Source organism: Veillonella rogosae JCM 15642, assembly GCF_002959775.1.
GTDB classification, from domain to species: Bacteria; Bacillota; Negativicutes; order Veillonellales; family Veillonellaceae; genus Veillonella; species Veillonella rogosae.
The window spans coordinates 173014-288356 of record NZ_PPCX01000002.1; the positions used below are offsets into that span (position 1 = coordinate 173014).

Consider the following 115343-nt stretch of genomic DNA (forward strand, 5'->3'; position numbering starts at 1 on the left):
TAAAATCGCTTTTGGCGATATTTATAAAGTTGTAACTTCTGTTCTTGAATCTATGGGACCGGAAGATGACTTTACGTTAGATAATTTATTATCCATCGATAGATGGGCCCGTGAAAAGGCTACATCATTGATGTTATAGGAGAATATATGACAACGGCATTAGCCACAATATTTGTATTTGGTTTAATCGTGTTTATTCATGAATTAGGCCATTTTATTACAGCTAAGATGTCAGGTATGCAAGTTGACGAATTTGCTATAGGTTTTGGTCCTGCCATATTTAAGGTACAAAAAGGGGAGACATTATACTCTATTCGTATTATTCCTCTTGGTGGCTTCAACCGTATTGCAGGTATGAGTCCTGATGAGCCTCTCAATGAGCGCTCCTTCTATAATAAACCTGCGTGGAAGAAATTTATTGTTATTTCTGCAGGTGCTGTATTTAACTTTTTATTGGCCATTGTTATTTTCTTTGGCCTTAATGTGACTGTAGGTAACCTTACCTACACAAATGAACCTGTTATTGGCAATATCATTTCTGGTAGTGCTGCGGAACAGGCTCATTTAAAAGCTAACGATAGAATTATTACTATTGATGGCAAAAAAATTACTACTTGGGATGAAATTCGTCCTAGCTTACAAGGTACGGCTAATCATGGTGTAACTGTCGTTGTAGAACGGGATGGACAATCTGTTGAAACTACAGTAATACCTAAGCTTGAACAAGATAGTGTTAAAATTGGTATTTATCCTAGTTTTACTCGTGAAACTTATAGTATTGGTGAATCATTAAGCCTTGCTGTTAGCCGTACAGGTCAAACTATTGTTGCTATGGTCAGTGGCCTATATGATATGATTCGTGGCACTCAAGCTGCTGAACTGTCTGGACCAGTTGGGATTTCTCAAATGGCTGGCACCATTGCTCAATCTGGCTTTGCACCATTATTAAGCTTTGCTGCATTCCTTAGTATTAATTTAGGGGTTATTAATCTATTACCATTACCTGTATTAGATGGTGGTCATTTGATTATTATTTTAGCTGAAGCTATAACAGGCCGTAGACTACCTGCTAAAGCTCTCATGTATATTCAAATGGTTGGCGTTGCCTTAATGGTAGCATTGTTCTTATATGTAACGACTCAGGATATTTTCCGATTACTATAAGACAGATGGGAGATTATAATGATTGTACGTAAACCAACAAATGGTATCTATGTAGGTACAGTTAAAATTGGTGATTATGCACCAGTAAGTATTCAATCAATGATTACAACAGATCCGGTACATACGGAAAAGGCGATTGCTGAAATTAACCATTTAGCAGAGGCTGGGTGTGAACTAGTTCGTGTCGCTGTTCCAACAATGGAGTCTGCAAAGGCTTTAAAAGCCGTTAGAGCTGGTATTTCTATTCCATTGATTGCCGACATACATTTTGATTATAGATTAGCGTTAGAGGCTATTGAAAATAATGTAGATGGCTTGCGCATTAATCCTGGTAATATTGGGGGCGAAGATAAGGTATTAGCTGTTATTGAAAAGGCTAAACCTAAACAAATCCCAATTCGTATCGGTGTTAATGCAGGTTCTTTACCAAAGCATATTCTCGATGCTCATGGAGGGCATCCTACAGCTGATGGAATGGTTGAAACTGCTTTAGAACACGTAAAAATTCTAGAAAAATTAGACTACCGTCAAATGAAATTATCTATTAAGGCTACTGAAGTACCTTTAATGGTTGAAGCTTATCGTAAATTATCCGATAAAATTCCTTATCCATTGCATTTAGGTGTTACCGAAGCAGGTACTATTAAACAAGGTACTATTAAATCTGCTATGGGTATTGGTGCTTTACTTCTTGATGGCATTGGCGATACGTTACGGGTATCTTTAACAGGAGATCCAATTCATGAAATCGAAGTAGGTCGTAGTATTCTAAGTAGCTTAGGCTTACGAAACTTTGGTGCCACTATGATATCTTGTCCTACCTGTGGTCGTTGCCAAGTAAATTTATTTGATATGGCTGGCATTGTAGAAGAGCGATTAGCATCCATTAAAGCTCCAATAAAGGTTGCTGTAATGGGCTGTGTTGTAAATGGACCAGGGGAGGCTCGCGAAGCTGACTTTGGTATCGCTGGTGGCGATGGTCAAGGTATCGTATTCCGTAAAGGAGAAGTTATTAAGACTGTGCCAGAAGCCGAATTAGTAGATACATTATTTAGAGAAATTGATCAATATTTAGAAAGTTTAGATGAGGAGTCTTTATGTTAGCCACTAAATTATATGCACCTACATTGCGTGAGGTTCCATCTGACGCTGATGTAGTAAGCCAACAGCTCATGCTTCGCGCTGGTTTTATGCGTAAAACTGCAAATGGTTTATATAGCTTTTTACCATTAGGTTGGAGAAGTATTAAAAAAATTGAAGCTATTGTACGAGAAGAAATGGATCGTGCTAGTGCTCAAGAAATTATGATGCCTATTTTACAACCTGCAGAGATTTGGAAAGAGTCTGGCCGTTGGAATGCATATGGCGCAGAAATGATGCGTATTAATGATCGTCATGACAATGAGTTCTGCTTAGGACCAACTCATGAAGAAATGATTACGACCCTCGTAAAAAACGAAATTAATTCTTACCGTCAATTGCCGGTAAATTTATATCAAATTCAAAGTAAATTCCGCGATGAACGTCGCCCTCGTTATGGTTTGATGCGTAGCCGCGAATTTATCATGAAAGATGCTTACTCCTTTGATGTTGATGAAGCAGGCTTAGAAGAATCTTACAAATCTATGTATGATGCTTATACACGTATCTTTAATCGTTGTGGCCTTACATTCCGTCCCGTAGAGGCTGATAGTGGTGCTATCGGTGGTAGCGGTACTCATGAGTTTATGGCTATCGCTGAAGCCGGTGAAGCTGATATCGTATATTGCACTAAATGTGACTACGCTGCCAATATCGAAATCGGTAAACCTGGCATCATGAAACAAGAAGAAGAAGCTCTTCAAGAGTTATCCGTTGTAGATACTCCTAATGCTACCTCTATTGAAGCTGTTGCGGAAATGTTAAACTTACCACTACATAAAACTATTAAAGCTGTAGTGTTCTCTATCGATGGTAAAGTAGTATTAGCTATCGTTCGTGGCGATCATGAAGTTAATGAGGTTGCTGTACAACATGCCGTACTTGGTTCTGTAGAGCCAGAAATGGCTACACCTGAAGAATTGGAAAAAGTAGGTTTAACAGCTGGATTTATCAGCCCTGTAGGCTTACAACAAACAGAAGAATTTACTATTGTTGTAGATGAATCTGTTATGGAAACATACAATGTTTGTGGTGGGGCTAACAAAAAAGATGCTCACTACGTAAACATTAATCCTAAACGTGACTTTAATGTAGAAGATATTATTGTTGCTCCCATACGCTTGATTACGAAGGATGATGTGTGTCCTACATGTGGTGGTTCTTTAGAACATGCTAAAGGTATTGAAGTAGGTCAAGTATTTAAATTGGGTACTAAATATTCTGAAGCATTACAAGCTACATTCTTAGATCAAAATGGTCGTCCTAATCCAATGATTATGGGGTGCTATGGTATCGGTGTATCTCGTACATTAGCTGCTGCTATTGAGCAATATCATGATGAAAATGGTATCATCTGGCCACGTTCTATTGCTCCATTTGAAGCCGTTATCGTACCGATTAATGCAAAAGATGAAGCTTTGATGTCTACAAGTGAAACTATCTACAGTGCATTACAAGAGGCTGGTGTAGATGTATTGCTCGATGATCGTAAAGATCGTGCAGGCGTTAAGTTTAAGGATGCTGATTTAATTGGCTATCCACTTCGCATTACAGTAAGTAAAAATACGCTTGAAAATAATGAAGTAGAAATTCAAATCCGTAAGACTGGAGAGGCACTTTCCTGTGCTATTGATTCTGTAGCTACAAAAGTAACAGAATTACTTCAAAACTTATAATAAAATTGCGATTCTAGTGAATGCTCATTAGGGTCGCAATTTTTCTTTCTAAACTTGAATTAATAGACTAAATCAGTCATAATTAAAGGATAGGATATTTGTAATGGGAGGTACTATATGCTTGTAGATTTTCATATGCATTCCGTTTATTCCGATGGCATTGAAACACCAAAGGAATTATTGCGTCATGCCTTAGATTGCAATGTATCTATGATGGCTTTAACTGATCATGATGAAACTGATGGAATTAAAGCATTGCGTACCGCTCAGCAAGAATTAGATCCTCATGAAACGATTAAAATTATAAACGGCTGTGAATTTAGTGCTGATTATAAAGATAAATCTATCCACATTTTAGGATATTGTTTTGATGAAAATAATAAAGAGTTAAATGAATTTATTACGTTCTTTAAAAGAAAACGTGAAGAACGCGTCGATGAAATGATTAGACGCTGTAATATTGAAGGTTATCATATTACAAAAGAAGATTTAATCAAACAATTTCCTGATACTAAAGCTTATGGACGTCCACATATTGGTAAGCTTTTAATTGATGGTGGATATGCTAAGGATGTTAATGAAGTCTTTAGAGGAATTCTTCGCAAGGACAGCCCTTGCTATGTGCCTAAGGTAAAAGTTGAGGTTCAACATATTATTGACATTATTCATAAAGCTGGTGGTTTTGCTGTTATGGCACATCCAAAATTAGTATCTAGTGATGAATATGTGTTAGAAATGTTAGATTTTGATTTTGATGGTATAGAGGTATATCATTCCAAACATAATGATATAGATGTGGAGAGATATAAAGCATTAGCTAAAAAACATAAATTGTTTATTACTGGTGGTTCTGATTATCATGGAATTCCAGGAAAGGAACCAGATAATTTTGGTGATTACTTAGTAGCTGGTAATGATGTATCAGAATTTATTAGTTTGTTATAAATAATGAGGTAGACTATGGAAGTCATTGCATTTGTTGGTAGTAGTGGCACTGGTAAAAGTCATCGTGCGCTCGTACTGGCTCACGAAAATAAAATTGAATGCATCATCGATGATGGCATTTTAATCCATGATAATAAAATTGTTGCTGGTTTTTCTGCTAAAAAAGAGTCTAGTCGCTTAAAAGCTGTTCGCCGTGCTATTTTCCAAGATGAAGTACAAGTAAAATCAGTTCGTGAACAACTTGATAAAATTAATCCTAATAAACTCATGATTATTGGTACATCCGATAACATGGTTAAGAAAATAACAAAAGCATTAGGCTTACAAAATCCAGATCGATATATTCGTATTGAGGATGTTGCTACGCCTAAGGAGATTGAAAAGGCGCAGCATGCTCGTCTTAAAGAGGGCAAGCATATTATTCCGGTCCCAACTATGGAGTTAAAGCCTCATTTTAGAGGTTATCTAATTGATCCTATTAAAACAATGTGGCGTCGTCGTACCTTGAAAAAACAAGATCAAGATACATTGGGACAAATTGGTTCTGAAGGCTTTGAACGTTCTGTAGTACGTCCTGCTTTCAGTTATTATGGACGTCTTACCTTTGATGATGATGTAATCATCAAATTAATCCGTAATGGCCTTAAAAAAGTAGCTGGTGTTGATGATTCTAGTGTTATTTCCTTTAAAAAAGGTGATAAAGGTCAAAATGGTCTCATTGTAGATATGGCTGTTGTTATTGAACATGGTTATCCTGTAAAAACATTGATGCAGCAAGTACAAAAATCTGTACGTAATGAAATTGAATACATTACAGGTATGTCGATTGAGCGCATGTCTATTAAAGTTAAAAATATTATTGAAACTAAACGTAAGATTGTTAAAGTGTAGGAGTTAGAATGAAGTCTTATTATATTTACACCTATGGTTGTCAAATGAATACTGCCGATTCTGAGCGCTTATCGCATCAGCTAGAATCTGTTGGGTATACGCCAACAGAGGACGTGGAAACTGCAGATTTAATTTTATTAAATACTTGTGCAGTGCGTGAGAATGCAGAAACTAAAGTCTATGGTCGCATAGGTGAGCTAATGAGACTTAAGCGTAAAAATAAAAACTTGATTCTTGCTGTTACGGGATGTATGGCACAAAAGAATCAAGCTGAAATGTTTAAGCGCGCTCCCCATATCGATATTGTCTTAGGTACTCATAATATTCAACATATTAATGAAATGATTGAAGAAGTACAACGGGGACATACACATCAAATTAGTGTAGATATGGATAACACGGTACTTCCTGAATTAGAAGCCAAACCAAATGGTACATTCTATGCTTGGGTGCCTATTATGAATGGTTGTAACAAGTTTTGTACGTATTGTATCGTTCCGCACGTTCGTGGTAGAGAAATCAGCCGCCCTGTAGAGGCTATCGTAAAAGAGGTGACTGAACTAGGTGCAAAAGGGTTTAAAGAAATTACCTTATTAGGCCAAAATGTTAACTCTTATGGCTTAGATTTTAAAGATGGCACTGATTTTGGGACCCTCATAGATGCTTTGGATGGCATTCCTGGCATAGAGCGTATCCGTTATATGACAAGTCATCCTCAAGATATGACTAAATCTATGATTGATGCTCTTGGTCGTTCTTCCAACATTGTTACACATTTACATTTACCAATTCAATCAGGATCAGATCGTATTCTTAAAAAGATGAATCGACACTATACAGTAGAGCATTACAAAGAATTACTGTCGTACTGTCGTGAGAAAATCAAAGATGTAGTGGTTACTACAGATATTATTGTAGGCTTCCCAGGGGAAATAGAGGAAGATTTCCAAGCTACATTACAATTATTGAAAGACGTACGTTATGATATGGCGTATACTTTCATATATTCCAAACGCTCTGGTACGCCAGCAGCGACTATGGATGATCAAATTCCAGAAGAGGTTAAGCGTGTGCGATTGCAAACATTGATGGATGTACAAAACGAAATCTCTTATGAATTGAACAAACCTATGGAAGGACAAGTGTTTGATATTATTGTTGAGGGGCCAAGTCCTCGCGATGAAGATATGTGGTTTGGTCGTACTTCGGGAAATAAAATGGTGTTATTCCCAAAAGACGATTCCTTATCAATTGGTGAAACAGTACCAGCCTATATTGATAAAGCACAAACTTGGGTTTGCTACGGTACAATACAAAAGGGGTAAGTATGGCAAAAAAGCAAACACCTATGATGGAGCAGTATTTAGATATTAAATCTAGATATTCTGAAGAATTACTGTTCTTTCGGTTAGGTGACTTTTATGAATTATTTAATGATGATGCATTAATTGCATCTCGTGAACTTAATATAACCTTAACTGGTCGCCCAACAGGAGATGAGGAACGCACACCAATGTGTGGCGTTCCTTTTCATGCTGCTGAAAGCTATATAGAAACATTGGTAAAAAAAGGTTATAAGGTTGCTATTTGTGAACAATTAGAAGATCCTAAAGCAGTTAAGGGTATCGTTAAGCGTGACGTTATTAAAGTTATTACACCGGGGACGGTAATGACTGAAAATGGTAATGATGCACGGTCAAATAATTTTTTATCATTATTTTATATGGTAAAAGATGCATGGATACTCGTATTTTCAGATGTATCTACTGGGGAAGTTATTTGGCATCGTATTACTGATTGTGAAAAACGAAGTGATATGTTTGATGCACTCAGTATGTATCGTCCAAGTGAAATTATATTGCCTGAAGGAACTGTATTACCGCAAGATATAAAAGACTTTATGGATAATCAATTCAGTAATATTGTATTATCCCCATTTAGTACATATCATACACAACGAGAGGTAGCGGAAAAAGCAGTTACTCACTTTGGCGATTTAGGTCTTATGGAAGAGGATGTATGGGAAGCATTAGGCTATATGCTTTTATATTTAGAGGATATTATTAAGTCTGAAATTTCCCATATTAACTATGTACATCAATTGAGTGTAGGTAATCGCCTAATCTTAGATACATCTTCCTTACGTCATCTTGAAATTACCCATAATCTACGTGATGGCGGTCAAAAAGGTACATTACTCGATGTACTTGATCGAACATTGACACCAATGGGGGCGCGCCTATTAAAACAATGGCTTGAAAGTCCGTTGACTGATGTAAATCAAATTCAACGTAGACAAGCTGCCGTAGCAGAACTGATTACACGTGGAGCAGAGCGGTCTCATATCCGTAGCTTATTAGATTGTATTTATGACTTTGAGCGCATCGTAGGTCGTGTAGAAACTGGCTCTGTGTCACCTAGAGATTTAACGGCTCTTCGTGAATCTCTAGCAGTATTGCCAGATATTAAAGATGTATTAGGTACATGCTCAAGCTTGACCTTAACCTCTATTAATGAACGCATTCAAGATCATAAAGACATTTATGATTTATTATGTCGTGCTATTGCTGACCAACCAGCATTGACATTAAAAGAAGGCCGAGTTATTAAAGATGGTTTCAATCCAGATTTAGATGAACTACGTTCTTTAGCTACTAATAGTGAGCAATGGCTAGCTAAGATGGAAGCTGATATTAAAGAGGCTACTGGTTTATCTAAAATTAAAACTGGTTATAATAAGGTATTTGGATATTACTTTGAAGTATCCCATAGTAAATCTGAACAAGTACCTGATTACTTTATTCGAAAACAAACTTTAGCTAATGCAGAGCGTTATATTACGCCTGAGTTAAAGGAATTTGAAATCAAAATTCTTAGCGCTAAAGACAAGATAATCGCTTTAGAGCATGAATTATATCAACAATTACGAAATGATATAAAAATTGTTATTAAAGATGTACAAGAAACAGCTCGTGCTCTTGCTGAGCTTGATGTATTGTGTTCTTTGGCACTAGTAGGTTACGAAGAAAATTATATTTGCCCTACCATCGTAATGAATGGCCAAATCAATATTCGAGATGGTCGTCATCCTGTTATTGAAAAATTCTTGAAGCGTGAAGTTTTTGTACCAAATGATATAGTTCTAAATCATGATGATGAGGAATTCTTGCTCATTACAGGTCCTAATATGGCCGGCAAATCAACATATATGCGTCAAGCTGCTATTTTGATGATTATGGCTCAAATTGGTTCCTTTATTCCTGCCCGTGAAGCATCTATTTCTCCAGTAGATCGTATCTTTACACGTGTAGGTGCTAGCGATGACATTTCTACTGGTCAAAGTACGTTCATGGTAGAAATGAAAGAGGTAGCCTATATTTTAGAGAATGCTACACATAACAGTTTAATCATCTTAGATGAAATTGGTCGCGGTACGAGTACCTTTGATGGTTTAAGTATCGCCCAAGCTGTAGTTGAGCATATTTGTAAGCATATTCATGGCAAGACATTATTCGCTACTCATTACCATGAATTGATTTGTTTAGAAGATAGCTATAGTAAACTAAAAAACTACACTGTTGCTGTTAAAGAAAAAGGTAAGGATGTTGCCTTCTTGCGCCGTATTATCAAAGGTGGCGCAGATCGAAGCTATGGTATTCATGTTGCTAGATTGGCAGGCTTACCGAACTCTGTATTAAAACGGGCAGAAGTAATTTTGGAATCTTTGGAAGATCAAAGTCATGATGCTAGTGATTTAAATAATCGTGTTATGGGAGCTCAACCTAATAATGTAGTGAAGCCACTTACTAAACAAGTGAGTGATTCTTCACTAGGTAACTTATTTACTCATTCAGTAGTTGATAGTCTGCTAGAAGTAGATGTAATGAGTATGACACCGATTGAAGCATTAAATAAATTATATGAACTACAAGAGGAGGCTCGTAAAGGAGGCGGGAAATAATGGCAACTATTCATGTATTGGATGAAACCACAATCAATAAAATAGCTGCTGGCGAAGTTGTGGAACGTCCCGCATCAGTTATTAAAGAGCTCATTGAAAACTCCATTGATGCGTCCGCCACTAATATTGAGGTTGAAATCGGCGATGGCGGTGTAGCTTATATGCGGATTACCGATAATGGTATCGGTATGACGGAGGAAGATGCACGCCTGGCAATTTTGCGTCATGCCACCTCTAAAATACAACAGGTAGAGGATTTATTTGATATAGCATCCCTCGGTTTCCGTGGCGAGGCTTTGGCTAGTATTGCCTCGGTGTCTCATTTTTCTTTGACTACACGTAAAGCTGACTCTGATTTGGGCACTCGTATTACCGTAGATGGTGGTACTTTCACCGATTGTATTCCTTATGGTGCGGCACCTGGTACGACTATTGAAATAAGAGACTTGTTTTATAATACGCCAGCGCGTCGCAAATTCTTGAAAACAGAGCGTACCGAATCTTCTAAAATTCAAGATATTGTAGGCAAACTGGCTCTTAGTAACCCACATATTTCTTTTAAACTCATCGTAGATGATCGGGTAGCTATAATTACACCTGGAAATGGTAATATTGGCGATACTGTTGCCGCTTTATACGGTTATAAAACAAAGGATGATATTTTCACTGTTGCTTATGAAAGTGATTCTATTTATATTGATGGTGTAGTGAGTAAACCTACCCTTCTTAAAAGTACTAGAATTTGGCAAACTATTATCGTTAATAACCGCGTTATTTCTGATAAAACCATCATGAAGGCTATTGATAATGCATACCACGCACTATTACCGAAAAATGGTCATCCTCTAGTGGTACTAAATATTACAGTGCCTGCTGGAATGGTTGATATTAACGTACATCCTCGTAAGAGTGAAGTAAAATTCTCTGATGATAAGATTATATTTAAAGCTGTTTATCATGGTATTTTAAACGCCTTAAATAATCCTCTACATGAGCGATATGAACGAGAATCATCTTCTTATATAAATGGCACAATTAATAATGAAACCAATAGTAATGACGTAAATACTAACAGTAATTCTACAGTTACTAATTCTAGTTCTTATGGTAGTTTATCTCACCATGGCAATAGTACATATGATTTTTATAGAACACCTTCTGTTGTACAAGATGAGATGCAGTCTGCTGAGCATATAGCTACAACGGTAGATTATGATAAAGTATTTGGTAGTCGCCGTACTAAAGGATACGAAGTCATGCGCGGTGAGACTACACAGTTTGTAGAGAGTCTTAAAACTAAGGGTTTTACACCACCTCCGCCAAAGGCTACTTATGAACAGTCGTCCTTTACAGACGAAAGCTTCGATGCTGTTCCTACTGAATATACTAGTTATACGAAGGAAGACGTTGAGAAATTTAAGTCTTTAGCGCAAGATATTCGTGAAGAAAATCCAGAGGAGCGTACCATTCAAAATTCTGGATTCTTACCAATGGGCCAAGTCGCTTCTTGTTATATTTTGGCTAAAAAGGGTGATGATCTTTATATTATAGATCAACATGCTGCACATGAACGTGTTCGTTATGATAAGCTATGTAAGTCTTCTGAATCCATTCCAATGCAATCTATCCTTGTGCCTCAATATAGTGAGGCTACAGATGATGAAATGAATTTGGTAGAGGAAGAGCGTGAAACCTTACTAGATCTTGGATTTGATGTAGAGTTAGGTGGTCCTACGAAAATCAAATTAGTAGGGGCGCCTGTAGATTTAGTAGAGTCAAAGGCTTTTGAAATTCTCAAATATGTATTCTCTTACTTACATGAATATCAACAGCCTACTAAGGCTCAATTACGTCATGAAATGCTAGCGTATGCATCTTGTAGAGGGGCCATCAAGGCAGGTCATAATTTAAATATGTATCAAATGACTACCCTAATTGAGGATCTCTTTAGTACTGAAAAACCGTACGTTTGTCCACATGGTCGTCCAACGATTATAAAATTTACACCTGATGAATTAGGTAAGTTATTCTTACGGTCTTAATATGAATATACTAACGACATCTCAAAAATCTAATGAGGCCATTCAAGAGGAAGCCAAAGTATTGGCTTCCTCTATGCATATGACCTATATAAAACGAGGCAAAACATCGATACCAGCCTTATTCGGTAAGTATCAATGCGAATATATTGCGGTTCTTGCTGGTTCTGGATTGACTATTCATTTCCCAGAAAATCAACAACATACCTTTCATTTGTCTATGGCTCAATTACGTATATTGCGTTTACAACGCGGTGAAGGTGATCATCTAGTTAATGCGGTACAAGTCATATTAGATAAAAAAGGATTATCTAATAGAGATAAATTTACGTTTTTAGACTGTACAATTGGCCTTGGTAGTGACAGTATTGTAGTGAGTTATGGTTGCCCACAGGCTCAAATAACTGGCCTAGAAGGGTCTTTACCTATATGGCTTGCTACTAGTCATGGCTTAGCTCATTATATTCATAGTGAGGATAGTGTAACGAATGCATTGCGACGTATTAAAATAAATCATGATACCTTTGAACACTATTTACCAAATCTATCTGACAATAGTATTGATATTATTTATTTTGATCCTATGTTTGAAGTTCCTGTAGAGGAAAGTCCTCAATTCAAACCTCTTCGGGGACATACTGTGGAAAGTCATATAGATGATAAAATCATGGCACAGGCTATGCGTGTTGCCACGTATGGTGTTATTATTAAAGAACGACCATTTAGTTCGGTCTTTCAAAACTATCCACCCCATCAATGGGTGGGCGGAAAATATAGTCGTATAGGCTATGGTGTATATATGAAGGAGTTAATGTGAATCCCTTAATTACCATCGTTGGACCAACGGCGGTAGGCAAAACAGATCTTACCTTGGACTTAGCAGAACAGCTACATGCTGAGGTTATTTCTGGTGATGCTTACCAAGTATATAAACAACTCAATATTGGTACCGCTAAACCATCAGTGGATGAACTTAACCGGGTAAAACATCATCTAATCGATATATTAGAACCAAATGATTCATATTCAGTATCTATTTTTCAGAATCAAGCAAAAGAGATAATTGGTAGATTAAATGATAGGAATATTCTACCTATTCTGTCTGGTGGTACAGGGTTATATGTTCAATCGTTATTAGAGAGCTATAACTTTAATGACGTTAAGCCTGATGAAAGTTTACGATTAGAGCTAGATGCGCTATTTAATGCTAAAGGTATTGATGGTTTACGAGAATATGCTTTCACCTTAGGAAAAGAACATAATATAGAAATTCAATATAGTGATAAGCATCGTTTGTATCGAGCTATTGAAATATTGCATCATGGTGATGTAGATTCGTTACGTAATCAGACTAAAGATGGTATATCTTATATAGGGCCTGTTATTGGTCTTATGAGAGATCGTGATCAGTTATATGAGCGCATTAATTTACGCGTTGATATGATGTTTGATGCAGGCTTAATTGAAGAGGTTGAGCAACTTGTTAAGTCCGGTGTAAATCCTGATTGCCAAGCCTTTAAGGGGATTGGTTATAAAGAGGTCGTAGACTATATAAATGGTACTATTAACCTTGATGAATGTAGAGATTTAATCAAGAAAAATACTCGTCATTTTGCCAAGCGACAAATCACTTGGTATAAGCGTATGCCATATATTGAATGGATTCATATTGATAATAATACATCTAAAGATTTTATATTTAATAAAGCTATGGAATTAATTCGTAGAGAAGGATTAGCATGACATTAGAAGAAATACGTAGTAAAGCCCTTGAGATGGCTGAACCTGAATTTAAAAAGTTTGAACCTATTGCATTAGCCAATACAAAAAAGGTATTAGAAGCCTTTAAAGAGTGCCAAGTATCTGACTATCATTTTACAGGTACTACGGGCTATGGTTATAACGATGTGGGCCGTGAGAAGTTAGATGAAGTATTCGCCTATGTATTTAAAGGTGAAAAAGCCATCGTTCGTCCTCATTTTGTTTCTGGCACTCATGCACTAGCAACAACTTTGATTTCTTTAATGGGGAATGGTTCAAAAGGGACTGAATTTATCTATGCAGTAGGGGCTCCTTACGATACGATGCAATCTGTTATCGGTGCATCTCGTGAAGTGCGTGGATCTCTCGTAGAAAAGGGGTTTACCTATACTGAGGTACCGTTAAAGGACAATACCTATGATGTAGAAGCCATCGCTAATGCTGTTAATGATAATACGCGAGTAGTAGTGATTCAACGCTCTCGTGGTTATAGTACGCGTGAACCGTTATCTATTGCAGATATTAAGATTATTGTAGATGCTGTAAAAGCTAAAAACTCGAATACTATTTGTTTTGTAGATAATTGTTACGGTGAGTTTACAGAACTTCAAGAACCTTTAGAAGCTGGTGTAGATATTATGGCTGGTTCGCTCATTAAAAATGCTGGGGGCGGTTTAGCGCCAACAGGTGGCTATATCGTAGGTCGTGAAGACTTAGTTGAAGATGCAGCGTACCAACTCACTGCTCCAGGACTTGGTGATCATATGGGCTCTTATGCGCCTGGTTACCGTTTATTCTTCCAAGGCTTGTTTATGGCTCCTCATGTAGTATTACAAGCTCTTAAAGGGGCTGTATATACGGCTGCAGTAGGTGAATTGTTAGGGTATGATGTATTTCCTAAGGTAAACGCTGAACGCTATGATTTAATCCAAGCTATCAATTTAAAAAATGGAGAAGAAATGGAGCACTTCTGTGTAGGTATGCAAGCATATTCTCCAGTAGATGCCCACGTACATCCAATTCCTGGCGATATGCCTGGCTACGAAGATAAAATCATCATGGCTGGTGGTACTTTTGTACAAGGTTCATCTATTGAATTAAGTGCAGATGGTCCTGTTCGTCCTCCGTATACAATTTTCATGCAAGGTGGCTTAGTATTTGAGCATTCTATGCTCGGTATTCTAGGAGCCGCTGAAGAGCTTTTAAAACATAGATAATAATTAGAATCTCTTTCTTTTGATGAAGGGGATTCTTTTTATTTCAAATCTTTTCAATGTACCTAATTCTAGGCTATAATATAAGTTGCTATAATTTCATAGCAATACTACTCGGACTTTTACACCGAACTAGTGTTTTACACGTCAGGCTTTCACCCTGATTAGTTTTATGATCAAGAGATCATTAAAAGGAGAAAGTATGGAAAAAGTTATCGCTGTAGCTATGAGTGGCGGCGTAGATAGTTCTTTAACTGCTGCAATGCTACTAAAACAAGGCTATAAAGTATTTGGTATTACCCTATGGCTGTGGGTGAGTGGTACACCTTATGATTCAGTGCCTCTCGCTGTAACAGATGCTAAGAAAATGTGTGATTTTCTTGGTATTGAGCATCATGTTATTGATGCTCGTGATGTATTCTACGATAATGTAGTAGATTACTTTGTAAAAGAATATGCCTATGGTCGTACACCAAATCCTTGTGTATTCTGTAATAAAAATATCAAATTTGATTTGATGCTCAACCGTGCTCTGGAACTTGGGGCCACTCATATGGTTACAGGTCATTATGCACAAGTTAATTTCAATGAAGAAACTGGTTTATATGAATTGCATAAAGGCGTTGATCCTACTAAAGACCAAAGTTATGTTATGTACAATATGAATCAACGTATTTTAAGTCATCTTATCTTCCCACTTGGTGGGCAATGTAAGACTGAAACACGTAAACTAGCTGCTGAATATGATTTACCAGTAGCTAAGAAACCAGATAGTGTTGATATTTGTTTCTTGCCTCATGGGAACTATCAAAAGCTTGTAGTAGAAGAAATGAAAGATAAACCAAAGTCTGGTAATATCGTTACTGAAGATGGTGAGATATTAGGTAAGCATAATGGTTTATTTAACTATACTATAGGCCAACGTAAGGGCCTAGGGATTGCATATAAGCATCCATTATATGTAATTGGCTTTAATGGTGAACGCAACGAGGTTATCGTAGGTCCTAATGAACGACTCTTTACAAATCGTATGATTTGTAAGTTTTATAACTTCTTAGATGATACAATTCATAAAGAATTAAAGGCGGAAGGTAAGATTCGCTATGCTGCAAATCCTTCTCCTTGTACTGCTCGTATCTTGGATGATGATACGATGGAGGTTATCTTTGAAGAACCACAACGGGCTATAACCCCAGGTCAGTCCGTAGCCTTTTATAATGGCACTCAATTATTAGGAGGTGCTGTTATCGATCGCGTATGTTAGAAAGGAGAATACAAGTTCTTTGAACTTGTTTACATAGTATGTCAACGAAAAAGATTCGAAACTTCTGTATTATAGCTCATATCGACCATGGTAAATCTACCATTGCCGATAGATTAATTGAATATACTGGCACATTACAAAAGCGCGAAATGGAGGCTCAAGTTTTGGACTCCATGGATTTGGAACGAGAACGCGGTATTACTATTAAGGCGCAATCTGTTCGCATTTTGTATAAAGCACAAGATGGTGAAGAGTATATTTTGAATCTCATCGATACTCCGGGCCATGTGGATTTCAGCTATGAAGTATCTCGTTCTCTTGCAGCTTGTGAAGGTGCATTGCTCGTAGTCGATGCAGCACAAGGTGTAGAAGCACAAACGTTGGCAAATGTGTATCTCGCTTTAGAACATGATCTTGAAATCATTCCTGTTATTAACAAAATTGATTTGCCTTCTGCAGATCCTGATCGTGTTAAACAAGAAATCGAAGATATTATCGGTTTAGATGCATCTGATGCTGTATTATGTTCTGCTAAATCTGGTATCGGTATCCCTGATATTTTAGAAGCCATTGTAAATAAGGTTCCTGCGCCACCAGATAAATCCGATCAACCTACGAGAGCTTTGATTTTTGATAGCCGCTTTGATTCCTATAAAGGTGCTATTGCGTATGTACGGGTAAAAGAAGGTACTATTAAGGCAAAAGATACCATTCGCATGATGCATGATAATAAGGATTTTGATGTTACTGAGCTCGGTATCTTTACACCAAATCTTGTACCGGTACAAGAATTACCATGTGGTTCTGTAGGTTGTATTGCGGCAAGTATCAAGAACGTAGCAGATTGTCACGTAGGTGATACGGTAACATTGGCAAATAATCCTGCACCAGAACCATTGCCAGGTTATCGTAAGGCTGTATCTATGGTATATTGTGGTCTCTATCCGACAGAGTCTAAAGATTACGAAAATCTTCGTGATGCATTAGAAAAATTACAGCTTAATGATGCTGCCTTAGAATATGAAGCTGAAACATCCTTGGCGTTAGGTTTTGGTTTCCGTTGTGGCTTCCTTGGACTTTTACATATGGACGTTATTCAAGAACGGTTAGAGCGAGAATATAATTTAACGCTCATTACGACGGCCCCATCTGTAAACTACAAGGTATATAAAACAAATGGAGAAATGCTTGAAGTAGATAATCCTGCTAAATTGCCACCTCCTACAGAAATCGACTACATTGAAGAGCCTTATGTAAAAGCAACTACAATCGTACCAAAAGATTTCGTAGGTACTATCATGGAATTATCTCAAGATAAACGCGGTGAATACCAATCCATGGAATACTTAGATGAAACTCGAGTATCCGTTGTGTACCACTTGCCATTGAGTGAAATTATTTATGATTACTTCGATAAATTGAAATCCGCTACAAAAGGTTATGCTTCTCTTGACTATGAATTGATTGGCTATAAACAATCTCCAATGGTTAAGATGGATATTCTGTTAAATGGTGATCCAGTAGATGCATTGTCTATTATCGTACATAAGGACCGTGCTGCTACACGTGGTCGTGCGTTAGCTGAAAAGTTAAAAGAGTTGATTCCTCGTCAAATGTTTGAAATTCCAATTCAAGCAGCGGTGGGCACGAAAATTGTGGCTCGTGAAACCGTAAAGGCTTGGCGTAAAGACGTTTTAGCAAAATGTTATGGTGGCGATATTTCTCGTAAACGTAAACTCTTAGAAAAACAAAAAGCTGGTAAGAAACGTATGAAGTCTGTGGGCTCTGTAGAGATTCCACAAGAAGCATTCATGGCTATTCTCAAGGTTGAGGACTAATATAATGAAAACAGATTCTAATACTTTGAGTCTGTCTACACTTGGGGATATGGGCTTGTATGTCCATATCCCTTTTTGTAAACAGAAATGTATGTACTGTGATTTTCCTGCCTATCAAAATTTACAAGATTATTATGAAACCTATGTCTATGCCTTAGTACAAGAAATGGATTTGTGGGTGTCTGAACACCCAGAGTCTAAATCTAAACCTATTGATACTATTTATTTTGGTGGTGGTACACCTACTGAATTATCAATTCAACAGTTACAGATGATTGTAGATAAAATCAAAAGTACTTTTACTATTACTGACGATTGTCATATGACTATAGAGTCTAATCCTGGTGAAGTAGATCTACAGTATCTAACTAAGTTAGTTAAACTAGGTTTTAATCGCATTAGTTTTGGTGTTCAAACCTTTGATGATAAGGCGCTTACCATGCTGCATCGCAGTCATAATGGGGAAAAGGCTAAACAAGCTGTTTATGATGCTAAAGAGGCAGGCTTTACCGATATCAATATTGATTTGATTTATGGATTGCCACGACAATCCTTAGAAGATATTCAACATAATTTACATATCGTGAAAGATTTACCAATTAATCATATTTCTACGTATGGCTTACAAGTAGAGGTAGGAACATATTTATATCATTTAGTTCAAAAGAATCTTATTTCTATTACTAGTGAAAGCATTGATGAATTGATGTATGACACAATGATGGAAGGATTAAAAGAGTTAGGTTTTGAACGATATGAAATTTCTAATTTTGCTAAAGATAGTTCTTATAGTCGTCATAATTTAAAATATTGGCACTATATAGACTATCTAGGCTTTGGTGCTGGTGCTCATTCCTTCTATGAGGGTATTCGCCGTAGCAACAACCGAAATGTGATGCCTTATATACAAGCTGTTGATCGATATACTATACCTACTATCGATACAGAGACTATTACTGTAGAGCGAGCGCAAGAGGACTTTTGCTTCTTAGCGCTTCGCACCAAGTGGGGCCTTGATGAGCAAAAATTTGAGGATAGATTTGGCGTATCTGTTCATAATTTATTTGGTAATATATTAGAAGATTTAGTTACTAAAGGGTTATTAGAGTATCAAAATGGTAGTTATCATTTAAGTTCTGAAGGGGCTAAGCATGGTAACTATGTATTTAGTCAATTTATTCGAGAGTAATTTCTCACAGTTTCTCAAAATCTAATATGTTAGTATAAATAGGATGATGATGAATAAGCATGCTAGATTTGAGGAGGAACGATGAAGACATCTGTCATAATACACGGTTTACATAATGAATTTACTTTGGATCAAATGAAGGCATGCATAGAATTAGCTGAAAAATATGGTGGATCTTTCCGTCATGTAGTAACTGGTTTACAAATTACAGGTATTGAAAAAGACGATAAGGAAAAACTTATCTCTGAGTTACCAGAAGGCGTAACTACAGTTGTTCATAGAGGTGTAAATTCTTTAATTGCCTGCGTAGGTAAAGGCTATTGTAAAAATGGCCAAATGGAAACTAAAGAATTGGCTGATTATGTAGAGCGAAAACATTACGGACGAAAAACATCACACAAATGCAAAATTGGCATCAGCGGATGTGGTCGTAATTGCCCAGATGCAATGGTAAAAGATATTGCCTTTATTGGCACCTCTCAAGGTTATATGCTTGCAGTTGGTGGTAATACAGGTATTAAACCTGAAGCAGGGACTATTTTAGCTAGAAATCTAACGGTAGAACAAGCTAAAAAAGCTGTCGATATTTTAGTTGATTGGTACGCTGAATACGGTGAACCTCGTGAGCGTATGGGTAAATTATTAGCTAGATTAGGCAATCCACTGGAAGGTATAGAGCTATAATTATTTAGTTGTATTAGTGATAAAACATTATAATCGAATAGTCCCGAAGTTTTCCGTAAAGATAACAATTTAATCCAATAAATTGAAACACTTATACTATTTTATAGGTTTACTAAATTTATTAATTAAAATAAATCAATTTAATTAATAAATTTAGAAGATGACATAAAGTGAGATAGTATAAGTGTTTTCTTATTGTTATACTTTGATTTTTTGACTAATTAACCGAAAACATTTAATTGTCTTTTTGACTAAATAGATATTATTTGACTTTTTCGGTATTTTTTTCGCTTGACAATTTTTACCAATGTGATAATATTATACATGCGATTAGCACTCAAAGTTTATGAGTGCTAACAAGAGGTGTTATTATGGATGAAAGAAAACAGCGCATCTTGCGAGCCATAATTGAAGACTACGTTAAATCCGCAGAACCTGTAGGGTCTCGAACGATTGCTAAGAACTATAATCTTGGTATTAGTCCTGCTACAGTACGGAACGAAATGTCCGATTTAGAGGAATTAGGCTATTTAGAGCAACCTCATACATCGGCTGGACGTATTCCTTCAGCTAAGGGCTATCGCTTATATGTTGATTCCATGTTGAGTCAACAACCTGTTCCATTACAGGATGCTGAAAAAATTGAAATGTTATGGAAACATTCCAGTGGATCGACGAGTGAGCTCTTCTTAAATATGGCTAAACTACTTTCACAAGTGAGCCATAGTATGAGTTTATTCCTAGCTCCAGCCCATGATAGAGCATTAATTAAATACATTCATGTATTACCGCTAGATAGTCATCAAGCCATTATGGTAGTTATCACAGAAACAGGTGCACTCGATAATGAACTGATGTACTTTGGTGAGAGTATTTCACCAGAGCTTTTACAAAGTCTAGCTATGCAATTTAGCAATGCATTACAGAATGTAAGTATTGGTCATGTAACGGCTGAAGCACTTGGAAACTTATTGATTAATATGGAAGGTCCGCAGGGAATTTTGTTAATCCTTTCGGAAACATTATTACGAGCTATTAATAAACGTAAGTTGTTCTATTCGGTAGGTACCACAGAGTTGTTAAATCAACCAGAGTTTAAGTCTGTTGAGAAGGTACAACCCTTGCTTTCATTAGTGGAAGAACAAAATCAATTGGGACAGTTATTAAAAGATGATTCACCAACACCAGTTAAGGTTAAGATTGGTATAGAGAATGAAACAGAAGCACTGCAATCGATGAGTGTGGTACAAGCTGATTTTACTAATCAAGATCAGCCTATAGGAACTCTTGCTATTCTAGGACCAACACGAATGGAATACGGCCGAATTATCGGTATGCTATCTCATATGAAACATATAATGGAAACCATGGTAAAAGAACAAAATAGAAAGGGCATATAATGGCTGAAGAACAAGACATTAAACAAGAACCAGTTGATGAAACAGTAGATGCTACAAATGTAGAGGAAACAACTGTGGAAGCAACTGAAGAAGTTGTGGCTGATGCTGCTCAAGTATTAGAAGAACTTAAAGCCGACTTTGATAATCGCTATAAGCGTTTACAAGCGGACTTTGAAAACTTCAAGCGGCGTACTAACCAAGAAAAAGAGCAACTTGCTGGATATGTTAAAGGGGATGTATTAACAGACCTTCTTCCTGTATTGGATAACTTTGAACGGGCTGTTCAAAGTCCAGCAGAAGGGGAAGCAAAATTATTCCTCGATGGATTTATTATGATTCATCAAAACTTGATGGCAATGTTATCTAAACATGGATTAGCTGTTATTGAAGCAGTAGGTCAACCATTTGATCCAAATTTCCATCAAGCAATCATGCGAGTACCTTCAGATGAATTTGAATCTGATACGGTATGTGAAGTATTACAAACTGGCTACACTGTTGATGGTCGTTGTATTCGTCCAGCAATGGTAAAAGTTGTTGAATAGATTATAAAGTTTTAGGAGGCATATATTATGGCAAAGGTAATTGGTATTGACTTAGGTACTACAAACTCTTGTGTTGCGGTTATGGAAGGCGGCGAGCCTACGGTTATTACTAACCAAGAAGGCGCTCGTACAACTCCTTCCGTTGTTGGTTTCGCTAAAAATGGCGAACGCTTAGTTGGTCAATTGGCTAAACGTCAAGCAGTATCCAATCCAGAAAACACAATTATTTCTATTAAACGTCACATGGGTACTAATCATAAAGTAACTGTAGAAGGTAAAGACTATACTCCTCAAGAAATTTCTGCAATGATTCTTCAAAAAATCAAAGCTGATGCAGAAGCTTACTTGGGCGAACCTGTAAAACAAGCTGTTATTACAGTTCCAGCTTACTTTACAGACTCCCAACGTCAAGCTACTAAAGATGCTGGTGCAATTGCTGGTCTTGAAGTTCTTCGTATCATCAACGAACCTACAGCAGCTGCTCTTGCTTATGGTGTGGACAAAGAAGAAGACGGTAAAGTTCTTGTATTCGACCTTGGTGGTGGTACATTTGACGTTTCCATCCTTGAACTTGGCGATGGCGTATTCGAAGTATTAGCAACATCTGGTAATAACCACCTTGGTGGTGATGACTTCGATCAACGTATCATGAATTACTTAATCGAAGAATTCAAAAAAGAATCTGGTATCGACTTGTCCAATGATAAATTGGCAGATCAACGTTTAAAAGAAGCTGCTGAAAAAGCAAAAATTGAATTGTCTGGCGTAGCTAGCACAAACATCAACTTGCCATTCATCACAGCTGATGCTACAGGTCCTAAACACTTAGACGTAACATTAACTCGTGCTAAATTTGAAGAATTGACTGCTGACTTGGTACAAGCTACAATCGAGCCTACTCGTAAAGCTATGCAAGATGCTGGTCTTTCCGCTTCTGATATTGATAAAGTATTGTTAGTTGGTGGTTCTAGCCGTATTCCAGCTGTACAAGATGCTATTAAAAAAGTATTAGGTAAAGAGCCAACTAAAAACGTTAACCCTGATGAATGTGTTGCTATCGGTGCAGCAATTCAAGGTGGTGTATTAGTAGGTGAAGTTAAGGACGTATTGTTGCTTGACGTAACTCCATTATCCCTTGGTATTGAAACAATGGGTGGTGTATTCACACGTATTATCGATCGGAACACTACAATTCCTACATCTAAATCCCAAGTATTCTCCACGGCTGCAGATAATCAACCATCTGTAGATATCCATGTATTACAAGGTGAACGTGAGTTCGCAGCAGATAATAAAACATTGGGTCGCTTTAACTTGGATGGTATTCCAGCAGCTCCTCGTGGGGTTCCTCAAATCGAAGTAACTTTCGACATTGATGCTAACGGTATCGTACATGTAAAAGCAAAAGACTTGGGTACTCAAAAAGAACAAAAAATTACAATCACTTCTTCTAGCGGATTAAAAGAAGACGAAATCGATCGCATGGTTAAAGAAGCGGAAGCTCATGCAGCAGAAGATAAAGCTAGAAAAGAAGAATTAGATATTAAAAACAATGCAGATTCCTTGGTATACCAAGCTGAAAAAGCATTAAAAGAACTTGATGGTCAAGGCGATGCTGCTTTATTGAAAGAAGTTGAAGAAGCTAAAGATAAATTGAAAAAATCTATTGAAGCTGGCAACATCGAAGACATCAAAAAAGATAGTGAAGCTTTGGAACAACCATTGCACAAATTAGCTGAACAAATGTATGCAGCTGCTCAACAAGCACAACAAGCTGCTGGTGGCGCTGAACAAGGCCAACAAGCAAAAGCTGATGACAACGTAGTTGATGCTGATTACACTGTAGTGGATGACGAAAAGAAATAAGAAGGGTTGGTAACTAATGGCACGAGATTATTATGACATCCTAGGGGTCAGTAAAAACGCCTCTCAAGATGAAATTAAAAAGGCCTTCCGTAAAAAGGCACGCCAATACCATCCTGACGTAAATAAAGACAATCCAAAGGAAGCAGAAGCGAAGTTTAAAGAAGCGAACGAAGCTTACGAAGTATTGTCTGACGAAACTAAAAAAGCTCAATATGACCAATTTGGCCACGACGCCTTCAAACAAGGAGGCGGCGCTGGGGCCGGTGGTTTCCAAGGAGGCTTTGGTGGTTTTGGAGGTCAAGCTGGTGGCTTTGGTGATATCTTTGGCGACATTTTTGGTGGCATGTTTGGCGGTGGTCGCCAACAACAAGGCCCTCAAAAAGGTAATGACTTGCGTGAAGATATCGATATTTCCTTTGAAGATGCGGCCTTTGGTAAATCTATGGAAATAGAAGTGCATCGTCATGAAGAATGTGATCACTGTCATGGTACTGGTGGTGAACCAGGATCTCGTGTCGATACTTGTCCAAACTGTCATGGTTCTGGTCAAGAAGCGGTTATTCAAAATACTCCATTTGGGCGTATGCAATCCGTTCGCACTTGTTCTCGCTGTCATGGTACTGGTAAAAGCATTGAAAAACCTTGTTCTAAATGCCGTGGTACTGGTGAAATGCTTGCTAAGCGCAAGATTTCTATCAAGATTCCAGCTGGCGTAGACAGCGGTTCTCGCTTACGTGTAGCTAATGAAGGGGAACCAGGTATTTTGGGCGGTCCTAAGGGTGATCTTTACGTATATATCTTTGTTCGTCCCCACAAGGAATTTGAGCGAAATGGTAATGACGTTATTAGCCGTGTGAATATTAGCTTTGCTCAAGCTGCTCTTGGTGCGACTATACAAGTTAACACCTTAGATGGTAAAGTAGAGTTAAAGATTCCGGAAGGTACTCAAACGGGAACGGCATTCCGCATAAAGGGCAAAGGTATTCCATATTTGCGTAACCCTAACCAAAGAGGGGACCAACATATTGTGGTAACTGTCCAAACGCCTAAGAAGTTGACCGATACTCAACGTGAGTTGTTATTACGCTTTGCAAACGAAAGTAACGAAGATGTAAATAACTTACAAGTGAGCAAAAGTCTCTTTGAAAAAATTAAGGACTGTTTAACTAAATGAACAGCTCATGTGAAGGAATGGTTTGTTCCATCACATTCCCTATAAAGGAGCATATATGCAGTGGATAGAAGTATCCATTGTCTGTGAAAGAGTAGCCACCGATGAGGTGACTACTCTTTTTGACGATTACGCAGACAATGGAATTATAGAAGAAGATATTGAAGAACAACCTAATTTAATAAAATTAACGCTTTACGCTGATCCAATACTTGATGCCGATGTGATTAAAGAAGACTTAGAAAAACGTCTTATAGAGGCAAATATTACGGTGAAATCAATAGATGCACATATACTAGACGAATCTACGTGGTTAAATTCATGGCAACAATACATTGAGCCTACAGAAATATTGCCAAATACTGTAATTAAACCTGCATGGCAAGAATATGATAATGTCGACAATAAAACAATTATAGAAATCGATTCAGACATTTCCTTTGGTACTGGTTCCCATGAAACGACTAGAACGTGTGCAGAGCTGTTAAAAGTTTATAGTGAATCTATGGATCTTGATAAGGTTACATGTTTAGATATCGGTACAGGTACAGGGATACTGTTATTAGTAGCCGCCCAATTAGGTATAAAACATTTAGTAGGCATTGATATTGAGGAATATGCAGCCAATCAAGCAAAAATTAACTGTGAAAACAATGAAGTACATGCCGAAATTATTTGTGGTAATTTAGATACGGATTTTGAAGGTACTGCTCAATTAATTTTAGCTAATTTAACGGTGGACCCTTTGAAGATATTGTTACCACAAATAGGTAAGAAACTTGAAGATAATGGCATTTTAATCATTAGTGGTATTATTGATGATCGGTATGATGAAATTTTGCCGTATATCACTGAACATTGGCATATTATAGAGGAACGCGTGGCCGGCCCTTGGCATACCTTTGCGTTAGAAAAGCTATGAAGAAAATATTTATCCCTACACCATTAGATGAAATAATACAATTACCAAAAGATGTGACACATCATGTGTTACATGTATTTCGTCATAATATGGAGAAACCCATTACTGTAACAGGTACTGATAATCGTTGTGGTATTTATCAGATTACCGAAGAAGTTGATGGTATAGCACAAGCTAAACTTATTGAATATGTCGCGTCTGATGTATCATCATATCGAACTATTCTTGTTCAATCCTTATTGAAAGGCGAAAAGTTAGAATGGGTATTACAGAAGGCGACGGAGTTAAATGTAGATACCATTTATCTTGTATCTACCGCAAACTGTGTAGCTAAATATGATGATAAGAAACTACAATCAAAAGTTAGTCGTTGGGAAAAAATTATGCTAGAAGCAGCCCAACAATGTGGGCGTAATCAACTGCCTACACTTGTAGTAGGCGAAAAGCTTTCACAAGTACTTGAAATCGAGTCTGACGCATTAAAACTAGTAGCCTATGAAAATGAAGATGGACATACTATTAAGACTGCACTTGAATCAATACATAGTAATCAAAATATAACTGACATTCTCATCTGTATTGGTCCTGAAGGGGGCTATCAAGAGAAGGAAATCAATGCTATTATAGAGAGTGGTGGAAAATCAGTTTCTCTTGGTAACACTATTTTACGAGCTGAAACTGCTGCCATTGGATCATTAGCGATGATTCAATATGAATTAGAACTTTAAATCAAACAAGAATAGAGAGGTGCAATGAAAACCGTTGCTTTTACAACCTTAGGCTGTCGTGTCAATCAGTATGATACAGACGCTATGAAAGGTTTATTTTTACAAAATAATTACGAAGCCGTAGACTTCGATGAAAAAGCTGATATATATGTAATTAATACATGTTCTGTAACCAATATGGGGGAAAAGAAATCCCGTCAATTAATTCGGAAAGCAAAACGTCAAAATGAAGATGCTTATGTAATCGTTACTGGTTGTTATGCTCAGCTTGATCCAGATGCGATTGCGGCTATTGACGGTGTTAACCTTGTTATTGGTACAAATAATCGATCTAAAATCGTTGAGCTAGTAGAGCAATTAGAATCTACAGAACGTCAAATCAATGCTGTTAGAGATATTATGAAAGAGTCCAATTTTGAGGAGATGCCATTATTTGGTAATGAATCAGATAAGGCTCGAGCTTTTATGAAAATTCAAGAAGGCTGTAATAACTATTGCTCTTTCTGCATCATTCCATATACTCGTGGTAAATTGAAATCTCGTAAGATTGAAGATATCGTAGAAGAAGCTAAGCGTTTAGTAGACCATGGCTTCCACGAAATCGTACTAACAGGTATTCATTTAGGTAATTACGGTGTGGAATTACCAGGTAGACCTACCTTGGCTGATGTAGTAAAAGCCTTATTAGAAATACCTGAGTTATATCGTATTCGTTTTGGATCCATTGAATCTGTTGAGGTTTCTGATGAGCTTGTAGAATTAATGGCTACAGATAAACGCGTATGTCCAAATCTTCACTTGCCATTACAAGCGGGTTCTGACCATGTATTACAATTGATGAGACGTCATTATACGTTACAAGAGTACAAAGATCTCATTGCCAAGTTGCGTTCTCGCATTAAAGATTTATCTATTACGACTGATATCATTGCAGGTTTCCCACAAGAAACGGATGAAGATTTTGAAGAAACATTGAATACTGTACGTGAAATTGGTTTTACCCATATTCACGCTTTCCCATATTCTATTCGTGAAGGTACACCGGCTGCAACTATGCCTGATCAAGTACCTGAAGCCGTTAAAAAGACTCGTGTTGCACTGTTAAATGGTCTTAGTCAAGCAGGTTATGAAGCATACGCTAAATCTCGTATTGGTAAACCTGGTGAAATCCTTATTGAAAAGGAAGAAAATGGTTACTATACTGGTTTAACTAGCGAATACGTAAATGGTAAAGTAAAGTCTGATGGATTACATAAAATTGGTGATCTTATAGGCGGAACTGTTGTTGGTTTAGAAGATAATTATTTAATTATTGAATAAGGAGTCTAATTATGAGCGATTGCATTTTCTGTAAAATTATTAATGGTGAAATTCCTTCCAATAAAGTACTAGAAAACGATAAATTCTATGCATTCCATGATATTCAACCGGTGAAAAAGGTGCATGTTCTAATTGTGCCTAAAAACCATGTATCTAATATCGCACATCTTACAGAAAAAAATGCTGACTATGTAGAAGGTTTGCTACCATTTGTTCGTGATGTAGCAAAAGAATTAGGTATTTCTAAAGATGGGTATCGCTTGATTTTTAACACTGGTGGTAAAGCTGGTCAAACTGTATTCCATATGCATGCACATCTATTAGGTGGCGAGGAAATGGGCTGGCCAGAAGCTTAACATAGTGTATAATGTATTATTTTTATAATACTTATTAAAATTCCTATAAAATATACCGGAAAATATTGACAACATATATACCTATACATATAATATTATATGTGCGTATGTAAATTATCAGCACTTCCCGAGATTATTTTTGGAGGGAGGGATATAGATGTCTGAAATCAAAGTCGGTAAAAACGAAACGCTTGAAAGTGCTCTTCGTCGATTCAAACGCTCCTGCCAAAAAGCGGGTGTTTTGTCTGAAGTAAGAAAACGTGAACACTACGAAAAACCAAGCGTAAAAAGAAAGAAAAAATCTGAAGCAGCAAGAAAACGCAAATTCAGAGCATAAGATGATTACCCTAATTCTGCCTTTTCATGGCTTCATGAAATCCAGAATTGGGGTTTCTTTATTTTATAAACAAGGAGGCTTACTATGAGCTTAAAAGATCAATTAAAAGAAGATATGAAAGCGGCTATGAAAGCTCGTGAAGAAGGAAAAACTGCTTTATCTGTAATTCGTATGGTTAACAGTGCTATTAAAAATACAGAAATTAACGACAAAGTAGAACTTGATGATAATGGTATTCTTGGTATTTTAGCTAAAGAAATGAAGACTCGCCAAGACTCTTTAGCTGAGTTTGAAAAAGCTGGCCGTGAAGATTTAATTAGTCATGTTAAAGAAGAAATGGCAGTATTACAAAAATACTTACCAGAACAGCTTTCTGAAGATGAAATTCGCACAGTTGTAAAAGAAGCAATAGCTGCGTGTGGTGATAGCGTAAATATGGGTAATGTTATGAAACATGTTATGCCTAAAACTAAAGGCCGTGCAGATGGTAAAGTAGTTAATAATATTGTTAAAGAATTGCTTGGTTAATGATATTGTTAAACTTTATATGACTAACTAATTGTATTGAAAATACATTGATTCTAATATAGCTTTTAAAAGATAAAAATTCTATAGAAGTTTATTGACATATATTTTCAACATATGATAATATGAACTCAACAAAATAATTAGTCAACGATGACTCCACTTTAGATATATGTAATCGTATATCTATTTGTTGGAGTCTTTTTATTTTAGGAGGATCAGATATGGCTACTACTAATCATGAATTATTGTATTATATTCCTGCCGGCCAATACGGTAAAGAAGGTGTACTCGCATTATTAGAACAGCATCCAGAAATTAAATTCGTATCTCTAGTAGGTATTGATTTAGCAGGTAATGATACAGATGAAAAAATTCCTATGTCTGCCTTCTTTGATGACTATGAATCCTTCTTTGAAGGTCGTGCAGTTCAAACAGATGGTTCTTCTGTAGTATTAACAAATATTGCTACATTGAATAATGCTCGTGTTGATATGTGGGGTGACCCAAGTGTAAACTGGTTCGTAGATTACAACTATGAAAATATTGATCCTGCAACAGGCTTACCAACTGGTACACTACGTATTCCTGCTTTCTTGATGCACAATTACCGTTACGTAGATTCTCGTTCTATTTTGAAACGCAGCTGTGACTATGTAAAAACTGAATTATTAAATTTAATTAAAGAACATGGCTTGCCAGGTATGCCACATGTTAAATCTGATGATGTAGTAGATATTATTTTTACATCCGCTACAGAGTTAGAGTTCTGGGTTAAAACGCCTGCTAGAACAGTTACTAAGAAAGAATTATCTGTATCTCAAAAATTACAAGAACAATATTGGCAACGTACACATGGCACCGTTCGTACTGCTTTAGAACAAGCTGTTGAACGTCTTGATAAATATGGCATGGTTGCTGAAATGGGCCATAAAGAGGTAGGTGGCGTTAAAGCTAAACTTGACGAGTTCGGCCATGAAGCTGTTGTACTTGAACAATTAGAAATTGACTGGAAATTCTGTAATAATCCATTACAAACTGCAGACAATGAATTGCAAGCCCGTATTATCGTACGTGAAGTATTCCGTGAAAACGGTCTTGATGTAACTTTTAATGCTAAACCAATTATCGGCGTTGCTGGTTCTGGTGAACATACTCACTTTGGTGTAATGGCCAAACTTAAATCTGGTAAATTAGTTAACTTATTTAGCCCAGAAGATATGCGTAAAGAAGCTTGTAGCTCTTTGGGTATTGGTGCAATTATGGGTCTCTTAAAACATTATGAGGCTATTAATCCATTCATTAGCTCCACAACAGATGCTTTAAACCGCTTAAAACCAGGCTTCGAAGCACCAGTATGTATTGTAACATCCTTCGGTACCGATCCATCCGAACCAAATCGTAACCGTACAATTCTTTGCGGTTTAATTCGCGATATCGATAATCCAATGGCCACACGTTTTGAATTGCGTTCTCCAAATCCATACACTAATACATATACTGCATTAGCATTGATTTTTGTTTCTGCTTTTGATGGTATGAAATATGCTATTACTTGTGGTAAAACTCAAGCTCAATTATTAGCTGAGATTTCTAAAGAGGTTGGCGAATCAGCAGATTATCTTGATACTAATCGCGCTTACCGTACAGAAAAAGATGTATTTGATGATTTTACACAAGAAGAACGTAATCAAATGTTCGGCGTAGCACCTGCTACGGTATGGGAAAATGTAAAAGGTTACTATAACAATCCTGAATTAGTAGAAACATTATCTCAAGGTGATGCTTTTGCTAAAGATTTGATGGAATCCTTCATTGCATCTATTTTGAAACGTTGGAGATTAGTATTAGCTAATCGTTTAATCCCTAATAATCTTGATACAGTTCGTAACATGGTAGCTATCCATACAGATAGCCGTAATAGCGTGGACGATAAACGTTTTGCTGAGGTTAATGACTTACGATTCTACTTAGCTAAAGATAGTGATGATCGTAAATCTTTATTCACACGCCTAACAGATGCGTTACATGATGGTGATTATGACTTAGCGTCTAAATTACAAATTGAAATGAATGATAAAATGGAAGAACTAGAGGCTAAATACGCTAATTACGCTAAAAATATATTCTAAGATAGTAGGCCATATTTAAATCACATAACATGAAAATGAAAAAGAGACTCTACCAATAGGTAAAGTCTCTTTTTCATTAGTAATATAATATGGTCTTTATATATAGACTAACAAATATATAATATTATTCTTTATTATTAAGGAATCTTTCTACTAATACTAAACAACATACTAATACTAAAATAGAAATAGACCATAATAACATATCTAAAGCCGATTCATGATCTATTATGAGTAAGCGAACTAATGCAGTAATGCCAATATATAGGAAGAAATCAAGAGGGAAATGGAAGTTGTTCTTAAAATACTTTACGATGAGTGCAATAAACTCAAAGTAGAGGAAGAAGGTAATTAATTCTTCAATCAATAAATCATATGTGCTATAGCCTTGAATATTAGCCCACGCAATGAAACCAAAGTTTACTAAACTATTAATCATTGCAATGCATAGACCAATGCCCACACCTATAAGGGCAATATTTTTAATGGTTAATAAAAGACGAGAAATACGAATCCACATAAATACTCCAATTAAAATATAATAACAACACAACACATAAAAAAGACCGTACACCGTACGGTCTTTTTAACGTCTATATAATATAAACGAATAATAATCTAACGATTAGATATCAGCTTTAATAGCTTCTAATGCAGCGTCGAAGTTAACTGCTTGAGTTACTTCAGGTACGTATTCTACATAAGTTACTTTGTTGTCTTTGTTGATTACTACAACACCACGAGTTAAAAGACGAAGTTCTTCGATCAAGAAACCATAGTTTTCACCGAAGGAAGCATCTCTGTGGTCGGATAAAGTAATAACTTTATCTACACCAGCAGCACCACACCAACGTTTTTGAGCGAATGGCAAGTCCATAGATACTGTCAATACTACAACGTCTTCGGAAAGAGCAGTTGCATCTTGGTTGAACCAACGAGTTTGAGCGTCACAAACGCCTGTATCAAGGGAAGGAACAACGGAGATAACTTTTACTTTACCTTCGAAATCTTTTAATGTTTTAGCTTGTAAGTCATTGCCAATTACTGTGAAGTCTGGAGCTTGTTGACCTACTTTAACTTCTGGACCAACTAATGTGATAGGGCCACCTGCAAATGTTACTACGCCAGTACGTTTTTCCATGTTGTATTCCTCCTAAGAGTTTTAATTCCAATTTATTAAAGATACGTTTTGTATCTATGCATAGTATAACACTTACATTACTATAAGTAAACTAAAAAATTCGATATAGTGCAATTATACGTATAGGTGTATTAATGAATAGACGAAAAATGTGTATACTATAAAGAGTACATTTACATCAAAATTACTTTAATTTATATAAACTGATTTAGAAATCGGTTTTTCATTATATTCCACTAGTTTTAATGTATCTAATATTTATAAAAACATAGTGTATTTGAGAGGGTCTATGAAACCTATTGATTTATTTATGCAATTTTTCCACCGTGAAGGTTGGATATATGCCATCGGTTTAACAATGCTGATAGCTATAGATGTAGCTTTTTTATTTGTACCTCAATTTATCGGCAATGCCATAGATACATTGAGCAATAATAAAGAAGGTTTAGTGAATTATATTTTTTATTTTATTTTGTTATTTATCATTATTACAATTTTAAAGGTAACCTCTCGTAGAACCTTATTAGGTTCTATTCGACGTATGGAATATCTTTTTCGTGAAATTCTATGTAGCCAAGCTTTACAAGTAAAAACAACTTATTATGAATCTAATGGGCCAGGTAAGGTTATGGCGCTTATGACCAATGACGTTACATCATTACGCGTTGCACTTGGTTTAGGTGTAATGATAATAGTAGATATTATTTTCTATTCCATTGTAGGATCCATAATTTTAATTCAAAAGATAAATGGGGTGTTAGCGTTTAAAATCATGACACCTATATTTTTTATTATCGTCGCAATATTTGTATTAGGTAGAAAATTAAGAGCTAAACAACGCAGTGCTCAAGCTACATATAGTGATATGACAGAGTTTGGGCAAGAACTATTTCAGGGAATGGATGTAATTCGCGCATTTAATCGTGAAAGCATCATTTCAAAGTCCTTTGAAAAAATCAATAAACTTAACTATAAGAAAAATATGGACGTTGCCTTGTTAGATGCTATATTAACACCATTAACAAGAATTGCTCCGTTCATTTGTATTAGTATAAGCATCTTTATTTGTGGGCACTTAGCTGTAGAAGGCAAAATGACTATAGGTGAGTTTGTAACCATCAACTCGTTTATCATGTTGATTGTAGGCCCTTTGATTGGTTTTGGTGGTCTTATTTCAATTGTTCAAAAAGGTTTAGCCTCTCTAGATCGCATTACGGATTTCTTGCAGTTGCCCACTGAAACAATAGAGGATAGTGTAGACGTATTAGCCCTTGAAGATATTCACGTTCGTTATTTAGATTTTAATTATGAAAACTCTAAAGGTCATGCATTATCTCAAGTGACTACCACCATACCTAAAGGTTCTTTTATCGGCCTTGTGGGTAAACCTGGTTCTGGTAAAAGTACGTTGTTTAAATTGCTGATTGGATTACAAGAATGTCCTGAAAAATCCATCTATTTTGGCAATCAAGATTTGACGAATATACCCTTAACGAAACTTCGGAACTCCATTGCTTATGTACCAACTCAATCTTACTTATTAAGTACTACCATATCTGATAATATAAAATTCGGTAAAGAGTTACCCATGCACGAAACTGTGGAAGTGGCAGCGAAAAAGGCCGATTTATACAGAGATTTGGGCGATTTGCTAAACAATGATTTACATAAGTTAGCTGAAGAAGGTCAAGATTTATCAGGTGGACAAAAGCAACGTATTAATATGGCACGTGGTTTCTACAAAAATGCACCATATTTATTGCTAGATGACTGTTTTTCTGCTTTAGATGCTGTAACAGTTACAACCATATTAGATACTTTAAATAATGTAAAAGATCAAACTATTCTGTGTATTTCACAGCGTTTAGAGGTTATAGAGAAAGCAGATAAAATCCTTGTATTTGATGAGGGTCGTATTGTAGAAGAAGGTACTCATGAAGAATTATTAGCTAATAAAGGTTTATATTTCACCTTATATGAAGCGCAAAAAGGAGGGGCTCATCATGAAAAAGCGTAATTTAAAAAATGATTGGGCTTTATTCTCCTATATAAGTGCGTATATTAAGCCTTATTTGGGTATATTATTGTTAGCAACCATTGCGCTAGCTGGCAATTTAGTACTTTTGCTTTTAAGACCTTATTTAACTAAGCAAGTTATTGATCTCGGCTTTGCTACTAATGATATTAATGTTATCGAATATTATGCTGTAATATACGGTCTTACTATTATTGGTAGTGTATTATGTATATTTGTGGAAAATTATTTTTTGAAAAGCTTTGGACAAAAAATTATTTATAATATACGTGCCATTATATTTCAAAAGATACTTCATAAGTCCCATGATGAGTTTTATAAATTACCCATTGGAAATTGGGTGACTCGTATCACAAATGATGTAGAGTCATTGCGCACTTTATATACAGATGTATTACTGAATTTAGCGAGTAGCGGTTTAATGATCATCGGTATTTTAGGATTCATGTATGCTATTAATGTACCTTTAGCAATTATCATGACGATTTTATTACCAATAATGGGCGTAATTATTTGGGTATTCCAAAAGTTTTCTCGTAAAGCATTCCGTCAAGTTCGCCGATCTGTAGCGGCCTCTAATGCGAGCATTAAAGAGCTATTAAACTACATAGTCATTGTCAAATCTTATGGCGGTGAAAAAGACATCGAAGAACGTTACAATACGGTTAATAAAGGTTTCTTAGAAGCAGGCCTTTTTGAAGTTACTACGTTTTCTATTTTTAGACCTCTCGTAGATGGTTTATTCTTTGTGGCACTAATCGTTATTTTTACTACTACAAACGTAATAGATTCGGTGGCCGATGCGGGTACTGTTTTTGCTTTCATTCAATATATGGATCGATTTTTCCAACCATTAAAAGAAATTGCTGATAAATATAATTCTCTACAAAGTGCATTAGCTGGGGCTGAAAGATTAGTTCCTTTATTAGAGGAAAAGGATCGTCAAATCGCCAATGAAGTTCCTCGTGAATTTAAACATATAGAATCTATTGACTTTGAACATGTATGGTTTTCTTATGACAATAACGATGTATACGCATTAGAGGACTTTACGTTAAGCATTAAGGCAGGTGAATTTGTAGGCATCGTAGGCCCTTCAGGTAGTGGTAAATCAACGCTATTATCCTTGTTAATGGGTCTTTATAAGCCTACTAAGGGAGCAATCTATATTAATGGCATTGATATTGCGAAGTATGATAGTTCCGTACTGCGTCATTTGATGGGGTATGTTTTCCAGCAAGCGTATCTATTTAAAGGTTCTATAAAGGATAACTTAACACTTTTTGATACGTCTATTTCATATGATGATATGGTAGATGCAGCAAAACAAGTAAATTTGGATAGTATGATTGAACAATTGCCAGAGGGTTATCATACACCTGTAGGTTATTTAGGTTCCTTGTTATCTGATGGACAAAAGCAATTATTGGCATTTGGGCGCACTCTAATTAGAAAAACACCTATTTTATTGCTAGATGAGGCTACAGCCAATATTGATAGTCATACGGAGAAGCAAATTCAAGCTAGTATTGAAAATATTCGTGGTAGCAAAACCATTGTAAGCATTGCTCATCGACTTTCTACGGTACAGGATGCTAATAAAATAGTGTATATGGAATATGGTAAAATAATAGAAAAAGGATCTTTTGAAGAACTTATCAATTCAAAAGGTGCCTTTTATAATCTCTGGAGTAATCAACAAAGCGGGAGTTAGTATGGAATTTATCCAATCGAAAGATAATAAAACTATAAAGCACATTATCGCTTTAGGTCAGCGTAAGAATCGTCAAAAAAGTGGGGAGTATATTGTTGAAGGCATCCGCTCTATACGTGATATTGCAGCTATGGGTGCAGTCAAAACAGTTGTTATTCGTGAGTCTAAAGCACAAGATAAAAATGTATTAGATTTATTAACCTTAGATTCTGTTCAATCTGCACATACGTATATAGTTCAAGATCCTGTGTTTGATAAAATAGATAATACTGTAAATGGGCAAGGTGTTGTGGCCATAGTATCAAAACCTAAACACAATATTGAAAGTGTTTCTATCGAGGATGGACTATATATTACATTAGATGGTGTTCAAGATCCTGGTAATTTAGGTACCATTATTAGAACTGCTGTTGCGGCAGGTGTAAAAGGTATATTTTTGATGAAAGGTACTGTAGATCCTTTTAATGATAAAACGGTACGTAGTACAATGAGTGCTTTACATAAAATACCTTTATACGAGGATGTTACTTTGTCTATGTTACATGATATTGTGGCTGAATCAAATATGACTACTTATGTTACAGCTTTAGAAGATTCAGAGCCTTATCATTCTGTGAATTATGCTAAACGAACTATGTTAGTATTAGGTAACGAAGGTAATGGTGTGACACCAGAGGTGATGAATCTTTGCACTAATCGCATCATGATTCCTATGTATGGAGATATGGAATCATTAAATGTAAGTGTAGCAGCTGCATTATGTATGTATAAGGTTCAAGAGCAATTGATGAGTTAAATTCGTACTAATAAATACTACTGTATTTTTTATATAGTATTAATTTATATAGGACATAACACCTATAATTTATGCTTCGTAAAATGTATTTAATTTTATATTTATTATAAAAATTTATAACATTATAAAAAGTCCTCTACTAGTATACAAGTAGAGGGCTTTTGTATTGATTTATTAGTTGTGTATTTGGTACAATAACATATATCCTTTGTGGGAGAACAAAGTTCTCCCTTTTTTTAATGAAAAGGAAGATAACTATGTCCAAATTAATAGTAAATGCAGACGATTTTGGCCTTCATAGTGCGGTTAATGCTGGTATTCTTGATGGTCATCGTACAGGTATTATTACTAGTACCTCTTTATTAGCAGGAGGAGATGCTTTTACAGAAGCCGTAAGCATGGCAAAAGAAAACCCTAAGTTGGGCATTGGTATTCATATTGCTTTAGTTGGTGGACTAAAACCAGTATGTGATCCAGCTGAAGTTCCTTCACTCGTAACAGCAGAAGGTGTTTTTCCAGAAAGTTATGTTGATTTTATAAAACGCATTTACTCTGGCAAAATCAATTATAGTGAATTACGTAAAGAGATTAATGCACAGATTACACAAATTTCAGACACTGGATTAAAGGTTACTCATATTGACGGTCATCAACATATGCACGTGTTACCTACGGTTTTACCTATTGTGATTGAACAGGCAAAATCCTTTGGTATAAATGCTATTAGAGTACCTGATGAACCTACAAGCTTTATGAACTACATATATTCTCCAACTCGTTTTTTAGGTAAAGTTGGTTTATCAACTGTTGCTGCTAATGCAAGGCCAATAGTACGCAATAACAATATGTTGACCACCCAATACTTCTGGGGAATGGTGAATGGCGGAAATATAGATCAAAAATCATTAATGGGTATTTTGAAAAAGGTAAATAATAATTCTGGTACCCATGAATTGATGGTTCATCCTGGTATTAATAATACAATTCTAGGTAAGCGTTATAATTGGGGATATCACTGGGAAGATGAGTTGCATGCACTATGTTCTAGTCATACCCGATTGTATATAAGACAACATGGTATAGAGCTAATTAATTATGGAGACTTGATATGAGCAAAATGATGAAGAGAGGCATTTTTATGTTTCTCTTGTTATTAGCCGTATCTATAGGAATTATTTACTATACCATCGATTTAGAATCATTAAAAACTATATCGTCTTTTAATAGTGTATCTTTATTGTTGGCAATCGTAGCACTAGCGGCTGGTATGTATTTTGATGGACTCCGCTTGCAACGTCTTGTAAAAATTGGTGGCTACAAACTATCTATCCAAGCGGTACTGCGTGTTATCTTTAGTAACTATTTTATGGCCATGTTAACACCTGGTGCTAGTGGGGGTGCCGTAGCACAAGTACTAGTACTAAAAAGTTATGGTGTACCCATATCTAAAGGTACGCCAATCGTATTAATACGAACCGTATTTTCCATTATGTTTTTAGTCATTATGTTGCCTTTAGTATTTTTACGTGATGCTATTGAGATTCCCTATATTTCACGAGATATGTTGTTGTTATTTGCGGTGCTTGCCGTTATAGCAACTCTACTAGGAACATATATCTTACAGACTAAATATATGAGACAGTTTGTCTATAATTTAGCACAGCGCTTTAAAGCTCATAAAACGAAGGATTGGCTTTCTAAGTTAGAAACGTTAAATCAAGGTCTTGGTTTACTCTATAAAGAGCCAATTCAATCTGTCATAGTATTTTTTGAATCTGGTTTAAGTTTATTATGCTTGTATTGTATTGCACCAGCATTAATGTACGCTTTTACACCAGATATTCCTATCATCGATATTTTAGATCGCATGATTCTATTAAATCTTATTTTATATTTTGCACCAACTCCAGGGGGAACAGGGATTGCAGAAGGACTATTTGTAGTATTGTTTAGTGCCTTTGTACCAAATGGAACAGTTGGTATTGTTGCTGTAGCATGGCGTGTTGTGGCTGAATATTTGCCATTTTTTATCGGTATGTATGCAGTATTAACATTATATGGGCGCCAATTTGTAGCCCAAGAAACTTCAAGAGAACAATAAGGGAGTGTACTCTATGTCTAAACCAAAAAAAGATAAGTTTTATCTGGTGCAAGAAGATATTTTACCAGAAGCGATTAAAAAGACGATCAAAGTAAAAGAAATTCTTAAATTAGGTGAAGTTAAAACAATCAATGAAGCTGTTGAAAAAATGGATTTAAGCCGTTCTGCGTATTACAAATACAAAGACTATGTATTTCCATTCTTTGAAATTGCTCAAGGGAAAATAGTTAGTATTTATGTTTCCATGTCTAATGAATCGGGCATGTTGTCCAGTGTTTTGAAAGCTATTGCTGAGCGTAATGGCAGTATTTTAACAATCAATCAAGATATTCCCTTACAAGGTATTGCAAATAGTAGTATTTCTTTTGAAACAAAGGACTTACAAGGCTCATTAGAAGACTTATTATTGGATATCCGCTCCATGAAGGGCATTATTAAAGTAGAGATTTTAGGCCAAGCATAGGCTAGTTAAGAGAGTAGGACTATTATGACCACTATAAAAATTGCTTTATTAGGTTTCGGTACTGTTGCACAAGGCACGTTCAATTTATTGCAAGATAATGCTGAACTTATTAAAAATCGTACAGGAGTAAATGTTGAAATTTCTAAAATCTATGTGCGTAATCCAGAAAAATATAGCCATATTACTTTGCCTAAAACAGCTCACTATGTAACAAATATTGATGATGTATTACAAGATGAAAATATTCAAATGGTTGTTGAGCTAATGGGCGGTACAACCTTTGCTAAAGAATGTGTTGAGGGTGCTCTAAAAGCAAAGAAAAATGTTGTGACAGCTAATAAAGATTTATTGGCTGAATCTGGTCCATATTTATTAGAGTTAGCTAGTAAGAATGGAGTAGATTTACGTTTTGAAGCTTCTGTATTGGGCGGTATTCCTATTATTCGTACATTGTATGAGTCTTTAGCAGGTAACCGCATTACTGAACTTATCGGTATTATGAATGGTACGACAAACTTTATTTTGACTAAAATGTCTGAAGAAGGTTTAAGTTATCAAGATGTTTTAAAAGAAGCACAAGATTTAGGTTATGCTGAAGCTGATCCTACTGCCGACGTAGAAGGTCTTGATGCAGCTCGTAAGTTAGCTATTCTTGCATCTATTAGCTTTAACCGTCGTATTTTCTTTGAAGATGTAACGGTAGAAGGTATTACAAGTATTGATACAGAGGATATTAAATTCGGTAAAGAGTTTGGTTACAATATCAAATTATTAGGTATTGCTAAAGAAACTTCTCAAGGTTTATCCCTAAATGTGTATCCTGCATTTATTCCTACCACACATCCATTGGCATCTGTTCGTGGCTCCTATAACGCTATTTATGTTAAAGGTAATGGTATTGACGATGTAATGCTTTATGGTCGTGGTGCAGGTAGCTTACCAACAGGTAGCTCAGTAGTATCTGACATTATGGAAGTAGCTAAAAATGTTTCTTATAATGAAACAGGTCGTTTGAAACCATTCTATTACGATCAAAAAGATATTTACTCTCCAGGTAAAATTCAATCTAGCTACTATTTACGTTTAGCTGTGGATAATAAAACAGGTGTATTAGCAAAAATTTCTGCAAAATTAGCAGAACAAAAGATTTCTGTTCTATCTATCGTTCAACGTAATATGGATCCAGAAACTGCAGTACTGGCTATTGTAACATCTAAATGTCCTAGTTCTTATATTTCAAATCTTATCGATTCCTTTAATAGCTTACGTTCTGTTAAGTCTGTTAATAGTGTAATTCGTATTATGGAAGTTTAAACTATGAACACTGTTCGCGTACAAGTACCTGCCACTAGTGCAAACTGTGGCCCTGGTTTTGATTGCTTAGGTTTAGCCTTAAACCTTTATAATATTTTTAGCTTTACACCCGATGTTAATGCTACAGAATATACATATACTTTTGAGGGCTTCGGTGCAGATATTTTACGCGCCGAAGATCCAAAAAAGAACCTTATTGGTTTTGCAATGGATCAAGTTTTTGCTACAGCTCAAGAACCAATTCAATACGGTCAGATTACGTCTGAAACCTTAATTCCACCATCTCGTGGTTTAGGTAGTAGTAGTACGGCTATTGTAGGGGGACTTTTACTAGCAAATGCATTAGTAAAACAGCCTCTTTCAAAGGAAGAGTTACTTGTTATTGCAAATCGCATGGAAGGTCATCCAGATAATGTAGCACCTGCTATTTATGGTAATTTATGCTGTGCAACTGGGTTAAAAACAAAAGTACTTAACACAGTTATTACCGTACCATCTGAGTTACATTTTGCTGTTGTAGTACCTGAGGTCATGGTATCTACTGAATATGCTCGTTCTGTTTTACCTAATCATGTGCCATTTAAAGAGGCCGCACAAAACGTAAGTCATGCGTCTCTATTTGTTACAAGCCTTATTACGCATCAATTAAGTAATTTATCTGTCGCATTAGATGATAATTTACATGTACCTTACCGTAAAACCTTGATTCCGCATTGTGATAAAGTATTTGAGGCTGCAAAAACTGCTGGTGCTTATGGTGCCACTATTAGTGGTTCTGGTTCTACACTAATTGCTTATGTAAATAAAGCACATGTACAAGATGTGGCCGATGCGATGGGGGCCGTATTTACTGCTAATGGCATTGATAATAGAACCTATTGTTTAGAAGCGGATACAACAGGAGCGTCCATTATATAGTTTATGATATAATTATAGTGTTAGGCATAGTCCATAACTATAATTGGAGGAAACTATGAACAGTATGAAAACAACGCTTTTATTAGCGACTTTAACGGCCATTTTAGTGGTCTTAGGTGATATGATTGGTGGTAGAACAGGCATGATGGCTATGTTCGTTGTATCTATGGGCATGAATTTTATGTCCTATTGGTTTAGCGATAAAATCGTTTTAGCACAATATAACGCACAACAAGTTACTGCGCAATCTAACCCTAAATTATATGGTATGGTAGAACGATTGGCTAAAAATGGTAATTTACCTATGCCAAAGGTATATATCATTCCTAGTGAAGTACCTAATGCATTTGCTACAGGCAGAAATCCGAGTCATGCAGCAGTTGCTGTTACAGAAGGTATCCAACGACTATTAACAGACGACGAGCTAGAAGGTGTTTTAGGACATGAATTAACCCATGTTAAGAATCGCGATACTTTAATTAGTACCATTGCAGCGATGATGGCGGGGGCTATTTCTATGATAGCTCAAGTTCTTCAATTTTCTGCAATCTTTGGTCGCTCCGATGATCGAGAAGGTTCTAATCCTTTAGCATTAATAGGTGCCATAATTATTGCTCCTATCGCAGCAGGTCTTATTCAGATGAGCATTTCTCGTGCCAGAGAATTCTTAGCGGATGAAGGTGGTGGAGATATGTGTCGTAACCCACTAGCCTTGGCTTCTGCTCTTGCTAAAATCGATTACTATTCTAAACATGGTGCATTGCCTAATGCTAGTAATGCAACTGCCCATATGTTTATTATTAACCCTATGATGGGTATTGGTGAAAGCTTGAGTAATCTTTTTAGTACACATCCTCGTACAGAAGAACGTATTGAAAAGCTAAAAAAACAAGCCATGAATCCTAAATATAAAGAAAAGGCAAAATTCTAATTAATATCTACAGGAGGATATCATGCAAGAAACTTTAGTTTTAATTAAACCAGATGCTGTTAAGCGTCAATTAAGTGGTGAAATTCTTAGTCGCTATGAACGTAAAGGTCTTGTTATTAAAGCGCTAAAATTATTACAGGTACCTCGTGAACTCGCTGAAGAGCACTATGCTGAGCACAAAGAAAAACCGTTCTTTGGTGAATTAGTTGACTTTATTACATCTGGTCCAGTTCTCGCTTTTGTTTTAGCTGGTGAGAATGCAATTGTATCCGTACGTGCTTTAAACGGGGCAACAAATCCTGTAGATGCTGCCCCTGGTAGTATTCGTGGTGACTATGCCTTAACAATGGACGCTAACGTAGTACATGCTTCTGATTCTCCAGAAGCTGCTGCTCGTGAAGTTAGCCTTTGGTTCCCAGAATACAAATAATCTCTAGGTTGAGATCATTTAGCTTTTATTTCTACATCCATGTATATCTATAGGAGGTAATAATATGGCAAGTAGTGTTTATACAAAAACAGGTGATGCTGGTACAACTGGTTTATACACAGGTGAACGTGTACAGAAGTCATCTTTACGCGTAGAAGCTTATGGTACAATCGATGAATTACAAGCTTTCTTAGGCTTGGCTCGCTCCTATGCTGAAAATCCACGTGTTGCAGCGGAGTTATATGATATTGAGCGTAATTTATGGACATTAATGGCCGATATTGCTAGTCTAAATGTGGCTCCAGTAATTACTGATCAACATGTAAAACATTTGGAAAAAGTCATCGATCGCTTCGATGAAAAGCTAGAACCATTATCTAGTTTTGTTATTCCAGGTGAAAAACAATCTTCTTCTTATTTGCACGTAGCTAGAACGATTACTAGACGTGCTGAACGCGATTTGTGGCGTGTATTAGATGCCGGTGAAAGTGTTCACGAATCTAATTTGAAATACTTAAATCGTCTATCAGACCTATGCTTTATCATGTGTCGTGTAGAAGAGGAACTTGGAGCTGAATAAATAAAAAAAAGCTATGTATTTTACATAGCTTTTTGCTCGTTATAGACCTTATTGTGAAATCGTTTGATTTAACACATCTTGAGGGCTTGGATAGTAGAAGAAGATGTGAGGAATTTCGTAGCGAAATTTCTCTCTTAATAAATCGGCTAGTGTTGTTTCGAAGTTTATAATTTTATCAGCACCAAAATCAAAATCTTCTACTAGTACTAATAGTTGAGGTTCTACTTGTGGTGCATTTTCAGGTAATGCTTCTGGCGGTAGTGGCACATTTACTACGACCCGTGCAGTACCAATATATTTTCCTTGTCCATCATCGATGGCAACACGATATGTATTATCCCATAAGGTAGCCATCATTTTTAGTTTCATATTCATAATTTCCATAGTATCGCTCCTTTGTTATACTTATAATGATACTGAAATTATAAATTCTTGTATAGGTGCATTATGAAATCCCAAATTATATTGTGTTCTGGTGGAGCACGTAGTGGAAAAAGTGAATTTGCTGAGCGTTTAGCTCTTGCTACAGAAGGTCGAAAGGCGTATGTAGCAACAGGACAAGCTTTTGATGAAGAAATGATTGATCGTATAAAAAAACATCAAGAGCGACGTGGTGAGATATGGAATAATTTTGAAGTACCATTACATTTAGCTAAAGAATGGCAAAATATTAGCCAAACTGCTGATGTAATTCTTATAGATTGTTTGACTATGTTTACTACTAATCACATGATGGCCCATGGTTCTATACAAGGACAACAAGATGCCAATCAATTAGAGGCTACTGTTCTTACTGAATTAGAAACATTGCTGGCTTCTATAAAATCGTGTGAAGGTAAAACAGTTATATTCGTAACTAACGAAATTGGTTTAGGCATTGTGCCTGACAATAAACTTGCTAGATATTTTAGAGACATTGCTGGTCGAGTAAATCGTACTGTAGCAATGGCTGCAGATAAACTATTTTTAACAATTAGCGGTGTTACCATTGAATTAAAATCACAGGAGGTTCATATAAATGGCTAAGAAAATCATGTTCCAAGGGACAAGTTCTAATGTAGGTAAAAGTATTCTTTGTACTGCATTATGCCGTATCTTTTACAGAAAAGGTTTTAAAACGGTTCCTTTCAAAGCGCAAAATATGGCCCTCAATTCATACGTTACAAAATGGGGCGATGAAATTGGTCGTGCTCAAGTAGCACAAGCGGAAGCAGCAGGCATCGATCCAATTGTTCAAATGAATCCTGTTTTATTAAAACCAACAGGGAATCAATCATCTCAAGTTGTTTTAATGGGTAAACCAGTAGGCGTCTATAGTGCTAAAGAATACCATACAAAATACTCTTTAACTGCTCTTGATAAAGTAAAAGAATCTATCGATTTCTTAGATTCTAATTTCGATGTTATGGTTATCGAAGGTGCAGGTAGCCCTGCAGAAGTTAACCTTAAAGCTAATGATATTGTTAACATGCGCATTGCTAAAATGACGCAAGCTCCTGTATATTTAATTGCTGACATCGATCGTGGTGGCGCCATTGCTTCTATCGTAGGTACCTTAGAACTACTTGAGCCAGAAGAACGCGACCTCATTAAAGGTATTGTAATCAATAAATTCCGTGGGGATATTAAATTATTAGAACCAGCGCTTACTTTCATTGAAGAAAAAACAGGTAAAAAAGTGGTAGGTGTTATTCCTGCTATTGAAAATCTTGATATTGATGAAGAAGATTCTGTGGCATTAGAAAATAAACGCAATAGTGGCTCTAAAGAAATTCAAGTTGTAGTCATGCAAACACCTAAAATTTCCAATTTTACAGACTTCGATGCTCTTAATTACGAACCAGATGTATCTGTTCGATTTGTAGGCCCTGGAGATGTTATTGGTAAACCTGATTTAATTATTCTACCAGGTTCTAAAAATACATTGGCAGATTTAACGTATTTACGCGAGACAGGTTTTGCTGAGGAAATAAAAAAATTGGCTGCTCAAGGAACTCCAGTCATTGGTGTTTGTGGAGGCAACCAAATGTTGGGTAAAACCATTTATGATCCGCATCATATGGAAGGGGATATTGAGGAGATAGAAGGACTAGGCCTTGTAGAATCTTCAACGACTATGAAGGATCAAAAAACGACGCATCAAGTACAATTTAATGTGTCTAATTTAAAATTCTTAAATGGTACTTTCACTGGTGAAAATTTAGTAGGCTATGAAATCCATATGGGCGATACTACACCATTAGTAGATTCAGTAACGCGTTGTTTTACCATTACAAGCCGTAGCGAAGAGGCTGTTAATGTTATCGATGGTTTTATCGATGGCAATCATCAAGTAATGGGCACATATATTCATGGTGTATTTGATAATGATGTGTTTAGACGATTTATTATCAATCAATTGCGTGAACGTAAGGGGTTAGAACCATTAGATGTAGTATTCCATTATTTTGACCATAAAAATGCAGCATATGATCGTTTAGCTGACATTGTGGAGGAACATTTAGATATGGATTATATTATGTCTACCTTGGGTTAGTAGGGGAGATATATGGAACATTTAGATATTTTGCACTGGTTTTCAAAGTATAGCTTTGTCTGTATACCTGTTTTAGCATTCTTACTAGATTTAATAATTGGTGATCCCAATAGTAAGTACCATCCAGTTGCCATAATTGGTCGCATTATATCCTTTTTCGAAGCTGTTCTTTATAAGGATACTGACAATGATACAAAAAAATTATGGTACGGTGGTATTGCTGTTGGTTTAATACTTGTATCAGTATATATTATAGTATCTCTAATATTATGGCTTGGTGCCGTTGTTAATGAGTGGGTGGCGTATGCTCTAGAGGTCATCATATTGTACATTGCAATTTCTCCAAGATCATTAGCTGGAGCAGGTTTTACTATTAGCCAACTCATCAAACAAGATAATATTGTAGAAGCTCGTCAAAAACTATCTTGGATTGTAGGCCGTGATACAGAAGATTTAGATGAAAGTGAAATTACTCGCGCTACAGTAGAAACAATTGCTGAAAATACTGTGGATGGTATTATTGCACCTTTATTCTTCTTTATCTTAGGTGGTCCTATGGGGGCTATTCTATATAGAACTGCCAATACTATGGACTCTATGTTAGGCTATAAAAATCAAAAGTACTTATATTTTGGCCGTGTCGCAGCTCGCTTTGATGATGCATTAAACTGGATTCCTGCACGCATTACCTTTATATTATTTGTTATTTCTGCGTTCTTTTTACGCTTTGATGCTAAAAAAACAGTACAAATTGGCTTGCGTGATGCAAAAAAACATCCTAGTCCAAATGGGGGCTATGCTGAAGCACCTGTTGCAGGAGCTTTGCATATCCGTTTAGGTGGTTACAATCAGTATTTCAAAAAAATGACCTTCCGTGAATATATGGGAGATCCTATTGAAAAACTAAATCGTAATCATATTACGCGAACAATTTATATGATGTATGTTACGACTATACTAATGGTTATCATTAGTACCGTTATTACCTATGGGATGAATGTATAATGACACCTTTTTTTATAGCATTACAATTTTTAACACGTTTAAAACTTGTAAACCAAACAGAGTGGACCATAGAAGACTTTGGTAAATCTGTTATAGCCTTTCCTTATGTAGGCCTTATTATTGGCCTCATTTTAGCATTACTCTATGGCGTATTATCTCCATTTATTCCTATCATGCCGTTGATGTTGATCATCGTTGTATCCGAGTTTTTACTGACCGGTGGTCTTCATGCGGATGGGCTGATGGATACTAGTGATGGTTTGTTTTCTGGTCGTGAAAGAGAACGAAAACTAGAAATCATGAAAGATAGCCGCGTAGGTTCTTTTGGGGTTGTAGCCTTCGTATTTGTCACTCTTTTAAAATGGCAATTATTAGCTGCTATTCCTACTGCTGAATTTATTCCTATGGCACTTATTATGATGCCTTTAATGAGTCGTTGGTCTATGGTATTTAGCATTCGTTCCTATCCTTACGCTAGAGAACAAGGAATGGGGGCAGCATTTGCTAATTTAGCACCTAAACATGTTATATCCTACAATACCATTTCTACATTCTTTATGCCTATTGTATTACTATTAATTGGCATTTTATTATACACCTTGTTATACGGTGCTTTTGCAATTTTTGCCGTTCCTGATGTAGGGTATGTTGTAGGTTTAGGCGTATTAGTATATGCCACAATAGGAGTTTTCCAAATCAATATTATTAGTATGATAATTACTTATATTATAAACCGTTTCTTAAACCGTTATATTGTAAAAGAATTAGGTGGCACTACTGGTGATACATATGGATTTGTTGTAGAGGTAACTGAAGTATTATTGATTTTAGTATACCTTATTATTCTATCCATATTATCTGCTACAGTTGTGGCAAATCCAACTATGTTCTAATTGGCTTATAATTTTATCTAGTTATTTACCAATAAGAGTTATTTAATACTTCATTTAGTTTAATGTGAAAGGAGTTTAATGTGACCTATTATGTAAGAGCCCCAGGAACATGTGGGGAATTTCTACAAGGTTCTATTGATGGACAATCATTTTTAGTCACATGTCCTATCAATCGATACTCCTACGCATTAAGTAATGTAGTGCATCCCTTTTCACAAACTTATTGTGCGCTACAACCTAAGTCAGCTCAAGCTAGAAAGCTAGTCAAACAATTAGTAAATTCTAAAAAAAATACTAGTATATGTCCTCCTGTATATGTTCGGTCTGATATTATACAGGGGAAGGGCATGGCATCTAGTTCAGCTGATATTTCTGTAACGGCTATGGCTACCGCTTTAGCAATGGATTACGAATTATCATTTAAAGAGCTAGAACAAATCTGTTTGTCTGTAGAGCCTACAGATGCTTCTTTTTATCAAGGTGTTACGCAGTTTGATTATATTAAGGGAACCATATCTCAACCGCTAGGTATGTGTCCTCCATTAAAAATACTCGTATTTGATGAAGGTGGCAGTATTGATACTGTAAGCTTTAATAAACAAGTGGATTTACAAAATAAAATATTAGAAAAAGAATCGATTATACGAGAGTCTCTAGAGTTATTTAAACATGGGCTTATTACTCATGATATTAAGCTCATAGGCCAAGCGGCTACATTAAGTGCCTTTGGTAATCAAAGGATCTTGTATAAACCGAATTTATATGACTTTCACGATATAGGTAATTACTATAACAGTGTTGGTACAATCATTGCTCATAGCGGTACCATAATGGGATTATTATTTCCTGTTGATTATGGACGAATTGATGATTGTAAAAATGAAATTATACGTAAGTTGCCACAATTATCCTACGTAGACACAGTAGAAACTACAAATGAAGGATTAACTTATATTAAACGGTAACGTATTTTATAGAAAGAGAATAGAATGTCTAAAATACATGGGGGCAATATTTTTCAATTTGCCCATGAACAACGAATTGAACCGTACGAGGTTATTGATTTTAGTGCTAATATCAATCCACTAGGTCCTAGTCAACGAGGTTTGTCTTCATTAGAGGCTCAATTACGTTATATTTCACATTATCCAGATGCTACCAATGATGATGTGTTAAATGCCATTGCAGATACCTATGGTATGAATAAACATCAAATTACAGTTGGTAATGGGGCGGCAGAGCTATTATATGCTATATGCCGTTTACCTGGGTATACAGGTGCTTTTGTACCAGCGCCAGGCTTCTCCGAATATAAAGAGGCATTAGAGGCTAGTCGAATTGCTGTGCGCGATATTTATTATCGACCACGAGAGGATGACAATGGAAAACCATATTTTGAGGTTCCTTATTTAGCGCTCGAAACCTTTGCCGCTGAACTAAAAGGGCAAGATGGTCGTATCATCGTATTTTTAGGGAATCCAAATAACCCAGATGGTACATTACTTGATAAAAATCACATCCGCACTGTTGCAAGTATGCTTAAAGATGCTAATAGCTTACTTGTTATTGATGAGTCCTTTATCGACTTTGTGGGAAATGATACATTACAAGATAATGAATACTCTATGCGTTCCTTAATAAATGAATTCGATAATATCATCGTCGTTCATTCCTTTACAAAATTTTATGCTGTTCCAGGTCTACGAATTGGAGCTGCCTTCAGCAATCCTCAAATCATTGACCAATTAAATAAATTTATTCCGACATGGTCTGTTAATACATTAGCCCAAGCATATACAGAATCTGCTTTAAACGATATAGAGTATGTAAAGCGTACAAAACAAGTATTGTGCGAAGAACAACACTACATGTATAACGCATTAGATGCTATAGCAGGTATTACTGTTTATCCGCCTTCAGCTAACTTTATTTTGTTCCATATCGAACAAGAGGGAGTGACGGCAGATACAATTAATGAAGCTCTAAAGAAACATAACATAATTGTTCGCAATTGTGATTCCTATATGGGCTTAAGTAATCAATGGGTTCGCATTGCTATTAAAGACCATGATAATAATGTTAGATTAGTTGATACACTAACAGAAATTTTGAAAGTATAGGTAGATCATGAAGACATTATATATTGTGCGCCACGGTGAAACAGATTGGAATAAAATGGGGAAATACCAAGGTATTACCGATGTTCCACTCAATGAAAATGGTTTAAACCAAGCAAAAGCATGTGGTCAAGCACTTAAAGATGTAAAATTTGATCGTATATTATCTAGTGATTTAAGTCGTGCTTTAGTTACTGCCGAAGCTATTCGTGGTGATCGTACAACACCGATTACTGTAGATGAACGTTTACGAGAGCTAAATTTTGGTGATTGGGAGGCTATGCTATTCTCTGATATTGAAGCTCGTTGGCCTGGTTTAATCGATGAAATGTATTTGAGGCCTCATCTAGTTAAGGTACCTAATGGTGAAAGCTTTAAAGATTTACAAGATCGTGCGTGGGCAGGCCTAGAGGAATTTATTAATGCTAATGATGAGGAAGAAACACTTCTCATTGCTTGTCATGGTGGTACAATACGAACATTACTATGTAAATTATTAGATATCTCTATTAGTCACTGTTGGAACTTTAGTCAAGGCAACACGGCTATCAATCGTATTTTCTACAATGGAATGGGCGAATTTGATCATAATGTTTTGAATTTGCTTAACGATACTGCTCATGTAGATGTATTACAAGGACATGAATAATGCGACTCGATAAATTATTAGCTAATAAAGCATTTGGTAGTCGGAAAGAAGTTCATCAAATTATAAAGGATAGAAGAGTTACTATTAACGGTGAGATTACTACAAAAAAAGATATTCATATCGATATCGACATTGATACAGTAGCCGTAGACGGTCAAACTGTTAATACCACACAACTATATTACGTTAAATTTCACAAACCTAAGGGCTATGTTACGGCTGTAGAAGATTCTACTCATCCCGTCGTTATGGATTTATTGCCGCCTGAGTATTTAAAAATGGGCGTAGTTCCCGTTGGACGATTAGATAAAGATACAGAAGGCCTTTTACTACTTACGAATGATGGAGTATGGGGACACTCAATCATCAACGGTCATAAGCATGTACCTAAAGTTTACTACGTAGAATTTGAAGGAGAACTCTCTGAGGAGGGCATCCAGCGCATCAAAGAGGGTATTGTATTAGGTGATGGAACTCAATGTAAACCGGCTTTAATTGAATTATTATCAGATCAATCGGCCACCATTACTATTGAAGAAGGCAAATATCATCAGGTAAAACGCATGATAGGTGCTGCTGGTGGTACCGTATCGTATTTAAAGCGTCTTACTATAGGCCATGTAGATTTAAATGGTATCGAAGAAGTTGGCTCTGTAATGGACTTGACTATTGATGACGTAGAGGGCTTTAAAAAATAGCATAAAATTCTATTCAATATAGGCATTTTATGGTAAGATTAATTGTAATTTATAGACTAGGAGCACGATTATGAATGGATTAAATCTGCTACAACAGTATATTAAAGAGCAAGAATTAACAGGCGTTATTTTGTTAAGCCCTATAAATTTACATTATTTTGCTGGTTTTACTGGTACTACAGGCTTTGCTATTATTACAGAAGATAAAGCTTTTATGATTACCGACTTCAGATATACTGAACAAGCTACAAAACAATGTGAAGGGTATACGGTTATTCAATATGAAACAACTGTTATGGATACTCTTGTAGATATATTCAATGAACATCATATTCACGAAGGTTTATTCGCTATAGAGGGCAAACAAATGCCTGTAGATACGTATGAATCTTTATGTGATACATTAGATGAAAACTTTGACTTTACATCTGTTAATTTCGCCAAACTTCGAGCAGTAAAGCGAGAGGATGAATTAGAGTTATTACGCATCGCGGCTAATATTGGTGATGAATCTTTTGCTGCATTGTTACCACAACTTAAAGTGGGAATGACGGAAAATGAAATCCGTATTATTTTAGAAACAGAAATGTTAAAACGTGGTTCTGAGGAGCCTTCCTTTGCCACAATTATTGCTTCAGGTAGTCGTTCTAGTATGCCTCATGGTGTGGCTAGTGATAAGGTTATCGAAGCAGGCGATTTTGTAACCATCGATTTTGGTTCTGTTTACAAAGGTTATCATTCTGATATGACAAGAACCATTGTAATGGGCCCTGCCTCTGACTTACAAAAGAAATTGTATAGTATAGTTTTAGAAGCACAAAAGCGCGGCGTTGCTGCTGTTCGAGCTGGTATTACTGGTAAAGAATTAGACGCAATTTGTCGTGATTATATTAAAGAGCATGGATATACCAAGGAATTTAATCACGGTACTGGTCATGGGTTAGGCCTTGAAATTCACGAAGAACCAGTAGCCAATACTAAATCCGATACGGTATTTACAGAAAATATGATCATCACGGTGGAACCAGGTATTTATATTACCGGTACTATCGGATTGAGAATAGAGGATAGTGTCATCGTCAAATCTGACGGCTATGAGGTGTTGACACATAGTCCAAAAGAGTTAATTGAAATAAGTATTTAGAAGGAGAAGAGTTAGATGATTTCCAGTAATGATTTTCGCCCAGGTGTAACCGTTGAAATCGACGGTAATGTATGGCAAGTAGTAGATTTCCAACACGTTAAACCAGGTAAAGGTGCTGCATTCGTACGTACTAAAATGAAAAACTTGCAAACTGGTTCTGTAGTAGAGCGTACATTCAATGCAGGTGAAAAAGTGCCTAAAGCACATGTTGATCGTCGTCGTATGCAATACTTATATGAGTCTGATGGCGCTTATACATTCATGGACAACGAAACTTATGATCAAGTTGAACTTACCCTTGAACAATTAGGCGAAGCTAAAAACTTCCTTCTTGAAAATATGGAAGTATCCATTATGTTCTTCCAAGGTATCGTAATCGGTCTTGACTTGCCTGTAGCTGTAGAGCTTCGCGTAGTTGAAACAGATCCTGGTATCCGTGGCGATACTGCAACTGGTGGCAACAAACCAGCTGTATTAGAAACAGGCTACACTGTAAAAGTACCTCTCTTCATTGAAGTTGACGATGTACTTCGTATTGATACTCGTACAGGTCAATACATCGAACGTGCCTAATACTCATTGATATGTATTGGGACTAGATCTTTTCATGGAATCTTATTCCCATATATCGTAACATTTGCACTGTAAGCACTTGTCGTCTATGTAATTATATATAGGGACAAGTGCTTTTTTTGAAAGAGGCCAGTATGACGAAAAAAAATACTGAACTAGAGTCGGGTAAAATTAAGATTAATGAAGATGTATATGCAACAATTGCTACAATTGCAGCACTTGAAACAAAGGGTATACATCACATGAGCTCCACCTTTAACGATGGAGTTAATACCTTTTTTAGACTTAAGTCTGATCATGAAGGTGTAAAGATTTCCTTTAACGATGAAGGGGCTATTTCAGTTACACTCTATGTCTGCATTCAATATGGATACCGTATTCCTGACGTGGTTTTACGACTACAAGAACGAATTAATACAGCCTTAGTATCTTACACAGAAATTGAGGTTCAAACTATTGATGTAGTTGTACAAGATATCATTTTTGATGATTTAGTTACGCCACAACTACCATAGGAGGTGTCTATATGAGTTCAGACAATCAATTAAATTATGGCTTAGATACGGATACTATTGATATTGCTGATTCTGTCATCATTGATGTGGCAACTAAAACTTTGAGTACTATTCCTGGTATTCATTCTTTAAGCCCACGCTTTTACGATGAGTTAGTAGAAGGTATTACTCATGCTTTTGGACAACGCAGCTTACCGGGTATTAACGTAAAACATCGTAAAGGTTTTATTGAAATAAATATTTATATTAAAGCATTGTACGGATATAATCTCATTGAATTATCTAAACAATTACAATCAGAAATCAAACAAACCTTAAAAAATATGCTTGACCTAGATCATGTAAAGGTTGATGTGCATATTGAAGGTATTGTAAAAGAAAAGGAGCCAGTTTTACATGGTAACTAAGCGAAATCGACGAGAAGCACGTCAATACGCATTCCAAATGTTATATGCTAATGAATTTCATAGTAATAAAAATGATGTTCAATTTCCTGAAGGTCATATTCAAAAAGCTATGGATAAAGCATATGCCAATAGTATTATTCAAGGTGTAATAGCAACAGCTGAGAAAATAGATGCAGATTTACAACCATTCTGTAAATCTCGTAAAGTAGCAAATCTTGATAAAGTTGATCGCGCTATTTTACGTATTGCTGTATGGGAAATGACTAACGAAGTAGAACCATTAGAACCATCTATTGCCATTAATGAAGCCATTCAACTAGCAAAAGAATTTGGCTCTGATGCTTCTTATAAATTAATTAATGCAATCTTAGATGCATATAACAAGAGTAGATAATGAAACGATATTACTTAGGCATTGATACCAGTTGCTATACCACTAGTTGTGCCATTATAGATAGTGACTTTCACATCGTAGGAGAGGCACGTAAACTATTAGAGGTTAAACCTGGTGAGCGAGGACTACAACAATCAAATATGGTCTTTCAGCATACAAAGGCATTGCCTAAGCTAATGTTAGAGCTACCTCAAGTACCAATTAGCGGTATCGGTGTTAGTGGCTTTCCACGACGTGAGGAAAATTCTTATATGCCCGCCTTTATGGTTGGTTTAGGCCAAGGGAAAACCTTGAGTCATATTTTAAATGTGCCTTTACATATCTTTGCGCATCAAGAAAATCATATTTTAGCAGCACTGAGAGATTTAAAACATATTCCGACTGAGCCATTTTTGGCCTTACATTTATCAGGTGGTACTACAGAGTTAGTCTATTGCCATTATCAAGGTGAAGGAATTTTTGAATCTCATATCATTGGCGGTTCTAAAGATTTGCAAGGCGGTCAATATGTTGATCGCATCGGTGTCGCTATGGGTTTACCATTCCCTGCAGGCAAACATCTAGAGTCATTAGCATTACAAACTACAGAGTATGAGCCACTACCATCATCTATGAAAGATGGATGGATTAGTTTTGCCGGTCCTTGCAGTGCAGCTATGCGACGTATAAATGAAACCATGAGTGATATGGATAAATCAAATTTAGCTAGAGCTGTATTTACTTCTATGGGAAATGCTTTAGAAAAAATGATTACCTATCATATTAAAGAAAAACCAGTTCATACACTTATCGCTGTAGGTGGTGTGATGAGCAATAGTTTACTTCGTAAGCGACTGGAAACCTATTGTAAACGGAATCGCATGACATTGCATGTGGCGCAGCCACAATATTCTGTTGATAATGCTACAGGCAATGCTTTTGGCGCTGCTTATTTACAAGAATCTAGAGGATCATCGTGAATGTATTAACCATTACACAATTGAACAATCTCATAAAGCGCACCCTAGATAGGGAATATCTACTAAAAAATGTTTATGTTAGCGGTACTATCATCAATGCTAAACGTCATAGTAGTGGACACATGTATTTTTCTTTGAAAGATGAGGAGTCTGCCATTGATGTAACTATGTGGTCTAGCACTGTTATGCAAAAAGGGTTGGCTAATGCCATTCAAAATGGTTTATTAGTAACTGTAAAAGCATCTGTTAATTTTTACAATAAAATGGGCCGGTTAAATCTCATTGCATCTGATATGCAAATAGGTTCTAAAAGCCCGTTGCAGCTTGAATTTGACGCTTTAAAACGAGAATTAACTGCTTTAGGATACTTTGATGATGGACACAAACAAAGTTTACCGCATATGGCGAGCTGCATTGGAATAGTCACGTCGCAATCTGGCGCCGTATTACATGATATTTTACATGTCAGCGAGCGACGTAACCCATTAGTTCAATTTAAATTATTCTCTGTTCCTGTACAAGGTAATACTGCGGGACCTATTATTGCCAAAGGTATTGCTACTGCTGATGCAGATCCTGATGTAGATCTTATTATTGTTGGTCGTGGTGGCGGGTCTATGGAGGACTTGTGGTGCTTCAATGATAGAGCAGTAGTAGAAGCTATTTATACGGCTAATACGCCAGTTATTTCCGCTGTAGGCCATGAAACTGATTACACCTTATGTGATTATGTGGCAGATGCACGTGGTGCTACGCCGAGTCATGCTGCAGAAATGGCGGTCTTGCCACTTACTACATTACAAGATCAGTTAACAGAAAAAGAAGAGTATTTACACGAATATATACGTTATACACTACAACAAAAACGAACAGATTTGACATTACTCTTTAATCGCAGACTCGGTATACCAGCACTTCAATTTTTACATAAGCAAAAATCATATTTACAAGAACTTACACAAACATTAACAAATATTACTAAAGAGAGATGTAATACTGAAAAGCATAGTTTAGCATTATTAGCCCAACAGTTAGAGTCTTTAAATCCATTACAAATGATGGTTAAGGGATTCGCCAAGGTAGAGCATAATAATGAACCTATAACTTCGGTGTCCCAATTGCAACCGAATGATGATATACGAGTTACATTAGCAGATGGTTATGTTACTGCCACGGTAAAGGAGGCGCACAAAGATGGCCGCATCACTAAAAAGTTATGAGAAAAAATATAAAGCCTTAGAAGATATTGTTAAGCAATTAGACGATGGTGATATGACTATCTCTGAACTCTTAAATCAATATAAAAAAGGGCTAACCTTAGTTAAGGAATGTGCGGAAATGCTTGATTCCGTTGAAGCTGAGGTACAACAAATTATCGAAGAAGTCCGCATCAGCGAATAAGGAGATTCTATGTTCAAAGAATATTTAGCGGCTAGCAAACAAAATATTGAACAATGGTTAGGTGAGGTATTAACTAGTCCAAATCAAGAATTTAAACCTCTGTATGAATCCATGAATTACAGCTTAATGCAAGGTGGTAAACGAATCCGACCAATCTTATCTAAAGCTGTATTAGAAATGCTTCATAAAGATCCTGCTGATTATAAAGAGTTTCTATGTGCAATGGAGTGTATCCATACGTATTCCTTAGTACATGATGATTTACCGGCCATGGATAATGATGATTATCGTAGAGGTAATTTAACAAATCATAAAGTTTATGGTGAAGGTTTAGCTATTTTAGCGGGCGATGGTTTATTAACGTATGCCTTTCAATTAATGACCGCTAATAATAAAGCCTCTGCTCAAGATAAACTCAATGCTATACAATGTGTGGCAATTGCTGCAGGCCCAGAAGGTATGGTCGGCGGTCAAGCCTTTGATATGCTTAGTGAAGATAAACACATTCCATTAGAAGAGTTAAAAGTTCTACATCGCGGTAAAACGGGCGCTTTATTTAATGCTTCTGTAGAGTTAGGTCTCATTTTAGGCAATGCAGATACTGTTACGCGAACAGCGTTAATGGAATATGCTAATTGTTTAGGATTGTTATTCCAAATTACTGATGATATTCTAGATGTAACAGGTACTATTGAAGAATTAGGAAAAACTCCTGGCAGTGATATTCGCCAACATAAATCTACTTATGTATCTTTACTTGGTTTAGAGGGCGCAAAAGAGCAAGCCTCTTCAGTAGGTGAACAAGCTCACAAAGCATTAAACTCCGTTTCTTATGATACATCTATCTTAGCAGCATTAATTGATTATCTTTTAAAACGTACGAATTAATATGTATTACCTCTAAAAGGTACAAAGAATGATTGATATATTACCACAAATAGCACATAACTACATAGCGCAAGCCGCATTTTGGGGCTGGTTTACTGCTCAAGCTATCAAATTTGTATGGCAACTGGTAAGACATGGTAAATTTCGTCCAGAACGCCTTGTAGGCTCTGGTGGATTTCCTAGTTCCCATACATCCTTTGTCATTGCTACTACTACGGCTATTTACCTTAAAAATGGTGTATCAGATCTCTTTATTTTGTCCTTAGTATTCTCTATAGTCGTTATGTATGATGCATCCGGTGTTCGATTAGAGGCAGGAAAACAAGCTCAAATACTTAATCAAATTGTGGAATATTTTACGAAGAAAAATATTCCTGTTCAAATAACGCGTAAAGAAGCGCTTAAAGAGTTATTAGGACATACCCCTGTGGAGGTATTTGGTGGTTTAATTCTAGGTATTCTCGTAGCCTATATTCAGTTTTATTATATTTATAATGGTGTACTATGAGCAGTAAAGAACGGTTAGATATACTCCTTGTCAATCGAGGACTTTTTGAAAGCAGAGAAAAAGCAAAAGCCGCTATCATGGCGGGACTTATCTTTATGGATACTACGCGCATTGATAAAGCAGGCACAAAAGTTCCTGTCGATGCTAATATCCTTGTAAAAGGCAATACCTTGCCGTATGTAAGTCGTGGTGGACTTAAATTAGAAAAAGCTATCCAAATATATCCTATCGATTTACAAGACGCTGTCATGGTTGATATAGGTGCTAGTACAGGCGGTTTTACTGACTGTGCATTACAAAATGGCGCATCTAAAGTGTTTGCCATTGATGTAGGATACAACCAATTAGCTTGGAAATTACGTCAAGATCCGCGTGTTATCAACATGGAAAAACAAAATATCCGTACTGTTACACCAGAGCAATTAGGTGAACTTGTAGATTTTATTTCTATTGATGTAGCCTTTATTTCATTAGACAAAGTTCTACCAGTTGCTACCACATTATTAAAAGATACGGGATCACTTGTTGCCTTAATTAAACCTCAATTTGAAGCGGGCAAAGAAAATGTTGGTAAGGGCGGTATAGTACGAGATAGTAACATTCACAAAGAAGTTTTACACCGAATACTACAAGTTGCTTATGACTGTGGATTGTATATCCATGGCTTAACCTTCTCACCCATCAAAGGAATGGAAGGAAATATTGAGTTCTTAGGTTATTTTAAAAAGTACGAAGAAGGAGCTTTAACTATTAACGATGAATTAATTGATGCAGTCGTTACTGAAGCTCATTCGTTATAGGAGATTACTATGCGTATCGGATTCTTCCCGAATATGGGGAAAAGCAACATTATGGCAGTTCTAAAAATGGCTGCTCATATTTGTAAAGAAGAAGGTATCGAAGTATTTTTGCCAGATGATCTCGAATCAGATGCACCTGCACGAGTACTTAAGATTCCAAAAACTCATATTATAAGCCGTCCAGAAATCTTTAAACAAATAGATATTGCATTTAGTTTTGGTGGAGATGGTACAATCATTCATTTAGCCCGACAAATCTATCCGTATAATGTACCAGTGTGCGGTATTAACTTAGGTGAACTAGGATTCTTAAATCAAATAGAAATTCACCAAATGCAAAGTCATATAAAACGTATAGTTCAAGGTGAGTACAAAATAGAAAAGCGCGGTCACTTATATGCTTATATTGACCGTAATGATGGGAATGAAGAGGAGTTAGTACCAATTATTAATGAAATTGTTATCACTCGTGCAGAACCAGCAAAAATGGCACGAATTCATATGTCTGTTAATAATCAACATACTCAAATGTATCCATCTGATGGTTTAATCATTTCTTCTGCTACAGGTTCTACGGGATATAATTTATCTGCTGGGGGACCTATTATGAAACCAGATAATAGATCTATCATAGTTACACCAGTAGCACCGCATCTAATCCAAGGTGTATCTCTAGTATTAGAGGAGCATGATACGATTCAAATTACAATGCCTGAGCGAGAACCACAATTACACATTTGTATTGATGGTACTTTTGACTATACTTTTACAAATAAAGAAACCTTACATATAAGTTCCAATCCTGTTTACTGCTTATTTGTACGATTCAAAGATCAATGTTTCTTTGGTACATTATTTAAAAAATTAGCGTCTCGTAGAGACGAATTGTTATAACCAAATCTCAAGTGGGGTGGTTTCGTGATTAACATTAACAATGCTGTTCAATTTCAACATTTAATCTGGGATCGGTCAATGAAAAAAGCCAAAGTAGTAGTTGATGCTACATGTGGTAATGGACATGATTTATTGTACTTAGCAAAGCGTGCACAAAAAGGATGTCATTTATTTGGCATCGATATCCAAATGAAAGCCATCAATAGTAGTAAAGAACTACTAAAGACTAATGATATTGCACCTGATGTAAGTCTAACCTTTATTCATGATTCCCATGATCTAGCCTTAGCTCATCAATTAAAAGATGAAGTTATCGATTTAATGATTTTCAACTTAGGTTATTTGCCTGGTAGTAATCATAAAGTTATAACTAAACCGCATCAAACTATAGATGCCATAGATAAGGGGTTACATAAGTTATCTAAATCAGGAGTTATCACAATTGTTGCTTACCCTGGAACTTCTGAAGGGAAGGAAGAAATGCAGTCTCTTACATCATATTTATCAGATTTAGAACAGAAATTGTATAATGTATGTCATTGGCATCCAATGAACCAAATTAATAACCCACCAGAGTTGTTTATATTACAAAAACGATAAAAAGCTATATATCTTTATTCATTATGAATAAAACTCATAATCAACATGTAAAAGCCCCTTTATAGGGGCTTTTATTTATACATGTATATTTTTCTACTTTTAAATTATTAATTCCCTATAAATAGATGAACCTTATAGGTTAAGCGTTTGCACGTTATCAGTATATAGAAAATTAACAATATTTTAAATATTAGTATAATATGCATAACGAGTATGATATATGCGATTTATACCATATATTAATTATGAATATATGGTATAATATTATCAGAAAGATATTATTCTCTTTTATGTGCAAGTTTTAAAAAAGGGAGTTCACAATGAAACGCTATCGCTATAACAAAATTAAAGAAATCGTGCAGTCCAAGGCGATTGAAACACAAGAGGAACTAGCAGCGGCCTTATTAGAAGAAGGTATTGAAGTAACACAGGCTACAGTTTCCCGTGACATTAAGGAATTAATGTTAATTAAAATTCCTACAGGCGATGGACATTATCGTTATGCGTTATCACCTGAGGAAAACGTAGTTTTATCTCGTAGTCGCATTAACAGATTATTCCAAGATTCTTTAATTAAGGTTGATCACAGTCTAAACCAAGTTGTATTACATACAATTCCTGGCTCTGCTCAATCTGTAGCATTTTCTATCGACCATGCAAAATGGACTGAAATTATCGGTACCTTAGCAGGGGATGATACTATTTTGTTAATTGCAAAATCTGAAGCTGAAGTTCCAGCGATTTTAGCGAAAATCCAAGATTTAATGAAGGACTAATCATATGTTAACGCAAATGAGCATTCGCAACTTTGCGTTGATTGAGCAAATGAATATTTCATTTAATGATGGCATAACTATCTTTACCGGCGAAACTGGGGCAGGGAAATCCATTCTTATGGATGCCTTTAGTATCCTATTAGGAGAACGCGCGAGCAGCGAGTTTATTCGTCACGGTAAAGATAGTTTTGTTATAGACGGAATATTTGATATTGCTCATCACCAAAGTATTCAAGAATTATTAGAGTCTAAAAATATAATGGTTGAAGAAGGCCAATTAATTCTATCACGCTCTTTTAACCGTAATGGTAAATCATCGATCTTAGCTAATGATCAGCCGATACCATTGAAAGCATTAAAAGAAATTGGTCAATATTTAGCAGATATTCATGGTCAATACAGTAACCAACGATTGCTTGATGCTGATACACATCATGAATATTTAGATACTTTTAATCAAGAAGGTAAAACTGCTTATAAGGCTTATAGAGAGGCTTATAAAGTCTACAAGCAAGCTAAGCAAGAAGTAGATAATTTACAAGAGAATATGTCTGAGCGCGCTCGAGAGCTCGATATGTTACGATATCAAATCGATGAGATTGAAGATGCTGGTTTAAGCATTGGTGAAGATATTTCTATTGCTGAGGAACTTAAGCGTCTAGATAGTTTCGAACACATTGATAAAGTACTTGGATCTTGCTATGATGCCTTTTACAATGGTCGTCAACCTTTATTAGACACGATTAATTCTATAAAGGTTGAGGTGAATGACCTTGTAAAATACGATGCAGAATTAAAAGAAGTATCTGAAATGGTTGACTCTGCGTATTTCCAACTAGAAGAAGCGGCTCAGTCTTTAGACCGTTACAGAGACACCATCAGCTACGATGAGGAACGTTATAAATATTGCCAAGATCGAGATACTACCATCTATGGATTAAAGAAAAAATATGGTGATTCCGTAGAAGAAATTTTAGCATATGAAGAAAAGGCTCAAGCACGTTTAGAAGAACTAGAAGGACTTGTATTTGCTCAAGATGAATTAGAAGCTCGTCTTGAAGAAGCCAAAAAAGTAGCAGAAGAAGCATTAACAGTTTTGCACAAGGTTCGACTCAAAAATGCGAAAGTGATTTCTACAGCTTTACATCAAGAATTAGTTGATTTAGGAATGCCTAAGGGTGATATTCAATTTCATATTGAAGAAGGGGATGAACTCTCTTCATTAGGTGCTAAATCCATTGAAATGCTATTTTCTTCTAATAAAGGGGAACAATTGCTTCCGTTACATAAAGTAGCGTCCGGTGGTGAATTGGCTCGTATCGCCTTAGCCTTTAAATCAGTATTCCGTAGTGATGCTTTCAAAACTATGGTATTTGACGAAATCGATGTTGGCATCAGTGGTGATATTGCACTTAAGGTTGCAGAAAAAATCCTGAATTTATCTAAAACTAATCAAGTATTTTGTATAACTCATTTACCTCAAACAGCTAGTATTGCAAAACAACATTATCATCTCTCTAAAATAGAGCAAGATGACCGCACAATCTCTACCTTAGCAGTATTAAATGAGGAGGAACGAGTTACTCAGATAGCTTCTATGATGTCTGGTCGAGGAATGTCCACTACGGCTTTAGCTGCAGCTAAAGAACTTATTGACCATTTTAATTGACTAAAATCGCATAATTACATATACTAATAGTATTAAATGAATATGTTGATAGAGGTGCGAGTATTAAGAGTAATCATGAGGAGTAGGCATGCATTGATCCATGATAAAAGGGATGCTTGCCGAAGTTCGATGATTGCAACTCATCGTTCTGGTTGTCTATTTAATAGATAGATAACTGTCATCAATCTTGTATTGGTGGAGTGCTATCATTGAGCTTTTAGTAAGAATATATATAGCTATATAATCTATAAAGCCAGTGGATGCATCCACTGGCTTTTTTGGAGGTATATATGATTCGAGTAATGGTAAATGGCGCTGGCGGCAAAATGGGTCGTGAAGTTGTCAAAGCAGTACATAACGATCCTGAATTAACATTAGTAGGTGGCATTGACCCAACTAAGGCAGGTGAAGATGTAGGCTCCGTAGCAGGAATCGAACAAGTGGGTATCAAGATGAATGCCTCCATTGATGAGGTAATTGATACAAATAAACCTGATGTTATCGTAGATTTTACAAATCCAGCTGTTATCTATGAAAACGCGAAAAAAATGTTATCTGCTGGAATTCATGTTGTTATTGGTACTACTGGATTAACAAATGAGCAACGAGATGAGCTAGATGCAATTGGCCGTGCTAATAATGCAAATTGTTTAGTAGCTCCAAACTTCTCACTAGGTGCAGTTATGATGATGAAAGTATCAGCGGAATTAGCTCCATATTTCCCTAATGTGGAGATTATAGAGTTACATCATAATCATAAGTATGATGCGCCTTCTGGTACAGCTATTTTAACTGCTAAATTAATTAGCGATGCTAAAGAGGCCGCTAAGGTAACTGCCGATGAAGATTTAACTCGTGAAAGTTTACCAGGTGCTCGTGGTGCTAAGGTTGACGATGTTACTATCCATAGTGTACGTCTACCTGGCTATGTAGCTCATCAAGAAGTACTTTTTGGGGGATATGACGAAACATTAACTATCCGACATGATAGTTTAAGCCGTTTATCTTTTATGCCTGGTGTTGTATTAGCGTGTAAAAAAATTAGTTCTAAAACAGGTTTAACATACGGTTTAGAACATTATCTATAATATTTGAGCAAGGAGATTTATCAATGAAAAAACCTAATGTTGCAATTCTAGGTGCTACTGGTGCAGTAGGTGCTGAATTCATTACACTTATTGAAGAACGTAACTTCCCTTACGAAAACCTAAAATTATTAGCTTCTGCTCGTTCTGCTGGTACTGAACTAACTGTAAATGGCAAAACTTATGTTGTAGAAGAAGCAAAGCCGGAATCTTTTGATGATGTTGATATTGCACTTTTCGCTGGTGGTTCCATATCTAAAACTTTGGCACCAGAAGCTGCGAAACGCGGTGCTATTGTTATCGATAACTCTAGTGCATTCCGTATGGATCCTGAGGTTCCACTCGTAGTACCAGAAGTTAATCCAGAAGATATTTTGAAGCATAAAGGTATCATTGCAAATCCTAACTGCTCTACAATTATCATGAGCTTAGGCTTAAAACCGCTTCATGATATTTCTCCTATTAAACGCGTTATTGTAAGCACATACCAAGCTGTATCAGGTGCAGGTAAAGAAGGTATTGAAGAGCTTGAGAACCAAGTAAGACAATTCACTGCTGGCGAAGAAATGACAGCAAACTTATTGCCTACAGGTTCTGCACCTAAACATTATCCTGTAGCATTTAACTTATTGCCACAAATCGACGTGTTCTTAGAGAACGATTATACAAAAGAAGAAATGAAGATGGTTTACGAGACACAAAAAATTCTTCATGACGAAACTATTCAAGTAGTTCCTACTACAGTTCGCGTTCCTGTATACCGCTCTCACTCTGAGTCTGTATTAGTAGAAACAGCAGAACCAGTATCAGTAGAAGCTTTCAAAGCGGCTTGTGAAAAATTCCCAGGTTTACAAGTAAAAGATAATCCTGCAGAACAACTATATCCTATGCCTTTATATACATCCAATCAAAATGATTGTGAAATCGGTCGAATTCGTAAAGACTTGTACAATGACAAAGGTATGAATTTCTGGATTGTAGGGGACCAAATTCGTAAAGGTGCAGCTCTTAATGCATTGCAAATTGCTGAGTACTTGGTGGAAAAACAAGCATTTTAATCTTTCCAGGGGAGGACAGATATGAAAACCTTTGGTCGAGTATTAACAGCTATGGTGACATCCTTTAATAGTGATGGATCCGTTAATATTGAAAATTGTGTAACTATTGCTAATCATTTATTAGATAATGGTTCTGATGGTCTTGTTGTATGTGGTACAACAGGTGAAAATCCAACTATGTCTAAAGAGGATAAATTAGCTTTATTTTCGGCTATCGCTAAAGAATGTGGTCATAAAGGTACAATTATTGCCAATGTTGGTACTAATGATACAAAATCTTCTGTAGATTTTATAAAAGAAGTATCTAACATCGATGGTATCGATGGTTTACTTGTAGTAGTACCATACTATAATAAACCTAACCAACAGGGACAATATTTACATTTTAAAGCTATTGCGGAAGCTACTACATTACCAATTATGGTATATAATGTACCAAGTCGAGTTGGAACAGGTATTTTCCCAACTACATTAGTTCAATTACATAATGAATATCCACATGTATGTGCCGTCAAAGAAGCAAGCGGTAACTTGATGATTGCATCAGAAATCAAACGCTTAATGCCTGGAGACGACTTTATGGTTTATAGCGGTGATGATGGTCTTACATTACCAATGTTATCTGTAGGGGGATGTGGGGTAATCTCCGTAGTATCTCATGTAGCTGGTAAAGATATGAATGCTATGATTCAAGCTTTTGAAGCTGGTCATAATCATGAATCTATTCGTCTCCATCAAGGCCTATCTGAGATTATTAAAGCTATGTTTATCACTACAAATCCAATTCCTGTAAAATACGCAGCACGTAAAATTGGTTTGCCAGTTGGTGTATTTAATTTACCAATGTGTGAGCCAACTGCTGATGAAGCCGCATATATTGATAAAGCATTAGCAGAATATTTACAATAATATATAAATAATCATAAAACCAGTAACTACTATGTAGCTACTGGTTTTGTTTTATATGTCTTATATTTGTTAGTAACAGTTATAGCCTAATAACCAAAAATATAATGTGTAAATTTTATATTGTGATATAATTTCACTGGAGATAGTATTTTCAACTATACTCTAGTCTACTGTTAATTCATGATAAACAGAAATTTGTGATATTTCGAATCGACCATAAGGCGATTACATTAAAACACAAGGAGTTTAACATGGAACTAACAATGTTAAAAGGTAAAATTCACAGAGCCACTGTGACACAAGCAGAACTTGATTATGTGGGGAGCATTACTATAGATACAGATCTATTGAATGCATCTGGAATACGAGAATATGAGCAAGTTCAAATTGTAAACATTAATAATGGAGCACGATTTAGTACATATACAATTGCTGGCGAAGCCGGTAGTGGTGTTATTTGTTTAAATGGCGCTGCTGCACGGCATGTCCAAGTACATGATAAAATTATTATCATGTGTTATGCACAGCTAAATGAAATTGAAGTTGAGAGCCATAAGCCTCTCGTTGTATTTGTAGATACAAATAATAAGATAAATCAAATAAAGAACTATGAGAAACATGGTTTATTAGTTGATCAGAATTAATTGTCTTTGATCGAATTACAGTAGACTGTATAGGCCTATCTTCGTATTTACAATAAACGGAGGAATCATTATGGAACATGTAATTACAATTGAAAATGTACGCAATACGATTAGTAAATGGAAAAAAGATGGATATTCCATTGGTTACGTCCCAACTATGGGGTTTTTACACGATGGGCACGCATCATTAATAGATCAAGCAAGAAAAAATAATGATAAGGTAATTGTCTCTATTTTCGTTAATCCCATTCAGTTTGGAGAAAATGAGGATTTAAGCACGTATCCACGTGATATCAATAGCGATAAAAAGCTATGTGAATCACATGGTGTGGACCTCATATTTACACCTAGTCCAGAGGAAATGTATCAAGATAAAAAAGCCTTTGTAGATATTCTTGATTTATCTAATACATTATGTGGCATTCGCAGACCAATTCACTTCAAAGGTGTATGTACTGTTGTAGCAAAATTCTTTAATATTATTCAGCCTACAAATGCATATTTTGGTGAAAAGGATGCACAGCAATTAGCCATTATCCGTAAAATGGTTTTTGATTTAAACTTTCCTGTAAATATTATTGGTGTTCCTATTGTGCGTGAACAAGATGGTTTAGCAAAATCCTCTCGTAATACATATTTATCTAGTGACGAACGTAAAGCTGCAACTATACTATATAAATCTATTCAAACAGGAAAACAAGCCATTAAATGTGGAGCTTCTGCTGATAGTATCATTAATACTATGACAGAACTTATAAATACTGAGACCTTGGCCAAGATAGATTATATTTCAGTTGTAGATGCTAATACTATGCAACCAGTTGAAGAGATTAATGCTCCTGTTCTAGTTGCCATGGCAGTATATATTGGCTCTACACGTCTTATTGATAACTTCTCATATGATCCAAATTAGGAGAGAGAAGTTATGAAGCAACTAACAACACTAAATCAACTGATATCCAAATACTTAATGATACTAATCATAGGTTTTTCTTGTATTGCTTATATAGTGCCTTCATATTTTTCTTGGGCCATAGCTTATACACCATTTTTACTTGGAATCGCTATGTTTGGCATGGGACTAACTATTAAATTTGAAGATTTGTGTAGTATTCTCAGACATCCAAAGGATATTTGTATAGGTGTACTGGCTCAATATACAATAATGCCTTTATTAGCTTGGGGAATCTGTCAAATTTTTACATTACCTCCAGATTTAGCAATTGGTGTCATATTAGTTGGCTGCTGTCCAGGTGGAACCGCCAGCAATGTCATCACCTATATTGCTAAAGGTGATGTTCCTTTATCTGTAGGAATGACGATTACTTCAACATTAATAGCACCAATTGTAACGCCTTTACTAATTCTATATTTGGGAGGTACATGGGTAAATGTTGCATTACTACCAATGATAATAACTATGGTAAAAGTAATTATAGTTCCCATATTATTAGGTGCAATCATCCAATATGTTTGTAAATCACGGATTAATACATTAACTAGTGTAAGTCCTATTGTTTCTATGATTGCTATAATATTATTAATAGCAGCCATTATAGCCATTAATAGAGATAAACTTTTAATTTCTGGTTTAGAAACATTACTAGTTGTAGGCATACATAATATACTCGGCATGCTTTTAGGATTAGGTGTAGGATATATACTTAAATTAAGATATGATAAAACTACAGCGTTAGCGATTGAGGTAGGGATGCAAAATAGTGGTTTAGCAGTCACATTGGCGGCAACAAATTTTGCATTAAATCCTTTAGCAACTCTAGTAGGAGCTATCTTTAGTGTATGGCACAATATATCAGGTGCTATTTTTGCTATGTTACGTAGAGAGAATAGTTTACGTAATATATAAACTTAATAGATACAAGAAAAAACCGGCAACCATAAGTTGCCGGTTTTTTCTATATTCTATCTCGTACAAGGCCAATGACAAGACCTTCAATATGACAATCATCAACAATGATTGGATCGAAATCATCATTTTCTGGTTGCAAACGAATGTGACCATTTTCTTTATAGAAACGTTTTACTGTAGCTTCATCATCGATACGTGCCACAACAACATCACCATTATTAGCCGTATTTTGATGGCGTACGATGAGCATATCACCTTCATACATACCAATATTCATCATGGATTCGCCTTGAACGCGTAGTAAAAAGCAGTCAGAATCACCAGTTAATTGAACAGGTAATGTAAGAGTAGATTCTAAATTTTCTACCGCTGTAATAGGCATACCTGCTTGTACAGTACCAATAAGAGGAACTTGTTTTAAACCAGCGCCTAAGAACTCAAAATTATCAGAACTTGATGTTTCATTACCCTCTACAGAAATAGAAGGTTTTGTATCCTCTAGTACTGTAATAGCGCGATTTTTATTAGGATCTCGTTTAATATAACCAAACTTTTCAAGAGCATTCAAATGAGATTGCACAGTAGAAGTAGAACTAAGGCCTACATGGGTACAGATTTCTCGAACAGTTGGACAACGATATTCATTATGTAAAGAGTCCTTAATAAAATCTAATATACGGCGCTGTTTTGTATTAATATCTGTAGCAGGGCGTCTCACGATGAACCTCCATAGTCAATGTAATGTCAAAATAATATCAATATGTATATGCGGAAAAATTTACTCATTTCGTACTATATAATAAAAACATAAGATAATTACTTATCTTATATACCTATTATAGGCAATTTTAAAAGTTTTTGCAAACATTTGTTCTAAAACACTTGACCGAACATTCGTTCGTGTGCTAATATAAGCATGTAAACAAACAAATGTTCTCAGATATTATGTTCGATGTAAATGTGAGGTATGAGATGAAAAATATATTAATGATGGTAGGAATGTGCTTAACAATCTTGTTCGGCTATAATATGACAAATCCTGTAACAGAAGCAAACACACATGCTATCCGTGAAGTAAAAGTACAAGCAGGTGATACGATGTGGGATATTGCAGCTCGCACAGCTCATAAAGATATGGATGTTCGTGAAATGGTATATGCTATGAAGGAACTCAACAAAATTGATGACTCTGGTGCATTAGTTCCTGGTACAGTTTTAAAAATACCGGTTAAGAAAAATGATAGTCCTGTTAGAGCTTTGGACTATGTGGCTCAAAACTAAATATATATGGGTATAACCCAAACGAAAAAGCAGCTACTTAATAGAGATAGCTGCTTTTTGTTATCTAATGTATGTAATTATACGATTTATGGATACTATCTTAATCAACTGATTTATAATTATCATCTAAATCGTTTTTCAAAAATAGTAGAAATAGGATTATCCACAAACTTATTGGCTTCATTAATATAACGACGAACCATATTAACACTATGATGACGTGTTTGTCTCATAATATTACGTTCTTCCACACCATAAGCTGCCGCAGTTGTTGCAAAGCCATGACGTAAACTATGGGCTCCATACATAGATGGATCAAGACCAATGAGAGAAACATATTTTTTTACAATTTCTGCAATCATTTTATCGGATATGCCTGTTTTACGAAGTGACATATTTTTAGTAAAACCTCTAAATACAGGCCCTTCAGTAATACCAGAGGCACGTAACCATTGCTGTAAGGCACGTACTGCGTCTAACGGAGAACCAGATAGATGAGGAATCGCTACAACAGCACCTTGACCTTCTTGGTCTGCTTTTGACGATGGTACAAAGATTTCAACACCTTGTGGAGAAAACTGTAGATGTTCTACTGTAATGGCCGCAATTTCACTACGACGAAAAGCGCCCATAAATCCAATTAAGAGAATCGCTTTATCACGTAATAATTGCAACTCAGGCACATCTAGTTTGTCCATACACTCTAGAATATCTTCAATATCTTCTAGAAGAACTGGTGTTTTACCTTGTTGAAATGTACCTTTTAAGCGTCTAATCCCTCGTAAAGCTTGCTTTACTATAGGTGCCATACAAGGGTTATCTCTATGACCAGAGGCATTATAATTCTCCGATATGGCGCTTATGCGACGAGATATTGTATTAGCCTTAGCATAATCAGCTAGATCATTTATGTAGTTCACAATTGTTTCTGATGTAGCTGGAAAATAAGATACCTTTTGATAAGTACACCAATCTACGAAATCGTCCCAATCCGATTCGTAGGCATCAACAGTATTTTCAGCCTTAGATAATAATATGCTTTGTTTTGCTTTCATAGACAACTTGGTACTATTCATAAGCGCATCATTATTGCGCAAATAGAAATGTTTCTGTTGCTCTTTAGACTTTGACATAGTTCACCCTTACTCTAAAATTATCAATATAATTGTACCATAGATTAGACAGTAATATGCTATAATTAGAGAATATGATAACTAATTCGGGAGAGTTTATAAACAATGACGAAGAAATATATTTTAGTAGGAACTATGCTTGTTCTCTTAGGGACAAGCGGCTGTTCATACATTCCAACAGAAAATATTTCTTATGGTGTATATTACAATGATACAGATCTATCTAATACACCTAAGAATGAATTACAGGCTCGCTTACAAGAGTTAAATAGTAAAATGCCTCAAACTATATCTATTGATATGGGCAATAATAAAAAACAACAAGCTACCTATCATGATTTAGGGATCCAAATCGATACAGATGCTATGATAAAAGCTATTTCTACATATGGCTATGAAGATAATATGTGGACACTACTTTCAAATCGATTTAATGCCTTATTCTACGGTTATCATTTTAAACCACAATATAAGCTTGATGAGGTAAAAGGTAAAACCTATCTAAGCGAATTGGCTAAAACAATTGATACGCCAGGACATGATGCATACCTTACCATTGAAAATGGACAAGTTGTATTACACCCTGCAAAAGAGGGTAAGCGTATCGATATTGATGCTACCCTTAAGAAATTAAAAGATGATTTGCAGGCCGGTGATAGTATTAACTCCTTATCTATGGTATTTACTACACAGAATACCGTAAAAGTAAGTGATGCCGATCTAAAACCTTTGAATACGGTATTAGCTTCTTACACTACAGAGTATGATCCTAGTAATGAAAGTAGAACCCATAATATTCAATTAGCATCTGATAAAATAAACGGTACCCTAATTAAACCGGGTGCACAGTTCTCCTTTAACGATGTTGTAGGTGAACGTACTGCAGAGGCTGGCTATGATGATGCACCTGTTATGATTGATGGTAAATTAGTTCCAGGTATTGGCGGTGGCATTTGCCAAGTAAGTTCTACCATATTTAATACAGCTTTACTATCCGGTATGAATATTATCGAGCGTACACCACACTTTGAGCCAGTAGGATATATTCAAGCTGGTCGTGATGCTACCGTAGCTTGGGGCTATTTAGACTTTAAGTTTAGAAATCCTTACCAACAATCTATTTATATCCTTAGTGTTATGAACAATGGAACGTTAACGATCTACATTATAGGTACGGCTCAAGATAAGCCTAAAAATGTTTCTATTTCTGTAGGAGACTATGGCGAAATTCCTAACAAGACTATCACTAAGGTAGATCCTTCATTAAAAGAAAAAGAAGTGCAGGAGGGGCATGTAGGTTTAACAATGAATACGTATAGAACCATTACCTATGGTAACTGGGTAACGCAAACAGATTCCTTTGAGTCCGTATATGATCCAGTAGATACGATTATTACAATGCCTGCAACACCTGCAGCACCACCAAATCCACCGAAAAAACCGGACAAAAAGAAATCATAATTAAAGATTTTATTAAATATAGCCTAAACTATTGACCATATGATACAAATAGTTTAGGCTATTATTTGAACTATACATGAGAAATTATTTGAACATAGTCCAATATGTAAAAATAGATATCTTAATGACAAAGAAAATTTATCAATTCATTCTCAATAATTATCATTTACTAAAATAGAAGAGGAAGTTATGGACTCAATTTTACAATTTGATCACTCTGTGATTTTCTATGTACATGAACACCTTGTATATAGTTTTTTAACGCCAATAATGGCAATTATTTCTAAAATCACTAGTAATGGCGCATTATGGATTCTAATCGCATTATTATTGATGATTCAAAAAAAATACCGCGTATTAGGCGTAGCCATAATTATTGCCTTGGGATTTGTATTTATCATCGGTGATCAAGGATTAAAACCTAATGTGGCTCGTTTAAGACCATTTGTAGATTTTCCGAATGTTACGGTACCATTAGAGTCAGCTTTACCAAAAGCGACAAGTTTTTCATTCCCGTCAGGCCATAGTTTTGGTTCATTTGCATCTGCTATGACCATTTACCTAGGCTTGAGCCAAATAGCGCCTCAGAAGCGATATTTAGGGATTTTAGCCTTGGTATTGTCAGTAGTAGTAGCATTCTCTAGAGTTTACTTATTTGTACATTATCCAACAGATGTATTAACAGGCTTAGTATTAGGGATCATCGTAGGGTTCATCGCTTGGAAGTTAGCAAGAGTTGGTTGGAACTGGTGGACTAACCGTAATAATGATGTAGAATACGAACCGTATACATTTAAACGTAAATAAGCTCAATAAGCTAAAAAACTATATAACATAAGGGATTGGGCCATTTAGGCCCAATTTTCGGGTTATAGGACAAAACGTGTTGGTTTTATAGGCGATGGGGCCAGTAAATTACTGCTTCCATCGCCATTTTAAGTTCTTTTGATAAACTTAGAGGGTGGACAAAATGTGTTGGTAAAAAGTCCCAAACCCCTTGATTTTACTGGCTTCAATAAGGTTATATCTTCTTAGAAAATCGTGTTCTAAGTGGAGGGAATAATCATGCTGGTAAGATGTATAAATTGTGGATTTTCTTGTCAAAAATATGGGAAAACTAAAGCTGGATCACAACGATGGCATTGTAAGCAGTGTAACATCACCTTTACACAAACTATTGATAATACTACTAAATGTTTTCATCGATTTCTAAATTGGTTATTTAGTAAAGAAACACAACAGGACATGCCTGGGCAGGGCCGTACATTTCGTAGACAGATAGCTGATTTCTGGCAAATATGGCCTATGCCGCCCAAAATTGAAACCTCGAGAGATGTGGTATTCGTTGATGGTATTTACTTAGCTAAAAAAGCTTGTATTTTGATCTGTTATGATGGTGAATATGTATTAGGGTGGTATTTATGTAGGTCAGAACAGTCTCGCTCATGGCAAGCTCTTATGCAGCGAATAGCGACACCCATTGTGGTCGTTTCTGATGGTGGACCTGGTCTTAGAAAAGCATTAAAAAAAGTTTGGCGTACCGCCAAGCTTCAACGTTGTATTGTTCATGCCGTATGGCAAGTACATCGTTACACTACTAGGCGGCCTAAGACATTAGCAGGCATTATGTTAAAAGATTTAGCAAGCGATTTATATAACGTAAAAACACAGGAAGATGCAAAAATATGGATTCAACGATTATTTAATTGGAGGGTGACTTTTAAAGAGTTTCTAAGTGAAATGACACGTGATAGTAATGATAATTTAAGAGCTACGCATGAACGATTATTAAAAGCCTATAACTCTCTAGTGGTATTAATTAATACAGAGACAATGTTTCGATATTTAGATGAAACATTGGTGTTGGATAAAGAATGTCCGAGGACTAATAACCCTATTGAAGGCGGAGTAAACGCACAACTCAGACGTTTATTGCGTTACCATCGAGGGATGTCTGTAGAAAAACGCATAAAAGCGGTCTTTTGGTGGTGTTATTTACACTCACCAAGACCGCTTTCTGCAAAAGAAATACTTAAGGTAATGCCAACTGATGCAAGTATTTCTAAAATATATAGTTCTATGAATGAAAGAGCCCAACTTCAAGGCATAATTCCAACTTGGGGGGATGCCATTTCTTGGGGTGATTTGCATAACTATGACAAATTATCTTTCAATGATTGGGATTAAAGTACCAACACGTTTTGTCCTATAACCCCAATTTTCTTATTATAATTACTTCCGATAATATATCGTTATCGGAAGTAATTTAAAAACAAAAAAACTAGCCTATATTTCTATAAGCTAGTTTATGTAAGTTACTTTTAAAAATAACAAGAATGCACTCATTATTAATCAAAGGATTCCATTTCTTTAATATATGCAGCTAATAATGGCTCATCTATGGTGACTTTATCAAATTTAGGTTCAATGCCTATGTGGCCTTCATAATCCATGAGACCATATTTACTATTAGACTTATAAACATATAAGTCTTTATAGAATGATGTTATATCGTCATCATAATTCGGTAATTGGAATAATTCATATCCTGTGTTAGTATCTATGACATATTTTCTTTGGCCTTTAGTTGCGGTCGTCACCTTATTCAATACATAATTAGGCTTTGATGTATCTATACTATCATATCCATCATTATATAAAATACCTAAATGCGCATTAAATATTTGAACACCTTTTGAATGTTTCAATACAAAACTACGATCACTTAATCGTTCATAGGAATCAAATTCAAAAGGTACAACTGTTTTATTTAGCGAATCAATAATACCATACTTACGATTTTTATCAGTAGCTATAAAATAATCAAACTTTTTACCTAAATGTTTGATTGATGTATATACTGCAGGAATTACTAATGTATTCTCATTTGTTCTCATTCCGTACAATGTATTGCCTTTTTTATCTATTTCTGTAAATAAAACATATTCATTTGATGGTGATCTACTGAAAAACTTCTCGGTAGAAAAGTCACCATATCCAGAACCATCACCTGTAGTTGATTTCTCATAGTTATTTGTATGTATTAGGTTCAGAGCTTCACTTTCACTTAGTAATATTCCCTCATCTGTTACGTATTTTATATATCCATCAGCAGTATGTATTTCAAACAAATTCTTTTTATCTACTGCTGACCAATAAAATTTAATATTCTCCCATCCACCCTTTATGGGATTATTCATGATTTGAATACCATTACTTTTATCATATAAATACCAATAGTCCCCTTTTTGTCCTAATATTAATTTATCATTGATAGCGCTATAGTTATGTACTACATCATTAATAGCATAGGTACCATTAGAATTAACTAGTTTAAAACCTCCATCGGTTAAGGCTCTAGCATAATAGTAATCAAATTCATATTCATAGCCTGCAGGTAAATAAGCTATGTTACTTAAATTAACATATCGTTTTTGACCATTTTCATAAAAGGATCCATACACAAATTCATTAGAGGCTTTCATATAATCTATGTGTAAGTTATCATATGGACCAAGTATCCAACTCCCTTTTTCATCGACGATAGTATTACCAGCTGGGGATTCTAAGGTAATATATTCTTTTGCAGATGTTATATTACATGCAGCCAATGCTATAGCTAATCCTAATATAAATTTTCTCATATATAGATCTCCAGTAAACAAAACAATAATAATTAATCTCATAATACCATAATTAACTTTTTTAATTAAATGATTCCTTTACATACGCTTACAAATTATAACAATCTAATAAGAACTTACTATTTAAATAAAATTGTATATTGAATTTTTTAGAATTAGGTTGTAAAATAATCATATAAGCTATCTAATTTACTCATATCAACTCTTATGGAGGTATTATATGTGCTGGTGTGATATTGTAAGTAAAGCCAAAATTGGCGGTTTAAAACATTTAGGTAATGGTATGGAAAGTTCCTTAAGATTCCTTGCGGAAATTGTTCTTACCCTAAGTATTATTCGTGTACTTGTAAACTGGATCTTTGGTATTTAAAGCTCTAAACTAAATAAGATACTATAAAAGGCGCTTAGTTATCTAAGCGCCTTATTTATATTCAATTATATTTGATGATTAGTTGTATCACAGCTAATATATTCTACAACTATTTGGCAAATATCTCCATCCCTATCAATACCCCAATATACAGGATAAAGACCACATCCGTATCCTGAGCGTATCATAGGAAATGATAAATTGGTATCTGGAATTTCAAAAATAATCCAATCTCCGAAAGGTTGTTGATATTTAGGATTATCTAATGCATTTTGTTTAAACTTTTCCTCTAATAAATCTAAGTAAATATTACCATTTGGATAGTTTTGATACCATTGATCTTCAAATTTTTTATAAGCCTCTGCTGTAGCTACATCAACAATGGTTGCCAAAGCACTATCTACAGAAAAGCCAACAAAACTTTCCTCACCGGTTAATTCAGAAAGGTCTTCATCGCCAATAAGCGCTAACTCATATCGTACTGGTTTTGTACTTTTAAATAACACTCTAGTTAAAACATAACCATAATCATTTGGACCTAATTCAGCAACTAATGTTTCAACGGGATATGTCCCAGGTTCAACACTCCTAAAATAAGGAAGATTTTCTAAAGTACCTAGATTTACAACGGGATCACATGCAAAGATATGTCCTGTTGTAAATGTAAAATCACCCATTGGTAATCTATATAACTTTTTATCAAATAGTTCTTCAGCATTAAATATATCATCATAATTGATAGGTGCCTCTAATTTTCCTTCACTATTTAATTGATCATATATAGTTAGCCATTCTTTAGAAAGCTGATTCCTCATTAGTATTTTCTCCTAAAATTTATGAAATACATTATAAATTAGAGATTACTGATACGCTTCGCTACAATCAATATATTCCATAATAAGTTGGCAGATTTGTCCATCTTTATCAAATGCCCAGTATACAGGGTATAAACCATCACCAAAACCAGATTGAATCATTGGTACAGTTAATTCTGTTTCAGGGATGGTAAAGTTAATCCAGTCCCCTTTAGATCGTTGGTATTGAGGATATGCCATAGCATTTAATTGGAATAAATCGCTATAGTAATCATCATAAATGTTCTTATCAGGATAGTTAGTATGCCATTGATCGTAGAACTTTCTGTAGGTCTCAATTGTTTCAGCATCCACAACTGTAGCAAGACCAGAGTCTACCGGGAAACCGATGAAGCTTTCACCATCATCTAGAATTTCAATATCTTCTGTACCTTTCAAAGCTAATTCGTAGTTTACCGGCTCATTTCCATTAAATATAACACGGCTCGCCACATAACGATATTGATTTGGTTCCATTTCAATGATTTTAGTTTCCAATAGATACGTGCCTGGTTCTACCGTTCTAATATAGGTATCAGGTTTGCTCGGTAACGTTACCAATGGGTCACAACATGTAATATGACCTGTTGGGAAGTTTACAGTCCACATAGGCAATGTATGTAAAGGAAACCCTTTTAGCTCTTTACGAGCGAATAAATCGTGATATGGTACAGTAGGTTTTAACTTACCTTCAGAGCCCAATCGGTTGAATGTTTGAATCCATTCGCTAGTTAATGTAGATTTATCCATGTTACTCCTCTGCTTCGTATTTACAATGAATATATTCGCCCTCTAATACTTCGTAGGCTGCTGTTTTACGTATAATTTGCTTTACTAAGGTATCTAGCTTTGAACCATTTGAATAGTCTGCTGGTGCATAATACCGAATACGATGATGACGCATCATTTTATATACCTTATCTTTATCCTTTTTAATAGGATCATATACACCTATGGAATGACCACCATTGGCATTTACAAGGCTCATGCAAGGAATATCTGTATCGCTATCCCCAATATAGATCATATTCCGGAACGGCACTCGTTGATTTTCAGGCTTAATATAATCATTAACACCTGTATCATTAATATCGAGAATTCCTTTTTGTATGCGGAATAAAAATTGTGTTTTATTTGTATAGTTAATAGCTTGAGCTGGCCATACGGCTACGCCTTTATCATCGAACATAAATGCACTAGCATAGATTTTGGTGAAAGCCCCCTCTTTTGCCATTTCAGTGCCTTCAATCATGTCTTTTAAGCCAGAAGAAATGATGTAATGCTCAATGCGTACACCATGTTCTAAACCATAGTCCCGAATACGTTCAAACCAAGTACGAACGCCTTCGTATAGTTCTACTTGATTGCCATATTCCATAAGCTTTTCTTTCGTTACATAGAAATGGCCTACAGCCTCTTGAATCATCTTGTACATATAGGCTAAGTTATTATCCATGTCATTCTTTTTAGCCAATTCATTCGATTCTTGCCAGAATTGTTTAATTTGCTCTTCGTTATAGCCAACAGATTGAATAAAACCTTGTGCCTGCATATCATCAGGGGTTAAGGTTTTATCAAAATCGTAGCACATGGCTAGTACTGGCATAGACGCTTCAGAAGATTCTAAGGATTCTTTACTGTCAGTCTTATAGGTGATCATAATCCACCTCCTTGTAATAATACATAAACAATTAAAAGTCGTTTAACTCTCTTATATTCTTGAGGTGACCCAACACCTTTTGTTTATATTTTACACGATACGTCAATGTTTTGAGTTTCGTAATTCCCCATAATTCTAGTTAAAATAAGCTATCTTGTGTAAAAGTTTCGTCTACAATCCAGCTCTTATCCGTGCTTTCTTTGATAATTGCTGTTTTTGAAAGTGATCCAATGAGTAAGCTAGAATTTGGATCATGTTTCATTTGATTTTGGCGAACTACAGCTTGATTCGTATTGGCATAACAATAACGACAGAAATGACTACAAGTGTCATAGGCACCTATATCACCATGTAAATAACAATTACACTCTGGTCTAGCTGGTGTTCGTTTCGGTGCTTTTAATTTTACGTTCCAAGCACGTTCATAACAGTCTAGTGTAAGACAGCCCTCTACATTAGCACCTAATTCTTTGAAAACGTCCCCTTCTCCACAGGTTTTAAGTATCATTTGATGAGAATGAGCTATAGATACTAATTCTTTAATAATCTTCGTCTGAATATCTAAACTCGGTCTATAGCCTTCAGGAAAATTATGAGCTACCTTATCAAAGATATCTAAAAAACTAACGATAACTGTATCAGTATAGCCCTTTAAAGACTTTGCCATTTTATAAAAGCTTTCAAAATGAAAATCTATGGTATATTCATTGGTTAAAATAATTGGATCATAGCGCCACACCATAGACTGAGGATTAAGCTCATTGGAAATATGTTTAAAACCATCTATTATAGACTCATATGGCGGTACATAGGGCTCAATATCACGTCCATAAGGTGTTATCGTCATATGCCAATATTGCCGATACTCTTCAATTTCATTTATTAATGGTATAAATGGCAAGGGATTTTTCGTACAAAAAGCAATACCATCTACTACTTCGCGATTAATAGTATAACGCGTTATTTGTAGTGGATTATAAGGATTTCGAACGTCTACGAAACCTTCATGTATACGATTAATCAGCCATTGACCATAAAAGGCAGGTATATCTGTACGTTGTCCAGTTTGTAATATCATAGCGCTGCCCTTTCATTAAACAAAATATAAAAATATTATAACATATCTATCCCTATGTATTTATAGTATAAATGTGATTTTTGCTGTATAGTTTATTCATTGTTTATGGTACTATAAAGATTATAAAATATGAGGAGAACTAACGTATGAACGATATTTTTGAACAGAACCATCCTATGAAGGATGATAAAAAATTTATTACATCCTATTGGACAGATCGAGCTCACGATTTTGGAGCTTTACGAGCTAAAGAATTAGAGAGCCCTAAACTTAAATTATGGAGAGATGAACTAACGAGTCATATCTTTGATTCTGATCGCTCTTTACGTATTTTAGACATTGGTTGTGGTGCAGGCTTCTTTAGTATTATCCTCTCTCAACTAGGACATACAGTACACGGCATCGATATTACGCCTAATATGATAGACGAAGCAAATCAACTGGCAGAATCCCTTGATAGTGATGCTACCTTCTCCGTCATGGATGCCGAAAATCTTAGCTTTGACTCCAATACCTTTGATATCGTTGTAGCCCGCAATGTAACATGGAACTTACCACATCCAGATAAAGCCTATGCTGAATGGTTACGCATCATTCGTCCAGGCGGTTTAATCCTCAATTATGATGCGGAACATGCTCGCAATCACCATGACTTACCACAATCTGTTCATCATGCCCATGAACATGTAAGCAATGACTTAAAAGAGCGGTGCCATACGATTTATCATATGCTTGAAATTTCTTCCTTTACACGCCCTCAATGGGATAAAGAACTACTCACAAAGTTAGGTGCTAGCTCTGTTAGCGTTGATACCACCGTAGGATCTCGTATTTACAGTGAAGAAGATGAATTTTATATTCCTGTACCAATGTTCTTGGTGAAAGTAATAAAATAGCATTTATAGTAAAACATTATAAAATAAACCCACTCCATATAATATGTATCCCTTTATTAGTTATATAGTAAAGGAACATATCATACTATGAGTGGGTTTTCTTGTATTTATTATTTCTTATTGTCTTTGATGATAGAATCATCAAAGTAACATAGCAGTACCTCGCATGCAAACTTATATTATATAAATACAAACCTAAGTAGTACTACAATAGACAACAAGAAGTTAATCAATTACAGATATAGTTTTTACTAAAATATTAGTTACTGAAATACTCTTGAGCCTTAGTGATTTCTGCGCGAAGTTTTTCTTCATCAATAGTAAGCAATTCTTTGTCTTTCATAAGAACTTTGCCACCTACAATTGTAGTATTTACATCAGAACTGTTTGCAGAGTATACAAGTGCCGCTAAATCGTTGTAACGTGGCATCCAGTGCATACCAGATACGTCATATAGTACGATATCTGCACGATAGCCTTTCGCTAAAACACCAAGGTCTGTATAACCAAGTGCTTTCGCTCCTTCTACAGTGCCCATATGCCAAGCTGCTTGTGCAGGAATCGCTTTAGGATCGTAGAGACGTGCTTTATGTAAGGTAGCCGCAAGGCGTACTTCTTCAAGCATGTCCGCATTATTATTAGATGCGGAACCATCCGTGCCAAGCCCAACAGTAATACCTTTACCGATCATTTCAGGAACGGGTGCAATACCACTTGCTAATTTAAGGTTAGATTGCGGATTATGTGCTACTGCTACATTGTTTTCAGCCATAATTGCCATATCTTCATCTGTAACATGAACACAGTGTGCAGCTAATGTAGTATTCCAGAATAAACCTAGGTCATGCATATGAGCGATTGGAGTTTTACCTGTAGCTTTCATTACATTCTCCACTTCCCCTTTAGTTTCAGACAAGTGCATGTGAATGCCACAGTTTAATTCATGAGATAAGGAGATAACCTTCTCCATATAAGCATCTGGACAAGTATATGGCGCATGTGGTCCAAGTAATACCTTGATGCGGTCATTATCAAAGCCATTCCATGTACGGAATAAATCAGCATTCTCAACTAATGCTTGATCTGCTGTTGGAGAAACACCTGCTAAGCCACGAGATAATACAGAGCGAATACCCGTTTCTTTTACTACCTCAGCGGTAGTATTCATAAAGAAATACATGTCGCTAAAGGTTGTAGTACCAGTGCGTAGCATTTCCGCAATGCCAAGTTGTGTGCCATAACGTACGTAATCATCGTTTAGTTTAGCTTCTGTCGGCCAAATCGCAGTTTCAAGCCATTCCATAAGCTCAAGATCATCTGCATAGTTTCTAAATAGCCCCATCGCAATATGAGTGTGCGTATTTACAAGACCTGGCACTGCCAATTGGCCTTTACCATCTAGTACGTCCTTAGCAGCATCTTTTGCTTTAATAGCATCACTATCCTTTAAAATAGCTGTAATATAGCCATTTTCAATTTCAATAGCATGATTTTTAAGAACGCCCTCATCGGTGAGGACGTCTACATGAGTAATCAATAAATCGGACATAGTCTTCCCTCATAGGTATAACCGAGCCATAAAAGCTCGGTTATAGTTATTAATTCTGAAAGTATATAGTAGTAATAATACACCTAAGCCTATCATTTACTATTACATTTCCATTCAATATTAGTTTACTTTTGTTAAGTAGTCGATTTGTTCTTGTGTCAAAGAATCTAAATCATAGCCCATAGAGTTCAATTTAAGTTTAGCGATTTCCACATCTAATTCATGAGGCAATACATATACTTTTGGCTCCATTTCTTTGCCGTTTTTCAAGATATGCTCTGCAGCAAGAGCTTGCATAGCAAAGGACAAGTCCATGATTTCTGCTGGGTGACCATCACCAGCTGCAAGGTTAACTAAGCGACCCTCAGCCAATACATATAGTTTACGGCCATCAGCCATCGTATAGCCTTCGATATTTTGACGAACACGCTCATGGCTTACAGCAAGATCAGCTAATTCAGCTACATTTACTTCACAGTCGAAGTGACCTGCATTACACATGATTGCTTTATCTTTCATCACTTCGTAATGTTCTTTTACAATAACATCTTTACAGCCTGTTACAGTACAGAAGATATCGCCCACTTTAGCTGCTTCAATCATAGGTAACACTTTGAAGCCATCAAATACAGCCTCAACGGCTTTAATAGGATCTACTTCAGTTACATATACGTGTGCACCAAGGCCTTTTGCACGCATAGCAACGCCTTTACCGCACCAACCGTAACCAGCAACTACAACATTTTTACCTGTTACAGTTAAGTTAGTAGTACGCATGATACCGTCCCAAACGGATTGGCCAGTACCATAACGATTATCGAAAAGATATTTACAATAAGAGTCATTTACAGCAATCATAGGGAATGTTAATTGTTTAGCATTCTCTAATGCGTATAAACGATGTACCCCTGTTGTAGTTTCTTCGCTACCACCGATAAGGCGTTCTTTAGCGTCTTGACGTGTAGTATGTAACAAGTTTACAAGGTCACCACCGTCATCGATGATGATATGTGGTTTATGATCTAATGCTTTATGAAGGAAATCAAAATATTCTTCATCTGTGCAATCATACCAAGCATATACAGTGATGCCCATATCTACAAGGCCAGCAGCAACATCGTCTTGTGTGGACAATGGATTAGAACCAGTTACGATAACATCAGCACCACCGCGTTTTAAAACAGTTGCAAGATATGCTGTTTTTGCTTCCAAGTGAACGCTAACAACAATAGTTTGGCCTTTGAAAGTTTGTTCCGCTTCAAAACGATCGCCTAATGTATTTAAGGTAGGCATAAAGTTGGAAACCCAATCAATTTTTTTACGGCCTTCTGCTGCTAAGTTAATATCTCGAATTAAGGATTGCATAATAACTCCTTTTACTAATATGAGTTGATATAGTTAAAATAAAGATTTGATATAGTTAAAATAAAGATTTAATAGTAAACCCACTTGGATTTGTTTGTTATTTAGATTCTACAATTTGGCGTAGCTTACCGATTGACTCTTCGTAATTTGGAGTCAATACACCTTCTTCAGTGATGATAGCAGTCACGAGGTCATGAGGTGTTACATCAAATGCAGGATTGAGTACACCAATGCCATTAGGAGCTGTTTGAACACCATGTAGAGATGTTACTTCATAATCGTCGCGCATCTCGATAGGAATATCGCTACCATTTTCCAAAGTAAAGTCAAATGTACTATAAGGTGCCGCCACATAAAACGGAATATTATGGAATTTAGCGAGAACGGCTACACCATAAGTACCAATTTTATTAGCTACATCACCTTTTGTAGTGATGCGGTCCGCACCGACGATTACAGCATCAATAAGGCCTTGCTGCATAGCATAAGCAGCCATATTATCTGTTTCTAATGTTACAGGGATACCATCTTCGTGAAGCTCAAAAGCAGTTAGACGAGCACCTTGTAATAATGGACGTGTTTCATCGGCATATACCCGTTCTAGTTGACCATTTTCATGGAGCTTACGGACAACACCAAGCGCAGTACCTAAACCACCAGTAGCTAGTGCACCAGCATTGCAATGGGTTAAGATGCGAATATTGTTCTTACCTTCAAATAATGTAGCCCCTGCTTCGGCCATACGACGGTTCAAAGATACGTCTTCTTCGTGAATGATAATAGCCTCTTTAGTAATAAGGTCTACTACTTCACTCATAGAAGACATACTTGCCACATTAGCTTTTACAAGAGACATAACACGATCTACAGCCCATGCCAAGTTGATTGCGGTAGGACGTGTTTCCTTTAATGTTTCACTAAAGTCATATAGACTCGTTAATTGCTCACCAAATGGAATCTCTTGGCGACCTGCTTCCATAGCCGCTAAGATTAAACCATAGCTAGCTGCTACACCGATAGCTGGAGCCCCACGAACGCGAAGCATCTTAATAGCCTCAGCTACTTGGCGCCAATCAGTACAGTGCACATAGGAAATCTCTGTTGGTAATTTAGTTTGATCTAATAATACTAGCGTATCTTTACGCCATTCAATATTAATCATAGCGTCTCCTTCGATGAACTATTGTTTTCTAGTATAAATGGATTATAATTTAAAACCACCATATTCGTGCATGCGATTATGAGCATCATAGCGAGCATCTACATCGATTGCATCAATAGTACCTAAGATAAGAGATTTAAGTTGAGCCGCCATATCACCCATCATTTCTACTACTTCACCATGAGTCAAGGCAGCGTCGGAAATACCTGCTGCATAGTTTGTAATCATAGAAATTGTGGAATAAGCCATTTCAGCTTCGTTAGCAAGATTTACTTCTGGTACATTCGTCATACCAACTGTATCGCCACCGAGCATGTGGAACATTTTAATTTCCGCTGGTGTTTCAAAACGAGGACCTTCTGTACATACATAAGTACCACCGTTATGAATTGTAAGACCTTGTTCTGTGCCAACCTTTTGAAGAATATTACGCAATTCAGGGCAGTAAGGATTTGTTACATCAAGATGTGCTACTGGACGGTCACCACCTTCATAGAATGTAGTGATGCGGTTCTTAGTGAAATCTAAGAATTGGTCAGTCAAAACAAAATGACCAGGCTTGAAGTTTTCATTCAAGGAACCTACCGCAGTTGTAGAGATAATAAATGTAACGCCTAATTTTTTGAGCCCCCAAATATTAGCACGATAATTGATTTTATGTGGAGGAATTGTGTGATCTTTGCCGTGACGAGCAACAAAGATGACTGTTTTTCCGTGGTATGTACCTTGTACATAATCTATTTCACCATATGGTGTCATTAAGGATTCTTCATGAATATTTTCAAAGATGGACGGATCATAAACGCCAGTACCACCAATTATGCCAATTGCACTCATTGTGACCTCCTAATATTAATAACTCTTATCTTTTATTTTCTCATAGAATACAAAAACAGGCTATAGGAAAAACCATATAGCCTGTAATTTTTATAAAGGTTATTTTATTCTTAATAGTAATTATTGTACGGGACCTTTTGGTTCGAACATATCTTGTAATTCTTCACGACTGAAATGATATTTTTCATTACAGTAATGACATACAAGCTCTGTAGTTTCGTCTTCTAGAATAGCCTTTTTATCGTCTTCACGCAATGTCATAAGAACACCGGCAAAGCGGTCGCGACCACAGCGACATTGGAAGTTAACAGGCTCATTATATACCTCATTAACAGTTAGGCCGTCTAATACGCGCTCCATCAGACCTTTACCATCTGGATGTGCTTTCAAATATTCTGTAATAGGACCTAGTTCATTAATATTTTTCTCTACTTGCGCCAATGCTTCATCAGTAGCATCAGGCAAAGCTTGTACGATAAAACCACCGGCTACAACGGTATGGTAATCTGGATCTACCAATACGCCAAGGCTGATGGTAGACGGTACTTGCTCAGAGGCATATAAATAGTAAGCTAAGTCCTCTGCTACTTCACCACTTTGAATTGGGCTTGTAGAGGTATAGTCTTGGGCCAATTGTGTAAATCTCGTAACCTGTACTTCCCCATTATGACCTACTGCAGCGCCTACATCAAGCTTACCAGCATGCTTCAAAGGTACGTCAACATGAGGTTCATCTACGTAGCCTCGAACCGTATTATCAGAAAAAGCATCTACGTGAACTACACCTAGTGGACCATCACCTTTGATGCGTAGGCTTACATTTTCATGGTTTTTAAAATCACCTGCTAATAAAATAGCACCTGTCATAGCTCGACCAAGAGCCGCAGTTGCTACAGGCCATAAATCGTGACGTACACGAGCAGTTTCAACTGTATCTGTTGTTACAGCTAAAGACATACGAACCCCTTCTCGGGTAGTAAAACGTTTAATATAATCCATTCTATCAATCCTTATGTTTACTTAATCTATTTAGATATATTTTTATGTTGCTTATATAGTATATCACGTCAAATATGTACATTCAAATTATAGAGAATATATGTTCGTCTAGACTGTTTTTAATGTAAAAGAACATATTTTCGATATTATAAAAACACCCAGTATCATAAGACACTGGGTGTTTTGTATATAATTCTTAGATTTGATCGATAAGGTTAACCATTTCAATAGCGCCCATAGCACAATCATAACCTTTGTTACCCGCTTTAGTACCTGCACGTTCGATAGCTTGTTCAATGTTTTCTGTAGTTACTACACCGAACATAACAGGAACACCTGTTTCTAAAGAAACATGAGCAATACCTTTAGCTACTTCATTACATACATAGTCATAATGAGTGGTAGCACCACGAATTACGGCACCAACACAAATAACTGCATCGTATTTACCAGATAAAGCAGCTTTTTTGGCAATCAAAGGAATTTCATAAGCACCAGGAACCCAGATTACAGTGATATCTTCTTGTTTAACATCGTGACGAAGTAAGCAGTCTTCAGCGCCACCGATTAATTTAGATGTAATGAACTCGTTAAAACGAGAACCAATAATAGCAAATTTTTTACCAGTACCTAATAAGTTACCTTCTTGAACCATCATGATAATGACCTCCTATATTCCATTTAGGAATTGTATATGTAACGATTGAGCGATATGCTGACAGGTGACGATTAGTCATCTAACATATGACCCATTTTTTCTTCTTTTGTTTTCAAGTAACCTGCGTTGAATTTGTTTGCCGCAATGATGAGCGGTACACGACTAGTTACATTGATACCCCAATGTTCTAAGCCATGGCGTTTTTCAGGATTATTCGTTAACAAGCGAATGCTCTTAATACCTAAGAAACGAATGATTTGCGCTGCTAAGGAGTATTCACGCATATCTGCAGGGAAGCCCAATTGTTCGTTAGCTTCTACAGTATCAAGGCCTTGCTCTTGTAATGCATAGGCTTTAATTTTATTTGTTAAACCAATGCCACGACCTTCTTGACGCATGTATACTACAACGCCTTGACCTTCTTTTTCGATAGCACGTAACGCATTATCTAATTGTTCACCGCAGTCACAACGTTTAGAGCCGAACACATCGCCAGTTAAACATTCAGAGTGAATACGTACAAGAACATCGCTACAGTTTTGCACATTACCTTTGACGATAGCTAAATGCTCTTTTTTATCTAATTCATTTTTGAATACAAAAATACTGAAATCACCAAATTTAGTAGGTAATTTACAACAAGCACCAAGATCAACCATGTCTTCATGCTGTTTACGGTATTCAATAAGCTCTGCTACGGAAGCAATTTTCAAATCATGCTCTTTCGCAAACTCCATGAGATCTGGTAGACGTGCCATATCACCATCATCTTTTGTAATCTCACAAATAACAGCTGCCTCTTGTAGACCTGCTAAGCGGCAAAGATCGATAGATGCTTCTGTATGACCTTGGCGTACTAGAACGCCACCCTCTTTATATACTAAAGGGAACACATGACCAGGACGACGGAAGTCTTCAGGCTTAGCATTAGGATCTAATAGTTTTTGAATTGTATAAGCACGTTCTGCTGGAGAAACGCCTGTTGTAGTATCTACATGGTCAACAGTAACGGTGAAAGCAGTTTCATGGTTATCTGTATTTTTGGCAACCATAGCAGGAATGCCAAGCTTTTCTAAAGCTTCACGGCGCATAGGTGTACATACGATACCACGTGCGTATTTAACCATAAAATTAATATTTTCTTGTGTAGCAAACTCTGCAGCGATGATAAGATCGCCTTCGTTTTCACGGCTTTCATCATCAACAATAATAACAGGTTTACCAGCTTTAAGGTCTTCTAAGACCTCTTTAATAGAATGTAATTGTTCGCTCATAGGAACGCTCCTTACTCTTTATATAAATCCATTCTCTACTAAGAGGGATTGCATAGATTTCTTAGGTTTATTTTCGGTAGGTTCACTACCGAGATTCATAAAATGACGAATGTATCGACCAGCGATATCCGTTTCTAGATTAACCTCCGTACCAATATGGGCAGAACCTAAAATAGTTTCACCCAAGGTATGAGGAATGATAGATACGGAAAAACTGCTGTCCGTTCGTCGCATAATGGTGAGGCTAATACCATCGATCGTAATGGACCCCTTATAAATAACGTAATCCATTACGGATTTCGGGGCCTCTACGGTAAAGATAATAGCATTATCCGTTTGTTCGCGATTAATGATGCGACCCGTCCCATCTACGTGACCTGCCACAATGTGACCACCAAATCTACCGTTGGCGAGCATAGCACGCTCTAAGTTGACTGGTTGATGAACTTTCAAATTTGTAAAAGTAGTCATCTTGATTGACTCAGGCATAACATCAGCTGTAAATACGCCATTACCAATCGTTGTAGCCGTCAAACATACACCATTAACAGCTACGGAGTCACCTATTTTTAAATCACTAAATATTTTATTCCCTCGAATTGTTATGGCTAAGGATTTAGGGCCCTTTTTAATGCTCTCAACACGGCCGATTTCTTCAACGATTCCCGTGAACATAAGTGCCCCTCCTTCCTTGACGATACGCTTCGATGCGAATGTTATTATCTAATATTTTAGTCTTTGTAAAAGTTAACTGTGGAGAAGATTCTAAACTTTCAAAGCCACGACCACCTACAGCGGGCGTTGCCTCAGTACCACCGATAATTGTATTTCCTATATAAGTTACAACTTTATCAAAATTCATCGTTTCTACAAAGGAGCTAATGATAGCTGAACCACCTTCAACAAGAACTGAGGTATAACCGATTTCACCAAGTTTAGTTAAAATATCATCAATGGATAATTTTTTAATATCTATTACAATATCTGTACTCTTACTTTTACGAGTGGATATAGATTCGACAACCGTAACAATGGCACCTGCGTTTTCTAAAGCTTGAATTCGATCCTTCGGACAACCTGTAGATACAAAGATATGAACCTTACGATTTTCTACTTCAAACACACGACTTGTGGTAGGTGTTCTACCTAGACTATCTAAGATAATTACATCCGGCTGATGAACATGAATCGGTTCATCAAGTATGCTTGTATCTAATAAAGCCTCTGATAATTCAGTATCAGTTAAACGACAGTTTAATTGAGGATTATCTGCCAAAATTGTACCAATGCCAATGAGCATAGCATCATGTGTGGCACGCAGTACATGTCCATCTCGGCGGGAGGACTCATTCGTAATCCATTGAGATTGACCTGTAAAAGTGGCAATCTTACCATCTAGTGACATGGCACTTTTAATAGTTACAAAAGGTTTACCTGTCTGTATATATGTAAAGAAATGTTCATTTAGTTCAGCACATTCCTCACTACATACGGGGCAAACAACCTCTATGCCTGCTTCACGGAGTAAATCCATGCCCTTTCCAGCTACTAGTGGATTAGGATCTGTACTACCTACTACGACTTTAGCTATGCCAGCCTCGATAATACGCAGCGCACAAGGTGGAGTTTTACCATAATGAGAGCATGGCTCTAATGTTACATATAAAGTAGCACCCTTAGCATTATCACCAGCTTGGTTTAGGGCATGAACCTCAGCATGAGCTGTACCAGCTTTGTGATGATAACCTTCACCGATTATTGTATTGTCTTTAACCACTACGGCACCCACCAAAGGATTTGGCGAGGTGTGACCTGTGGCTAATTTTGCCAGTGCAATGGCGCGTTTCATATATGCTACGTCATCCACCATATCACCTCAATAAAAAAAGGACTATATACATAGTCCTTGGGTAATCATAAATACGCACGTCAAATGTGCCTCGTCTTTTCTCATCCAGACTGTACTGTCGGTATCGGAATTACACCGATTCATACCTAAAAGGTTCGCGGACTATACCGCCGGTAAGGAATTTCACCTATCCCCAAAGACTCATCTATTTTGTTTCTGAATTAATAGTAACACTTTTATTAAGGTTATGCAACAATAAGAGTTTTGTATTGAGAAAAGATATTAAATATATAACCTAGAATAAAATAACTATTATTATATTTCTATTTTTATTAGATTGAAAATATATTATAATAACAATATAAACATATATATTATGTATACATAAAATAGTAACATTTATCACATAATTACACTACAAAGATGTCTAATATAATATATATGGTTTTGAGAATTTCACTCAATTGATAGTATTTATTAAATATAGGTGATAATATGGCAAAAAAACGAATTTCTGATGTACTTATAGAAGTCTTAGCCAATGCAGGTATCGAACGTATTTATGGTATCACTGGCGATAGTTTAAATTCTGTAAACGATAGTTTACGTCGCAATGGTAAGATTGCTTTTGAACATGTTAGACATGAAGAAACAGCAGCCTTTGCTGCAGGTGCAGAAGCTTCTTTAACTGGAAAACTTACAGTTTGTGCAGGTAGTTCTGGTCCTGGTAATTTACATTTAATCAACGGTCTCTTCGATTGTCATCGCAATCGTGTTCCAGTATTGGCTATTGCGTCTCATATTCCGCAATCTGAAGTAGGCTTAAATTACTTCCAAGAAACACATCCAGAAAACTTATTCAAAGAATGTTCTTGTTTCTGTGAACTTGTTTCTAATCCAAAACAAATGCCAGAAATTCTTTTCCGTGCTATGAATGCAGCAGTCGGTAATCAAGATGTTGCCGTTATAGTCCTTCCTGGCGATGTAGCAGTAATGGAAACGGAAATTGATGAATTACCAGTATGGCATCACCCTCGCTTACCTCATATCGTTCCACAACGCGAAGATATAGAAGAAATGTCCGCTCATTTAGAAAAAGGTGAACGCATTACCCTCTTCTGTGGTGCAGGTTGTGAAGGTGCGCATGACGAAGTAGTAGAATTAGCAAAACGTTTGCAAGCACCTGTCGTGCATGCTTTTAGAGGTAAAGAATGGGTTGAATGGGACAATCCATATGATGTTGGTATGACAGGCCTATTAGGCTATACATCCGGTTATCGTGCTATAGAACAATGCGATACACTCGTTATGCTTGGTACAGACTTCCCTTACCGTCCATTCTATCCGGAAACTGCTAAGGTAATCCAAGTTGATAGAGATCCTAGTGCGTTAGGTCGCCGTGTACCTCTTACACAAGGGATTATTGGTACCGTAAAAGATACATTAAAAGAGTTGTTACCTCTCGTAGGTCAACGTGAAAATACTGAATTTATTGATACAATACGTAAGGAATATACAAAATTCAGAGAGAATTTGGATAGCTATGCTGCGGCTGAACCAGATGGTGTAGCAATTCATCCTCAATACTTTGTAAATCGTCTTAATAAATTAGCTGCCGAAGATGCCATCTTTACCTTTGACGTAGGTACTCCAGTTATTTGGACTGCTCGCCACTTGAAAACAAATGGTAAACGCCGCATCTTAGGTTCCTATAACCATGGTTCCATGGCCAATGCTATGATGCATGCCATCGGCGCTCAAAATGCATGTCCAAACCGTCAAGTCATTTCCCTCTCCGGTGATGGTGGCTTCACTATGATGATGGGTGAAATGCTAACGTTAAAACAATTAAATCTACCAATTAAAATCTTCGTATTTAATAATGAAGAACTTAGCTTCATTGCAATGGAAATGAAAGCTTCTGGTTACTTAGACTATGCTACAGACTTTGTAAATCCAGACTTCGGAAAACTTGCTGAAGCAGCTGGGATTAAAGGTGTGAGCATCCAAAACTCCAGTGAAGTAGATGAAAAAATTAAAGAAGCACTCGATCATAATGGTCCAGTAATCGTCAATGTTCGCGTAGATAAACAAGAACTTGCTATGCCTCCAAAAATTGCTTACCAACAAGCGAAGGGCTTCAGTAAATACTTGATTAATGCAATCCTTGATGGCCGTGGTACAGAACTTAAAGAAATGGCCAAAACAAACTGGATGAAGTATAAATCCTTATACTAAAAATCTGCCAAATTTATAAAACCTGCCAAACTAAATAAACTGCAAAACTTTCAAAAAGAGGTGTCATCAAATGATGATACCTCTTTTTCTTAATTTAATCATATATTGTTATAAAACCTTCAGTCCATCCCCTTAAATTAAGAGTGATAGTAGCTATTCCTAAACACTCTATGCCATGTACTTTAAATATATCCCAGGTTTTATACCACTCTATTGCTTTCTCTGCATATTTTAAAGTACTAAATAAACCTATGTATCCTGAACATGTATAATAATCATCTATATCATAATCATACCAAACACCATAAATTTTGTTGTTTATGATTTCATAACCAACATCATCACCTATATACGCACAATCATTTAAATAATAAGTTGTTATCGAAAATGAATCATCAGCCAAATCAGAAAAACCTATCAAATTTTTTGACTCAGTTAATGCCTTTTCTGCTAATGATAATTTAGAAAAAAAGCCTAGGCCAAAATACTCTGTATAAGGTAACTCATTATTCTTTTTATAGTGAGCTACAGCTTCATATATTGGAACTCTCATAATTAATCAACTCGTTACAAAATAAAAACAATATAAATATGACACTCTAATAATTTCTATCTATAATAATCGTCCTCGTAATCGTCTTTATACCGTATTGCATCAAGATCTGATGGTGACAGCACATTACCTTCTTCATCAACATATTCTCGGAATTCGTTAAAGTATACACCTGGAATATCTGATTCTTCTAACTCAGGTACATCCTCTGGCTCAATGTCCCAAAATTCTATTTCTACAGATTGATTTTTATGCTTATTTATCATGTCCGAACACTCCCTTTATCAGAAAAATCTACTTAAATACAAGAAAATTAACAAAAGTGTTGAATACAATAATAAAGATAATTCGACTATAGATGTTTAATCTACTAATAACATCAGTTAATTTATAAGGCATATTGGTTTCTTTATTAATCTCTTTATTTACAATCTTCTTCAAATAAACCAATTTAAGCATTTCGGATATAGATACTAAGAATAGAACTATAGCAAATATTTTATTACTATAATCAGCAAAAATTAAACCTAAATAAATTACTAAAACTTGGAAGATTTGTATAAATAAAAAAGATTTACTTCTTTTAAAAGAAGCAGATACAAAATATATTTCTTTTGATTTAGCTAGAACTACTATTGTAATAACAGCCATTAATGTTAAAAAAAGAAAAATCATTTTCTCCTCGTAGTATAGTTATAGTAGGTAATATTATTAATTATTAATTGTATTTTAGCAAAATATAGAAAAATAAGCACTATATCCCATTTTGGATATAGTGCCTACTTTGTATTTAAGCCTAACCTTGTATTTTATTATGCCCCAAAGAGTGACATTTGTTCGTCTTCAGGTAGTTCACCACAGCATTTGAGTTCTTTCATAAGATCAATGATGGTGTTAGATACCTTGCAACGACGTTGCAAGTCTTTTAGAGATGTAAACGGACGTTCTTCTCGTTCAGCTACGATAGCATCAGCTACTGTTTCACCTAAGGAATCAATAGCCAAGAATGGCGGCAATAGAGCACCATCTTTAATGCTAAAGCGTCTAGCTTCGGAGTGTTGAATATCTACATTAACAAAACGATAACCCCGTTGGTACATTTCCATAGATACTTCTAAGGCACTCATAAGGTCCTTATCTTTAGGACTGGCGGCGCGATCAAGAGCCTTAATACGATTGAACTCAGTCATTTGCGTTTTAAGGTCACCCGTCATAATGCGCAAATCAAAAGCCTTTGCTCGAATGGAGAAATACGCTGCATAGAAAGCCAATGGGTGGTATACCTTAAACCAGGCTATACGGAAGGCCATCATTACATAAGCTACCGCATGGGCACGTGGGAACAGATAGGAAATCTTTTTACAAGATTCAATAAACCATTCAGGAATATTGTTTTCCCGCATTTCTGCTTCAAACTCAGTCGTCGCTTGCCCTTGTTTATTTCGTTTTTCAATGCCCTTCCCTTTACGTACGTTTTCCATTACGAAGAAGCTATGCTTTCGATCCATACCGCGATGAATCAAGAAGTTCATTACATCGTCACGAGTAGAGATGGCTTCGTTCAATTTACAAGTACCATTTTTAATGAGGTCTTGCGCATTATCGAGCCATACATTAGTACCATGAGAGAAACCAGAGATACGTACTAAGTCAGAGAACGTTTGGGGACGAGAGTCTTCCAGCATGCCTCGTACGAATTTCGTACCACATTCTGGAACGGCCAAGCTAGCTACTTGGTCACCTTGTAATTGCTCAGGTGTTAAGCCAATACCCTCTGTAGAGGAGAAAAGACTTAAAGTACGAGGATCATCGAACGGTATAGTTTTAGCATCTATACCTGTCAAATCCTCTAGCATACGAATGATAGTTGGATCATCATGGCCCAGAATATCGAGCTTAGTCATACGACCTTCGATGGAGTGATAGTCAAAGTGTGTCGTTAATACACCACTTTCCTTCTTATTCGCTGGATGTTGTATAGGCGTAAAGTGATGCACATCCATATCGCGAGGACATACCATGATACCGCCAGGATGTTGGCCAGTAGTATTCTTAACATTGGTAAAGCCTTTTGCTAGATGTTCAAAGAAACCACTGCGAGCTTGAATATCTCGAACTTCGGCGTATTTTTTAACATAACCAAACGCTGTTTTATCCGCAATAGTACCGATTGTACCCGCTTTAAATACATTGTCACGTCCAAATAGTTCTTCCGTATACTTGTGTGCCTTTGCTTGGTAATCACCAGAGAAGTTAAGGTCGATATCTGGAACCTTATCACCTTCGAAACCAAGGAAGATGGCAAACGGAATATCATGGCCATTTGTTTGTAGCGCATGACCGCACTCTGGACAATCTTTACGTGGCAAGTCAAAACCACCTGCATATTCGCCCTTTTCAAAGAATTCAGAATGCTTACAGTTAGGACATACATAATGTGGCGGTAATGGATTTACCTCGGTAATTTCAGACATGGTTGCTGCAAAGGAAGAACCTACAGAACCACGAGAACCAACGAGATAACCATCATCAAGTGATTTTTTTACCAACTTATGAGCAATGTAATACAATACACCATAACCATTGGAGATAATACAATCTAGTTCATAATCGAGGCGCTCTTGTACTACGCGAGGCAATGGATCACCATAAATGGCTTTTGCATTTCTATAACACATTTCTGTGAAAGCTTCATCGGCCCCTTCAATCTTAGGAGAATAGGTACCATCAGGAACTGGCTTAATATCTTCAATGCTATCATTGATAGCACGCGTATTTGTAACAACTATTTCATAAGCTTTTTCTTCACTTAAATAAGGGAAGGATGCCAACATTTCATCGGTGGTACGCAAATGTAAATCCGGTTGTTCATCTGCATCTGGATAGCCACAGGCAGTTAACATGATTTCACGATAAATCTTTTCTTCTGGCGTTAAATAGTGAACGTCACAAGTAGCACATACAGGTTTGTTTAAAGCCTCACCTAACTCGATCACTGTTTTGTTCATATCGATAAGGGCTTGTTCATCTGGCATAAGGCCTTTACGAACTAAGAACATATTATTCGTATGTGGCTGAACTTCTAAATAATCATAGAAGGACGCAACCTCTAATAGTTCTTCCTTGGTTGCACCGCGAACAATGGATTGCATGAGCTCCCCAGCTTCACAAGCAGAGCCGATGATAATGCCTTCACGATGTTCTTCAATAACGGAACGTGGCAAGCGTGGGCGAACCTTGTAATGTTCTAGGTGAGAAATAGATATCATCTTGTACAGATTGCGCAAACCTACCATATTTTTAGCTAATAAGATAATATGGTAACGTTTATCTTTTTCTTTTTTCTTCTTCTTATCTACTACAGGCTCTTCATCACGAGCAACAATTTCATCTTCAATGAGATAGCCTTCTACACCATAAATAACCTTAACGCCTAACTCCTTACCAAGAGCTTGCGCCTCTGGAAAAGCTTGAACAACGCCATGATCAGTAATAGCTACTGCTGGATGACCCCATTTTTTTATTGTTTTGAATAAATCTTTAACAGATACAAGGGCATCCTTATCGCTCATCTTAGTGTGTAAATGAAGCTCTACACGAGAGTCTGGACGATTTTCAGTGCGTTCTACACTAGTCGTTTCCAAAGCTTCAATACTACGAATAGATAGGATATAGTCTTTATCAAAGCGATCATCAAAGTTTACGCTACCTTGTACGCGAACACGTTGTAAACCTTTTAACTGTTTAAGTAAGGCGTCCCCTTCTTCAGGACTATTCGCAAACTTGATGAACTTAATACTATTCGTATCATCTACAATGCTGCCGTTAACGATACTTTTACCAGTCTTAGTATCACGTTTATCTAAGCCTACTAATACACCTTCAAAGATGACACTAGGTGTATCTAAGGTCCCCATAATTTTAGAAGTGACCCCTTCAATTTTAGGGCCTATAATCATACCCTCATCTGTAGGAACATCCTTCGGTGCACGACGAGGATATTTTCCATCCCCTTCACTGCCTTTAGATGTGGATTTTGTAGCGCTTTTTGGAGCAAAACCTTTACTTATTTTAGGTGCACTACTAACAGACGCTACGGTATCATTAACACTAGATGCTGCAACTGTTTGATGAGGTCGAGAAAGGACGACTGGACTATTATTGAAATAACCAAGTTCTACGGCTTCTACGAACGGTGCAAAATCATCAAACTCGGCATAGTCATCTTCATGATCATAGCCAGCAAAGGATTTACCTCTAGGCGCTTGGTTTTTAGCCTCTTCAGCCTCACGTTGCGCTTCTGCGGCCTCAATCCATTCACCAGCACCACAGCCACCGCCATAATAATAGGTATCCAACCCTTCTCCAGTTTCAGTATCTACTTTCCAAGCAAAACAGCATGCTGTATCAGTATTTGTTGGAATATCGTCAAAGGATATGTTCTTCTCCTTATACCAAGCAGATAATCTGTCACGTAGGCTTAGCAGCGTAGAAAATGCAGAGTCTGCTGCTTGTATCATCACATGTTGGCTATGACAGTTCACATAGAAGGAAGATTTCTTATTCTGTTTTGGTACAACACGATAACGTACTTTCATTTTTATCCCTTATACCCACAATAGGTAATACATAAATCTCTAAATCGCCAAATATCGCCCTTACTACTACGACTATCTAGGATAATCTCATACAAACCTTTTAATAAAGCTCGTAATGCTTTCGTAGAAATACGAGAGCTCGCTTCATAAGCAAGTTTGATCGGATACGGTTTAAATGACGAATCATGGTCCTTACATAAGTTTTGTATGGCTTGAACAGACATTCCCGCTTGTCGACATTCATTGACTAGTAGCTGTAAACGTAATTGCCCCTCAATATAGCTCATAGCTCGGTCTAATTCTTTATAGCCAAACATAAACGGAAATAGTTCAAGCAATGTATCAATATCTCGTTTTAACAGAGCCTCTTTAAAGGTGAAAATATTTTTAGCACCATAATCACTGCCATTTTCTTCTAGGAATTCTTTGGTAATGACTTTTTCCCCTGTAATTTGCAAGAAATAACGGTCAAATTCGGTTCTCATGAAAGAAACTGGTACATCTTGCCACAAATCGATGAGATGAGCTACATATTCCTGTGCATCAGGTGTCATTTTAAATCCATTAGACGTACAGTACTGACGTATCCACATCACAAGGTCTGCCCCTTCAAGGCGCTTGCATTGATGATTTGGTATTTTATCCAGAATCTCCTTATTCTGTTTAATCCGTTTATCAATCATATCATGATAAATCAAAAGAATGGGATTATCCCCATTATATTCCATGATGAGCTCATACAATGGAACCCAAGCATCGCTATTTTTGCCGCTTTTACGAATGATAGGCAAGTTAACTAAACAGAATACCTTTTGATCACCAAATAGTGAATCTTCACATAGCTTTTCACTAATCTTCTGTGGGCCAGCTTCATCGTCTAATACGGTCACTGGAAGGTCTGGATAGGCACTTAAAAATTTGCGTTTTTCTTCTTCAATTAATTGTGGCTCATCACCATAAATAAGCTGAATATGTGCCATAGTTCCTCCTTTCACAGATATATATCCTCGATATAGCTGTACCCCATTATATACATGTGTTCTGACGAAGGATCCACATCGCGTAAAGCCCCATGGGGACTTCCAAATAGAACTGTACTAGTAGGTGAAATACGTCCAATTTCAGTCATTACACTGGATCGACTCGTTATATATAATGAATTAGTCTTATCATTTAATTTTAGTTTTTTTTCTCTACTTTGTCCATTATATACGACGATTTGGTTCATACTATTTTTATATACCACCTTTGCAGAACCATTACTATGAAAGTACGCAACTTTTACGCTTTTAGGATGTACGCCATAGGCTCTAATGGCTTGATTGATAAGCCTTTCATTAGGTGCAGTCTTAATATGATCTGGCGCATCGATTAATAGATGTGCCCCTTCATGATTTGGTTCTATACAAAGTAAAACATTGCATTGCTTCATTGGAATATAATGAACTAATGTATACTGATGATGATGCGTAACATAATAGGAAGCACCAAAGGTTAAAATCATTAAAGATAATGATATTACTATATGTACAGTATATCTTTTTCTATGCGTCAAAAAGTACGTAAATAATCCTAATAGTACATAATATATATAGGCACAATAAGGATGCATTATACCAAGCCATAGTAGACTGCCACTACGACCTAATACATGATTTAAATATAAGGATATTCGCAATAGTACATCTACTAAAGACCACATTAACGATATTGGGAGTACATAACTGACTAAAGTACTTACAAATATTAAAACTATGGATATATCTAATAAGGGCGCTACTATACAGGCTGCTAACAAACTAGCAATGCTAATATAGTGAAAGTAATAGAGCTGTAACGGCATAATTAATAACTGTGCAGATACACATAATACTAGCGGTGTTTTTATCCATCTAGGTAGCCACTGTATTCGTTCATATAATACCGTTCCCCATATGAGTAAACCATAAGTCGCCCCAAAGGATAGTTGAAAGCTTACATCAAATAAGGAGAACGGATCATATATGACACATAAAATAGCACATATACATAACGCTTGTTTGGCCTGATATAGTCGTCCTTTTATATAGGCGATACACATGAGTATGCTCATCATCGTAGCACGTAGAACAGGTGCATCACCGCCTACAATACCACAATATATACAAGCAACTATAATACCAAGGATTAAACATGTACGCTTCTTTAACTTAATAAATCGTCCAAGTCCATACACAAGGGCTAATAACAAAGCAATATGCGATCCTGATATGGATAAAATATGGATAAGGCCTGTATAGGAGAAAGCCTTCATTTGGTCTTCTCCCAGTTCACTATAATGACCACCTAAAGCTAATGCTTGAGCTAATACTTTTTGCGGTCCCTCTAGATTGTGACCAATATTTTTATCTATAGATTCGCGTAATACACCAGCAATTAATAAGCCTTTCCTATATAGTTTTTCAAAATAGGTTTCTTTATAGTGAAATGCCTGTAAGTCTTTATTGTTAGCAACTCGGTATATACCATCATAGATACGTCCTCGAGTATTGGAGCTCATATAGCGGCCTCGAAGATTAATACGACCTTCCTCTTCAATGAGAAATAAGGGCTTTGGTGTGCCTTCAACAATTGCATATTCTCCTAGTCGTATGGGATAGTTCGTAGTAGATATCTTTGAGTATACTTGTAAACGCCCCTGTGCTTTAATATAGTCATTTTTTGCAGTATTTTTATAGGGATGTAGGCCATGAATTTCAATAATGTATTTGTAATACTCCTGTCCATTCAAATTTACTGTTTCAGGTGCAGCAACAACCGTACAAAGGTATTCCCCTTCTTGCTGTAAATAATATGATGTATAACTATTAAAATGTATAATCCGTAAATCTGTTTGACAATAAGATAAACCAACTAAAACAAATACTAAGACCATTAACTTGCTAAGTGAATGCCATCTATCAGACAATTGAAATGCCTTGAAAATACCTACAACTATAATAGCTAACCCCATAGCAAAGATGTAGCGCATCTGATTAAGTACTGGATAATACTGACCATAGCCTAATATTGTACCCATAATTATAGAACCCAATATAATATGTGCCCATTGGCTATGCGTTATAGATTGTTTCTTATTGACCAAATCTAAAGAATTTAAACACGGATCAACATACTGAAAATTTTCATGTCTACTTATTGATTTAGATTGTAATTTTGTCTTTAATCTTCTTAAATACGCCGTCACCAATGCCCTTCACCCCCTTGATGCCTTCAACAGATGTAAAGGGACCTTTTTGTGAGCGATATTCTTCTATTCTTTTAGCCATAGCAGGACCAATGCCGGGCAACGCATCTAGTTCTTTAGCAGTAGCTGTATTAATATTTATCTTATTACCACGTAATAACGCTTCAGGATTTCCGTGAAAGTTAAATACTACATGAATATGATCTCCTCCAGTAACTGATTTAGCCATATTAATAGACTCAACATCTGCATACGGTAACAGTCCTCCTGCTAGCTTGATAACATCTCCTACTGTTGCTGAGCTTTCAAGCTCATATAGACCAGGTGAAACTACGGCACCTGTAATATAAGCAATCGGTTTATTAGATATTTCTGCTACATTTGATATAGAAGAACTTCCATCTACTCCCCCTTCAACAAGGACAGAATCGCTTTCATCTGTTATAATAGGCCATAGGAAATAAATTCCTACTAAAATACATAGGATTAATATAATTATCATATACGGCTTCAATTTATATTTCATAGTGCACCTCCTACTGAAGGATTTCCCTATGAAAAATAAAACTCCTACCACTGACTCTATTAGTCACACTAGCAGGAGTTTAACAATTGATGTCGAATAAAAGGAGAATTTATGAATCAAGAAACATTAAAAAAATACGCCCATACATTACTAAAGTACGGCGTAAATTTACAACAAGACCAAACATTAGTTATTTCTGTTGATGTAGAAAATAAAGATTTTGCAGTAATTGTTACTGAAGAAGCCTATGAGCTAGGCGCAAAAGAGGTAGTTCTTAACTGGAGATGTTCCCCTATCGCTCGTCAACGCTTATTACATGCTAAAGAATCTGTCTTAGAAAAACCGGCTAACTGGATTCCTGAATTCTACAAGCAATACATCGATGATAAGGCAGCATTTTTATCTTTGATCAGTGCTAATCCTAAAGCATTAGAAGGTATCCCAACAGATCGTATTTCCTTACAGTCTCGCAATTTAAATAAAGCATTATCCTTCTATCACACAGCGATCATGAACTCTTCTGTTACATGGTGTGTTGCATCTGTACCGACCGTTCTATGGGCAGATTTACTTGGCTATGAAGGTACTGACGAAGAAAAAATCGACCAATTGTGGGCTACATTATTAAAACTTTGCCGCATTGAAGGTATTGAACCAAAAGATACATATCGTCATCACATGGCAAAATTGCGTCGTCGCTGTGAAGCATTGAATAAATTAGACTTAAAATCATTGCGCTACACTTGTGAAAACGGCACCGACCTTTTATTAGAATTGCCAGAAGGTCATATCTGGCTAGGTGGTGAAGAATCCTCTAAAGATGGTACTATTTTCAATGCTAATATTCCTACAGAGGAAGTTTTCTCTGCTCCTCAATATAATGGTGTAAATGGCGTTGTACACAGCACAAAACCATTAATTTACCATGGCAATACAATTTCTGATTTCTCCTTCACCTTTAAAGAAGGTAAAATTGTAGAATACACTGCAAAAGAAGGTTATGAAGTTCTAAAAGAATTAGTAGAAACTGATGAAGGTTCCCACTACCTTGGCGAAGTAGCCTTAGTGGATCACTTCAGCCCAATTAGCCAATCTAACCAAATCTTCTATGAAACATTATTTGATGAAAATGCATCCTGCCATTTAGCAATTGGCGCATCCTATCCTACATGCCTTAAAAACAGCGATGGTTTATCTGAAGAGGAATTAAAGGAGCGCGGCCTTAACCACTCCTTAACGCATGTGGACTTTATGATTGGTCATGAACGCATGAATATCAAAGGCTACACTCGTGATGGTCAAGCCGTTGATATTATGATTGACGGTCGTTTACAAGTATAATTTAGGTATACAATCTGAAATAGTAAAAATATAGCAAAAGCTCTTATCCATTATTAATAGATAAGAGCTTTTTTTGTAATAATATGCTTTTATAGTTTATCATACGGTAATATGTAAAGTCCGTCCTGTAGGTTTATATTCAATAATTTCTACACCTGCTGTTTTTAGCATCCGTTTAGATGCCTTAACCTCTTTTGTATCCTTGTAAAGATCATCTCGGTAGATAACAGCTTTAATGCCACTTTGAATGATGGCTTTTGCACATTCATTACAAGGGAATAGTGTTACATATATTTTAGAACCTTCTAAAGAACCGCCCCGATAATTAAGTATGGCATTGAGTTCGCTATGTACAGTATAGAAATATTTATTATCATCTGCTGTATCGCGTTCCCATGTGAAATCATCATCACTACAATTTAAAGGCATACCATTATAGCCAATGGATAAGATTTTATTATCATTGCTAACGATGCATGCACCTACTTGTGTATTAGGATCTTTAGAACGTTGTGCTGCCAAAATGGCAACGCCCATGAAGTATTCATCCCAAGAAATATAATCGCTACGTTTTGCCATAATTACCTCACTTAAAAATAAGCCCCCTTCTACCTATGTAGTTGGGGGCTTACATTATTAAACGAATAGAATATCGTTATTTAACAACGATATTTACAAGTTTACCAGGAACATAAATAACTTTTACGATATTTTTACCTTCCGTAAACTCTTGAACACGGCTAGATTCTTTAGCCATTGTTTCTAATTCTTCTTTCGTAATATTTACGGAAACAGTAAGTTTATCACGAACTTTACCATTTACTTGCAATACTACTTCTACTTCGTCTACTACAAGAGCAGATTCTTCGTATACAGGCCAGTTTTCAGTATGGATGGATGTAGTTTCACCCAATTCATGCCACAACTCTTCTGTAATATGAGGGACGAATGGTGCTAAAAGAAGTAATAAGGAACGAGTCAATTCATTAGCCAAAGCGCTATTGATTGTTTCAGCTTTGTCCTTATGAGCATACATAGCATTTACAAGTTCCATGATAGCAGAAATAGCTGTATTGAAGTTAAAGTTGTTATCCAGATCTTCTGTAACTTTTTTGATAACGCGGTGTAACTCACGACGCAATGCGAATTCGTCTTTTGTAAGTTCACCAGTTACATTTTTCTTACCTTCTTCGTTGTACGCATCAACAATACGCCATACACGACCTAAGAAACGATAAGAGCCTTCAACACCTTGGTCGGACCAATCAAGGTCACGATCTACAGGAGCCGCAAATAGAATGAACAAGCGTGCCGTATCTGCACCATAAGTATTGATAATTTCTTCAGGAGAAACTACATTACCTTTGGATTTAGACATTTTGCTGCCTTCTTTAAGTACCATACCTTGTGTTAACAAACCACGGAATGGTTCACTAGCTTCGATAAGACCTAAATCGTGAATAACTTTCACAAAGAATCGAGAGTACAGCAAGTGCAAAATAGCATGTTCAATACCACCGATATATTGGTCTACATTCATCCAGTAGTTAGCAATTTTTTTATCGAATGGAGCTTGGTCATTTTTCGCATCTGCATAGCGTAAGAAGTACCAAGAGGAGTCGATGAAAGTATCCATTGTATCTGTTTCACGATGTGCTGGACCACCACATTTAGGGCATGTAGTGTGCAAGAAACTTTCAGATGTAGCCAATGGAGATACGGCACCAGATTCAAATGTAACATCCTCTGGCAAGCGTACTGGCAACTCTTCTTCAGGAACGAGTTGTTCACCACATTTTTCACAGTATACTACAGGAATTGGCACGCCCCAATAACGTTGACGAGAAATCAACCAGTCACGAAGACGGAAGTTTACTTTACCTTCACCAATGCCTCGCTCATTAAGTGCAGCTGTAATATTTTTACGAGCCTCTTCAGATGTTTGGTCATTAAATTCACCAGAGTTAACTAGGATACCATCTTCATGGTACCATTCTTGCCATTTTTCAAGGCTATATTCTTCACCTTCACGAGCAACAACTTGTTTAATAGGCAAATCATATTTATGAGCAAATTCCCAGTCCCGTTCATCATGTGCAGGGGAACCCATTACAGCACCAGTACCATAGTCTACTAATACATAGTTTGCAATCCAAACTGGAACTTGTTCACCAGACATAGGATTTACTGCATAGGAACCAGTAAACATACCTTCTTTAGGTGTATCTGTAGATGTACGATCGATGTCGCTCATATTGCGCATACGCGTAATGAAAGCTTCTAATTCAGCTTTATTAGGAGCATTTTCAATAATGCGTTCTACATATGGATGTTCAGGAGCCAATACAACATAGCTTACGCCATAAATCGTATCCACACGAGTTGTATATACAGCTACACGTTCATTAATGGATGGTACTTCGAAGGAGAATTCTGTACCTTCAGAGCGGCCAATCCAGTTTTTTTGCATCAATTTAACGCGTTGTGGCCAGTGATCAAGAGTATCCAAATCAGTTAACAAGCGATCCGCATATTCAGTGATGCGCAAGAACCATTGAGACAAATCTTTTTTCTCAACAGTATTGTCACAACGCCAGCAAGCGCCGTCGATTACTTGTTCATTTGCCAATACAGTATGGCACGTTTCACACCAGTTTACTTTAGCTTCTTTTTTGTATGCTAAGCCTTTTTTATAAAACTGTTGGAAGAACCATTGCGTCCATTTGTAGTAATCTTCTTTGCAAGTTGCTACTTCGCGGTCCCAGTCGTAGGACAAACCAAGTGCTTTTTGTTGCAATTTCATGTTCTCGATGTTATCAAGAGTCCATGTTTTAGGTGCAATACCATGCTTGATAGCCGCATTTTCTGCAGGCATACCAAAGGAGTCCCACCCCATTGGATGCAACACGTTAAAGCCCTTCATTTTTTTGAAACGAGCTACTACATCACCAATGGAATAGTTACGCACGTGACCCATGTGTAAATTACCAGATGGGTACGGAAACATTTCTAATACATAGTATTTTTCTTTAGATTCATCGTATTCTGTTTTAAATGTATTGTTATCTTCCCAATACTGTTGCCACTTTTTCTCAAGATCTTGGGCTACATATTTTTCGTTCATGTAGGAGCCTCCTCATATGGACAACCTCATTAGTTGCCGTTTTATAATCAATGTTTTTATTTTACTACTTCAAGTAAAAGCAGTCAAACACTAGCGTTTTACTACTTGTACAGATTTTGATAAGCGTTTTTTCTCTGCCTTAGCTTCTTCAGCTTGACGTTTTTTCTCAGCTTTTGCTTGTTCAGCTTCTTCTTTAGCTTTTCGTTTTGCTGCTTCTTTTTCTTCTTTAGCCTTGCGTTTCGCTTCTGCTTTAGCAGCTTTAGCCTTTTCTTTTTCCTCTAAGCGCAGTTTGTATTGTTCAAGCTTAGTTAATGGTTTTGTTTCCTCTACTACAGGTTCAGGAATATCTACGGTATCGGATTTAGGAATGCCACGACCTAAGTCTTTACCTTGAATCATAGCGATAGTAGATTCGTCTTCAAAACCTTTACGCCATGCAGCAAAACCACCGAGCTGTAATTCTTTTACAAGGTCTAATTTTAAGCCTAAAGAAGTATTATCTTCAAACCAGATACGGTCAGAACCAGAGCCAGTTGGGATAGATAAATAATATAATTTTAATCGATCATCCCAGGTCATTTTATCTTTGTGGTTTGTAAAGTAAGTACCAGTATTCTTCATAGCCAATGTTTCGCCCTTAGCATAGCCATTTGTATCATGCCATAAGCGCATGTAGAATGGTACACCAAGCACTAACTTATGAGATGGAACCTCGGAAAGCATTCTTTCAGTATGGTTACGAACCCAAGGATAACTTGCTACAGGACCAGCTGTAGTACTCTTAGCCCATGTTTCGTCATAAGCCATAAGAACCACATAGTCTACGGAATTAGCAAAGGCACTGCGGTTATACACCAAAGACCATTCAGGACTATCAGAATACCCCGTTACATCGATAGATGTTTTAATATTGTATTGGTGTAGATGGTTAGACAAATACGCTACAAAAGTTGTTAAACGATCGCGGTCAGCATAGTCGATATTTTCAAAGTCGAAGTTATAACCATCAAAACCATAAATATAAGCATATTGAACAAGATTATGAGCATATTTTTTCCATACTGATTGGTCTGCTAAAATGCCACTTGTAAAGTCTGGATCAAAACGATTCGTAATCAATGGCCATACGTGGTAACCCTTACCTTTATAGGCATTAACATAATCAATGTTTACATTTGGGCTAGCCTCAAGACCTAAACTATGTAATTTAAACCAGCTAGGGGAAATGATGTTATCCCCACTCGTATTAAGTTTAGCTTGGTATGGTGCCCCCTCTGTAGGCCATGGGTCAAATGCCCAAGACAATGGAGTTTGCAATGTATAAGGGGCTTTTACCGTTGAAGCTTGCGAAGCAGGACCTAATGTTAATTGTCCATTAGTTTTTGTATAACTAACACCAAGCATTGCTGGATCAGACTCGATATCAACATAGGTAATACCATTTTGTTTAGTAATAGGCAATTTAACGGGTTCACCAACGGCTGATGGATTTAATACAACCATATTACCTTGTAATTCTGTTTGAGGCACATACACCGTATATGCTGTTTTATATTGATTTGCTTCGTAATGACGCGTTGTTGTCGCTAGAAATTGTTCTAACGGTACCAATACCTCTGCCTGTACGGCAGTCGTAGATAATGCAGACATTACTAAAGCTGTTAATGATTTTAAAATAGTAGATTTGCGAATCATGTACTCTCCTAACTCTAGTTCCCATACTGGGATACAATATCAATCTCTATATTATACCATATTATATAGAGTTCATCTCTTTTCTTGCATGAAGAGTGTATGTAATTTATAATTTAATTTATGTACTAATAAAAATTATCACATAAGGAGTTTCATATGCATCAATATTTATTTTTTATAGGGGACTTCCCCATTAGAGCCTACGGCGTTATGTTGGCCTTGGCTATCATCTGCGGCGCCTCAGTGGCGTATGTACTGTTAAAGAAAGATGGTCGTGGTTGGCATGAGCACATCATTGATTTCTCCATTACAGTTGCTGTAGCAGGCCTCATCGGTGCTCGCCTATGGGACGTATTCTTCTTTGACTGGGATTATTATGGTAATCATTTATTAGAAATCCCCTTCGTTTGGCAAGGTGGTATGGCTATCCAAGGTGGTGTTGTACTAGGTACAATTGCGGGCTACTGGTATCTTCGTAAGAACAATATCGACTTCTGGGCCTTTGCCGATCTATTTGCACCAGCATTGATTTTGGCACAATCTGTAGGCCGTATGGCAAATCTTTTAAACGGCGATGCTTTCGGTCATCCTACGGGTGGTAATTATGGTATTATCTATCCTGAAAGTACCCTTGCGTACCGCACCTACGGCAATCAACCACTATGGCCTGCGGAAGTATGGGAAGGTCAGATCGATATTCTTATCTTTGTTGCCCTTTTATTATTTGGTTCCTTCAAACATGCTAAAGGTCAAGTATTTGTCCTATACGCTATTCTCTACTCTACAGCTCGTTTCTTCTTAGAGTTCTTGCGTGGCGATTATGTTAATCTAACATTAGGTTTAAAATCTGCTCAAATGACTAGCCTCGTAGCAATCATTGTGGGCATCTGTGTATTTATCTATCTAGGATATCTAGAAAAGAAAAATCAAACAGTAACTGTTGCTACAGAGCCAACAGTTAAAGCCAAAAAGCGTAAATAAGACAGTAAATAATAAAATCCTTCATTCCTAGGTATGTGAATGAAGGATTTTTTATGTAAGTTATAATTTACGATCGACCTATCAAGTACGATTGACCGAACAAGCTAGATTAATACACAAAAACTTTATCTTATAAATTTTCTTTAGCTTTTAATGCATCCAGCTCTTCTAATGCTCGATTAGCAATCAATGCATTTTTCTCTTTTTTCTTACGCACTTTTTGAGGCCATGGATCCATGATGCCAAAGTTGACATTCATCGGTTGGAAGTTAGAGCCTTCGTATTTAGAAATATAGTGGCTGAGAGAGCCGATCGCCGTAGTTTTAGGGAAATCAATAAATGAGCGTTCCGCTAAATAACGTTCTACTTGAAGACCTACCATGAGACCACTCGCAGCAGATTCTAAATACCCTTCTACGCCTGTCATTTGACCAGCGAAGAATAGGCGTGGTTCCTTTTTAAGTTGGAATGCATGATTCAATAACTCAGGAGAGTTAATATATGTATTGCGGTGCATGACGCCATAACGGATAAATTCAGCATTTTCAAGACCTGGAATCATACCAAATACGCGCTTTTGTTCGCCCCATTTTAAATGAGTTTGGAAGCCTACCAAGTTAAACATGGTGCCTTCTTTATTCTCCTTACGCAATTGTACTACTGCATAAGATTCCTCATTAGTCCGTTTATCTACTAAACCAACTGGTTTAAGTGGACCATAGCGCAATGTATCTTCCCCACGGCTAGCCATAATTTCTACGGGCATACAACCTTCAAAGTAAATTTCCTTTTCAAAATCCTTTGGTTGCACAGCTTCAGCCGTAGTGAGTTCATGCCAGAATGCTTTATATTCCTCTTCTGTCATAGGACAGTTAAGGTAATCTGCATCGCCCTTGTCGTAACGAGATGCGGCAAATACTTTGTCATAATTTAAAGATTCTGCCGTAACAATAGGCGCTGCTGCATCGTAGAAGTAAAAACCTGTTTCACCTGTTAAGGCTTTAATCTTATCTCCTAATGCTTCAGACGTAAGTGGACCTGAAGCAAAGATTACAGTGCCTTCAGCAGGAATCTCAGTTACCTCTTCATTGTGAACTGTAATATTAGGATGTCCCTTTACCTTCTTCGTCACCATTTCACTAAACAAATGACGATCAACGGCCAAGGCACCACCGGCAGGTACAGCAGTTGCATCAGCACATTCCATAATAAGAGAACCTAAACGACGCATTTCTTCTTTTAAAAGACCTACTGCATTTTCAATATTGCCAGCTCGCAAGGAGTTACTACATACGAGCTCTGCAAATTGATCTGTTTGGTGCGCAGGAGAACTCTTCAGGGGGCGCATTTCATATAAGTCTACATGAATGCCACGATTAGCGAGTTGCCAAGCCGCCTCAGAACCTGCTAGGCCCGCACCAATAACAATAACATTTTTATTATTCAACTGTTGTTTCCTCTTTTTTAGCTTTGCTAGACTTTTTAGCTCCTTTAGATTCTTTAGATTCTTTAGATTTTTTAGATTCTTTAGAATCTTTAGACTCTTTTACAGTTTCTTCAGTAGCTTCGCTTTTTTTCTTTCTTGTTTTCTTTGGTGGTCTAGTTGGACATGTTTCATTGGAACAGAACTTTTTAGTTGTACCATTTTTATATGTCTTTTCAACCATAATAGAACCACATGTTTCACAGAAATCATGGGTTGGTTTATCCCATAATGTAAAGTCACATTGTGGATATCGATTACAGCCGTAGAATAGACGACCTCGACGAGACTTACGCTCTACGATTTCCCCTTCCTTACATTTAGGGCAAGTTACACCTGTACCTACTGTAATAGGTTTAGTATTTTTACATTCTGGGAAGTTAGAACATGCTAGGAACTTACCATAGCGACCAAATTTATATACCATTGGGCTATTGCAAAGTTCACAAGTTTCATCACTTTCCATAGATGCAATTTCAATGCGATCTACATCGCTCGCATCTTCTAACTCCTGAGCAAATACTTCGTAGAAGTCAGATAGTACTTTTACATACGTATCCTTACCAGATGCAATTGCATCAAGCTCTTCTTCAAGGTCTCGCGTAAAGCCAGTATTGATGATCTTTTCAAAGTAGGCTATCAAGAAGTCTACCACCACAAAGCCTAACTCTGTTGGAACAAATTGTTTATTCGTATTCTCTACATAGTTACGACTAACGATAGTATCTAAAATTGGTGCATACGTACTAGGACGACCAATACCGAGTTCTTCTAGTGTTTTGATAAGACTCGCCTCAGAGTAACGAGGAGGTGGTTGCGTGAAATGTTGTTCAGGCAATACCTCTACCGTATGGGCTACATCATTCTTTTTAAGCCCGGGCAATTGAGGAGCATCCTCTTTTTTTACATCTTCATAAACGGCGCTAAAGCCAGGGAAGATAACACGAGAGCCTGTCGCTTTAAATGTGTAATCATTTTGAACAGTCAACTCAATGGTTGTAGATTCATTTTGTTGTGGTGCCATTTGGCTCGCCATAAAACGATTCCAAATTAACGTATACAGCTTAAGTTCATCACGACTCAAGAATGGCTCAACCATCTTAGGTGTTAACTCGAGAGATGTGGGACGAATTGCTTCGTGTGCATCTTGAGCAGAACCTTTTGAACCGTACACATTTGGTTTAGACGGATAATAGTCTTCCCCATAATTGCGAAGGATAAAGTCCTTAGCCGTTTCTTGCATCTCTTTAGAGATACGCGTAGAGTCTGTACGCATGTACGTAATCAAACCTACGTGACCATAGGAACCGATTTCAAGACCTTCGTAAAGATGTTGTGCAATCATCATGGTACGCTTCGCACCAAAGTTCAATTTACGCACACCATCTTGTTGCAACGTAGACGTTGTAAACGGAGGTGCCGCTTTACGAGAACGCTTGCGCTTCTCAATATTTCTCACTACTGCATCGGCTCCACCAATAGCATCTACTACGGCTTGTGCTTCACTTTCAGTAGTAATATCGATTTTTTCACCTTTAATATGAGTTAATTCTGCTGTGAAAGCCTCTTTTTTAGGTGTTTCAAAATTGCCTTCAATAGTCCAATATTCTTGTGGAACGAAAGCTTGAATTTCTCGCTCTCTTTCACAGATAAGTCGAACTGCAACGGATTGCACACGACCTGCACTAAGGCCTTTACAAACCTTTTTCCATAACAAAGGACTCAATTTATAGCCTACGATACGGTCTAATACACGGCGTGCTTGTTGGGCATCAACCATGTTCATATCGATAGTACGTGGAGATTCTAAGGCCTCTGCTACGGCATTTTTAGTAATCTCATTGAACGTAATACGACATGTAGATGTAGGATCTACATTTAGAATGTACGCTAAATGCCAAGAAATAGCTTCCCCTTCGCGGTCAGGGTCAGTTGCGAGCAATACGGCACTACTTTCATCGGCGTAGGAAACGAGTTCATCAATAACCTTTTTACGAGTTACCAAATTACTATAACGGGGCGTAAAATCATGTTCGATATCGATGCCCATTTGAGACTTTGGTAAATCTCGTAAGTGGCCCATACTCGCCTTTACAACATAGTTAGGACCTAAGAATTTTTCAATTGTTTTAGATTTAGCAGGAGACTCTACGATAACCAACACTTTGCCATCAGGTTTATAAACTCGTGGTTCCCGTTGCTCTGGTGGCACGGACGTTTGTAGTACAGATTTATCCCGTACAATACCCATGGGAGTAAGGGCTTCTTTTGCAACCCTACGCTTTATCGTAGTACTCTCTTTCTTAGTACTTTTCTTTTTAGTATCTTTACTAGTACTAGCTGCTTTCGGCTCGCCAATAACGATTGATCGTTTAATGGACAAGTATATCACTCCTAGTCATATTAATATAGCCTCTCGGCGGATGATTCTCTATAGCCCCTTCCATTTCTAACTCTAGTAATAAGGGCTGCAGTTGTTGTAATGGAATAGAGGTCGCTTTCAAAATATCACTAACCGTGATACAACGATCATGAGGTATTTCGCTCAAGATTACACTCCTATCCACATTAAAGCTTAACATAGAGAGCCCTTGTGTATCAACACCCTGAGTATTATTCGCCATTTGATTACTATCTTTTACACCCATAGTATCTCTTTTATTTGGTGGTGAAAGTTTTTCTTCAGTACTAAACATATCTCGCAATGTTAAATGATATTCCTTAACGACGTCCTCATAACCAGTTAATACAAAGGCTCCATTACGCATGAGGAATTTATTGCCATCTGCCGTATGGTCTAATAAATTACAAGGCACCACAAATACATCTCGCCCTTCGCTAACAGCCATATCAGCTGTAATTAATGATCCACTACTTGCTTTTGCCTCTACTACGATTACACCTCTACTAAGGCCGCTAATGATACGATTTCGAGCGGGGAAATGTTTAGCAGATGGTGGCGTACCAGGTGGGTATTCAGATATAAGCAAACCATTGTTTTGTAAGATTCGATCAAATAATTTTGTATTCTCTCGTGGATATGCTATGTCTAGGCCGCAACCCATGACCACAATACCGTATCCCTGACTCGCCAATAAGCCTTCATGACCATGAGTGTCTATACCACGAGCCCCGCCACTGACGATAATAGTGCTGTATTTGCCGAGCTCTTTACCAAGCATTCTCGCCACATTGCGTCCATACAACGAGCATCGCCGTGCCCCTACAAGAGCAATCCGATTTAGCCGTTTATCTAAAAGTGCTCTATTACCTCGCATAAACAATATAGCCGGTGGATTATAAATATGGTTCAAAATAGATGGAAAATCTTTATCTAAAAAGGTAGTAACATCCATCTTATATTCGTTTATTTTATGAATTATATAATCTAACTTTTCATCCTTAGCCGATGATGCTATAGCACGTTTATCAGCGTTAGAAATATGTGTATAAGGCTTTAAATTTTCAACCCTCTTAACGGCTTGCCAAGCATCATAGGGCGACCCAAAATCCTCTATGAAACGCCGTACATATGTGGCTCCCACATTATATAAACTTTGCAAGCCAGCAATATAAATAGTATCATCATATCTAGTCATCTTTACACCTATTTACCTGTTCTAAACAACATAGCCTCAGAAATGTGATGGGCCTCCACTTGTGGATTTCCCTCAAGGTCCGCTATAGTACGAGCCACCTTTAATATGCGGTCAAAGGCACGCCCACTTAAATGAAAGTGATCAAATATATTGCCCAATACACTCCATGCCTTATCAGTAATATGACATAGCTCACTTATGGCCTTATGAGGTACGGCTCCATTAGAATTAAACTCCAAGTGTTCATAACGTTTCTGTTGCAAAGTAGTTGCTAAAATAACTTGTTGTCTCATGCTTTCACTTGTCATAGTAGACGTCGAATTATCTAATAATTGTTCTAGTGTAGGTCTTTCAACGGGAATATGTAAATCAATGCGGTCCATAATAGGCCCTGACAACCGTTGCTGATAGTTTTTAACCATCGTTTCAGTACATATGCATTCCCTATGTGGGTCATGATAATAACCACAGGGACAGGGATTTGCGGCCAATATACAAATAAAATTGGCGGGATACATATAATTGCCTTGAGACCTATTAATAGTAATTGTACGAGACTCTAATGGCTGCCTTAGCGCATCAATAACTTGGCGCTGAAACTCTGGTGCCTCATCCATAAATAAAACACCACCGTGAGCAAGTGTCACTTCCCCAGGGCGGCCTTGTATACCTCCGCCCACCATACTCGCCAAAGTCGCCGTATGATGTGGATGCCTAAAAGGTCTACTTTTAACGAGTCCCTTATCACCGAGTAAACCCATCACATCTTGGATGCGACTGACCTCAACCATTTCATTCCAAGTCATGGGTGGCAATATGGTCGGTAATCGTTCGGCCATCATCGTTTTACCACCACCGGGCGGACCTATCATAATACAATGATGATGTCCTGCAGCGCTGATGAGCATGGCTCGCTTACCAAGCTCTTGACCTTGTACATCACCAAAATCTACATCATACGTAGTATTATGGTTTTTATTATCCATCATATTTGTTAATATCTCATCTTGATGTTTCTCTATTTGTACCTTTTTGGAAGTTGAAATAGATTTAGATTTAACCTGGTCTTCTAAGACGGTAATAATATCTTGTAAAGAAGACTCGCCATATATAGTAAGATTTGGAATAGCTTTTAGATTATTTCCATTTTCTACGCTTGTATATATTGTAGAGTAATTAGCTTCTAACCCTGCCAATGACATCGCCAAGGTTCCAAAGGTCGGTAGCAATGAGCCATCTAAGGCTAGCTCACCCATAAATAGACATCTATTCAATAAAGCTGAAATATTAGCTTTACGCCCCTTTATCTGCCCCGATGCAATGAGAACCCCTAAAGCAATCGCTAAATCGAGTCCTGCGCTACTTTTACGAATTGTAGCAGGTGCTAGATTGACTACGATACGCCTCATAGGGAAGTCATAGCCAC

The 115343-nt window shown here is 36.5% G+C and carries 109 protein-coding genes and 2 riboswitches (2 of these 111 only partly in view); of the genes, 76 read left to right on the top strand and 33 right to left on the bottom strand.

The genetic code is table 11. From position 1 onward, the window contains the following. From VRHSUH09_RS01105 to VRHSUH09_RS01235, 27 genes are all read left to right on the top strand, one after another. Positions 1-139: the 3' end of a 1-deoxy-D-xylulose-5-phosphate reductoisomerase gene (locus VRHSUH09_RS01105; protein ID WP_054747537.1), read on the top strand. 1007 nt of this gene lie to the left of the window's left edge; 139 of the gene's 1146 nt are visible here — the last part of the coding sequence; its start codon lies beyond the left edge, outside the window; its stop codon occupies positions 137-139. Positions 140-147: 8 nt separating this feature from the next. Further along, positions 148-1164 carry an RIP metalloprotease RseP gene (rseP, locus tag VRHSUH09_RS01110; RefSeq protein WP_105081130.1) on the top strand — a complete coding sequence of 339 codons (1017 nt, stop codon included), beginning with the start codon at positions 148-150 and terminating at the stop codon, positions 1162-1164. Positions 1165-1182: 18 nt separating this feature from the next. Then, complete coding sequence (gene ispG, locus VRHSUH09_RS01115; RefSeq protein ID WP_105081131.1) at positions 1183-2268, top strand: flavodoxin-dependent (E)-4-hydroxy-3-methylbut-2-enyl-diphosphate synthase; 1086 nt, start codon at positions 1183-1185, stop codon at positions 2266-2268. Next, entirely contained in the window at positions 2262-3980 is a 1719-nt protein-coding gene (locus VRHSUH09_RS01120; RefSeq protein ID WP_105081132.1) for a proline--tRNA ligase, read from the top strand. Before ispG ends, VRHSUH09_RS01120 begins: the two co-directional genes overlap by 7 nt. 117 nt (positions 3981-4097) lie before the next feature. Continuing rightward, positions 4098-4925, top strand: coding sequence for a PHP domain-containing protein (locus VRHSUH09_RS01125; RefSeq protein WP_105081133.1), 828 nt, complete (start codon positions 4098-4100; stop codon positions 4923-4925). 15 nt (positions 4926-4940) lie between these two features. Further along, positions 4941-5816: an Asp23/Gls24 family envelope stress response protein gene (locus tag VRHSUH09_RS01130; protein WP_054747531.1), complete on the top strand. Its 876-nt coding sequence runs from the start codon at positions 4941-4943 to the stop codon at positions 5814-5816. Between the two features lie 8 nt (positions 5817-5824). Continuing rightward, positions 5825-7141, top strand: coding sequence for a tRNA (N6-isopentenyl adenosine(37)-C2)-methylthiotransferase MiaB (miaB, locus tag VRHSUH09_RS01135; protein ID WP_105081134.1), 1317 nt, complete (start codon positions 5825-5827; stop codon positions 7139-7141). Positions 7142-7143: 2 nt separating this feature from the next. Beyond that, entirely contained in the window at positions 7144-9777 is a 2634-nt protein-coding gene (gene mutS, locus VRHSUH09_RS01140; RefSeq protein WP_105081135.1) for a DNA mismatch repair protein MutS, read from the top strand. Next, the gene (gene mutL / locus VRHSUH09_RS01145) at positions 9777-11819 is read left to right on the top strand and encodes a DNA mismatch repair endonuclease MutL (RefSeq protein ID WP_105081136.1); all 2043 of its coding nucleotides are present in this window, start codon (positions 9777-9779) and stop codon (positions 11817-11819) included. The genes mutS and mutL overlap by 1 nt, the downstream gene beginning before the upstream one ends. Position 11820: 1 nt before the next feature. Then, positions 11821-12633 carry a class I SAM-dependent methyltransferase gene (locus tag VRHSUH09_RS01150; protein ID WP_105081137.1) on the top strand — a complete coding sequence of 271 codons (813 nt, stop codon included), beginning with the start codon at positions 11821-11823 and terminating at the stop codon, positions 12631-12633. Continuing rightward, positions 12630-13559, top strand: coding sequence for a tRNA (adenosine(37)-N6)-dimethylallyltransferase MiaA (miaA, locus tag VRHSUH09_RS01155; RefSeq protein ID WP_105081138.1), 930 nt, complete (start codon positions 12630-12632; stop codon positions 13557-13559). The genes VRHSUH09_RS01150 and miaA overlap by 4 nt, the downstream gene beginning before the upstream one ends. After that, positions 13556-14794, top strand: a complete 1239-nt coding sequence (locus tag VRHSUH09_RS01160; protein WP_105081139.1) for a methionine gamma-lyase family protein — start codon at positions 13556-13558, stop codon at positions 14792-14794. Before miaA ends, VRHSUH09_RS01160 begins: the two co-directional genes overlap by 4 nt. 199 nt (positions 14795-14993) lie before the next feature. Then, positions 14994-16055, top strand: coding sequence for a tRNA 2-thiouridine(34) synthase MnmA (mnmA, locus tag VRHSUH09_RS01165; protein ID WP_105081140.1), 1062 nt, complete (start codon positions 14994-14996; stop codon positions 16053-16055). Between the two features lie 38 nt (positions 16056-16093). Then, positions 16094-17893: a translation elongation factor 4 gene (gene lepA, locus VRHSUH09_RS01170; RefSeq protein ID WP_105081141.1), complete on the top strand. Its 1800-nt coding sequence runs from the start codon at positions 16094-16096 to the stop codon at positions 17891-17893. Positions 17894-17897: 4 nt separating this feature from the next. Beyond that, entirely contained in the window at positions 17898-19082 is a 1185-nt protein-coding gene (gene hemW / locus VRHSUH09_RS01175) for a radical SAM family heme chaperone HemW (protein ID WP_105081142.1), read from the top strand. Between the two features lie 81 nt (positions 19083-19163). Further along, positions 19164-19766, top strand: a complete 603-nt coding sequence (locus tag VRHSUH09_RS01180; RefSeq protein ID WP_054747523.1) for a nitrite/sulfite reductase domain-containing protein — start codon at positions 19164-19166, stop codon at positions 19764-19766. 371 nt (positions 19767-20137) lie between these two features. Next, entirely contained in the window at positions 20138-21166 is a 1029-nt protein-coding gene (gene hrcA, locus VRHSUH09_RS01185; RefSeq protein ID WP_054747521.1) for a heat-inducible transcriptional repressor HrcA, read from the top strand. Then, positions 21166-21711, top strand: a complete 546-nt coding sequence (gene grpE, locus VRHSUH09_RS01190; protein WP_054747519.1) for a nucleotide exchange factor GrpE — start codon at positions 21166-21168, stop codon at positions 21709-21711. The genes hrcA and grpE overlap by 1 nt, the downstream gene beginning before the upstream one ends. A 27-nt stretch (positions 21712-21738) precedes the next feature. Next, positions 21739-23577 carry a molecular chaperone DnaK gene (gene dnaK, locus VRHSUH09_RS01195; protein ID WP_105081143.1) on the top strand — a complete coding sequence of 613 codons (1839 nt, stop codon included), beginning with the start codon at positions 21739-21741 and terminating at the stop codon, positions 23575-23577. Positions 23578-23593: 16 nt separating this feature from the next. Continuing rightward, entirely contained in the window at positions 23594-24751 is a 1158-nt protein-coding gene (gene dnaJ, locus VRHSUH09_RS01200) for a molecular chaperone DnaJ (protein ID WP_105081144.1), read from the top strand. 55 nt (positions 24752-24806) lie between these two features. Continuing rightward, on the top strand, positions 24807-25670 hold the full coding sequence (locus tag VRHSUH09_RS01205) for a 50S ribosomal protein L11 methyltransferase (RefSeq protein ID WP_105081145.1): 864 nt from the start codon (positions 24807-24809) through the stop codon (positions 25668-25670). Further along, positions 25667-26398: an RsmE family RNA methyltransferase gene (locus VRHSUH09_RS01210; protein WP_054747580.1), complete on the top strand. Its 732-nt coding sequence runs from the start codon at positions 25667-25669 to the stop codon at positions 26396-26398. Before VRHSUH09_RS01205 ends, VRHSUH09_RS01210 begins: the two co-directional genes overlap by 4 nt. 24 nt (positions 26399-26422) lie before the next feature. After that, positions 26423-27718, top strand: coding sequence for a tRNA (N(6)-L-threonylcarbamoyladenosine(37)-C(2))-methylthiotransferase MtaB (mtaB, locus tag VRHSUH09_RS01215; protein WP_105081146.1), 1296 nt, complete (start codon positions 26423-26425; stop codon positions 27716-27718). 11 nt (positions 27719-27729) lie between these two features. Then, entirely contained in the window at positions 27730-28074 is a 345-nt protein-coding gene (locus VRHSUH09_RS01220) for a histidine triad nucleotide-binding protein (RefSeq protein ID WP_009351489.1), read from the top strand. 157 nt (positions 28075-28231) lie between these two features. Then, on the top strand, positions 28232-28411 hold the full coding sequence (rpsU, locus tag VRHSUH09_RS01225; protein WP_004695751.1) for a 30S ribosomal protein S21: 180 nt from the start codon (positions 28232-28234) through the stop codon (positions 28409-28411). Between the two features lie 84 nt (positions 28412-28495). Beyond that, positions 28496-28939, top strand: coding sequence for a GatB/YqeY domain-containing protein (locus VRHSUH09_RS01230; protein WP_054747516.1), 444 nt, complete (start codon positions 28496-28498; stop codon positions 28937-28939). A gap of 221 nt (positions 28940-29160) precedes the next feature. Beyond that, entirely contained in the window at positions 29161-31068 is a 1908-nt protein-coding gene (locus VRHSUH09_RS01235; protein ID WP_054747514.1) for a type I glutamate--ammonia ligase, read from the top strand. A 124-nt stretch (positions 31069-31192) separates the two neighbouring features. Here the strand turns inward: VRHSUH09_RS01235 and VRHSUH09_RS01240 are convergent, their stop codons facing one another. Beyond that, positions 31193-31588: a phosphate-starvation-inducible protein PsiE gene (locus VRHSUH09_RS01240; protein WP_054747512.1), complete on the bottom strand. Its 396-nt coding sequence runs from the start codon at positions 31586-31588 to the stop codon at positions 31193-31195. Positions 31589-31693: 105 nt separating this feature from the next. Further along, a complete protein-coding gene (gene tpx / locus VRHSUH09_RS01245) occupies positions 31694-32209 on the bottom strand; it encodes a thiol peroxidase (protein WP_105081147.1) in 516 nt (171 codons plus the stop codon). Between the two features lie 289 nt (positions 32210-32498). Here tpx and VRHSUH09_RS01250 point away from each other — a divergent pair, with 289 nt between their 5' ends. The 11 genes from VRHSUH09_RS01250 (at position 32499) to VRHSUH09_RS01300 (ending at position 43491) form a co-directional block, all read left to right on the top strand. After that, positions 32499-34226, top strand: coding sequence for an ABC transporter ATP-binding protein (locus VRHSUH09_RS01250; RefSeq protein ID WP_105081148.1), 1728 nt, complete (start codon positions 32499-32501; stop codon positions 34224-34226). Next, positions 34213-35958 carry an ABC transporter ATP-binding protein gene (locus VRHSUH09_RS01255; RefSeq protein WP_105081149.1) on the top strand — a complete coding sequence of 582 codons (1746 nt, stop codon included), beginning with the start codon at positions 34213-34215 and terminating at the stop codon, positions 35956-35958. Before VRHSUH09_RS01250 ends, VRHSUH09_RS01255 begins: the two co-directional genes overlap by 14 nt. 1 nt (position 35959) lies before the next feature. Then, positions 35960-36754 carry a TrmH family RNA methyltransferase gene (locus tag VRHSUH09_RS01260; RefSeq protein WP_054747508.1) on the top strand — a complete coding sequence of 265 codons (795 nt, stop codon included), beginning with the start codon at positions 35960-35962 and terminating at the stop codon, positions 36752-36754. Between the two features lie 257 nt (positions 36755-37011). Beyond that, entirely contained in the window at positions 37012-37866 is an 855-nt protein-coding gene (locus tag VRHSUH09_RS01265; RefSeq protein ID WP_105081150.1) for a ChbG/HpnK family deacetylase, read from the top strand. Next, complete coding sequence (locus tag VRHSUH09_RS01270) at positions 37863-38855, top strand: lysylphosphatidylglycerol synthase transmembrane domain-containing protein (RefSeq protein WP_105081151.1); 993 nt, start codon at positions 37863-37865, stop codon at positions 38853-38855. Before VRHSUH09_RS01265 ends, VRHSUH09_RS01270 begins: the two co-directional genes overlap by 4 nt. Positions 38856-38868: 13 nt before the next feature. Further along, on the top strand, positions 38869-39318 hold the full coding sequence (locus VRHSUH09_RS01275) for an ACT domain-containing protein (RefSeq protein ID WP_004695770.1): 450 nt from the start codon (positions 38869-38871) through the stop codon (positions 39316-39318). A gap of 24 nt (positions 39319-39342) precedes the next feature. Further along, positions 39343-40632 carry a homoserine dehydrogenase gene (locus tag VRHSUH09_RS01280; RefSeq protein ID WP_054747504.1) on the top strand — a complete coding sequence of 430 codons (1290 nt, stop codon included), beginning with the start codon at positions 39343-39345 and terminating at the stop codon, positions 40630-40632. A gap of 3 nt (positions 40633-40635) precedes the next feature. Continuing rightward, a complete protein-coding gene (gene thrB, locus VRHSUH09_RS01285) occupies positions 40636-41550 on the top strand; it encodes a homoserine kinase (protein WP_105081152.1) in 915 nt (304 codons plus the stop codon). A gap of 55 nt (positions 41551-41605) precedes the next feature. Then, positions 41606-42481, top strand: coding sequence for a zinc metalloprotease HtpX (htpX, locus tag VRHSUH09_RS01290; protein WP_054747502.1), 876 nt, complete (start codon positions 41606-41608; stop codon positions 42479-42481). A 22-nt stretch (positions 42482-42503) separates the two neighbouring features. After that, positions 42504-42911: a nucleoside-diphosphate kinase gene (ndk, locus tag VRHSUH09_RS01295; protein WP_054747500.1), complete on the top strand. Its 408-nt coding sequence runs from the start codon at positions 42504-42506 to the stop codon at positions 42909-42911. A gap of 64 nt (positions 42912-42975) precedes the next feature. Then, positions 42976-43491 carry a cob(I)yrinic acid a,c-diamide adenosyltransferase gene (locus VRHSUH09_RS01300; protein WP_054747498.1) on the top strand — a complete coding sequence of 172 codons (516 nt, stop codon included), beginning with the start codon at positions 42976-42978 and terminating at the stop codon, positions 43489-43491. A gap of 48 nt (positions 43492-43539) precedes the next feature. Here the strand turns inward: VRHSUH09_RS01300 and VRHSUH09_RS01305 are convergent, their stop codons facing one another. Next, a complete protein-coding gene (locus VRHSUH09_RS01305; RefSeq protein ID WP_054747496.1) occupies positions 43540-43875 on the bottom strand; it encodes a hypothetical protein in 336 nt (111 codons plus the stop codon). 63 nt (positions 43876-43938) lie between these two features. Here VRHSUH09_RS01305 and cobU point away from each other — a divergent pair, with 63 nt between their 5' ends. The 29 genes from cobU to VRHSUH09_RS01450 all read left to right on the top strand — a co-directional run bounded on the left by cobU (position 43939) and on the right by VRHSUH09_RS01450 (position 68480). Next, positions 43939-44517 carry a bifunctional adenosylcobinamide kinase/adenosylcobinamide-phosphate guanylyltransferase gene (gene cobU, locus VRHSUH09_RS01310; protein ID WP_105081153.1) on the top strand — a complete coding sequence of 193 codons (579 nt, stop codon included), beginning with the start codon at positions 43939-43941 and terminating at the stop codon, positions 44515-44517. Then, positions 44510-46027, top strand: a complete 1518-nt coding sequence (locus VRHSUH09_RS01315) for a cobyric acid synthase (protein ID WP_105081154.1) — start codon at positions 44510-44512, stop codon at positions 46025-46027. The genes cobU and VRHSUH09_RS01315 overlap by 8 nt, the downstream gene beginning before the upstream one ends. A 12-nt stretch (positions 46028-46039) precedes the next feature. Further along, positions 46040-47032: an adenosylcobinamide-phosphate synthase CbiB gene (cbiB, locus tag VRHSUH09_RS01320; RefSeq protein WP_054747494.1), complete on the top strand. Its 993-nt coding sequence runs from the start codon at positions 46040-46042 to the stop codon at positions 47030-47032. Beyond that, positions 47032-47925 carry an adenosylcobinamide-GDP ribazoletransferase gene (gene cobS / locus VRHSUH09_RS01325; protein ID WP_105081155.1) on the top strand — a complete coding sequence of 298 codons (894 nt, stop codon included), beginning with the start codon at positions 47032-47034 and terminating at the stop codon, positions 47923-47925. Before cbiB ends, cobS begins: the two co-directional genes overlap by 1 nt. Positions 47926-48005: 80 nt before the next feature. Beyond that, entirely contained in the window at positions 48006-48890 is an 885-nt protein-coding gene (locus VRHSUH09_RS01330; protein WP_105081156.1) for a GHMP family kinase ATP-binding protein, read from the top strand. A 24-nt stretch (positions 48891-48914) separates the two neighbouring features. After that, on the top strand, positions 48915-50045 hold the full coding sequence (locus VRHSUH09_RS01335; RefSeq protein WP_105081157.1) for a pyridoxal phosphate-dependent aminotransferase: 1131 nt from the start codon (positions 48915-48917) through the stop codon (positions 50043-50045). Between the two features lie 7 nt (positions 50046-50052). Next, positions 50053-50691 carry an alpha-ribazole phosphatase gene (gene cobC / locus VRHSUH09_RS01340; RefSeq protein ID WP_105081158.1) on the top strand — a complete coding sequence of 213 codons (639 nt, stop codon included), beginning with the start codon at positions 50053-50055 and terminating at the stop codon, positions 50689-50691. Next, entirely contained in the window at positions 50691-51389 is a 699-nt protein-coding gene (locus tag VRHSUH09_RS01345) for a pseudouridine synthase (protein ID WP_054747486.1), read from the top strand. The genes cobC and VRHSUH09_RS01345 overlap by 1 nt, the downstream gene beginning before the upstream one ends. Positions 51390-51459: 70 nt before the next feature. Continuing rightward, on the top strand, positions 51460-52533 hold the full coding sequence (locus tag VRHSUH09_RS01350) for a M24 family metallopeptidase (RefSeq protein WP_054747484.1): 1074 nt from the start codon (positions 51460-51462) through the stop codon (positions 52531-52533). 15 nt (positions 52534-52548) lie between these two features. Beyond that, positions 52549-53106, top strand: a complete 558-nt coding sequence (gene efp / locus VRHSUH09_RS01355; RefSeq protein WP_009352604.1) for an elongation factor P — start codon at positions 52549-52551, stop codon at positions 53104-53106. A gap of 134 nt (positions 53107-53240) precedes the next feature. Beyond that, positions 53241-53621 (top strand): Asp23/Gls24 family envelope stress response protein, encoded by a 381-nt coding sequence (locus VRHSUH09_RS01360; RefSeq protein ID WP_054747481.1) that lies wholly within the window; start codon positions 53241-53243, stop codon positions 53619-53621. An 11-nt stretch (positions 53622-53632) separates the two neighbouring features. After that, complete coding sequence (locus tag VRHSUH09_RS01365) at positions 53633-54028, top strand: Asp23/Gls24 family envelope stress response protein (RefSeq protein WP_009352553.1); 396 nt, start codon at positions 53633-53635, stop codon at positions 54026-54028. Further along, the gene (gene nusB, locus VRHSUH09_RS01370; protein ID WP_054747479.1) at positions 54018-54422 is read left to right on the top strand and encodes a transcription antitermination factor NusB; all 405 of its coding nucleotides are present in this window, start codon (positions 54018-54020) and stop codon (positions 54420-54422) included. Before VRHSUH09_RS01365 ends, nusB begins: the two co-directional genes overlap by 11 nt. Further along, positions 54422-55381, top strand: coding sequence for a Kae1-like domain-containing protein (locus tag VRHSUH09_RS01375; RefSeq protein ID WP_054747476.1), 960 nt, complete (start codon positions 54422-54424; stop codon positions 55379-55381). The genes nusB and VRHSUH09_RS01375 overlap by 1 nt, the downstream gene beginning before the upstream one ends. Continuing rightward, entirely contained in the window at positions 55378-56601 is a 1224-nt protein-coding gene (gene xseA / locus VRHSUH09_RS01380; RefSeq protein ID WP_054747474.1) for an exodeoxyribonuclease VII large subunit, read from the top strand. The genes VRHSUH09_RS01375 and xseA overlap by 4 nt, the downstream gene beginning before the upstream one ends. Further along, complete coding sequence (gene xseB / locus VRHSUH09_RS01385) at positions 56576-56782, top strand: exodeoxyribonuclease VII small subunit (RefSeq protein ID WP_009352545.1); 207 nt, start codon at positions 56576-56578, stop codon at positions 56780-56782. Before xseA ends, xseB begins: the two co-directional genes overlap by 26 nt. A 9-nt stretch (positions 56783-56791) precedes the next feature. Further along, positions 56792-57670, top strand: a complete 879-nt coding sequence (locus VRHSUH09_RS01390; protein WP_054747472.1) for a polyprenyl synthetase family protein — start codon at positions 56792-56794, stop codon at positions 57668-57670. Between the two features lie 28 nt (positions 57671-57698). Next, positions 57699-58178 (top strand): divergent PAP2 family protein, encoded by a 480-nt coding sequence (locus tag VRHSUH09_RS01395; protein WP_105081159.1) that lies wholly within the window; start codon positions 57699-57701, stop codon positions 58176-58178. Then, positions 58175-58978 (top strand): TlyA family RNA methyltransferase, encoded by an 804-nt coding sequence (locus tag VRHSUH09_RS01400; protein WP_054747471.1) that lies wholly within the window; start codon positions 58175-58177, stop codon positions 58976-58978. Before VRHSUH09_RS01395 ends, VRHSUH09_RS01400 begins: the two co-directional genes overlap by 4 nt. 9 nt (positions 58979-58987) lie before the next feature. After that, positions 58988-59872: an NAD(+)/NADH kinase gene (locus VRHSUH09_RS01405; protein WP_105081160.1), complete on the top strand. Its 885-nt coding sequence runs from the start codon at positions 58988-58990 to the stop codon at positions 59870-59872. A 24-nt stretch (positions 59873-59896) separates the two neighbouring features. Further along, positions 59897-60472, top strand: coding sequence for a tRNA 5-(aminomethyl)-2-thiouridylate-methyltransferase MnmM (gene mnmM / locus VRHSUH09_RS01410; protein WP_105081161.1), 576 nt, complete (start codon positions 59897-59899; stop codon positions 60470-60472). Between the two features lie 320 nt (positions 60473-60792). Then, positions 60793-61248: an arginine repressor gene (gene argR, locus VRHSUH09_RS01415; protein WP_004695825.1), complete on the top strand. Its 456-nt coding sequence runs from the start codon at positions 60793-60795 to the stop codon at positions 61246-61248. Positions 61249-61252: 4 nt separating this feature from the next. Then, entirely contained in the window at positions 61253-62917 is a 1665-nt protein-coding gene (gene recN, locus VRHSUH09_RS01420; RefSeq protein ID WP_105081162.1) for a DNA repair protein RecN, read from the top strand. Positions 62918-62958: 41 nt separating this feature from the next. After that, a riboswitch (Lysine riboswitch) is annotated at positions 62959-63131 on the top strand. Positions 63132-63207: 76 nt separating this feature from the next. Continuing rightward, positions 63208-64005, top strand: a complete 798-nt coding sequence (gene dapB / locus VRHSUH09_RS01425; protein ID WP_105081163.1) for a 4-hydroxy-tetrahydrodipicolinate reductase — start codon at positions 63208-63210, stop codon at positions 64003-64005. A 23-nt stretch (positions 64006-64028) separates the two neighbouring features. Then, entirely contained in the window at positions 64029-65060 is a 1032-nt protein-coding gene (locus VRHSUH09_RS01430) for an aspartate-semialdehyde dehydrogenase (protein ID WP_054747456.1), read from the top strand. 21 nt (positions 65061-65081) lie between these two features. Next, a complete protein-coding gene (dapA, locus tag VRHSUH09_RS01435) occupies positions 65082-65969 on the top strand; it encodes a 4-hydroxy-tetrahydrodipicolinate synthase (RefSeq protein ID WP_105081164.1) in 888 nt (295 codons plus the stop codon). A gap of 251 nt (positions 65970-66220) precedes the next feature. After that, positions 66221-66613 (top strand): aspartate 1-decarboxylase, encoded by a 393-nt coding sequence (gene panD / locus VRHSUH09_RS01440; protein WP_105081165.1) that lies wholly within the window; start codon positions 66221-66223, stop codon positions 66611-66613. Positions 66614-66683: 70 nt separating this feature from the next. Beyond that, on the top strand, positions 66684-67526 hold the full coding sequence (panC, locus tag VRHSUH09_RS01445) for a pantoate--beta-alanine ligase (RefSeq protein WP_054747455.1): 843 nt from the start codon (positions 66684-66686) through the stop codon (positions 67524-67526). A gap of 12 nt (positions 67527-67538) precedes the next feature. Further along, positions 67539-68480 (top strand): bile acid:sodium symporter family protein, encoded by a 942-nt coding sequence (locus VRHSUH09_RS01450; protein WP_054747454.1) that lies wholly within the window; start codon positions 67539-67541, stop codon positions 68478-68480. Positions 68481-68529: 49 nt separating this feature from the next. On the opposite strand, the gene lexA is transcribed toward VRHSUH09_RS01450, so the two are convergent. After that, a complete protein-coding gene (gene lexA, locus VRHSUH09_RS01455) occupies positions 68530-69201 on the bottom strand; it encodes a transcriptional repressor LexA (protein WP_105081166.1) in 672 nt (223 codons plus the stop codon). Positions 69202-69455: 254 nt separating this feature from the next. Here lexA and VRHSUH09_RS01460 point away from each other — a divergent pair, with 254 nt between their 5' ends. Then, positions 69456-69764, top strand: coding sequence for a LysM peptidoglycan-binding domain-containing protein (locus tag VRHSUH09_RS01460; protein ID WP_054747453.1), 309 nt, complete (start codon positions 69456-69458; stop codon positions 69762-69764). Positions 69765-69886: 122 nt separating this feature from the next. On the opposite strand, the gene VRHSUH09_RS01465 is transcribed toward VRHSUH09_RS01460, so the two are convergent. Next, complete coding sequence (locus tag VRHSUH09_RS01465) at positions 69887-70897, bottom strand: site-specific integrase (protein WP_105081167.1); 1011 nt, start codon at positions 70895-70897, stop codon at positions 69887-69889. A gap of 105 nt (positions 70898-71002) precedes the next feature. Between VRHSUH09_RS01465 and VRHSUH09_RS01470 the strand changes: the two genes are divergently transcribed. From VRHSUH09_RS01470 to VRHSUH09_RS01480, 3 genes are all read left to right on the top strand, one after another. Beyond that, positions 71003-72358, top strand: a complete 1356-nt coding sequence (locus tag VRHSUH09_RS01470; protein WP_105081168.1) for a VanW family protein — start codon at positions 71003-71005, stop codon at positions 72356-72358. A 189-nt stretch (positions 72359-72547) separates the two neighbouring features. After that, positions 72548-73165 (top strand): phosphatase PAP2 family protein, encoded by a 618-nt coding sequence (locus tag VRHSUH09_RS01475; RefSeq protein ID WP_024062246.1) that lies wholly within the window; start codon positions 72548-72550, stop codon positions 73163-73165. A 258-nt stretch (positions 73166-73423) separates the two neighbouring features. Further along, positions 73424-74545 (top strand): IS1249 family transposase, encoded by a 1122-nt coding sequence (locus VRHSUH09_RS01480; RefSeq protein ID WP_009351498.1) that lies wholly within the window; start codon positions 73424-73426, stop codon positions 74543-74545. A 161-nt stretch (positions 74546-74706) separates the two neighbouring features. Here VRHSUH09_RS01480 and VRHSUH09_RS01485 read toward each other — a convergent pair whose 3' ends face one another. Next, on the bottom strand, positions 74707-76002 hold the full coding sequence (locus VRHSUH09_RS01485; RefSeq protein WP_105081169.1) for a WG repeat-containing protein: 1296 nt from the start codon (positions 76000-76002) through the stop codon (positions 74707-74709). A 220-nt stretch (positions 76003-76222) separates the two neighbouring features. Here VRHSUH09_RS01485 and VRHSUH09_RS10400 point away from each other — a divergent pair, with 220 nt between their 5' ends. Further along, entirely contained in the window at positions 76223-76372 is a 150-nt protein-coding gene (locus VRHSUH09_RS10400; RefSeq protein ID WP_009352573.1) for a hypothetical protein, read from the top strand. A gap of 65 nt (positions 76373-76437) precedes the next feature. Here VRHSUH09_RS10400 and VRHSUH09_RS01490 read toward each other — a convergent pair whose 3' ends face one another. The 4 genes from VRHSUH09_RS01490 to VRHSUH09_RS01505 form a co-directional block, all read right to left on the bottom strand. Continuing rightward, positions 76438-77187: a DUF4241 domain-containing protein gene (locus tag VRHSUH09_RS01490; protein WP_054747656.1), complete on the bottom strand. Its 750-nt coding sequence runs from the start codon at positions 77185-77187 to the stop codon at positions 76438-76440. A gap of 45 nt (positions 77188-77232) precedes the next feature. Continuing rightward, positions 77233-77976, bottom strand: a complete 744-nt coding sequence (locus tag VRHSUH09_RS01495; protein ID WP_105081170.1) for a DUF4241 domain-containing protein — start codon at positions 77974-77976, stop codon at positions 77233-77235. 1 nt (position 77977) lies between these two features. Further along, the gene (locus tag VRHSUH09_RS01500; protein WP_105081171.1) at positions 77978-78886 is read right to left on the bottom strand and encodes an HAD family hydrolase; all 909 of its coding nucleotides are present in this window, start codon (positions 78884-78886) and stop codon (positions 77978-77980) included. 139 nt (positions 78887-79025) lie between these two features. Then, the gene (locus VRHSUH09_RS01505; RefSeq protein WP_105081172.1) at positions 79026-79964 is read right to left on the bottom strand and encodes a DUF1848 domain-containing protein; all 939 of its coding nucleotides are present in this window, start codon (positions 79962-79964) and stop codon (positions 79026-79028) included. A 146-nt stretch (positions 79965-80110) separates the two neighbouring features. Here VRHSUH09_RS01505 and VRHSUH09_RS01510 point away from each other — a divergent pair, with 146 nt between their 5' ends. After that, positions 80111-80860, top strand: a complete 750-nt coding sequence (locus tag VRHSUH09_RS01510; RefSeq protein WP_054747652.1) for a class I SAM-dependent methyltransferase — start codon at positions 80111-80113, stop codon at positions 80858-80860. Between the two features lie 259 nt (positions 80861-81119). Here the strand turns inward: VRHSUH09_RS01510 and VRHSUH09_RS01515 are convergent, their stop codons facing one another. The 9 genes from VRHSUH09_RS01515 to ribD all read right to left on the bottom strand — a co-directional run bounded on the left by VRHSUH09_RS01515 (position 81120) and on the right by ribD (position 90574). Further along, positions 81120-82409, bottom strand: a complete 1290-nt coding sequence (locus VRHSUH09_RS01515; RefSeq protein ID WP_105081173.1) for an amidohydrolase — start codon at positions 82407-82409, stop codon at positions 81120-81122. A gap of 120 nt (positions 82410-82529) precedes the next feature. Beyond that, positions 82530-83774 carry an adenosylhomocysteinase gene (locus VRHSUH09_RS01520; protein ID WP_060924575.1) on the bottom strand — a complete coding sequence of 415 codons (1245 nt, stop codon included), beginning with the start codon at positions 83772-83774 and terminating at the stop codon, positions 82530-82532. A 97-nt stretch (positions 83775-83871) separates the two neighbouring features. Beyond that, positions 83872-84936, bottom strand: a complete 1065-nt coding sequence (gene mtnA / locus VRHSUH09_RS01525) for an S-methyl-5-thioribose-1-phosphate isomerase (protein WP_105081174.1) — start codon at positions 84934-84936, stop codon at positions 83872-83874. Positions 84937-84978: 42 nt separating this feature from the next. Then, a complete protein-coding gene (gene mtnP / locus VRHSUH09_RS01530; protein ID WP_105081175.1) occupies positions 84979-85773 on the bottom strand; it encodes an S-methyl-5'-thioadenosine phosphorylase in 795 nt (264 codons plus the stop codon). A 120-nt stretch (positions 85774-85893) separates the two neighbouring features. Then, entirely contained in the window at positions 85894-86772 is an 879-nt protein-coding gene (hslO, locus tag VRHSUH09_RS01535) for an Hsp33 family molecular chaperone HslO (RefSeq protein ID WP_105081176.1), read from the bottom strand. Between the two features lie 196 nt (positions 86773-86968). Further along, entirely contained in the window at positions 86969-87430 is a 462-nt protein-coding gene (ribH, locus tag VRHSUH09_RS01540) for a 6,7-dimethyl-8-ribityllumazine synthase (RefSeq protein ID WP_009352542.1), read from the bottom strand. 71 nt (positions 87431-87501) lie between these two features. Further along, on the bottom strand, positions 87502-88704 hold the full coding sequence (locus tag VRHSUH09_RS01545; RefSeq protein ID WP_105081177.1) for a bifunctional 3,4-dihydroxy-2-butanone-4-phosphate synthase/GTP cyclohydrolase II: 1203 nt from the start codon (positions 88702-88704) through the stop codon (positions 87502-87504). Positions 88705-88722: 18 nt separating this feature from the next. After that, a complete protein-coding gene (locus VRHSUH09_RS01550) occupies positions 88723-89379 on the bottom strand; it encodes a riboflavin synthase (protein WP_105081178.1) in 657 nt (218 codons plus the stop codon). Beyond that, positions 89360-90574, bottom strand: coding sequence for a bifunctional diaminohydroxyphosphoribosylaminopyrimidine deaminase/5-amino-6-(5-phosphoribosylamino)uracil reductase RibD (gene ribD, locus VRHSUH09_RS01555; RefSeq protein ID WP_105081179.1), 1215 nt, complete (start codon positions 90572-90574; stop codon positions 89360-89362). The genes VRHSUH09_RS01550 and ribD overlap by 20 nt, the downstream gene beginning before the upstream one ends. A 68-nt stretch (positions 90575-90642) precedes the next feature. Next, a riboswitch (FMN riboswitch) is annotated at positions 90643-90758 on the bottom strand. Between the two features lie 290 nt (positions 90759-91048). Here ribD and poxB point away from each other — a divergent pair. After that, on the top strand, positions 91049-92791 hold the full coding sequence (gene poxB / locus VRHSUH09_RS01560) for a ubiquinone-dependent pyruvate dehydrogenase (protein WP_054747641.1): 1743 nt from the start codon (positions 91049-91051) through the stop codon (positions 92789-92791). A 94-nt stretch (positions 92792-92885) separates the two neighbouring features. On the opposite strand, the gene VRHSUH09_RS01565 is transcribed toward poxB, so the two are convergent. The 7 genes from VRHSUH09_RS01565 to VRHSUH09_RS01595 all read right to left on the bottom strand — a co-directional run bounded on the left by VRHSUH09_RS01565 (position 92886) and on the right by VRHSUH09_RS01595 (position 101694). After that, a complete protein-coding gene (locus tag VRHSUH09_RS01565; protein WP_105081180.1) occupies positions 92886-93344 on the bottom strand; it encodes a hypothetical protein in 459 nt (152 codons plus the stop codon). Between the two features lie 56 nt (positions 93345-93400). Beyond that, complete coding sequence (locus VRHSUH09_RS01570) at positions 93401-93610, bottom strand: hypothetical protein (RefSeq protein WP_009352574.1); 210 nt, start codon at positions 93608-93610, stop codon at positions 93401-93403. Positions 93611-93638: 28 nt separating this feature from the next. Continuing rightward, entirely contained in the window at positions 93639-94019 is a 381-nt protein-coding gene (locus tag VRHSUH09_RS01575) for a hypothetical protein (RefSeq protein WP_054747639.1), read from the bottom strand. Between the two features lie 137 nt (positions 94020-94156). After that, positions 94157-97942, bottom strand: coding sequence for a PolC-type DNA polymerase III (locus VRHSUH09_RS01580; RefSeq protein ID WP_105081181.1), 3786 nt, complete (start codon positions 97940-97942; stop codon positions 94157-94159). Between the two features lie 2 nt (positions 97943-97944). Further along, positions 97945-98922 carry a DNA polymerase III subunit delta gene (gene holA / locus VRHSUH09_RS01585; RefSeq protein ID WP_054747637.1) on the bottom strand — a complete coding sequence of 326 codons (978 nt, stop codon included), beginning with the start codon at positions 98920-98922 and terminating at the stop codon, positions 97945-97947. 11 nt (positions 98923-98933) lie between these two features. Beyond that, entirely contained in the window at positions 98934-101168 is a 2235-nt protein-coding gene (locus VRHSUH09_RS01590; RefSeq protein ID WP_105081220.1) for a ComEC/Rec2 family competence protein, read from the bottom strand. Then, positions 101125-101694, bottom strand: a complete 570-nt coding sequence (locus VRHSUH09_RS01595; RefSeq protein ID WP_105081182.1) for a ComEA family DNA-binding protein — start codon at positions 101692-101694, stop codon at positions 101125-101127. Before VRHSUH09_RS01595 ends, VRHSUH09_RS01590 begins: the two co-directional genes overlap by 44 nt. Positions 101695-101805: 111 nt before the next feature. On the opposite strand from VRHSUH09_RS01595, the gene VRHSUH09_RS01600 reads away from it, so the two are divergent. Next, on the top strand, positions 101806-103035 hold the full coding sequence (locus tag VRHSUH09_RS01600; RefSeq protein WP_105081183.1) for an aminopeptidase: 1230 nt from the start codon (positions 101806-101808) through the stop codon (positions 103033-103035). A 99-nt stretch (positions 103036-103134) separates the two neighbouring features. Here the strand turns inward: VRHSUH09_RS01600 and VRHSUH09_RS01605 are convergent, their stop codons facing one another. From VRHSUH09_RS01605 to VRHSUH09_RS01615, 3 genes are all read right to left on the bottom strand, one after another. After that, on the bottom strand, positions 103135-103614 hold the full coding sequence (locus VRHSUH09_RS01605) for a deoxycytidylate deaminase (protein ID WP_009352594.1): 480 nt from the start codon (positions 103612-103614) through the stop codon (positions 103135-103137). 76 nt (positions 103615-103690) lie between these two features. Further along, entirely contained in the window at positions 103691-106159 is a 2469-nt protein-coding gene (gene leuS, locus VRHSUH09_RS01610) for a leucine--tRNA ligase (protein WP_105081184.1), read from the bottom strand. A gap of 90 nt (positions 106160-106249) precedes the next feature. Beyond that, positions 106250-107854: a glycosyl hydrolase family 18 protein gene (locus tag VRHSUH09_RS01615; RefSeq protein WP_245875971.1), complete on the bottom strand. Its 1605-nt coding sequence runs from the start codon at positions 107852-107854 to the stop codon at positions 106250-106252. Positions 107855-108010: 156 nt separating this feature from the next. Here VRHSUH09_RS01615 and lgt point away from each other — a divergent pair, with 156 nt between their 5' ends. After that, a complete protein-coding gene (lgt, locus tag VRHSUH09_RS01620) occupies positions 108011-108835 on the top strand; it encodes a prolipoprotein diacylglyceryl transferase (RefSeq protein WP_105081185.1) in 825 nt (274 codons plus the stop codon). A 130-nt stretch (positions 108836-108965) separates the two neighbouring features. On the opposite strand, the gene trmFO is transcribed toward lgt, so the two are convergent. The 4 genes in view from trmFO to VRHSUH09_RS01640 are tightly spaced (at most 8 nt apart) and all read right to left on the bottom strand, a layout consistent with a single transcriptional unit that may run on beyond the window. Next, complete coding sequence (gene trmFO, locus VRHSUH09_RS01625) at positions 108966-110282, bottom strand: methylenetetrahydrofolate--tRNA-(uracil(54)-C(5))-methyltransferase (FADH(2)-oxidizing) TrmFO (RefSeq protein WP_105081186.1); 1317 nt, start codon at positions 110280-110282, stop codon at positions 108966-108968. Next, the gene (gene topA, locus VRHSUH09_RS01630) at positions 110275-112701 is read right to left on the bottom strand and encodes a type I DNA topoisomerase (protein WP_105081187.1); all 2427 of its coding nucleotides are present in this window, start codon (positions 112699-112701) and stop codon (positions 110275-110277) included. Before topA ends, trmFO begins: the two co-directional genes overlap by 8 nt. Further along, positions 112691-113917, bottom strand: coding sequence for a DNA-processing protein DprA (gene dprA / locus VRHSUH09_RS01635; RefSeq protein ID WP_105081188.1), 1227 nt, complete (start codon positions 113915-113917; stop codon positions 112691-112693). Before dprA ends, topA begins: the two co-directional genes overlap by 11 nt. An 8-nt stretch (positions 113918-113925) precedes the next feature. Next, positions 113926-115343, bottom strand: the 3' portion of a protein-coding gene (locus VRHSUH09_RS01640; RefSeq protein WP_105081189.1) for a YifB family Mg chelatase-like AAA ATPase. It continues 163 nt past the right edge of the window; only the last 1418 of its 1581 coding nucleotides appear in the window; the start codon falls outside the window, past its right edge — the gene reads right to left on this strand; its stop codon occupies positions 113926-113928.

What these genes read in the sequence shown, in the direction of transcription:
- rseP (WP_105081130.1), top strand. Translation starts at nt 148, where the DNA reads ATGACAACGGCATTAGCCACAATATTTGTATTTGGTTTAATCGTGTTT.
- ispG (WP_105081131.1), top strand. Translation starts at nt 1,183, where the DNA reads ATGATTGTACGTAAACCAACAAATGGTATCTATGTAGGTACAGTTAAA.
- VRHSUH09_RS01120 (WP_105081132.1), top strand. Translation starts at nt 2,262, where the DNA reads ATGTTAGCCACTAAATTATATGCACCTACATTGCGTGAGGTTCCATCT.
- VRHSUH09_RS01125 (WP_105081133.1), top strand. Translation starts at nt 4,098, where the DNA reads ATGCTTGTAGATTTTCATATGCATTCCGTTTATTCCGATGGCATTGAA.
- VRHSUH09_RS01130 (WP_054747531.1), top strand. Translation starts at nt 4,941, where the DNA reads ATGGAAGTCATTGCATTTGTTGGTAGTAGTGGCACTGGTAAAAGTCAT.
- miaB (WP_105081134.1), top strand. Translation starts at nt 5,825, where the DNA reads ATGAAGTCTTATTATATTTACACCTATGGTTGTCAAATGAATACTGCC.
- mutS (WP_105081135.1), top strand. Translation starts at nt 7,144, where the DNA reads ATGGCAAAAAAGCAAACACCTATGATGGAGCAGTATTTAGATATTAAA.
- mutL (WP_105081136.1), top strand. Translation starts at nt 9,777, where the DNA reads ATGGCAACTATTCATGTATTGGATGAAACCACAATCAATAAAATAGCT.
- VRHSUH09_RS01150 (WP_105081137.1), top strand. Translation starts at nt 11,821, where the DNA reads ATGAATATACTAACGACATCTCAAAAATCTAATGAGGCCATTCAAGAG.
- VRHSUH09_RS01160 (WP_105081139.1), top strand. Translation starts at nt 13,556, where the DNA reads ATGACATTAGAAGAAATACGTAGTAAAGCCCTTGAGATGGCTGAACCT.
- mnmA (WP_105081140.1), top strand. Translation starts at nt 14,994, where the DNA reads ATGGAAAAAGTTATCGCTGTAGCTATGAGTGGCGGCGTAGATAGTTCT.
- lepA (WP_105081141.1), top strand. Translation starts at nt 16,094, where the DNA reads ATGTCAACGAAAAAGATTCGAAACTTCTGTATTATAGCTCATATCGAC.
- hemW (WP_105081142.1), top strand. Translation starts at nt 17,898, where the DNA reads ATGAAAACAGATTCTAATACTTTGAGTCTGTCTACACTTGGGGATATG.
- VRHSUH09_RS01180 (WP_054747523.1), top strand. Translation starts at nt 19,164, where the DNA reads ATGAAGACATCTGTCATAATACACGGTTTACATAATGAATTTACTTTG.
- hrcA (WP_054747521.1), top strand. Translation starts at nt 20,138, where the DNA reads ATGGATGAAAGAAAACAGCGCATCTTGCGAGCCATAATTGAAGACTAC.
- grpE (WP_054747519.1), top strand. Translation starts at nt 21,166, where the DNA reads ATGGCTGAAGAACAAGACATTAAACAAGAACCAGTTGATGAAACAGTA.
- dnaK (WP_105081143.1), top strand. Translation starts at nt 21,739, where the DNA reads ATGGCAAAGGTAATTGGTATTGACTTAGGTACTACAAACTCTTGTGTT.
- dnaJ (WP_105081144.1), top strand. Translation starts at nt 23,594, where the DNA reads ATGGCACGAGATTATTATGACATCCTAGGGGTCAGTAAAAACGCCTCT.
- VRHSUH09_RS01205 (WP_105081145.1), top strand. Translation starts at nt 24,807, where the DNA reads ATGCAGTGGATAGAAGTATCCATTGTCTGTGAAAGAGTAGCCACCGAT.
- VRHSUH09_RS01210 (WP_054747580.1), top strand. Translation starts at nt 25,667, where the DNA reads ATGAAGAAAATATTTATCCCTACACCATTAGATGAAATAATACAATTA.
- mtaB (WP_105081146.1), top strand. Translation starts at nt 26,423, where the DNA reads ATGAAAACCGTTGCTTTTACAACCTTAGGCTGTCGTGTCAATCAGTAT.
- VRHSUH09_RS01220 (WP_009351489.1), top strand. Translation starts at nt 27,730, where the DNA reads ATGAGCGATTGCATTTTCTGTAAAATTATTAATGGTGAAATTCCTTCC.
- rpsU (WP_004695751.1), top strand. Translation starts at nt 28,232, where the DNA reads ATGTCTGAAATCAAAGTCGGTAAAAACGAAACGCTTGAAAGTGCTCTT.
- VRHSUH09_RS01230 (WP_054747516.1), top strand. Translation starts at nt 28,496, where the DNA reads ATGAGCTTAAAAGATCAATTAAAAGAAGATATGAAAGCGGCTATGAAA.
- VRHSUH09_RS01235 (WP_054747514.1), top strand. Translation starts at nt 29,161, where the DNA reads ATGGCTACTACTAATCATGAATTATTGTATTATATTCCTGCCGGCCAA.
- VRHSUH09_RS01240 (WP_054747512.1), bottom strand. Translation starts at nt 31,588, where the DNA reads ATGTGGATTCGTATTTCTCGTCTTTTATTAACCATTAAAAATATTGCC.
- tpx (WP_105081147.1), bottom strand. Translation starts at nt 32,209, where the DNA reads ATGGAAAAACGTACTGGCGTAGTAACATTTGCAGGTGGCCCTATCACA.
- VRHSUH09_RS01250 (WP_105081148.1), top strand. Translation starts at nt 32,499, where the DNA reads ATGAAACCTATTGATTTATTTATGCAATTTTTCCACCGTGAAGGTTGG.
- VRHSUH09_RS01255 (WP_105081149.1), top strand. Translation starts at nt 34,213, where the DNA reads ATGAAAAAGCGTAATTTAAAAAATGATTGGGCTTTATTCTCCTATATA.
- VRHSUH09_RS01260 (WP_054747508.1), top strand. Translation starts at nt 35,960, where the DNA reads ATGGAATTTATCCAATCGAAAGATAATAAAACTATAAAGCACATTATC.
- VRHSUH09_RS01265 (WP_105081150.1), top strand. Translation starts at nt 37,012, where the DNA reads ATGTCCAAATTAATAGTAAATGCAGACGATTTTGGCCTTCATAGTGCG.
- VRHSUH09_RS01270 (WP_105081151.1), top strand. Translation starts at nt 37,863, where the DNA reads ATGAGCAAAATGATGAAGAGAGGCATTTTTATGTTTCTCTTGTTATTA.
- VRHSUH09_RS01275 (WP_004695770.1), top strand. Translation starts at nt 38,869, where the DNA reads ATGTCTAAACCAAAAAAAGATAAGTTTTATCTGGTGCAAGAAGATATT.
- VRHSUH09_RS01280 (WP_054747504.1), top strand. Translation starts at nt 39,343, where the DNA reads ATGACCACTATAAAAATTGCTTTATTAGGTTTCGGTACTGTTGCACAA.
- thrB (WP_105081152.1), top strand. Translation starts at nt 40,636, where the DNA reads ATGAACACTGTTCGCGTACAAGTACCTGCCACTAGTGCAAACTGTGGC.
- htpX (WP_054747502.1), top strand. Translation starts at nt 41,606, where the DNA reads ATGAACAGTATGAAAACAACGCTTTTATTAGCGACTTTAACGGCCATT.
- ndk (WP_054747500.1), top strand. Translation starts at nt 42,504, where the DNA reads ATGCAAGAAACTTTAGTTTTAATTAAACCAGATGCTGTTAAGCGTCAA.
- VRHSUH09_RS01300 (WP_054747498.1), top strand. Translation starts at nt 42,976, where the DNA reads ATGGCAAGTAGTGTTTATACAAAAACAGGTGATGCTGGTACAACTGGT.
- VRHSUH09_RS01305 (WP_054747496.1), bottom strand. Translation starts at nt 43,875, where the DNA reads ATGGAAATTATGAATATGAAACTAAAAATGATGGCTACCTTATGGGAT.
- cobU (WP_105081153.1), top strand. Translation starts at nt 43,939, where the DNA reads ATGAAATCCCAAATTATATTGTGTTCTGGTGGAGCACGTAGTGGAAAA.
- VRHSUH09_RS01315 (WP_105081154.1), top strand. Translation starts at nt 44,510, where the DNA reads ATGGCTAAGAAAATCATGTTCCAAGGGACAAGTTCTAATGTAGGTAAA.
- cbiB (WP_054747494.1), top strand. Translation starts at nt 46,040, where the DNA reads ATGGAACATTTAGATATTTTGCACTGGTTTTCAAAGTATAGCTTTGTC.
- cobS (WP_105081155.1), top strand. Translation starts at nt 47,032, where the DNA reads ATGACACCTTTTTTTATAGCATTACAATTTTTAACACGTTTAAAACTT.
- VRHSUH09_RS01335 (WP_105081157.1), top strand. Translation starts at nt 48,915, where the DNA reads ATGTCTAAAATACATGGGGGCAATATTTTTCAATTTGCCCATGAACAA.
- cobC (WP_105081158.1), top strand. Translation starts at nt 50,053, where the DNA reads ATGAAGACATTATATATTGTGCGCCACGGTGAAACAGATTGGAATAAA.
- VRHSUH09_RS01345 (WP_054747486.1), top strand. Translation starts at nt 50,691, where the DNA reads ATGCGACTCGATAAATTATTAGCTAATAAAGCATTTGGTAGTCGGAAA.
- VRHSUH09_RS01350 (WP_054747484.1), top strand. Translation starts at nt 51,460, where the DNA reads ATGAATGGATTAAATCTGCTACAACAGTATATTAAAGAGCAAGAATTA.
- efp (WP_009352604.1), top strand. Translation starts at nt 52,549, where the DNA reads ATGATTTCCAGTAATGATTTTCGCCCAGGTGTAACCGTTGAAATCGAC.
- VRHSUH09_RS01360 (WP_054747481.1), top strand. Translation starts at nt 53,241, where the DNA reads ATGACGAAAAAAAATACTGAACTAGAGTCGGGTAAAATTAAGATTAAT.
- VRHSUH09_RS01365 (WP_009352553.1), top strand. Translation starts at nt 53,633, where the DNA reads ATGAGTTCAGACAATCAATTAAATTATGGCTTAGATACGGATACTATT.
- nusB (WP_054747479.1), top strand. Translation starts at nt 54,018, where the DNA reads ATGGTAACTAAGCGAAATCGACGAGAAGCACGTCAATACGCATTCCAA.
- VRHSUH09_RS01375 (WP_054747476.1), top strand. Translation starts at nt 54,422, where the DNA reads ATGAAACGATATTACTTAGGCATTGATACCAGTTGCTATACCACTAGT.
- xseB (WP_009352545.1), top strand. Translation starts at nt 56,576, where the DNA reads ATGGCCGCATCACTAAAAAGTTATGAGAAAAAATATAAAGCCTTAGAA.
- VRHSUH09_RS01390 (WP_054747472.1), top strand. Translation starts at nt 56,792, where the DNA reads ATGTTCAAAGAATATTTAGCGGCTAGCAAACAAAATATTGAACAATGG.
- VRHSUH09_RS01395 (WP_105081159.1), top strand. Translation starts at nt 57,699, where the DNA reads ATGATTGATATATTACCACAAATAGCACATAACTACATAGCGCAAGCC.
- VRHSUH09_RS01400 (WP_054747471.1), top strand. Translation starts at nt 58,175, where the DNA reads ATGAGCAGTAAAGAACGGTTAGATATACTCCTTGTCAATCGAGGACTT.
- VRHSUH09_RS01405 (WP_105081160.1), top strand. Translation starts at nt 58,988, where the DNA reads ATGCGTATCGGATTCTTCCCGAATATGGGGAAAAGCAACATTATGGCA.
- argR (WP_004695825.1), top strand. Translation starts at nt 60,793, where the DNA reads ATGAAACGCTATCGCTATAACAAAATTAAAGAAATCGTGCAGTCCAAG.
- recN (WP_105081162.1), top strand. Translation starts at nt 61,253, where the DNA reads ATGTTAACGCAAATGAGCATTCGCAACTTTGCGTTGATTGAGCAAATG.
- dapB (WP_105081163.1), top strand. Translation starts at nt 63,208, where the DNA reads ATGATTCGAGTAATGGTAAATGGCGCTGGCGGCAAAATGGGTCGTGAA.
- VRHSUH09_RS01430 (WP_054747456.1), top strand. Translation starts at nt 64,029, where the DNA reads ATGAAAAAACCTAATGTTGCAATTCTAGGTGCTACTGGTGCAGTAGGT.
- dapA (WP_105081164.1), top strand. Translation starts at nt 65,082, where the DNA reads ATGAAAACCTTTGGTCGAGTATTAACAGCTATGGTGACATCCTTTAAT.
- panD (WP_105081165.1), top strand. Translation starts at nt 66,221, where the DNA reads ATGGAACTAACAATGTTAAAAGGTAAAATTCACAGAGCCACTGTGACA.
- panC (WP_054747455.1), top strand. Translation starts at nt 66,684, where the DNA reads ATGGAACATGTAATTACAATTGAAAATGTACGCAATACGATTAGTAAA.
- VRHSUH09_RS01450 (WP_054747454.1), top strand. Translation starts at nt 67,539, where the DNA reads ATGAAGCAACTAACAACACTAAATCAACTGATATCCAAATACTTAATG.
- VRHSUH09_RS01460 (WP_054747453.1), top strand. Translation starts at nt 69,456, where the DNA reads ATGAAAAATATATTAATGATGGTAGGAATGTGCTTAACAATCTTGTTC.
- VRHSUH09_RS01465 (WP_105081167.1), bottom strand. Translation starts at nt 70,897, where the DNA reads ATGTCAAAGTCTAAAGAGCAACAGAAACATTTCTATTTGCGCAATAAT.
- VRHSUH09_RS01470 (WP_105081168.1), top strand. Translation starts at nt 71,003, where the DNA reads ATGACGAAGAAATATATTTTAGTAGGAACTATGCTTGTTCTCTTAGGG.
- VRHSUH09_RS01475 (WP_024062246.1), top strand. Translation starts at nt 72,548, where the DNA reads ATGGACTCAATTTTACAATTTGATCACTCTGTGATTTTCTATGTACAT.
- VRHSUH09_RS01480 (WP_009351498.1), top strand. Translation starts at nt 73,424, where the DNA reads ATGCTGGTAAGATGTATAAATTGTGGATTTTCTTGTCAAAAATATGGG.
- VRHSUH09_RS01485 (WP_105081169.1), bottom strand. Translation starts at nt 76,002, where the DNA reads ATGAGAAAATTTATATTAGGATTAGCTATAGCATTGGCTGCATGTAAT.
- VRHSUH09_RS10400 (WP_009352573.1), top strand. Translation starts at nt 76,223, where the DNA reads ATGTGCTGGTGTGATATTGTAAGTAAAGCCAAAATTGGCGGTTTAAAA.
- VRHSUH09_RS01490 (WP_054747656.1), bottom strand. Translation starts at nt 77,187, where the DNA reads ATGAGGAATCAGCTTTCTAAAGAATGGCTAACTATATATGATCAATTA.
- VRHSUH09_RS01495 (WP_105081170.1), bottom strand. Translation starts at nt 77,976, where the DNA reads ATGGATAAATCTACATTAACTAGCGAATGGATTCAAACATTCAACCGA.
- VRHSUH09_RS01500 (WP_105081171.1), bottom strand. Translation starts at nt 78,886, where the DNA reads ATGATCACCTATAAGACTGACAGTAAAGAATCCTTAGAATCTTCTGAA.
- VRHSUH09_RS01505 (WP_105081172.1), bottom strand. Translation starts at nt 79,964, where the DNA reads ATGATATTACAAACTGGACAACGTACAGATATACCTGCCTTTTATGGT.
- VRHSUH09_RS01510 (WP_054747652.1), top strand. Translation starts at nt 80,111, where the DNA reads ATGAACGATATTTTTGAACAGAACCATCCTATGAAGGATGATAAAAAA.
- VRHSUH09_RS01515 (WP_105081173.1), bottom strand. Translation starts at nt 82,409, where the DNA reads ATGTCCGATTTATTGATTACTCATGTAGACGTCCTCACCGATGAGGGC.
- VRHSUH09_RS01520 (WP_060924575.1), bottom strand. Translation starts at nt 83,774, where the DNA reads ATGCAATCCTTAATTCGAGATATTAACTTAGCAGCAGAAGGCCGTAAA.
- mtnA (WP_105081174.1), bottom strand. Translation starts at nt 84,936, where the DNA reads ATGATTAATATTGAATGGCGTAAAGATACGCTAGTATTATTAGATCAA.
- mtnP (WP_105081175.1), bottom strand. Translation starts at nt 85,773, where the DNA reads ATGAGTGCAATTGGCATAATTGGTGGTACTGGCGTTTATGATCCGTCC.
- hslO (WP_105081176.1), bottom strand. Translation starts at nt 86,772, where the DNA reads ATGGATTATATTAAACGTTTTACTACCCGAGAAGGGGTTCGTATGTCT.
- ribH (WP_009352542.1), bottom strand. Translation starts at nt 87,430, where the DNA reads ATGATGGTTCAAGAAGGTAACTTATTAGGTACTGGTAAAAAATTTGCT.
- VRHSUH09_RS01545 (WP_105081177.1), bottom strand. Translation starts at nt 88,704, where the DNA reads ATGAGCGAACAATTACATTCTATTAAAGAGGTCTTAGAAGACCTTAAA.
- VRHSUH09_RS01550 (WP_105081178.1), bottom strand. Translation starts at nt 89,379, where the DNA reads ATGTTCACGGGAATCGTTGAAGAAATCGGCCGTGTTGAGAGCATTAAA.
- ribD (WP_105081179.1), bottom strand. Translation starts at nt 90,574, where the DNA reads ATGGTGGATGACGTAGCATATATGAAACGCGCCATTGCACTGGCAAAA.
- poxB (WP_054747641.1), top strand. Translation starts at nt 91,049, where the DNA reads ATGGCAAAAAAACGAATTTCTGATGTACTTATAGAAGTCTTAGCCAAT.
- VRHSUH09_RS01565 (WP_105081180.1), bottom strand. Translation starts at nt 93,344, where the DNA reads ATGAGAGTTCCAATATATGAAGCTGTAGCTCACTATAAAAAGAATAAT.
- VRHSUH09_RS01570 (WP_009352574.1), bottom strand. Translation starts at nt 93,610, where the DNA reads ATGATAAATAAGCATAAAAATCAATCTGTAGAAATAGAATTTTGGGAC.
- VRHSUH09_RS01575 (WP_054747639.1), bottom strand. Translation starts at nt 94,019, where the DNA reads ATGATTTTTCTTTTTTTAACATTAATGGCTGTTATTACAATAGTAGTT.
- VRHSUH09_RS01580 (WP_105081181.1), bottom strand. Translation starts at nt 97,942, where the DNA reads ATGAAAGTACGTTATCGTGTTGTACCAAAACAGAATAAGAAATCTTCC.
- holA (WP_054747637.1), bottom strand. Translation starts at nt 98,922, where the DNA reads ATGGCACATATTCAGCTTATTTATGGTGATGAGCCACAATTAATTGAA.
- VRHSUH09_RS01595 (WP_105081182.1), bottom strand. Translation starts at nt 101,694, where the DNA reads ATGAAATATAAATTGAAGCCGTATATGATAATTATATTAATCCTATGT.
- VRHSUH09_RS01600 (WP_105081183.1), top strand. Translation starts at nt 101,806, where the DNA reads ATGAATCAAGAAACATTAAAAAAATACGCCCATACATTACTAAAGTAC.
- VRHSUH09_RS01605 (WP_009352594.1), bottom strand. Translation starts at nt 103,614, where the DNA reads ATGGCAAAACGTAGCGATTATATTTCTTGGGATGAATACTTCATGGGC.
- leuS (WP_105081184.1), bottom strand. Translation starts at nt 106,159, where the DNA reads ATGAACGAAAAATATGTAGCCCAAGATCTTGAGAAAAAGTGGCAACAG.
- VRHSUH09_RS01615 (WP_245875971.1), bottom strand. Translation starts at nt 107,854, where the DNA reads ATGATTCGCAAATCTACTATTTTAAAATCATTAACAGCTTTAGTAATG.
- lgt (WP_105081185.1), top strand. Translation starts at nt 108,011, where the DNA reads ATGCATCAATATTTATTTTTTATAGGGGACTTCCCCATTAGAGCCTAC.
- dprA (WP_105081188.1), bottom strand. Translation starts at nt 113,917, where the DNA reads ATGACTAGATATGATGATACTATTTATATTGCTGGCTTGCAAAGTTTA.